General features: G+C 39.2%; 90 protein-coding genes and 2 riboswitches (1 of these 92 running past the window's edge). Of the genes, 44 read left to right on the top strand and 46 right to left on the bottom strand.

Going from position 1 to position 115343, the window contains the following annotated elements; translation table 11 throughout:
• On the top strand, positions 1–579 hold the 3' portion of the coding sequence (locus GQR38_RS07540; RefSeq protein WP_101163959.1) for a response regulator. 426 nt of this gene lie to the left of the window's left edge; only the last 579 of its 1005 coding nucleotides appear in the window; its start codon lies off the left edge, out of view; the stop codon is at positions 577–579.
• Positions 580–582: 3 nt separating this feature from the next.
• Complete coding sequence (locus GQR38_RS07535; RefSeq protein WP_024592692.1) at positions 583–1554, top strand: diguanylate cyclase; 972 nt, start codon at positions 583–585, stop codon at positions 1552–1554.
• A gap of 98 nt (positions 1555–1652) precedes the next feature.
• On the opposite strand, the gene GQR38_RS07530 is transcribed toward GQR38_RS07535, so the two are convergent.
• The 4 genes from GQR38_RS07530 to GQR38_RS07515 all read right to left on the bottom strand — a co-directional run bounded on the left by GQR38_RS07530 (position 1653) and on the right by GQR38_RS07515 (position 7216).
• Positions 1653–3167 carry a SpoVR family protein gene (locus GQR38_RS07530; protein ID WP_165722489.1) on the bottom strand — a complete coding sequence of 505 codons (1515 nt, stop codon included), beginning with the start codon at positions 3165–3167 and terminating at the stop codon, positions 1653–1655.
• 19 nt (positions 3168–3186) lie between these two features.
• Positions 3187–4470 carry a YeaH/YhbH family protein gene (locus GQR38_RS07525; RefSeq protein WP_165722491.1) on the bottom strand — a complete coding sequence of 428 codons (1284 nt, stop codon included), beginning with the start codon at positions 4468–4470 and terminating at the stop codon, positions 3187–3189.
• A gap of 31 nt (positions 4471–4501) precedes the next feature.
• Entirely contained in the window at positions 4502–6424 is a 1923-nt protein-coding gene (locus GQR38_RS07520) for a PrkA family serine protein kinase (protein ID WP_165722493.1), read from the bottom strand.
• 210 nt (positions 6425–6634) lie between these two features.
• The gene (locus GQR38_RS07515) at positions 6635–7216 is read right to left on the bottom strand and encodes a Fe-Mn family superoxide dismutase (protein ID WP_002960323.1); all 582 of its coding nucleotides are present in this window, start codon (positions 7214–7216) and stop codon (positions 6635–6637) included.
• Between the two features lie 266 nt (positions 7217–7482).
• Here GQR38_RS07515 and GQR38_RS07510 point away from each other — a divergent pair, with 266 nt between their 5' ends.
• Positions 7483–7821: a Grx4 family monothiol glutaredoxin gene (locus GQR38_RS07510; protein ID WP_004335359.1), complete on the top strand. Its 339-nt coding sequence runs from the start codon at positions 7483–7485 to the stop codon at positions 7819–7821.
• Between the two features lie 90 nt (positions 7822–7911).
• On the opposite strand, the gene GQR38_RS07505 is transcribed toward GQR38_RS07510, so the two are convergent.
• The 6 genes from GQR38_RS07505 to GQR38_RS07480 all read right to left on the bottom strand — a co-directional run bounded on the left by GQR38_RS07505 (position 7912) and on the right by GQR38_RS07480 (position 15171).
• Positions 7912–9225, bottom strand: coding sequence for an ATP-binding protein (locus GQR38_RS07505; RefSeq protein WP_165722495.1), 1314 nt, complete (start codon positions 9223–9225; stop codon positions 7912–7914).
• Positions 9225–10556, bottom strand: a complete 1332-nt coding sequence (locus GQR38_RS07500; protein WP_101216458.1) for a sigma-54 dependent transcriptional regulator — start codon at positions 10554–10556, stop codon at positions 9225–9227. The genes GQR38_RS07505 and GQR38_RS07500 overlap by 1 nt, the downstream gene beginning before the upstream one ends.
• A gap of 71 nt (positions 10557–10627) precedes the next feature.
• Positions 10628–11836: an FtsX-like permease family protein gene (locus GQR38_RS07495; protein ID WP_165722497.1), complete on the bottom strand. Its 1209-nt coding sequence runs from the start codon at positions 11834–11836 to the stop codon at positions 10628–10630.
• An 11-nt stretch (positions 11837–11847) separates the two neighbouring features.
• The gene (locus GQR38_RS07490) at positions 11848–13161 is read right to left on the bottom strand and encodes an ABC transporter permease (protein WP_165722499.1); all 1314 of its coding nucleotides are present in this window, start codon (positions 13159–13161) and stop codon (positions 11848–11850) included.
• A gap of 3 nt (positions 13162–13164) precedes the next feature.
• Positions 13165–13875, bottom strand: a complete 711-nt coding sequence (locus tag GQR38_RS07485; RefSeq protein ID WP_165722501.1) for an ABC transporter ATP-binding protein — start codon at positions 13873–13875, stop codon at positions 13165–13167.
• 42 nt (positions 13876–13917) lie between these two features.
• Positions 13918–15171, bottom strand: a complete 1254-nt coding sequence (locus tag GQR38_RS07480) for an HlyD family efflux transporter periplasmic adaptor subunit (protein WP_165722503.1) — start codon at positions 15169–15171, stop codon at positions 13918–13920.
• A gap of 698 nt (positions 15172–15869) precedes the next feature.
• On the opposite strand from GQR38_RS07480, the gene gltB reads away from it, so the two are divergent.
• The 3 genes from gltB (at position 15870) to GQR38_RS07465 (ending at position 23697) form a co-directional block, all read left to right on the top strand.
• The gene (gltB, locus tag GQR38_RS07475) at positions 15870–20327 is read left to right on the top strand and encodes a glutamate synthase large subunit (protein ID WP_165722505.1); all 4458 of its coding nucleotides are present in this window, start codon (positions 15870–15872) and stop codon (positions 20325–20327) included.
• Positions 20328–20336: 9 nt separating this feature from the next.
• Positions 20337–21752 (top strand): FAD-dependent oxidoreductase, encoded by a 1416-nt coding sequence (locus GQR38_RS07470; protein WP_165722507.1) that lies wholly within the window; start codon positions 20337–20339, stop codon positions 21750–21752.
• A 922-nt stretch (positions 21753–22674) separates the two neighbouring features.
• Positions 22675–23697, top strand: coding sequence for a GGDEF domain-containing protein (locus GQR38_RS07465; RefSeq protein ID WP_346774074.1), 1023 nt, complete (start codon positions 22675–22677; stop codon positions 23695–23697).
• Between the two features lie 371 nt (positions 23698–24068).
• Here GQR38_RS07465 and recN read toward each other — a convergent pair whose 3' ends face one another.
• The 3 genes from recN to nadK form a co-directional block, all read right to left on the bottom strand.
• Positions 24069–25742 carry a DNA repair protein RecN gene (gene recN, locus GQR38_RS07460; protein WP_165722510.1) on the bottom strand — a complete coding sequence of 558 codons (1674 nt, stop codon included), beginning with the start codon at positions 25740–25742 and terminating at the stop codon, positions 24069–24071.
• 75 nt (positions 25743–25817) lie between these two features.
• Positions 25818–26375 (bottom strand): hypothetical protein, encoded by a 558-nt coding sequence (locus tag GQR38_RS07455; RefSeq protein ID WP_165722512.1) that lies wholly within the window; start codon positions 26373–26375, stop codon positions 25818–25820.
• A gap of 77 nt (positions 26376–26452) precedes the next feature.
• Positions 26453–27337 (bottom strand): NAD(+) kinase, encoded by an 885-nt coding sequence (gene nadK / locus GQR38_RS07450; protein WP_004335384.1) that lies wholly within the window; start codon positions 27335–27337, stop codon positions 26453–26455.
• A 154-nt stretch (positions 27338–27491) separates the two neighbouring features.
• On the opposite strand from nadK, the gene GQR38_RS07445 reads away from it, so the two are divergent.
• Complete coding sequence (locus GQR38_RS07445; RefSeq protein WP_024590838.1) at positions 27492–28457, top strand: HrcA family transcriptional regulator; 966 nt, start codon at positions 27492–27494, stop codon at positions 28455–28457.
• A 58-nt stretch (positions 28458–28515) separates the two neighbouring features.
• The gene (gene grpE / locus GQR38_RS07440; protein ID WP_007375833.1) at positions 28516–29127 is read left to right on the top strand and encodes a nucleotide exchange factor GrpE; all 612 of its coding nucleotides are present in this window, start codon (positions 28516–28518) and stop codon (positions 29125–29127) included.
• Between the two features lie 34 nt (positions 29128–29161).
• Here the strand turns inward: grpE and GQR38_RS07435 are convergent, their stop codons facing one another.
• Positions 29162–30364, bottom strand: coding sequence for a Bcr/CflA family efflux MFS transporter (locus tag GQR38_RS07435; protein ID WP_010553412.1), 1203 nt, complete (start codon positions 30362–30364; stop codon positions 29162–29164).
• 197 nt (positions 30365–30561) lie between these two features.
• Here GQR38_RS07435 and GQR38_RS07430 point away from each other — a divergent pair, with 197 nt between their 5' ends.
• On the top strand, positions 30562–31359 hold the full coding sequence (locus GQR38_RS07430) for a M48 family metallopeptidase (protein WP_165722514.1): 798 nt from the start codon (positions 30562–30564) through the stop codon (positions 31357–31359).
• A gap of 234 nt (positions 31360–31593) precedes the next feature.
• Here the strand turns inward: GQR38_RS07430 and GQR38_RS07425 are convergent, their stop codons facing one another.
• From GQR38_RS07425 to GQR38_RS07415, 3 genes are all read right to left on the bottom strand, one after another.
• The gene (locus tag GQR38_RS07425; protein WP_024592677.1) at positions 31594–32610 is read right to left on the bottom strand and encodes an alpha/beta hydrolase; all 1017 of its coding nucleotides are present in this window, start codon (positions 32608–32610) and stop codon (positions 31594–31596) included.
• A gap of 161 nt (positions 32611–32771) precedes the next feature.
• Positions 32772–33560 carry a nucleoside-binding protein gene (locus GQR38_RS07420; protein ID WP_165722516.1) on the bottom strand — a complete coding sequence of 263 codons (789 nt, stop codon included), beginning with the start codon at positions 33558–33560 and terminating at the stop codon, positions 32772–32774.
• 132 nt (positions 33561–33692) lie between these two features.
• Complete coding sequence (locus GQR38_RS07415; RefSeq protein ID WP_024599618.1) at positions 33693–35006, bottom strand: Na+/H+ antiporter NhaC family protein; 1314 nt, start codon at positions 35004–35006, stop codon at positions 33693–33695.
• 372 nt (positions 35007–35378) lie between these two features.
• Between GQR38_RS07415 and dapB the strand changes: the two genes are divergently transcribed.
• The 6 genes from dapB (at position 35379) to ribB (ending at position 43888) form a co-directional block, all read left to right on the top strand.
• Positions 35379–36182, top strand: coding sequence for a 4-hydroxy-tetrahydrodipicolinate reductase (gene dapB, locus GQR38_RS07410; protein ID WP_024592675.1), 804 nt, complete (start codon positions 35379–35381; stop codon positions 36180–36182).
• A 362-nt stretch (positions 36183–36544) separates the two neighbouring features.
• Positions 36545–37681, top strand: coding sequence for a glutamine-hydrolyzing carbamoyl-phosphate synthase small subunit (carA, locus tag GQR38_RS07405; RefSeq protein WP_007375827.1), 1137 nt, complete (start codon positions 36545–36547; stop codon positions 37679–37681).
• Positions 37682–37697: 16 nt separating this feature from the next.
• Entirely contained in the window at positions 37698–40916 is a 3219-nt protein-coding gene (carB, locus tag GQR38_RS07400; RefSeq protein ID WP_165722526.1) for a carbamoyl-phosphate synthase large subunit, read from the top strand.
• A 48-nt stretch (positions 40917–40964) separates the two neighbouring features.
• The gene (greA, locus tag GQR38_RS07395; RefSeq protein ID WP_010553419.1) at positions 40965–41441 is read left to right on the top strand and encodes a transcription elongation factor GreA; all 477 of its coding nucleotides are present in this window, start codon (positions 40965–40967) and stop codon (positions 41439–41441) included.
• 241 nt (positions 41442–41682) lie between these two features.
• Positions 41683–42741, top strand: coding sequence for a S66 peptidase family protein (locus tag GQR38_RS07390; RefSeq protein WP_165722529.1), 1059 nt, complete (start codon positions 41683–41685; stop codon positions 42739–42741).
• Positions 42742–42821: 80 nt separating this feature from the next.
• Positions 42822–42988, top strand: a riboswitch (FMN riboswitch).
• A gap of 246 nt (positions 42989–43234) precedes the next feature.
• Positions 43235–43888, top strand: a complete 654-nt coding sequence (gene ribB / locus GQR38_RS07385) for a 3,4-dihydroxy-2-butanone-4-phosphate synthase (protein ID WP_165722558.1) — start codon at positions 43235–43237, stop codon at positions 43886–43888.
• Between the two features lie 79 nt (positions 43889–43967).
• On the opposite strand, the gene GQR38_RS07380 is transcribed toward ribB, so the two are convergent.
• On the bottom strand, positions 43968–44624 hold the full coding sequence (locus tag GQR38_RS07380; protein WP_024592671.1) for a nitroreductase family protein: 657 nt from the start codon (positions 44622–44624) through the stop codon (positions 43968–43970).
• 368 nt (positions 44625–44992) lie between these two features.
• The gene (locus GQR38_RS07375; RefSeq protein WP_165722531.1) at positions 44993–46018 is read right to left on the bottom strand and encodes a zinc-binding alcohol dehydrogenase family protein; all 1026 of its coding nucleotides are present in this window, start codon (positions 46016–46018) and stop codon (positions 44993–44995) included.
• 133 nt (positions 46019–46151) lie between these two features.
• On the opposite strand from GQR38_RS07375, the gene GQR38_RS07370 reads away from it, so the two are divergent.
• From GQR38_RS07370 to rhlP, 3 genes are read left to right on the top strand one after another with little or no spacing between them, the layout of a single operon-like run.
• On the top strand, positions 46152–47087 hold the full coding sequence (locus GQR38_RS07370) for a LysR family transcriptional regulator (protein WP_165722533.1): 936 nt from the start codon (positions 46152–46154) through the stop codon (positions 47085–47087).
• Positions 47088–47100: 13 nt separating this feature from the next.
• Positions 47101–47445 carry a hypothetical protein gene (locus GQR38_RS07365; protein ID WP_007375815.1) on the top strand — a complete coding sequence of 115 codons (345 nt, stop codon included), beginning with the start codon at positions 47101–47103 and terminating at the stop codon, positions 47443–47445.
• A gap of 48 nt (positions 47446–47493) precedes the next feature.
• Positions 47494–48288 (top strand): rhombotarget lipoprotein, encoded by a 795-nt coding sequence (gene rhlP / locus GQR38_RS07360; RefSeq protein ID WP_165722560.1) that lies wholly within the window; start codon positions 47494–47496, stop codon positions 48286–48288.
• Positions 48289–48357: 69 nt separating this feature from the next.
• Here rhlP and GQR38_RS07355 read toward each other — a convergent pair whose 3' ends face one another.
• The 5 genes from GQR38_RS07355 to GQR38_RS07335 form a co-directional block, all read right to left on the bottom strand.
• On the bottom strand, positions 48358–49248 hold the full coding sequence (locus GQR38_RS07355) for a dienelactone hydrolase family protein (protein WP_165722535.1): 891 nt from the start codon (positions 49246–49248) through the stop codon (positions 48358–48360).
• A gap of 106 nt (positions 49249–49354) precedes the next feature.
• On the bottom strand, positions 49355–50311 hold the full coding sequence (locus tag GQR38_RS07350) for an alpha/beta hydrolase (RefSeq protein WP_165722536.1): 957 nt from the start codon (positions 50309–50311) through the stop codon (positions 49355–49357).
• 38 nt (positions 50312–50349) lie between these two features.
• Positions 50350–50523 carry a hypothetical protein gene (locus GQR38_RS07345; protein ID WP_158001028.1) on the bottom strand — a complete coding sequence of 58 codons (174 nt, stop codon included), beginning with the start codon at positions 50521–50523 and terminating at the stop codon, positions 50350–50352.
• Between the two features lie 143 nt (positions 50524–50666).
• The gene (locus tag GQR38_RS07340) at positions 50667–53816 is read right to left on the bottom strand and encodes an efflux RND transporter permease subunit (RefSeq protein WP_165722538.1); all 3150 of its coding nucleotides are present in this window, start codon (positions 53814–53816) and stop codon (positions 50667–50669) included.
• Positions 53817–53818: 2 nt separating this feature from the next.
• Entirely contained in the window at positions 53819–54997 is a 1179-nt protein-coding gene (locus tag GQR38_RS07335; RefSeq protein ID WP_165722539.1) for an efflux RND transporter periplasmic adaptor subunit, read from the bottom strand.
• 169 nt (positions 54998–55166) lie between these two features.
• On the opposite strand from GQR38_RS07335, the gene GQR38_RS07330 reads away from it, so the two are divergent.
• Together GQR38_RS07330 and GQR38_RS07325 are read left to right on the top strand one after the other, a co-directional pair.
• On the top strand, positions 55167–55430 hold the full coding sequence (locus tag GQR38_RS07330; RefSeq protein WP_024612699.1) for a YkgJ family cysteine cluster protein: 264 nt from the start codon (positions 55167–55169) through the stop codon (positions 55428–55430).
• Positions 55431–55634: 204 nt separating this feature from the next.
• Complete coding sequence (locus GQR38_RS07325) at positions 55635–56105, top strand: hypothetical protein (RefSeq protein WP_007581896.1); 471 nt, start codon at positions 55635–55637, stop codon at positions 56103–56105.
• A 108-nt stretch (positions 56106–56213) separates the two neighbouring features.
• Here the strand turns inward: GQR38_RS07325 and GQR38_RS07320 are convergent, their stop codons facing one another.
• Positions 56214–58079 carry a TonB-dependent receptor gene (locus GQR38_RS07320; RefSeq protein ID WP_165722540.1) on the bottom strand — a complete coding sequence of 622 codons (1866 nt, stop codon included), beginning with the start codon at positions 58077–58079 and terminating at the stop codon, positions 56214–56216.
• 187 nt (positions 58080–58266) lie between these two features.
• On the opposite strand from GQR38_RS07320, the gene GQR38_RS07315 reads away from it, so the two are divergent.
• On the top strand, positions 58267–58755 hold the full coding sequence (locus tag GQR38_RS07315; RefSeq protein ID WP_165722541.1) for a peptide-methionine (S)-S-oxide reductase: 489 nt from the start codon (positions 58267–58269) through the stop codon (positions 58753–58755).
• Positions 58756–59183: 428 nt separating this feature from the next.
• Here GQR38_RS07315 and GQR38_RS07310 read toward each other — a convergent pair whose 3' ends face one another.
• From GQR38_RS07310 to GQR38_RS07295, 4 genes are all read right to left on the bottom strand, one after another.
• Complete coding sequence (locus tag GQR38_RS07310; protein WP_165722542.1) at positions 59184–59735, bottom strand: DUF4136 domain-containing protein; 552 nt, start codon at positions 59733–59735, stop codon at positions 59184–59186.
• A gap of 406 nt (positions 59736–60141) precedes the next feature.
• Entirely contained in the window at positions 60142–62916 is a 2775-nt protein-coding gene (locus GQR38_RS07305; protein WP_165722543.1) for an ATPase, read from the bottom strand.
• Entirely contained in the window at positions 62913–63461 is a 549-nt protein-coding gene (locus tag GQR38_RS07300; RefSeq protein ID WP_010553432.1) for a hypothetical protein, read from the bottom strand. Before GQR38_RS07300 ends, GQR38_RS07305 begins: the two co-directional genes overlap by 4 nt.
• A gap of 3 nt (positions 63462–63464) precedes the next feature.
• Positions 63465–64736 carry a hypothetical protein gene (locus tag GQR38_RS07295; RefSeq protein WP_165722544.1) on the bottom strand — a complete coding sequence of 424 codons (1272 nt, stop codon included), beginning with the start codon at positions 64734–64736 and terminating at the stop codon, positions 63465–63467.
• 222 nt (positions 64737–64958) lie between these two features.
• Between GQR38_RS07295 and nhaD the strand changes: the two genes are divergently transcribed.
• Both nhaD and lysC read left to right on the top strand, forming a co-directional pair.
• Positions 64959–66206 (top strand): sodium:proton antiporter NhaD, encoded by a 1248-nt coding sequence (gene nhaD, locus GQR38_RS07290; RefSeq protein ID WP_007375803.1) that lies wholly within the window; start codon positions 64959–64961, stop codon positions 66204–66206.
• Between the two features lie 101 nt (positions 66207–66307).
• Positions 66308–66480, top strand: a riboswitch (Lysine riboswitch).
• Between the two features lie 75 nt (positions 66481–66555).
• Entirely contained in the window at positions 66556–67959 is a 1404-nt protein-coding gene (lysC, locus tag GQR38_RS07285; RefSeq protein ID WP_165722545.1) for a lysine-sensitive aspartokinase 3, read from the top strand.
• A gap of 72 nt (positions 67960–68031) precedes the next feature.
• Here lysC and GQR38_RS07280 read toward each other — a convergent pair whose 3' ends face one another.
• Positions 68032–68790 carry a 4'-phosphopantetheinyl transferase superfamily protein gene (locus tag GQR38_RS07280; protein WP_165722546.1) on the bottom strand — a complete coding sequence of 253 codons (759 nt, stop codon included), beginning with the start codon at positions 68788–68790 and terminating at the stop codon, positions 68032–68034.
• Between the two features lie 141 nt (positions 68791–68931).
• Between GQR38_RS07280 and GQR38_RS07275 the strand changes: the two genes are divergently transcribed.
• A complete protein-coding gene (locus tag GQR38_RS07275) occupies positions 68932–70254 on the top strand; it encodes a sodium-dependent transporter (RefSeq protein WP_101217588.1) in 1323 nt (440 codons plus the stop codon).
• 96 nt (positions 70255–70350) lie between these two features.
• Here the strand turns inward: GQR38_RS07275 and GQR38_RS07270 are convergent, their stop codons facing one another.
• Together GQR38_RS07270 and GQR38_RS07265 are read right to left on the bottom strand one after the other, a co-directional pair.
• Positions 70351–71331 (bottom strand): 2-hydroxyacid dehydrogenase, encoded by a 981-nt coding sequence (locus GQR38_RS07270; protein ID WP_165722547.1) that lies wholly within the window; start codon positions 71329–71331, stop codon positions 70351–70353.
• 104 nt (positions 71332–71435) lie between these two features.
• Positions 71436–72008, bottom strand: a complete 573-nt coding sequence (locus GQR38_RS07265) for a glutathione peroxidase (RefSeq protein ID WP_165722548.1) — start codon at positions 72006–72008, stop codon at positions 71436–71438.
• A 121-nt stretch (positions 72009–72129) separates the two neighbouring features.
• On the opposite strand from GQR38_RS07265, the gene GQR38_RS07260 reads away from it, so the two are divergent.
• Positions 72130–73011 (top strand): NAD(P)-dependent oxidoreductase, encoded by an 882-nt coding sequence (locus GQR38_RS07260; RefSeq protein WP_165722549.1) that lies wholly within the window; start codon positions 72130–72132, stop codon positions 73009–73011.
• Positions 73012–73849: 838 nt separating this feature from the next.
• On the opposite strand, the gene sbcB is transcribed toward GQR38_RS07260, so the two are convergent.
• The 4 genes from sbcB to GQR38_RS07240 form a co-directional block, all read right to left on the bottom strand.
• Entirely contained in the window at positions 73850–75295 is a 1446-nt protein-coding gene (gene sbcB / locus GQR38_RS07255) for an exodeoxyribonuclease I (protein WP_165722550.1), read from the bottom strand.
• 199 nt (positions 75296–75494) lie between these two features.
• Complete coding sequence (locus GQR38_RS07250; protein WP_165722551.1) at positions 75495–77696, bottom strand: hypothetical protein; 2202 nt, start codon at positions 77694–77696, stop codon at positions 75495–75497.
• Positions 77674–78873 carry a hypothetical protein gene (locus GQR38_RS07245; RefSeq protein WP_165722552.1) on the bottom strand — a complete coding sequence of 400 codons (1200 nt, stop codon included), beginning with the start codon at positions 78871–78873 and terminating at the stop codon, positions 77674–77676. The genes GQR38_RS07250 and GQR38_RS07245 overlap by 23 nt, the downstream gene beginning before the upstream one ends.
• Positions 78874–78992: 119 nt before the next feature.
• The gene (locus tag GQR38_RS07240) at positions 78993–79652 is read right to left on the bottom strand and encodes a hypothetical protein (RefSeq protein WP_165722553.1); all 660 of its coding nucleotides are present in this window, start codon (positions 79650–79652) and stop codon (positions 78993–78995) included.
• 309 nt (positions 79653–79961) lie between these two features.
• On the opposite strand from GQR38_RS07240, the gene GQR38_RS07235 reads away from it, so the two are divergent.
• Positions 79962–80381, top strand: coding sequence for a hypothetical protein (locus GQR38_RS07235; protein ID WP_024612778.1), 420 nt, complete (start codon positions 79962–79964; stop codon positions 80379–80381).
• A gap of 269 nt (positions 80382–80650) precedes the next feature.
• Positions 80651–81901 carry a sodium:proton antiporter gene (locus GQR38_RS07230; protein WP_024590868.1) on the top strand — a complete coding sequence of 417 codons (1251 nt, stop codon included), beginning with the start codon at positions 80651–80653 and terminating at the stop codon, positions 81899–81901.
• A 103-nt stretch (positions 81902–82004) separates the two neighbouring features.
• Here GQR38_RS07230 and GQR38_RS07225 read toward each other — a convergent pair whose 3' ends face one another.
• Positions 82005–82463 (bottom strand): hypothetical protein, encoded by a 459-nt coding sequence (locus tag GQR38_RS07225; protein ID WP_231616293.1) that lies wholly within the window; start codon positions 82461–82463, stop codon positions 82005–82007.
• Positions 82464–82932: 469 nt separating this feature from the next.
• Between GQR38_RS07225 and GQR38_RS07220 the strand changes: the two genes are divergently transcribed.
• From GQR38_RS07220 to GQR38_RS07185, 8 genes are all read left to right on the top strand, one after another.
• Positions 82933–83337 (top strand): hypothetical protein, encoded by a 405-nt coding sequence (locus tag GQR38_RS07220; RefSeq protein ID WP_165723010.1) that lies wholly within the window; start codon positions 82933–82935, stop codon positions 83335–83337.
• A 337-nt stretch (positions 83338–83674) separates the two neighbouring features.
• Positions 83675–84085: a hypothetical protein gene (locus GQR38_RS07215; protein WP_024600637.1), complete on the top strand. Its 411-nt coding sequence runs from the start codon at positions 83675–83677 to the stop codon at positions 84083–84085.
• A 557-nt stretch (positions 84086–84642) separates the two neighbouring features.
• Positions 84643–87735 (top strand): PilC/PilY family type IV pilus protein, encoded by a 3093-nt coding sequence (locus GQR38_RS07210; RefSeq protein WP_165723009.1) that lies wholly within the window; start codon positions 84643–84645, stop codon positions 87733–87735.
• A 432-nt stretch (positions 87736–88167) separates the two neighbouring features.
• Complete coding sequence (locus tag GQR38_RS07205) at positions 88168–89661, top strand: hypothetical protein (RefSeq protein WP_165723008.1); 1494 nt, start codon at positions 88168–88170, stop codon at positions 89659–89661.
• A gap of 235 nt (positions 89662–89896) precedes the next feature.
• A complete protein-coding gene (locus GQR38_RS07200; RefSeq protein WP_007583302.1) occupies positions 89897–90235 on the top strand; it encodes a hypothetical protein in 339 nt (112 codons plus the stop codon).
• Positions 90228–91568: an SPFH domain-containing protein gene (locus GQR38_RS07195; protein ID WP_010553499.1), complete on the top strand. Its 1341-nt coding sequence runs from the start codon at positions 90228–90230 to the stop codon at positions 91566–91568. Before GQR38_RS07200 ends, GQR38_RS07195 begins: the two co-directional genes overlap by 8 nt.
• Positions 91569–91755: 187 nt before the next feature.
• Positions 91756–92007 (top strand): YrhK family protein, encoded by a 252-nt coding sequence (locus GQR38_RS07190; RefSeq protein WP_165723007.1) that lies wholly within the window; start codon positions 91756–91758, stop codon positions 92005–92007.
• Positions 92008–92096: 89 nt separating this feature from the next.
• Positions 92097–92612 (top strand): M23 family metallopeptidase, encoded by a 516-nt coding sequence (locus GQR38_RS07185; RefSeq protein WP_165723006.1) that lies wholly within the window; start codon positions 92097–92099, stop codon positions 92610–92612.
• Positions 92613–92686: 74 nt separating this feature from the next.
• Here GQR38_RS07185 and GQR38_RS07180 read toward each other — a convergent pair whose 3' ends face one another.
• A complete protein-coding gene (locus tag GQR38_RS07180; RefSeq protein WP_165723005.1) occupies positions 92687–93856 on the bottom strand; it encodes an MFS transporter in 1170 nt (389 codons plus the stop codon).
• A gap of 564 nt (positions 93857–94420) precedes the next feature.
• Complete coding sequence (locus GQR38_RS07175) at positions 94421–95368, bottom strand: sodium-dependent bicarbonate transport family permease (RefSeq protein WP_024600645.1); 948 nt, start codon at positions 95366–95368, stop codon at positions 94421–94423.
• Positions 95369–95514: 146 nt separating this feature from the next.
• On the opposite strand from GQR38_RS07175, the gene GQR38_RS07170 reads away from it, so the two are divergent.
• Positions 95515–96459 (top strand): LysR family transcriptional regulator, encoded by a 945-nt coding sequence (locus tag GQR38_RS07170; RefSeq protein ID WP_165723004.1) that lies wholly within the window; start codon positions 95515–95517, stop codon positions 96457–96459.
• 12 nt (positions 96460–96471) lie between these two features.
• Here the strand turns inward: GQR38_RS07170 and GQR38_RS07165 are convergent, their stop codons facing one another.
• The 3 genes from GQR38_RS07165 to GQR38_RS07155 form a co-directional block, all read right to left on the bottom strand.
• A complete protein-coding gene (locus GQR38_RS07165) occupies positions 96472–97473 on the bottom strand; it encodes a LacI family DNA-binding transcriptional regulator (RefSeq protein WP_010553502.1) in 1002 nt (333 codons plus the stop codon).
• Between the two features lie 75 nt (positions 97474–97548).
• Positions 97549–99075, bottom strand: coding sequence for an MFS transporter (locus tag GQR38_RS07160; protein WP_165723003.1), 1527 nt, complete (start codon positions 99073–99075; stop codon positions 97549–97551).
• A gap of 32 nt (positions 99076–99107) precedes the next feature.
• Positions 99108–100436 carry a GH1 family beta-glucosidase gene (locus GQR38_RS07155; RefSeq protein ID WP_165723002.1) on the bottom strand — a complete coding sequence of 443 codons (1329 nt, stop codon included), beginning with the start codon at positions 100434–100436 and terminating at the stop codon, positions 99108–99110.
• Positions 100437–100674: 238 nt separating this feature from the next.
• Between GQR38_RS07155 and GQR38_RS07150 the strand changes: the two genes are divergently transcribed.
• The gene (locus GQR38_RS07150; protein WP_165723001.1) at positions 100675–103251 is read left to right on the top strand and encodes an exo 1,3/1,4-beta-D-glucan glucohydrolase; all 2577 of its coding nucleotides are present in this window, start codon (positions 100675–100677) and stop codon (positions 103249–103251) included.
• Between the two features lie 330 nt (positions 103252–103581).
• On the opposite strand, the gene GQR38_RS07145 is transcribed toward GQR38_RS07150, so the two are convergent.
• From GQR38_RS07145 to GQR38_RS07135, 3 genes are all read right to left on the bottom strand, one after another.
• Entirely contained in the window at positions 103582–105069 is a 1488-nt protein-coding gene (locus GQR38_RS07145) for a tryptophan halogenase family protein (protein WP_165723000.1), read from the bottom strand.
• The gene (locus GQR38_RS07140; RefSeq protein WP_165722999.1) at positions 105062–106612 is read right to left on the bottom strand and encodes a tryptophan halogenase family protein; all 1551 of its coding nucleotides are present in this window, start codon (positions 106610–106612) and stop codon (positions 105062–105064) included. The genes GQR38_RS07145 and GQR38_RS07140 overlap by 8 nt, the downstream gene beginning before the upstream one ends.
• Before the next feature lie 102 nt (positions 106613–106714).
• The gene (locus GQR38_RS07135; protein WP_165722998.1) at positions 106715–109681 is read right to left on the bottom strand and encodes a TonB-dependent receptor; all 2967 of its coding nucleotides are present in this window, start codon (positions 109679–109681) and stop codon (positions 106715–106717) included.
• 658 nt (positions 109682–110339) lie between these two features.
• Between GQR38_RS07135 and GQR38_RS07130 the strand changes: the two genes are divergently transcribed.
• The 7 genes from GQR38_RS07130 to GQR38_RS07100 all read left to right on the top strand — a co-directional run bounded on the left by GQR38_RS07130 (position 110340) and on the right by GQR38_RS07100 (position 114767).
• Positions 110340–110999, top strand: a complete 660-nt coding sequence (locus GQR38_RS07130) for a hypothetical protein (RefSeq protein WP_240917411.1) — start codon at positions 110340–110342, stop codon at positions 110997–110999.
• Positions 111000–111002: 3 nt separating this feature from the next.
• Positions 111003–111677, top strand: a complete 675-nt coding sequence (locus GQR38_RS07125; protein WP_165722996.1) for a Crp/Fnr family transcriptional regulator — start codon at positions 111003–111005, stop codon at positions 111675–111677.
• A 71-nt stretch (positions 111678–111748) separates the two neighbouring features.
• Entirely contained in the window at positions 111749–112156 is a 408-nt protein-coding gene (locus GQR38_RS07120) for a hypothetical protein (RefSeq protein ID WP_165722995.1), read from the top strand.
• Between the two features lie 84 nt (positions 112157–112240).
• Positions 112241–112744 carry an Mpo1-like protein gene (locus GQR38_RS07115; protein ID WP_010553511.1) on the top strand — a complete coding sequence of 168 codons (504 nt, stop codon included), beginning with the start codon at positions 112241–112243 and terminating at the stop codon, positions 112742–112744.
• 60 nt (positions 112745–112804) lie between these two features.
• A complete protein-coding gene (locus GQR38_RS07110; protein ID WP_165722994.1) occupies positions 112805–113596 on the top strand; it encodes an SDR family oxidoreductase in 792 nt (263 codons plus the stop codon).
• A gap of 61 nt (positions 113597–113657) precedes the next feature.
• On the top strand, positions 113658–114251 hold the full coding sequence (locus GQR38_RS07105; RefSeq protein WP_165722993.1) for a DUF2238 domain-containing protein: 594 nt from the start codon (positions 113658–113660) through the stop codon (positions 114249–114251).
• A gap of 60 nt (positions 114252–114311) precedes the next feature.
• Positions 114312–114767, top strand: a complete 456-nt coding sequence (locus GQR38_RS07100) for a GNAT family N-acetyltransferase (protein WP_165722992.1) — start codon at positions 114312–114314, stop codon at positions 114765–114767.
• A gap of 45 nt (positions 114768–114812) precedes the next feature.
• Here GQR38_RS07100 and GQR38_RS07095 read toward each other — a convergent pair whose 3' ends face one another.
• Positions 114813–115178: a cupin domain-containing protein gene (locus tag GQR38_RS07095; RefSeq protein ID WP_165722991.1), complete on the bottom strand. Its 366-nt coding sequence runs from the start codon at positions 115176–115178 to the stop codon at positions 114813–114815.
• Positions 115179–115343 lie beyond the last annotated feature (165 nt).

Raw genomic sequence — 115343 nt, 5'->3', positions numbered from 1 at the left:
GATATATACCAAGAACTCACTAACGTTGCTATGGGACAGGCTGGGGATTTACTTGCACGTCTTCTTAATGTGTTCGTAGAACTCCCAATTCCTAATGTGAATATTTTGGAAGTTAATGAACTCGATATGGCGCTGCAGTCTATAGATAATAATGCAGCTACATCGGGTGTGTGTCAGGGCTTTATTGGCGGTGGCATTTCGGGCGAGGCGCTATTACTTTTAAATGATTCAAGCTTTAAAGAAATAGCTTCTTTGATGAATTATGACGGCGAGTTAAACGATAAAATTGAACTTGAGCTGCTTATGGATATTAGTAATATTTTGATAGGCGCTATTTTAACGGGTCTTTCAAAACAGCTCGATATGTCATTTAGTCAAGGGCACCCGATTGTACTTGGCCAACACAGAGATGTATCTGAGTTGGTTAAATCAAACAAGTCACGTTGGCAACGCACCCTTGCAATAGAAATTAGTTACGGTATTGAAAACCATGATATAAATTGCGACCTCATGCTGTTATTTACTGAAGATTCACTTAAAACTTTGAAATACAAAGTTGCTTACCTATTAGAAGATTAAGTTATGGCCGCTGATTTAGAAATGAATGAGATCCATTGGTTAATGGATATGTTTAATACCGTTGATGTAGGCCTTGTAGTACTTGATAGAGATTATAAGGTGTGTGTATGGAATGGTTTTATGGAAAACCATTCAGGGCTTCTACCAAGCGCAGTAAAAGATAAAGACCTATTTGATTTATTTCCAGCAATAGACGAAAAATGGTTTAGAAGTAAATCAGAATCGGTTTTTGTTTTAAAAAACCGCTCTTTTACGATTTGGGAGCAGCAGCCATACATTTTTAGGTTTAAAAATTATAGACCTATTACTGGTAAAGCTGATTACATGTATCAAAATGCGACATTTATCCCTCTTACAAATACGATGGGCGAAGTTAGCCATATTTGTATTATTTTGTATGATGTAACAGATGTCGCGGTAAATAAAAAAGAGCTTGAAGAGTTAAACAAAAAATTAGAACAAGTAAGTCAAACAGATAGCTTAACGCAGCTTGCAAACCGTGGACACTGGGAAGGTACGCTACGCCAAGAGTTTTTGAGAGTTAAGCGAAGTGGTGGCTGTAGTACATTATTAATGTTTGATATTGACCACTTTAAAAAAATAAATGATGAATATGGCCATAGCTGTGGTGATGAATCGCTTCGTCATTTATCTAACTTACTACGTACGACGCTGCGCGAAACTGATGTTGCAGGGCGCTATGGCGGTGAAGAGTTTGCAGTAACATTACTTGATACAGATAAAGAAGGCGCTTTTGTATTTGCTGAGCGTTTAAGGGTATTGATTGAAACTAACCCTGTTAAGTATAAACACTTTGAAATAACAATGACGGTAAGTATAGGGCTGGCTGGTAGCAGTAATGATTTTAAAAATCATGAGCGCTGGATAGAGGCTGCAGATAAAGCACTGTACCAATCTAAAAATACAGGGCGAAATAAAGTAATAGCCTACGAAGATATAAAAAATGACGCTTAAGCGTCATTTTTTATATCCAGAATTTAGGGTTAATAATAGGGTGTTTTTTACAATCTGCTGAGCAAACCCAATCAGTATAAAAATTTTATTGCCCTTCATTATTGTGTTGTGTGTCGAGAGTCATCTATTGGGCATTGACCAATCATTGAAACCTCACCAGAATTTGACTCTTGCTCTAGTTTTACTTTAAAGCCCCATAATCTGTAAAGATGCTTAAGTACTTCCTCGTGCGAGTTTGCTAAAGGAATGTTGTTATGAGGTACATAGCGTAGGGTTAGTGAACGGTCACCTCTAATATCAACGTCATATACTTGAATGTTGGGCTCATGATTACTCAAGTTGTACTGCGCTGAGAGCGCTTCTCTTACAGCTTTATAACCATTGTCGTTATGTATTGCGCCAATTTCTAAATGGGGATTATTAGTATGATCAATAATAGTAAATAATTTAAAATCACGAATTAACTTAGGCGATAAAAACTGGCTAATAAAACTCTCATCTTTAAAGTTTTCCATTGCAAAATGCAGTGTATCTAGCCAATTACTGCCTGCATATTCAGGAAACCAGCGTTTATCTTCTTCAGTTGGGTGCTCACATATTCTGCGAATATCAACCATCATATTAAAGCCTAAAGCATATGGGTTAATGCCTGAATAATACTTACTGTTATAAGGTGGCTGATAAACTACGTTGGTGTGGCTTTGTAAAAATTCTAACATGAAAGAGTCGGTGAGTTTTCCCTCATCATATAAGTGATTAAGGATGGTGTAATGCCAAAAAGTTGCCCAACCTTCATTCATTACTTGAGTTTGTTTTTGTGGGTAAAAGTATTGCGAAATTTTACGAACAATACGTATAACTTCACGTTGCCAAGAGTCGAGTAATGGGGCGTTTTTTTCAATAAAATATAAAATATTCTCTTGGGGTTCAGAAGGGAAATGGCGTACTTTTTTTTTGGTTTCTTGTTGTTGCTCAGGAATAGTTCGCCATAATTCGTTTACTTGCGATTGAAGGTAGTCTTCACGCTCTTGTTGACGTTTTTGCTCTTCAAATAACGATATTTGTTGTGGACGTTTGTAGCGATCGACTCCGTAATTCATTAATGCATGACATGAGTCGAGCAGGGCTTCTACTTGTGTAATACCGTGTTTTTCTTCACAGCGACTTATGTAGTTTTTAGCAAATACCAAGTAATCAATAATTGAGCCAGCATCGGTCCAGGTTTTAAATAAGTAGTTACCTTTAAAAAATGAGTTATGTCCGTAACATGCATGTGCCATTACAAGCGCTTGCATAGGTAGGGTATTTTCTTCCATTAAGTACGCAATACAAGGGTCTGAATTTATCACTATTTCGTAAGCAAGGCCCATTTGTCCGCGCTTATAATTTTGCTCTGTTTGAATAAATTTCTTACCGTAAGACCAATGGCTGTAGCCAATAGGCATGCCAACGCTTGAATAAGCATCCATCATCTGCTCTGCGGTTATCACTTCAATTTGGTTAGGGTATGTGTCTAACCTGTAGTGAGCTGCAACACGGGCAATTTCACTTTGGTATTCATCTAATAAATCAAAGGTCCAATCTGGGCCATCACTCAATCGTTTGTCTTTCATAATGCTACCTCGCTTTGGGCTATGCAGAGTTTTGCTGTTGACGACCTTTTTTAAATAGCTCCCTGAAAATAGGGTAAATATCTTCAACGCTTTGAATATGCTGTATGGCGAAATTATTATGACTGTGTGTTATAGATTCATATTCGCGCCATAGGCTTTGATGGGCACGAGTAGTTATTTCAATATAAGCAAAATAACGCACTGCGCTTAAGAGCTTATTACGCAAAATTTCACCACACTGCGGGGTGTCGTCCGCCCAGTTATCGCCATCAGAGGCTTGTGCGGCGTATACATTCCACTCGTTTGCGTGATAACGCTCTTTTATTATTTCGTTCATCAATTTAAGTGCACTTGAAACAATAGTGCCGCCAGTTTCTTGGGAATAAAAAAACTCTTGCTCGTCTACTTCTTTTGCTTGTGTGTGGTGGCGAATATAAACAACTTCTATGTCTTTATAGCTGCGCGTTAAAAATTGATAGAGCAAAATATAAAAACGCTTTGCCATGTCTTTTGTTGGCTGATCCATTGAGCCTGACACATCCATAATACAAAACATCACGGCTTTGCTGGTGGGGTGAGGGCGCTTTTCGTAATTACGAAAACGTAAATCGTAGTTATCAATAAACGGGACCGATTTAATTTGTAGTTTTAATGCTGCAATTTCTTTTTGTAATAAAGCAATTGCCGCTTTATCGTTATGTGGACCAGCAAGCAGCAGAGCAAGTTGTTCTTCGAGCTCTTTTAAACGGCGTTTTTTACCTGCACTCATGGCAACACGCCGTGCAAGCGAGCCTTGTAATGAGCGGACAATATCAATATTGCTAGGCATACCATCACTACAAAACCCTGCGCGATGGGTTTTCATTTGCACTAACTTATCAAGCTGGTTCTCTTGTAAGTTAGGAAGTTCTAAATCTTCAAACAGTAAATCAAGGTATTCATCTTTTGATATCGAAAATACAAATTCATCTTGCCCTTCGCCCGAATCGCTGGCGTCACCTTCACCGGCACCGCCGCTTTGTCGGCCTGTAGGGCGCTCAATTTTATCACCTGTAGAAAACTGATCGTTGCCAGGGTGAATTTGTTCTCTATTCCCGCCTTGCCCTTGATGAAACGTGGGTTCGCTGATATCGCGCTGTGGAATAGAAATACTCTCACCAGAGCTTGAATCGGTAACGCTGCGCTTGTTAATCGCATCTGAAACCGCTTCTTTAATTTGCTTTTTATAGCGCCTAATAAAGCGCTGGCGATTAAGCGTACTTTTATTTTTTCCGTTTAAACGCCTATCTATAAAATGCGCCATATTGACCTCCTATATACTACGACTATGAAGGTTATTGCGATTTTCTAACCCGTAAATACCACTCAGAAAGCAAGCGAACTTGTTTTTGTGTATAGCCTTTTTCGACCATACGGTTCACAAAGTCTTCGTGCTTTTGCTGATCCTCTGCAGACGTTTTAGTATTAAACGAAATTACGGGGAGCAAATCTTCGGTATTAGAGAACATTTTTTTCTCAATAACCGTGCGTAGTTTTTCGTAGCTTGTCCATAGTGGGTTTTTACCGTTGTTGTGCGCACGGGCACGCAGTACAAAGTTCACTATTTCATTTCGGAAATCTTTAGGGTTAGAAATACCCGCCGGCTTTTCTATTTTTTCAAGTTCGGCATTAAGTGCCTCACGGTCAAATAGTTGTCCTGTATCAGGGTCGCGATATTCTTGGTCTTGTATCCAAAAGTCTGCATAAATAACATAACGGTCAAAAATATTTTGCCCGTATTCTGAATACGATTCTAAATAGGCGGTTTGCAGCTCTTTACCTATAAACTCAACATACTGTGGAATTAAATAGCCTTTTAGAAAGCTTAAATAACGCTCTTCTATTTCGCTTGAAAATTGTTCGCGCTCTATTTGTTGCTCAAGTACATAGAACAAGTGCACCGGATTTGCGGCAACCTCAGTGGTATCAAAGTTAAACACACGAGATAAAATTTTAAACGCAAAGCGAGTAGAGAGCCCCGTCATGCCTTCATCAACACCTGCGTAATCACGATACTCTTGATACGATTTTGCTTTAGGGTCGGTGTCTTTTAGAGTTTCGCCATCGTATACCCGCATTTTTGAATAGATACTTGAATTTTCTGGCTCTTTTAAACGTGATAGCGTCGTAAATTGCGCCAATGTTTTAAGTGTACCTGGTGCGCATGGCGCGTTGTATAGCTCGCTGTGCTCAAGTAATTTGTCGTAAATTTTAATTTCTTCAGTTACACGTAAGCAGTAAGGTACTTTTACAATATAAACACGGTCTAAAAATGCTTCGTTGTTTTTATTGTTTTTAAAAGTTTGCCACTCAGACTCATTAGAGTGAGCGAGGATCATGCCATTAAAGGGCAGAGCACTAATGCCTTCTGTTCCGTTGTAGTTACCCTCTTGGGTTGCGGTAAGTAAAGGATGCAGCACTTTAATAGGTGCTTTAAACATTTCTACAAATTCCATCAGCCCTTGGTTAGCTAAACATAAAGAGCCAGAGTAGGCGTATGCATCAGGATCGTTTTGGGCAAAGTGCTCAAGCTGGCGAATATCGACTTTACCCACTAGCGCCGAAATATCTTGGTTGTTTTCATCTCCAGGTTCGGTTTTGGCAATGCCTATTTGGTTTAAAATTGAGGGGTAGCGCTTAACCACTCTAAACTGGCTAATATCACCATTGAATTCTTTTAAGCGTTTGCCAGCCCAAGGCGACATAATGGTTTTTAAGTAGCGCGGTTTAATACCGTATTCTTGCTTAAGTACCTCGGCGTCCTCTATTGGGTCAAATAATGCAAGAGGATGGTCGTTTACCGGAGAGCCTTTAATTGAATAAATAGGCACTTGTTGCATTAAATATTTTAGTTTTTCGGCAATGGATGATTTACCCCCACCAACAGGTCCAAGTAAATAAAGCACTTGTTTGCATTCTTCAAGCCCTTGGGCGGCGTGTTTTAAATAAGAGACTATTTGCTCAATGGCGTCTTCCATACCATAAAAATCAGCAAAGGCAGGGTAGCGCGCAACTACTCTATTAGAAAATAACCGGCTTAGTCGTGCATCCGTTGCGGTATCTACCATGTTTGGTTCGCCAATTGCCATGAGTAGGCGTTCTGGTGCGCTGGCGTAGGCAGACTTATCGGTTTTACAAATCTCAAGAAATTCAGCGATACTGTATTCTTCTTCCTGTGCCGCTTCGTATCGTGCTTGGTAATGCTCAAAAATCGTCATAATAACCTCCGAAACCCGCTGTAAAAAGGTGCTTACCTTTTAAAGTCTAGTCACGAATCTGTATTTTTGTGCAATAAAATTAAAAATTTAAGTGAAAAAAGATCATGTTACTAAAAGTGTTTTATTAAATGATGAGGCGCTTAGGTGTGATAAACAAGAAACAAAAAAAGACGCCTAAGCGTCTTTTTTACATTAGCGTTTAAAGGCTAATTAAGCGAAGTTAGCGTTCGCGAATTCCCAGTTAACAAGCGACCAAAAACCTTTAAGGTAATCTGGACGAACGTTACGGTAATCAATGTAGTAAGCGTGTTCCCATAAATCCACTGTAAGGATTGGAGTAACGCCATCATCAGTTAATGGTGTAGCAGCGTTAGATGTATTAACGATGTCTAGTGAACCATCAGCAAGCTTAACTAACCACGTCCAGCTTGAACCAAAGTTATTTACTGCTTTGTCATTTAATGCATCTTTAAACGCATCAAAAGAACCCCATTTGGCGTTGATTGCATCAGCAACTGCGCCAGTAGGCTCGCCGCCGCCGTTTGGAGATAAGCTGTTCCAGTAAAAAGTATGGTTCCAGATTTGTGCTGCGTTGTTAAATACGCCGCCTTCTGATGAACATACGATCTCTTCTAGAGATTTGTTTTCAAACTCAGTACCAGGGATTAAACCATTAAGCTTAACCACGTAAGTGTTGTGGTGTTTGCCATGGTGAAACTCTAGTGTTTCTTTTGAAATATGTGGCTCAAGTGCGTCGATTGCATATGGTAGTGACGGTAGTTCAAATGCCATTTTTTTATCTCCATCTTCTTTGGTTGATAGTCCATTTGGTAATACGTAATGCCTGTTGAAACAGAGCAGTTACCTATACCAAGCGGTAATATAGTGTTACTATAATTGTTGAGTATTTTACTCAAGTTTAAGCAAACAGCAATGCTATTGCGAAAGACTATTTCAATTGCGGCTTTATTTGCCCATATTAAGTTATATATTTGTGGTCACGATGAGTTATTTTCAAGACCTAAATATATTTAGCTATCGTTACTTTGAGGTTGTAGATGGAAACCATTGATAAAATTAAACAGCAAATTTCAGAAAACCCAATAATCCTTTTCATGAAAGGGTCACCAAAATTACCTAATTGTGGTTTTTCTTCACAAGCATCGCAAGCGTTAATGTCATGTGGTGAACCATTTGCATACGTTGATATTTTACTTAATCCAGACATTCGTGCTGAGCTTCCAGCATACGCAAATTGGCCAACATTCCCGCAATTATGGGTAGATGGCGAATTAGTTGGTGGTTGTGACATTATTATCGAAATGTTTCAACGCGGTGAATTACAGCCGTTAATTACAGAAACTGCTGCTAAATATAAAGAAGCTGACGCAGAGTAATTTTATTACTCAACCTGCTATCAGGTTATTAAGCTCTTTAAACACAAAGCCACTTTTTAAGTGGCTTTGTTGTTTTTAATTTTTGTGAATTTACGAATAGGGAAGGCTCACTTGTACGTTTAAGCCGCCCTCTATTTTGTTGTGTAAACTTATATGCCCCTGGTGCGCTTCTGCTATTTCTCTGCATAAGGCTAGCCCTAAACCACTCCCCGTACTTTTTGTAGAATAAAAGGGCACTAAAGCATTTGCCATTACTTGCTCGCTCATACCTTTGCCGCAGTCGCTCACATTTATAACACAAGCTTGGGGTACAAATTCGACCTGAATATGTATTTCATTGGAGTTGGAGCCTGACTCGTGTGAATTTTTTAATAAGTTTATGAGCAGCTGCTCGAGTTGGGCTTGATCAGCTTGTAATTCATTGTGTGAATTTTTTATTTTGTAGCTAAATTGCCAGTGATTTTTTAAATTATTGAGTGTGTTTTGCCAGTTAATCCGTGTTTTTTGTGGCTGAGGTAATTTAGCAAACTTGCCATAGCCTTGTACAAATTCAGTTAAATGACTAATTCGCTCATTAATAGTTGCAAATACACGGGCAAGGCGGGGCTCATCAACTTTATTTGCGAGCAATTGTGCGCTATGTAACATGGACGACATAGGGCCGAGTGAATTATTCAACTCGTGGCTGATAATGCGTATTACCTTTTTCCACACGGCAACTTCTTGGCGACTAAGCTCACGGGTTAATTGTTTGAATATATATAAATGATGCTTTTGGTTATTGAGTAAAAACTCCCCGGTGGCTAAATGCCAAGTTTGCGAGTCTTGATTCTCTATTTCTATATTAAAGAGGCCATCAACACCGTGCTCTATAGCTGCTATTAATTGCAGGGGCGAATTTTCGAGTAATTTACTTAGCTGCATACCTTCAAGGCGGGTTGCGCTATTAAATAAACTACGGCTAATTAAATTACTAAATACCACCGTATTATTATCATTGACCAGTAATAATGCTTGCGGCGAGCTTTGCAATACTTTATCAAGCATTAACTCGCGCTGGTAAATCCATTGTTTTTCTTGGCGAAGCTGTTTAGCGGTTTGATTATAAAGTCGGCATAGTTTTCCAAGTTCATCATTACTTTTATACGCTAGTAAGCTGGAGAGCTCACCATCTTTAAAATTAAGCAACCCGGTTTCGAGCGATTGCATGCCAAGCTTTATTGGTTTGGTGAGAGCTCTTGAAAGCAAGGTGCTAAATGCAAGCGTTAGTAATATTAAAAACAGAGTGTAGTACATATCAAAACCACTAAGTGCGGCAATAATAAAAACAGGCAGCGCGCTACAAAGTGCGCAAATTAACACAACCTTTTGGCTTAGGGTAAAGTGGCTAATAATGTTTGGCATTAATAATCAATATCCATTTTTTGTAATCGACGATAAAGAGCTTGTCGGCTTAAACCAAATTCACGGGCCACTTTGGCTATAACACCTTGATGAGCGCGCATTGCGTGTTCTATTTCTTGTTTGGTCGGTTCTGCTTTTGCTTCTTGTTGAGCAGTAACCGATGACGAAAGTGCAAAGTCATCGACTGTAAGCGCACCTGTTGGTTTTAGTACCGCTACACGTTTACAAGCATTTTCTAGCTCTCGAACGTTACCTGGCCATTTATAATGTTGAAGTGCTTGCTCTGTGTTTATAGTCAGCTCTCGGTGAGGTAAGAAGTGGCTAATGAGTGCTAAAACATCATCTTGCCTTTCGCTAAGGGCAGGCACATTGAGTTCAATTACATTAAGGCGATAATATAAGTCTTCCCTAAATCGACCTTGTTCAATTGCTTGTAGTAAGTTTTCGTTAGTAGCCGATATTACTCGCACATTTACTTTTTGTGTTTGTGTTGAGCCTAAACGTTCAAACTCGCCGGTTTGTACTACGCGTAGTAATTTTATTTGTCCTGAAAGTGGTAAATTACCAATTTCATCTAAAAATAACGTACCGCCATCAGCTGCTTCAAATCGACCAATACGTTGTTTAGTTATCCCCGTGTATGCGCCAGCTTCAGCGCCAAAAAGTTCGGCTTCTATAAGTTCTTGTGGTAGTGCGCCTGCGTTTACCTTAATAAAAGGTTGCGATACAAGTGGGGAGTTTTTTTGAATGATATGCGCAATGCACTCTTTACCACTTCCATTAGGGCCTGTAATTAATGCAGATATATCAGATTTAGCTACTTGTAGCGCCATAGTGACCAGTCGTTCCATAGCCGTGCTTTTAAATATTAGCCCGGCAAGGTCTGCGCTTTTAAATGTACCTTCACGCTCTTGTTGATGGCGATTATGTGTCGCCACTATTTTTTTAGCACAGCCTAGCTCTATTAAGTTACTGATACAAACTAGTAGTTTTGCATCATCCCAGGGTTTTGGTAAGTAATCGGCAGCACCTGCTTTTACAAGCTCAATAGCGGTAGCAAGTTCGGTCCAGGCTGTAATAAGTATAATAGGGAGGTGTGGGTTTATTTCTCGTAGTTCATAAAACAACGTTTTACCTTCTTCGCCAGAGGTTGTGTCGCTGGTAAAGTTCATGTCTTGAATTACAAGCTCAATTCGCTGATAGCGAACTATTTGCAGAGCATCAAACGGATTTGTTGCAGTGACTACCGAAAAGTCGTGGATCTCGAGCAATAACGAAAGTGCGTCGAGTACTGCTTGGTTATCATCAACAATGAGTATTTTATGAGTCATAGGTTATTTTTATAATTTTTTAATGGCTACACTGCCTTACTAAGCAGTGTAGCATAGTGATTTACATATTATTAAATAGTGCGAGTTGCGATACTGGGCGAAATATTAGCAGCGCGTTTAGCCGGCGCTAATACCGCAAGTAAGCTCATTAAAAATACGGCAATGGCGGTAACGGCTATATAACTTGGCGGTAGTGCAGCTACAGAAAAATACTGCATTAACATTTTCCCAAGCAGTATTGCTGTTACTACACCTAAGGCTAAACCTAGGCTACAAATTAATGCATTTTCTACTAAAAAGTAGCTAACAATAGCTGACTTTCTTGCGCCAAGAGCTCTGCGTGTACCAATTTGCTTAGTACGTTTGCTAATATTAAATAAGGTTAAGCCAAAAATACCGAGAGCGGTTATAAGCACTAAAATAGTGATTAATACTATGAGCATGCGCATCATGAGGCGATCTTGAGCGGTATACTCATTTTTTAATTCATCAAGTCCTTTAATGTTATTAATAACGCGTTTGCTGTAATTTTCGAGCATAGCATTTTCTATTTCTTTCATTACAGCTGCTCGCTGACCAGGCTCTGTACGAACGGCAACTTGTGCATAACTTGCTGCTTTAATATAAGGAATAAACGCAAGATTATCGGGTTTACTGTCTTTGAGCCACGGGCCTTTCATGTTTCCGATCACGCCAATAATTTTAAGTGGTAGGTCGCCAAAATAAACTATTTTCCCTAAACCATCTCCATCAGGGTAGAGCTCATCAAGTAAGGCTTTAGTGACTATAGTGACGTTGGTGCGCTTTTGTGTAATTTCGTTTGTAACGAGCACTTCATCTTCGGTAAAGTTTCGCCCTGCAATCAAGTTAACGCCGTAGGTATTAATTGCGTGGTCATCTATAAAAAAATAAGCGGTCCTGACACTTAGGCCTTCTTGTGGAGCAGGTTTTAAATTAAAGCTCGAAGCGCTGCCACTCCCTGATAGTGGAATACTACTGCTTAATGCGGCATCGACCACGCCTGGCATTTTTCTAAGCATGCTTTCATCAAGCTCAAACTGCTGACTTAAGTTAATATCAGTACCAAAGGTCATTACATTAAACTTAAATATATCTTGTTCAGGGTAGCCCGTTTCTTGGTTTAAATAGCTAATTCTGTCTTGAATGATAAATGCAGCATTACTGACTATTGCCGTTGTGATTGCAATTTGAATTAGCAGTAATACAGCGCCCACCTTTGAGCGGCATAAGGCGTTGAATATAGGTTTTATTTCTAACATTGTTAAATTCCTTATTGGCTCTTAAGATAAATGGCAGGGTTGGTTTTGCACACTAGCCAAGCTGGGTACAAACCAGCCAAAATGCAGGTTGTAATTGCAATCAATGGAGCGCTCAATAGCATGGTTAAATCCATTGTCGCTAAGTTTTCATAGTAGTCGTAGCTTTGCCCTACGCCCATTAAGCCAAGTTGTGCTAGTACAATTCCTAGCATGCCACCTATAAAGCCAAGCATGGCGACCTCAACTAAGTGCTGTAAAAATATTTGCCTTTTACTAGCACCTAATGCGCGCCTTACACCTACTTCTGGCGCTCTGCGTAAAAACTTAGCTAAAAGTAAACCTAAAATATTGGCTAAGCAGACACCTAAGAACATAAAGCTCAGGCCCACTAAAATTTTATTGTCTTCGGTGACGACGTTGTTGTATTGCATCCATTGGTTTACATCGCGAAGTTTATACTCAAGTTCTTTACGATTAAATCGACCACGTTTTTGTTGTTCTTGCATGTAGGCTAATAAGTAATTTTGATAGGCTTGTTTTTGTTCAAGCGTATTTAGCTCTGCCCAAAACTGGATCCATACTTGTTCAGATTGCAGTTTATCTGCAAAGGTTGGTGTGTTTTCGTGTTTCCATCCATTGCTATTGCCCCAACTTACGAGCTCTTTTGCCTTTATTAAGCTAAAGGGCATAAATAACTCTTCTACTTGATTAAATGCACCGTTATTTAAATCATAATATTTAATATTGAGAGGCCAATGGTTAATAACACCAACTACTTGATAGCTTGCATCATCTAAATTGATAAGCTTGCCGACGGAGTTTTTTCCTGCAAATAGTTTATCGTTTATCTCTTGGGTAATAACAACTACAGGTGCGGCTGAGTTTTCTTGCTCTTTGCTCCAAGCTCCACCGTACAAAAATGACAAATTAAACATGCTAAAAAAGTCAGGCGTTGTCATGCGAGCATTACCTATAAAAGGTTTTATTTTGTCGGAGTCTAAATAAACTGAAAAGCCGGTACGCATCATAGCCACTTTTTTCTCTGACGTGGGTGCGTTTAATAAGTTCTCAGCATCTTGATAGGTCAGTTGCAGTGGCATGTTATCTTCTGTCCACCACGTACTACCATCGTCCATTGTTTGTAATTGCACACTGTAAAGTTGGCTGCTTTTTTCTGGAATAGGATCGGCCGACATCATGTGATAAACACTAAGGCTGGTCATTGTTATGCCTATACCTATCGCAATGGCAAGTACCATTAAAAAGCTAACCAGTGGGGTGCGCTTGAAGCTGCGCCAACTTAAATCTAAATAATGAATAAACATTAGTTAAACCCCCGATGCTGTTTTTATAGTTTGCGCGCCCTGATAAAGCGTAAAGTCGGCAAGTTGTCCATCAACTACTTGAATATTACGCGGAGCACGGCGGGCTAATTCGCTATCATGAGTTACCATTACAATAGTGGCACCGTCGCGATTGATTTGTTCAAGTAACTCCATAACTTGGCGAGCCATTAAGCTGTCAAGGTTACCTGTTGGCTCATCGGCAAGTAAAAAACGAGGTTCTCCGGCAAGTGCACGTGCTATTGCAACACGTTGTTGTTGACCGCCCGACAATTGTTGAGGTAAGTGCTTAGCCCTAGATGCTAAACCAACTTGTTCAAGGCATTGCTCAATTCGACGTTTCCGCTCATTTGCTTTAATCCCTCTGTAGCGAAGAGGAACTTCTATGTTTTCATATAAATTTAAATCGGGGATCAAATTAAAGCCTTGGAATATAAAGCCAATTTTTTGATTACGTAAATCAGCACGTTGGTTATCGTTTAGGCTGCCAACATTAACGCCATCCAACAGGTATTCACCTTCGTTAAAAGGCTCGAGCATACCTGCAATATTTAAAAAGGTTGTTTTTCCTGAGCCGCTAGGACCGGTAACAGCAATAAATTCGCCTTCGTTTACTTGCAGATTAAAATCTTGAAGCGCATGGGTTTGTACCATTTCTGTTTGGTATACTTTACTTACATTGTTCATTTGTAACATGGTTGTTCCTAATTATTTTTAGCGTTGGTTGAGAACGTCTGTTTAATTTAATAAAATCGTGTTGGCTTGCTTAAAGTCGCTGTAGCTTGAAATAATAATTTCATCGTTTTCTTTTAGTCCGCTTAAAAGCTCAACCGCATTAATGCTGGTGGCGCCTATTGTAATAGATATACGCTTTGCGATATTGCCATCGACTTTATAAGCTATAATTCCGCCTTGCTGCATAAATGCACCACGCTTTACTTGCATTACACCTTCTCGGTTGTCGAGTAAAATACGTGCAGTTAAGCGTTGGTTCTGACGAATGCTGTTAGTAACACCTTTAAACCGGACGCGTGCGGTTACTTCACGATTATTAACTTCTGGTGATATGGCGGATAAATTCCCCATCACTGTTTCATTGCCTAACTTAAGCTCTACTTCCATACCGAGTCCTAATTCGTTTGCGTAACTTTCAGGAACTTGGAGTTCGGCTTCAAAATTACTTAAGTCGACGAGAGTCATAAGAGGTTGGCTTTGCGTCACTGCGGCTTTTTGTTGCACTAATAGGTTACCCACGATCCCTGTAACGGTAGCCTTAATAGATAGGTTGCTTACTTTTCGGATTAAGTCATCAACGATAAGTTGTTGGCGGGTCACATCACTTTTAGCAGCTTGTAGTTCAAAAGCGAGCGTGTCTTTGGCAAGCAATACCTCTTGCTGCGCATGCTTATAGGAGAGCTTAGCTCGGGATAAATCATCAACTGCTTTTTCTAGATCAATTTGGCTAATTAAGTGCTTTTGTATTGATAACTGTGCGCGACGATTTTCGCGCTCAGCGGCGTTAAGCTCGACTTGTGCCATATCGAGTGTTTTATTTAAGGTGAGTGTTTGGCGTCTTGCTTGCAAATGCTGCCTTTGCTGTTCGCCTTCAAGTCTTTTAAGTACAGACTCCTGTTGCTTTAATTCATTAGTTAACTCAGGGCTTTGCAGCAGGGCAAGTGTGTCGCCTTGCTTTACTGTATCGCCGGCCTTTACTTTTAAATCTATAAATCCACGTTCTGGACTGTAGATTTTAGGAGCATTAGCAGCAACAATTTTACCACTGGCGGCAATGTCTCGAATGAGCGCTTTAACATGTACTTTTGCAATCTGTACTTTTGAGCGGCTAATAGAGCTTTTAGCGCTATGGCTCGTTAAAAAAATATAAGCAATTGCAGAGACCACAATGAAAAAAATCGCAGTGATTATCGCGTATTTTTTATAGCTTATAGGTGCCTTTACTTGTACGTCTTGTGCGCTGGTATCTTTAATCATTTAATTTCCCCTAAATTGCTTTTATGTATTTTTCGCACAGCAGTAATAAAGCTGCTGTGCAAATAGCGGCAATAGGAGAGAGTAAAAATAAGCTTAGAGTAAACATAGTAATTCCAATTAGCGATTATATATAAAGCTATACGATTAATATGCCAATTATTATCCTATTGATATTTAAGTGATTTTATTTTTTTGTTATTGAAATTTATGTCCGCGGACAGTTTATGTGTCCGCATCGGACATAGTTTTAAATAAAAATTCACTATTAACGTACAAAAAATGACATGAACTTTCATAACTATACTAATGAGCAGCAATAATCGGGGATGTTAAGCCATTAAAGTAATGAAATAGCATAAAACTATCTAAATGTTAACTGAATAGCCCCTCTAGCGCTGAATACTTATTCACTTTCGGTTGCCTTTACGTTTACGTAAGCTGGTATGCTGAAGACTCGTGTTTTTTACAATATGTTAAACTTGACACCAGTGTCATGAAAAAATAGTGGTTAAAATAACGCTAAATGTTAAAAATAATGATAAAAAGAAATCTTGCTATGAAGTGAGAAATATTCAAGAATGTGAATATGTATTCAAAGTGCTATTGACTCTATTTAAGATAGAGGCTAGTTTTGTCCGTCTGTTAGCAAATCGTCGAGCAGTTCATCCACGCTAACAGTGCAGCAAGGGGAGGGGTCTATGTTATACGACTCAAAGTTAGAAAAAGAAAATTGTGGCTTTGGCTTAATAGCCCAAGTTAATGGTCAAGCTAGTCATAGGCTTATTCGTACTGCTATTACGGGGCTTGATCGCATGCAGCACCGTGGTGGTATATCTGCCGATGGTAAAACAGGTGATGGCTGTGGTTTATTATTACAAAAACCAGATAGCTTTTTCCGTGCTATTGCTAGTGAACATAACTGGCACTTAGGCAAAAACTACGCAGTGGGTATGATATTTTTAAATTCAGACCCTGTTTTAGCGCAAGCTGCAAAACAAATACTTAGCGAAGAATTAGAAAAAGAAACGTTAAATATTTTAGGTTGGCGCGTTGTGCCAACTGACCCATCTATGTTGGGTCCTATTGCTGTACAGCAATTACCAGGTTTTGAACAAATTTTTGTTAGCGCGCCAGAAGGTTGGCGTTCTAAAGACTTAGAGCGTCGCTTATATGTAGCACGCCGCCGCGCTGAAAAACGCATTGTTGATGACGAAGCTTTCTATATCGCAAGTCTATCTGGTTTGGTAACTATCTATAAAGGCTTAATGATGCCTGCAGATTTACCAAATTTTTACCTAGATTTAGCTGATATTCGTATGACGAGTGCGATTTGTGTTTTCCATCAGCGCTTTTCTACTAATACTCAGCCGCGTTGGCCTTTAGCTCAACCTTTCCGCTATTTAGCACACAATGGTGAAATTAATACTATTGAAGGTAACCGCCAGTGGGCACGCGCACGCTCATATAAGTTTGCGTCACCGCTTATTCCTGATTTACAAAGCGCAGCACCGTTTGTAAACGAAACCGGCTCTGATTCATCAAGCCTAGATAATATGCTTGAGCTATTTTTAGCTGGTGGCATGGATTTATTCCGCGCTATGCGTATGCTCGTACCACCTGCATGGCAGAAAAACCGTGCAATGGACGACGATTTACGTGCATTTTACGACTTTAACTCTATGCATATGGAACCATGGGATGGCCCGGCAGGTATTGTTATGTCGGATGGTCGTTTTGCGGCTTGTAACCTTGACCGTAATGGACTTCGCCCAGCGCGTTATGTAATTACACAAGATGGCTTTATTACGCTTGCATCAGAAGTGGGTATTTGGGATTACACTGCCGATGAAGTAGTTGAAAAAGGCCGTGTTGGTCCAGGTGAATTATTAGTTATTGATACTAAGCTTGGCAAAATTTGGCACTCAGATGAAATCGATCAAGATTTAAAGTCTCGCCATCCTTACAAGTCGTGGCTTGAAGAGAACGTTAAACGTTTAGTACCATTTGAAGAGCTTACTGAGCAAGACGCCGGTAATCGCTCATTTGATGACGAAACGCTAGCTAAATATCAAAAAATGTTTGGTTATACCAACGAAGAGCTTGATAGTGTTATTCGTGTAATGGGTGAAAACGGCCAAGAAGCAACCGGCTCAATGGGTGATGACACGCCATTTGCAGTGCTTAGTGAAGGGCATCGTTCGCTTTATGATTACTTCCGCCAAAAATTTGCGCAAGTAACAAATCCACCTATCGATCCACTGCGTGAAAATCATGTAATGTCACTTGCGACATGTATTGGTAGTGAGCAAAACGTATTTAACGAAACAACAGGCCATGCTAAGCGCCTACAGTTTGATACGCCAATTTTAATGTACGCAGACATGCAGCAGCTATTAAATGCTGATGAAGCGCATTACAGCTACTGTAAAATTGATATTACCTACACAGTTGAAGAAGGTTTAGAAAATGCGGTAACGCGTATTTGTGACCAAGCACAAGAAAAAGCAGCCGCTGGTTGTATCATGCTTATTTTAACTGACCGTAACTTTAATGAAGCAAATTTGCCGATTCCAGCAGCTATGGCTGTAGGTGCGGTACAAAAACGATTAGTTGATAACAATCTTCGCTGTGAATCAAACATTATCATTGAAACCGGTAGCGTGCGTGATGCGCACCAGTTTGCTGTGTTATTAGGCTTTGGTGCTACGGCAATTTATCCATACCTTGCGTATGAATCGTTAGTTGCGATGAGCGACAGCAAAATTATTAATAAGTCGTATTGCGAAGTAACTCTTGCTTACCGTAAAGCCATTAACAAGGGCTTATACAAAATCATGTCTAAAATGGGCATAAGTACGGTTGCGTCATATCGCTGCTCAATGTTGTTTGAAGCGGTTGGTTTATCTGACGCTATTGTACAAATGTGTTTTAAAGGTGTTGCGAGTCGCATACAGGGCGCATGCTTTACCGACTTTGATGACGATCAGCAAAGCTTACACAAACTCGCTCTAAGTAAGCGTAAATTATTAAGCCACGGCGGCTTGTTTAAGTACGTACATGGCGGCGAGTATCATGCTTATAATCCTGATGTAATCCAAACCCTGCAAAAAGCAGTTCGTTCTGGTGAATACAGTGATTACAGTGAATATGCAAAACTTGTTAATACGCGTCCTATTGCCACTTTACGTGACATGCTTGCGCTTAAAATTCCAGAGCAAGGCATTAGCATCGATGATGTAGAGCCTGCAGAAAACCTATACAAGCGTTTCGATTCAGCAGCAATGAGTATTGGTGCATTATCGCCAGAAGCGCATGAGGCTCTAGCAATTGCAATGAACCGCTTAGGTGGTTGTTCAAACTCTGGTGAAGGCGGTGAAGATAAGCTGCGTTATGGTACCGAGAAAAACTCGCGTATTAAGCAAGTCGCTTCAGGTCGATTTGGCGTAACGCCGCATTACTTACGCAGTGCTGACGTTATTCAAATTAAAGTAGCGCAAGGTGCAAAACCAGGCGAAGGCGGTCAATTACCGGGTGAAAAAGTAACCCCATATATTGCTAAGCTTCGTTATTCTGTTCCAGGTGTTACGTTAATTTCGCCACCACCACATCACGATATTTACTCAATTGAAGATTTAGCGCAGCTAATTTTCGATTTAAAACAAGTAAACCCTAAAGCACTTATTTCTGTAAAACTGGTTTCAGAACCAGGCGTAGGAACCATTGCGACAGGTGTTGCTAAAGCGTATGCCGATTTAATTACTATTTCTGGCTACGATGGCGGTACAGGCGCAAGCCCACTTACTTCAGTTAAATATGCAGGTAGCCCATGGGAGCTAGGACTTGCTGAAACGCAGCAAGCCCTTGTTGAAAATGGACTGCGTCATCGCATTCGTTTGCAAACTGATGGTGGCTTAAAAACAGGTTTAGATATAATTAAAGCGGCAATTTTAGGTGCAGAAAGCTTTGGCTTTGGTACCGGCCCAATGGTTGCGCTTGGTTGTAAATACTTACGAATTTGCCATTTAAACAACTGTGCGACCGGTGTTGCAACACAAGACGAAACACTTCGTCAAAAGCATTACCACGGCTTACCAGAAATGGCGATGAACTACTTTAAGTTTATAGCGCAAGAAGCACGTGAAATCATGGCAAGCTTAGGTGTTGTAAACTTAACTGATTTAATCGGTCGTTTAGATTTGCTTGAAGCCATTGAAGGCAAAACAGCTAAACAGAAGAAAATTGATTTATCTTCCGTAATTGCTCAGCCTAATAACCCAACAGGTGAAACACTTTATTGTAGTGCGCCTAATAGCTCACATTATGTAGGAAAACTTAATGAGAGCCTACTTGCTAAGGCGCAAGACGCAATTGATGCTTCAAGCGGTATTTCACTAGTAAGTCGTATTTGTAATACCGACAGATCGGTAGGTGCAATGCTTTCTGGCTATATTGCTGATAAATATGGCAACCAAGGTATGGCGGCAGATCCTGTAGCAATTGAGCTACACGGTACTGCGGGTCAATCATTTGGTGTGTGGAATGCCGGTGGCCTTGAAATGACACTGGTTGGCGATGCAAACGATTACGTAGGTAAAGGCATGGCGGGCGGTAAGCTAGTTATTCGTCCACCACTTGGCTCGTCGTTCGAAAGTCACAAAGCCACAATTGCAGGCAACACATGTTTATACGGTGCAACAGGCGGCAAACTGTTTGCTGCAGGTTGTGCAGGCGAGCGCTTTGCAGTTCGTAACTCAGGTGTGCAAGCGGTTGTTGAAGGTGTAGGTGACAACTGTTGTGAATACATGACGGGCGGCGTTGTATGTGTACTGGGCAATGTAGGCGTTAACTTTGGCGCGGGTATGACAGGTGGTTTTGCTTATATTTTAGATGAGCGAAATGATTTTGAAAAACGCATTAATCCAGAGCTTGTCGAAATAGTAACACTAGACGAATTAACGTCGCATCAAGAACATTTACGCGGCTTAATTGCTGAGCATTTAGAGCTTACGGGTTCGTGCAGAGCAGAAAGTATTTTGGCTAACTTTGAATTGTACTTACCGATGTTCAAATTAGTAAAACCAATATCAAGTGACGTAAAAAGTTTACTCGGGCATCGCGCTCGCAGTAGTGCCGAACTACGTGTTCAGGCGCAATAAGGGGGCAGTATGAGCGAAAATGTATATCAATTTATAGACGTGCAGCGTGTAGACCCACGCAAAAAACCAATCTCGTCACGTAAAAAATCTTTCGTAGAAATTTACGAACCCTTTTCAGAGAATCAGGTTAACTCACAAGCTGACCGTTGTTTAGATTGTGGTAACCCGTACTGTGAGTGGAAATGTCCAGTACATAACTACATTCCACAATGGTTAAAGTTAATACGCACGGGCCGTATTATAGAGGCGGCTGAGCTTTCTCATCGTACAAATAGCTTACCAGAGGTCTGTGGGCGTGTTTGCCCACAAGACCGCTTGTGTGAAGGCTCGTGTACGCTCGATGAAGAGTTTGGTGCGGTTACAATAGGTAATATTGAAAAATACATTACTGATGAGGCATTTAAAATGGGCTGGAAGCCTGATATGTCTTATGTAACATGGACTGACAAAAAAGTAGCCATTATTGGTGCGGGCCCTGCAGGTTTAGGGTGTGCTGATATTTTGGTGCGTAACGGCGTTAAACCAGTAGTGTTTGATCGTCACCCAGAAATAGGTGGACTACTCACATTTGGTATTCCTTCTTTTAAACTTGAAAAATCAGTAATGCAAAAGCGCCGTGAAATTTTCACTGAAATGGGCGTAGAATTTAAGTTAAATGTTGAAGTAGGTGTTGATATTACACTTGATCAAATTTTAGCTGATTACGACGCTGTGTTTTTAGGGGTTGGTACGTATCAGAGTATGCGTGCAGGTCTTGAAAATGAAGATGCATCGGGTGTTCACGATGCATTGCCGTTTTTGATTGGTAACACGAACCGTGTAATGGGCTACGATGAGACAAAACAACCGTGTATTGATATGGCTAATCAAAAAGTAGTTGTACTTGGCGGTGGTGATACAGCGATGGACTGTGTGCGTACGTCTATTCGACAAAATGCTGCAAAAGTAACGTGTGCTTATCGTCGTGATAAAGAAAATATGCCAGGCTCTAAACGTGAAGTTAAAAACGCGAAAGAAGAAGGCGTTATATTTACGTATAACGTTCAGCCTAAAGGCATTGTATTGAACGATAAAGGTAAAGTGACCGGCGTTAAAATGGTTAAAACTAAATTAGGTGAAGCTGACGCAAAAGGCAGAAGCCGTGCTGAAGAAGTACCTGGTTCAGAGCATGTTATTGAAGCAGATCAAGTTATTATGGCGTTTGGTTTCCAGCCTCACAAAATGGATTGGTTAGAAAAATACGATGTAGAAATAAACAACTGGGGCGGTATTAACGCACCAGAGCAAGGTGAGTTTACACATCAAACTACTAACCCTAAAATATTTGCTGGTGGCGACATTGTACGTGGTTCAGATTTAGTGGTAACTGCTATTTTTGAAGGACGTAACGCTGCAGAAGGTATTATGGATTACTTAAAAGTTTAATTTTTCGTGTTAAAATAACGATATTTAAAGCAAGCCAAGTGGCTTGCTTTTTTATTTGTTTTCTCCAAATGTAATGTCAACGTAATTAGTGACAAATGGGGCTATATTTATACCACCTTTTGTATGGCTTTCTTGAACAACACCTTTTGTTAGTAACTTCATGTAGAAACCTTATATAGTAACTTTCAAAGAAACTGCTTTGTTATTATGGGTTGTTCTTTATAAGCCAAATGCGATTTCTTTGGGTATCTACTAAGCGGCTTTCAGGGCTCGTTTCATATATATAAACGTTATCGAAACTTCTTTCTTCTATGTCGTTTATATACTCTAATACCAATTCGCTTAATTAAGTGATCTATTTTGAGATAACAAAATTATGTCGATAATGAGGCTAAAGTTTCGTTACTTAGGTGTTCTCGGTAATTACCTCTACATTGCTTTGTATTCATGCAGTAGTATTTCGAAAGTTTTAACGCAGTTAGCGCCAAGTTCAATCCTTAAAATTGATTGAGTATTATCGCGGATTGGTATAATGCGTGTACTTTTTTGTAGCGGCATTTTTATTGATTAATGTGTTGTTTACTCGGTCCAGGCACAATTCATAGAATAGTTACTACCATCTTTAACTGTGCAGGTTTATATTATTTTTTGACTACCAGTCAGTTCGATTATTGCAGGAATAAAAGGGCGTACTTATATAATTTAGCAAATGGTATTAGTGCCAAGCAATTTAATATCGTAAAAATGTACTTACTTGAGATAAATGCAAGAGGCTAAAAATATGTGCACAATTGTCAGTGCTAATTACTAACCTTAATAGTTGATTTAAATATAAAGTAGGTTCATTATTGCACGCTGTTTACGGTTTGCTTACTTTATATCTATAAGTTTGCTTTTATACATTAATAAATAAATAGAAATTATGTACGAATATTCAAACAATTTAGAAAGGAAGCTCATTGTTCGGTTCTTTTCCTCAATAGGCTTTATAGCAACGTTTTCGATGGCTAGCTTAGCATTTATTAACAGTAGCTATTTATTAGCATTTACTTTGGTTGTTTCTTCGTTTGCTTACTTATCGGCGTTTAATATAGGTAGAGGTGTAGAGAAGTCTGCAACTGTAATTTTATATAACCTGTATGCACTGATGTTTTATCTTGTACTTACAGGAGGAGCACAAGGTACAGGGCCTATATGGATATTTATAGTGTCTCCTGTTACTTATTCAATTCGAGGGCTTAAACGAGGGACGTTTGATATTGTTTTATTTTTATCGGCGATTGTTCTCGGTTTCTATTGCGCTGATACATTTAATATATATGACTACAATCCTGAGCAGTTTCCAGTCAGAATCATACTCGCTTTTATAATTGTTGCATCGCTGAGTGGTTATTACGAATTTTCAAGAGAAAAATACAGCAGTAAATTAATTGCTTTAAGCCAAAAAAATGAATTTTTAGCAACTATAGATCCACTCACTAATCTGCCAAACCGTCGTTTCACTATGAATAAGCTTATAGCTTTTAAAAATGAGCTTAAAAATAATAATATTCCGTTTGTAATATTATTAGCTGATGTAGATAATTTTAAAAAAATTAATGATCAATTCGGCCATGATTTTGGCGATGAAGCTCTTATCCATTTAGCCAAAACATTTGAAAATAATATTCCGCAAAATGCGATTGCTTCACGTTGGGGCGGTGAGGAGTTTTTAATTGTGATTCCAAATGTAACCGTTGATGAGGCCGAGCTCGTTGCAGAAAAAATCCATAATGCCCTTAAAGCTTCAGCTGTAAGCTTATTTTCAGATAGTGTAAATATAACGCTAAGTATTGGCATCACAGCTGCAAACGCTGAGCGCTCAATTGACCTAGATATTAAGCATGCTGATGAACTACTTTATAAAGCAAAAGAGCAAGGTAAAAACAGAACGTGCTCTTTTTAAATGTTTATTTACTTTAATCCATTGAAAACGAATCAAGGGATGGCCTTATTTTAGCCTTTCTGCGTTTTAAGCTCATGTAGCATATTACAATACACGCAATCTGCATTGTAATTAAAACCCAATAACTAACACCTAAATCACTTAGTCCATTTATTTTTTCGCTAGTAAAGTAATAGGCCACAACGATTAGTTGAAAAACTAAAAAGCTATTTAAAAACTTAAATAAACGTTGTTTAAAACAAGTATGTTTATATTTACTAAATATAATTAAACAGGTGCTTAGTACTAATAACAACCAACTTAAAATTATACAAAAATCAACTAAAGTACTGTGCATTATTTAATCCTTGAAGACGTTATTTACTAACACATTAGGCGTGAGCCATTATTAGTTCTTTAGCATTTGCTTTAGCTGTTTTGCTTATGTTATCGCCGCCAAGTAAACGGGCTATTTCATTAATACGGCCATCTTTATTTAAAGGCAGCATATGAGTAAACGTTTCGCCTTGTGCTATTTCTTTAGCTACAAAAAATTGCTGATGTGCACTACTGGCAACTTGCGGTAAATGAGTAACACAAATTACTTGAGTTGATTTACCTAATTGGCGTAATAACTTACCTACAGCAGATGCCGTTGGGCCAGAAATACCTACATCAACTTCATCAAAAATAAGCGTTGGGGTTGTTACTTTTTGGGCAATAATTACCTGTATAGCAAGACTTATACGAGAAAGCTCACCACCTGATGCTACTTTAGCTAATGGTTGAAGTGGTTGTCCCGGATTAGTTGATACTAAAAACGAGACATTATCAAAGCCTAGGCTGTTTGGTGTACGATTACTCTCTTGAGTTAAGGCTATTTCAAAAATACCGTTTTCCATTGATAAGTTAGCCATGCTTTCACTTATTAGTGTGTTAAGTGTATTAGCATACTCGCAGCGGCTTTTACTTAATTCATCAGCAGTTTGCTTGTAACTAAGTAACACGCTTTCTATTTCTGACTCAAGCTGCTCCAGACGATTACTATTATTACTTATTGACTCAAGTTCTTGAGCAATCGATTGATGAAACTCAACTAACTGCTGTGGTTTTATATGATGCTTACGCGCTAAATCCATCGCTCCACTTAGCCTATTTTCTACTTCAACTAAGCGTGCTGGGTCTAAATCTGCTTGCTCAGTGTAATTGCGCACTTCGCGGCTTGCTTCTTCAACTTGTACAGCGGCTTCGCTAAGCATAGCAGCTACGCTTGCTAAACTTTCGTCATATTGAGCCAGTTCGGTAAATTGTTGAGCGCTGTGCTGTAGTAAAGAGCAAGCGTTTTGCTCATCACTTTCATATAAGTGTTGTAACTCACGTTGGCACGATTCTAATATTGTTTGGCTATTGCTTAGTTTGTAATGCTCAGCCTCAATTAAATCAAACTCATTCTCTTGTAATGCAAATTCATCAAGCTCAGCAACTTGATACTCTAGTAATTGTTTTTGCGCTGCTTGTTGCTGCTGTTGTTGTTCTAAGTGTTTAAATTCTTTTTGTAAGTTAGCAAACTGTTTATAGTTTTTATTTACATCATTTACTAAGTGGTGATGCCCTGCATAGGCATCTAAAAGCTGTAACTGATGCTCAGCTTTTAATAAATGTTGGTGGGCATGTTGTCCATGAATAGATATTAAATATTGACCAAGTTCTTTTAATTGTGATGCGGTAACCGCACTACCATTAATATAGCTTTTACTACGGCCATTTTTACAAACAACACGACGTAATAAGCACTCGTTGTCAGAAGTGCTTAGCATATGTTGCTCTAAAAATGCTTGAGCAAGCGGTAGATCTGTTAAGTCAAATTGTGCACATACTTCTGCTTTATCAGAGCTTGGGCGAACTGCTGATGCTTCAGCGCGCTCACCTAAGCATAGCGATAGGGCATCAATAGCAATAGATTTACCAGCACCTGTCTCACCTGTGATCGCAGTCATACCGCTGCGCCATTCTGTGCTTAAATTACTTACGATTGCAAAATTTTTAACTTCTAAACCAATTAACATACTGTTTATCCATCCAGTCAATTAACTGTTAATTTATACAGTGTTTTGGTTTTTTGCAAATTAATTTTTTATTATTTAAGCAACACTTACATCTTGAGTAAACTGTGTATCGGAAGTTTGGGAAGATGCATCAATTCGATCATCAACAATATCAGTAGGTTGTATACTCTCTTCGGTTTTAAGCAGAGCAATGAGGGGAGGTAATGTATTAATATAAAAACTCTTATTGTATAAAATGCCTTGCTGGGGCAACTCAGATACAAAGTACTGTATATTATCAATCAATGGTTGAATTATATTTGTTTGATTGATTTTAATTAACTCGTTGGACAACGTATTAATTAGTAGGTCGGCAGTATCTTCAAGCTGTTGCAAGTTCTCGTCTGTATGTGATTGAACAACAAAAAAATTATTTACAATAGCTTGAATGCGAGGAACGTATTTTGGGCGAATTATTTTAGCATCAAGTAGATCATTAAGCTTTGCTTTAAGGCGCGTATTTACATGCGAAACACGTTCATTAAATAGCTTTTTTCTAGCTTCTATCGCTTTTTTACGGTTACTCTCAATTTTGAGGTAACTGTATAAAAGTGTAATTAATAGCAGTAAAGCAAAGAATACTACATAAGTCATTGCTACTCGTTCCTAAATTAGTTGATTATTATTTTAAGTCGCTATTTTGCTTTATAGTACTAAATTTGGCAATAAAATTAGTACAAACGACTACCCCAATTCAGTTTTGTACGTAAAACGTTGTAGTAAGAGTAATTTTTTGGATGAATTAAGCGCAATTGTTTATCGGCTTTTTTAATTACTACCTCATCGCCGGGTAATACGGCTAGCACTACGTGGCTGTCGCAGCTTACCTGTAGGCTATCTGTATTTTCTAGGCTTAGCTTTAAACGAACTTCATTATCGGCATCTACCACTAAAGGTCTGCTAGATAAGGTATGAGGAAACATAGGTACTAACGATATAGCATTTAGTTCTGGCGTTAATATTGGACCGCCACCTGAAAGAGAATACGCCGTAGAGCCTGTCGGGGTTGATACTATTAAACCATCGGAGCGCTGAGAAAACACAAAGTCATTATTTATGAAAGCTTCAAATTCAATCATGTGCGCTACTTTATCGGCATGAAGTACCGCTTCGTTAACGGCTGAGTTTGCACTCTTCAATTCGTTGTGGCGATATACTTCTACTTCTAATAAAAAACGTTTTTCTTCAAGATACTCACCACTGAGTACTTGCTCTAAGCTCGCTTCAAACCCTTCAGGGTTTAAATCAGTTAAAAAGCCAAGGTTGCCTCTATTTACACCAATTACAGCAATATTAAAGCGCGCAAGTACGCGTGCTGCGCCAAGCATGTTACCGTCACCGCCTACAACAATGGCTAAATCGGCTTGTTCACCTAAGTCGACTAACTTAACAAGTTTGTCATGCGGAATATCGTCTAACTGACTCCCTGTGCGTTTTTCTACTATTACCTCAAAGCCAAGCGCAAGTAAAAAGGTATGTAAACGCTGAAGGGTAGCAGCGGCTCCTGGGTGATTAGGTTTGCCAATTAGGCCTATGGTGTTAAAAGGAGAGTCCATAATGTACGCACAAAGAGATTTAATAATAGTAGAGTAACTCAAAACAGAAGTGTTTGAAAATACAGATTATAGCAATATTATAAACCTTCAATTTTATTCGTAGTGAGTTAGCTGCACGACTTGAAAAAGAACTAAACGCCCCGATATCTCTTTCATGCAACAAGATGTAGATACCATGAAACTAAACCCACGAGATCAGCAAATTTTTTCAGCTGTTATGAACATGTACTGTAATGGTGAAGGCTTGCCTGTTCCATCAACAAAAATTGCCAAGCTTAAAGGCATGGCAGTGTGTTCGGCTACGGTTCGTAATGCTATGGCTCGCTTAGAAAAAGTGGGCTTATTGTATTCACCTCATACATCCGCAGGGCGAGTGCCGACAAATGAAGGGTTTGATTATTGGTTTGACGAATTTTTTGTGCTTGCTGATATTGCTAATTATTGGCAACCACAGCAGTCACAACTCGTTGAGCTAGCGCATGGTTTGAGCCAAAAATATCAAGTATGTTGTTGTGTTGGTTTACCTCAAGCCAGTTCACAGCAAGTGTTTAGAGTAGAAGTGCTTGATTTTGATTCTACCGACTGGCTTATTTTATTAATAGATAGGGCAGGGCAGAGTCACAATATTTGTATTGATAAACCTCATGATTCGTCAGACTCTGTTCGTTATCAATTTGCCACTTGGTTGAACACTGTATTTAGCCAACAAACCTTAATGGAAGGTTTGTACCGTATGCAAGCTATGGCAAATACAGCGCCTCGAAATTGTCATGATTCGCTTAATCAATGGACGCGACAACTAAGCCAAAAATTAGGCTCAGATAATAGTATTGTTGTTGGTGAAAATTACCTCTACAAACAAATAGACTGCGAACAAAGTTTAAATATTGGTGTTTCGTTTTTAAATTATGTAGAAGATAAGCTTGCTTTTAAAAATGGTGTATCGGTACTTAATAGCGAAAAATTACCTTTTACTGAGTGCGATGAATTAATTGTAATAAGCGTGCCGTACTTTAAAAATCAAGAATATCAAAGCCGTTTTTGTATAATTTGTCCTAAATCAGCGCAGATTGAAGAAATAATTCAAGAATTTAAATTAATTGAGGCATCTAACTCTTGAATCTTTTTATTCAATCCCCATAATTACCGCAGTTGTAAAGAATTGGAGCACGTATTTTATGTCTGAGCAGACACAAAACCCTGAGCAAGAAGTAGAATTAAACGAAGAAATTTCTAAAATGCAGGCTGATGTAGAAGCAGCAGTAGAAGCCGCTGATCAGCATGCAGAACAAGAACAAAGCCCTGAAGCAGAAATTGCGATGTTATATGCAGAGCTTGAAGCTGCAAAGCAAACAATTGCTGATCAAAAAGACGGTGTTGTTCGTGCCGCAGCAGATGTAGATAATATTCGTCGTCGTGCAGCACAAGATGTAGAAAAAGCGCATAAATTTGCACTAGAAAAATTTGCTAACGAATTACTACCTGTAATTGATAACCTTGAACGTGCTATTGAATTTTCTGATAAAGAAAATGAGACACTAAAGCCGTTGCTTGAAGGTATCGATATGACGGTTAAGAGCTTTAATGACGCTGTTTCTAAATTTGGTGTTGAAATTGTAAACCCACAAGGTGAGCAGTTTAATCCAGATTTTCATCAAGCAATGTCAATTCAACCAAGTAACGATGTAACACCTAATACAGTACTTGCTGTTATGCAAAAAGGTTACACATTGAATGGTCGTTTATTACGCCCTGCAATGGTTATGGTTTCTAAAGCTGCTGACGCTTAATTAATTTAAGGTTATTAGCTTTGATAAAAATGCCTCATATTGAGGCATTTTTTTTGTCTTTTTTATAGTGAATTAGCTGTACGAGCATAGTGAGTAATACAGCACTAAACATTAAACTTGAAAATGGCACTGCGCTTTTTGCGTGCATAATGGCGAGTAGCGGGCCAACTAATGCACCACTACCAAAACGAAGTGTGCCAATTACGGCCGTTGCTGTACCTGTGTTTCTTTCAAACTTCATTAATATTAGCGAATCAGCATTACTTGCAGTGACACCTAAACTCATCATTAATGGCGCAATAGCAGCCACAATATAATAAAGTGATAAGTGCAATAAGCTAAATGTTAACAGCGCAAGCCCCGATACAAACCCACATACAAGCCCAATATAGAGCATTTTTCGAGAGCCCAGCCTTGGTACAATTCGCGTATTTAAAAAGTTACCAAACATAAGCGCCATTACATTAAACGCAAATAACACACCAAATAACTGTTCTGACACTTCATATAAATCTAAATAAATAAATGGTACTGAGGTCAAAAAGCAAAAAAATCCAAACGATACAAACATAGAACTGAGTATATCCGCACGTGCGTCTTTATTACTCAGTACAGTTTTATAGCTGTCAAAAAACAGAGCGAGGCCTTTTTTCTCATTTTTATGAATAGGTATATCTATTAAATACACTTGTACAAACGCTAATATTAAAAAGCTATATCCAGCAAGAACCAAAAATATGGTTGACCAAACAGAAAATCCTAAAATAAACGAACCAACAGAGGGGGCTACTAACGGTGCTACCATCATGATCATCGACACATACGACATTCCCTTAGCTGTATTTTGCTGATAAATATGGCGAATAATACCCGGTACGACTACGGTAGCTGCCGCTCCCGTAAATGCTTGCACTGCTCTAAGAGTCCAAAACGCATGGATTTCGGTTGTAAATGCGAGTGCAAGTGAGCTTGCGCCAAATAGGGTTAAGCCAATACGTGCGAGCTTACGGCGGCCAATTTGATCGGCAATAGGGCCAAAAAATAACATCCCCAATGAATAACCCGCTAAGTAAATACTCAACGATATTTGTACATTTGGCATATTAGTTTGTAAATCGCTTGCAATTACCAGCATGGCGGGCAAATACATATCAATAGCCAAAGGAGTAATCGCCACGATACTGGCTAATAAAGGCAATAAAATACGGGTATTAAAAGACGAGGCTGAGGCGTCCATGTGTAAACTCAACAATCACTAAAAACAAGGGCTATAGTGTAACAGGGCATTGTATTTGGATAAACTTAGTTTGCCTGCTAAGTTTATCGTCTTATCGCATCCTTTTAATATAAAGGTATATAAAGCAAATATTTTAAATTGGTACTGTGTTTGCTATTCTACAAGCAATAAAAAATTCATTACTTAAGAGAATTATCATGAAAAAACTAGTACTTGCAGTATTAGCGACAGCCGTTTTAGTCGGTTGTAAAACGTCACCAACAGGACGCACTCAAATAGCGCTTTACTCAGATCAACAAATGAGTGAAATGGGCACTGCTAGTTTTGCAGATATGAAAAAAAGCCAACCAATTAATAAAGATGCAAAAACAAATGCATATGTAAATTGCATTGCTGAAAAAGTAGTGGCTGTATTACCAAAAGAATACGCGTCGCAAAATTGGGAAGTAGTTGTATTTGAAGATGAATCTGCTAATGCTTTTGCACTACCTGGTGGTTACATTGGGGTTCATACGGGCTTATTAAAAATAGCCACCAATCAAGACCAACTAGCAACAGTGCTAGGGCACGAAGTAGGGCACGTAATTGCTGAGCATTCTAATGAACGTGTTTCACAAAGCTCTATTTTAGATACCGGTATGCAACTTGGTAGTGCAGCACTTGAAATGGGTAACATTCAATACCGTAATGAAATTATGCAGGGTCTAGGCTTAGGCGCACAGTATGGTGTTGTTTTGCCATTTAGCCGTTCGCACGAGTCAGAAGCTGATGAAATTGGTTTAGATTTAATGGCTGAAGCAGGCTTTAATCCACAAGAATCAGTAACCCTTTGGCAAAATATGAGTGTAGCAGGTAGTGGTACAACACCTGAGTTTTTATCAACTCACCCAGCGCCAAGCAGTCGTATTAAAGACTTACAAGCACAAATGAGTAAAGCACTTAGTGAGCAAAGTACAGCTAAAGCACAGGGTAAAAACCCACAATGTAAGTTGTAATACCAACCTGCATAAATCTTTGATCAATTTAACGAATTAAATTGCACTATAACGTCGTTAAAAATTTTTTATTGAGAACAACTAGATACAAAAATTTTTGCCTAGTTCTAGCGTAATTTTCTTAACGTTAAATAGACCCCATATATAAGCAGATTGGTATAATTTAGTTTAATTACTAAATAAAAACCCCTGTGAGTAATTACTTACAGGGGTTTTTGTATTCAGTACTCACCTTTATTTAGTTGTAAGCGCTTTTTGTAATACATTTTTAAAGCGTTCAAAATCTTCAATGTGCGGCAGGTGCCCTAAGTTATCTAGTTCGAATAATTGTGCGTCAGGAATAAGTGTTGCAGCGTGTTTGCCTAATTTATCGTATCGACCAAGCTCGTAATCAACATCCTCTTTTTTCCAGTTACGGCCTGGACCGGTCCTATCGCGTGTACCAATAATTAATTTAACTGGCACAGTTAAATCTTTAAATTCGGTTATTACAGGTTGAGTGAAAATCATATCGTATGTTTTTGCATTCACCCATGCCATTTGTTCTTTATCTGGGCCTTGTATTTGCCCTGTTATAAAGTCAGTTAAGGCTGAATATGTTGTATTCCACTTACCATCGTAGTAATTTTTTTGCTGATAACGTTTAACGCCTTCCGGTGTTTTTGAAAGCTCGTTTTTATAGAAAAAATTAGTATCTTTGTAATCAACATACTGCAAGTAGTTTTCAAGCCCAATAGGGTTTAATAAAATTAGCTTTTTAGTGGCGTTTGGGTACATTAATGCAAAACGACTCGCTAGCATCCCGCCCATAGAGTGCCCAAGTACAATCGACTCTTTAATATTAAGTGAATCTATTAACGCGTGAGTGTGATGAGCAAGCGTCGCAAACGAATACTGGTAATTAGTTGGCTTAGACGACTTGCCAAAACCAATTTGATCAGGGATTAATACCCCATAACCTAAAGATTGCAGGTATTGCGCAGTGGTAGTCCAGTAGTCGGCGTTAAAATTTTTGCCATGCATAAGTGTAACTGTAGGCATATCGGCTTTAGTTGGCTTTAAGTAAATATAAGCCATTTTTAATGATTGTTTTTGCGACTCAAGTGCAAAATAATTTACCTTAAAATCGTATTCGTAATTGCTTAATAGTGCATCATAAGAAAGGGCGGATGTATCTTGAGAAGGGCCAGCTAAGGCATTGTTTGTTAGTACTAATAAAGTAGAGAAACAAATAACTTTAATCGACGACATTCAGTTACTCCTATTAAAGGCGAGCGCTTGGCTTAAAAAGAAGTACAACAATAACTAAGTATTTAAACCTGTTCAATTAAATGTTTTACGTGGACGAAAAAAAGCGAAGCTAAAATAGTGCTTCGCTTATTATTACTGAGTAAATAGCTGATTGTTGAAGCTTAAAATGTCCACTCAATATGGATTTGTGGTACCGATTCAGTGACTTCAGTACCTAATTTGTTGTGCCAGTATTGTAATTCCATTCCCAGCAGTAGTGTGTTTTCTTTCATTTGAAGGGCGTGACCCATATCCCACACTAAAATAGGCTGTGCTAGTATCCAAGCTTGTACATCGTTACCAAATTCATCTTCACGCTCTGCGATGTATTCAGCGTGGCCTTTAAAGCTAAACTTTTGTGAGCCAATAGTGAAAGGATATTCAAAAGCTACATCAAGCATCCAACTATTAGTTTCAATAGGTGCGCCGCCTTTTGCTACACCTTCACTATCGTCAATGTAGGCTGTGAACAGCGTTTGAAAAAAGTTAAACCCAGGTACATCCCAGCTTAATTTAACACCTGGTAGATACTTCATTACTTTTGCATCACCAGCAACGTTAATACCGCCCGTTAGGCCAACATCTAATAATGCGCCAGAGCCAAATTGCTTACCAGTGATGGCAGATAAGCTAACCGTTGAGTACCACTCACCATAAAAATCAGCATCTTGGTAACCGTCATCTATATCGTCTTTACTGTAATCAATAAAAAAGAAATTATCGCCGTAGTCATAGCCCGATGCATGTTGAAGCGAGTAAACAGTGGTGTCTGACTCTTGCTTAGAAAATGGATTTTTTTGGCTGCCATTATTTATATGTACTGCTGTACTGCTCCAATTAGCAGCGAAAGCCGACGATGATAAAGCTAGAGAAGTAAGGGTAATAAAAGGGAGTAATTTTTTAAATTTCATAACTGTTTATAACTATAATTTTAGTGACACGCGGAAGCGGCAATTATAGCAGAAGAGATTGATTTGTTGATCGCTAATTTAACACATGTTGCAGCCTACTTAATAAGCTGCAACATGTAATGACTCAATTTATTACGCTTTATTACGGCGCAAACAAATAATAGTAATCGCCGTAAATGCTAAAATAAAACAGTAATAAGAAGACGTTGATACTTCCCACGGGCTAATTTTAAAGGTTGCACCTAACAGTAGCGCTTGTGCGCCATAAGGCAATGAACCCTGTGTTACACAAGCAAAAATATCTAGCAAACTAGCAGAGCGTTTACCGCTTATTTCACCATCATCTGCCAGCTTTTTAGCAATAGGGCCAGCAACAATAATAGATACGGTGTTATTAGCAATACACATATTACTTGTCATAACCAATGCTGCAATACCTAATTGATCAGCCACTTTACGATGCCATTTTGCAATGATTTTTGTAATTGCCTGAATCTTATGAGCAATATAATCAAGGCCACCATTAATGCGAATAAATTCAGATAATCCACCAATAAACATAGAGAGTAAAAATATCTCCTGCATGTCGGTAAAGCCTTTGTAAATGTCTTTTACAAAGCTTGCGCCTTCATAACTTCCTGTAAAGCCCATTAATGCAGCAAAAATAATACCGCTAAACAGCACTACAAATACGTTCAAGCCAGCAACGGCTAACACTAAAATAAAGGCATAAGGAAGTACTAACCAAATATCGTAATCTTTGGTTTCAACAACTTGCGCCGCAGGTGTTAAATAAAACAATAAGCCAATAGTTAGTATTGCAGCAGGGACTGCAATTTTAAGATTCTCTTTAAACTTGTCTTTCATTTCACAGCCCTGCGTTCGCGTAGCTGCAATAGTGGTGTCGGAAATAATTGATAGGTTATCGCCAAACATAGCACCAGATACAATCGTACCTGCCATTAATGCTGGATCTATACCTGTTTTAATTGATACCGCATAAGCAATAGGACCAATCGCACCAATCGTTCCCATCGACGTACCCATTGCAGTAGATACAACCGCTGCAATTAAAAATAAGCCAGGGAGCAATAACGCAGGTGGAATAAGAGATAAGCCTGCATTTACTACCGCGTCTACACCACCGGTTGCACTGGCAACGGCAGAAAAAGCACCTGCAAGTAAGTAGATTAAACACATGGTAATAATATTGTTGTGTCCGGCACCTTTAATAAAGGTCTCTACACACTCGTTTACTGTGCCTTTATTTAAAATAAACGCAAGCATAATGGCGGGTAATATAGCCACTGGAGCAGGAAGTTGATAAAAAGCGTAGTCAACCCCTTGCGATTGTAAATATAAACCAGAGCCCAAAAATAGTGCTACAAAGGTTAAAAGGGGTAGTAAAGAAAGTATTGCTTTATTTTTGTTAAATGATGGCTGCATCATAATCCTCGAAACCAGTTAATTTACAACAGCCAAAAATTCCTCTTTTAGCTGAATTTAGCAAATCTACCTACTATGTTAATCATTAACAAAATTAGGAGAGTGCAGCGCCCGCAAGCCAAAGACCAAATCGACGCGAAAGAGAAGTTTAAATGTATAGATGGCTAAAGTAAACTGGTATTGTTATTATTATTAAATTAAAAGGTCACCTGACTATTGCATGACTTTTAGATAATATCTACAAAGTAACGCTATTTTCAGCGATTAATATTTGTCCAACTGCATAAAAATACCTAAGCGCGTATTTGTAATGCACCGGATATATACTTAGATTAGTAAAAAACGGATCCAAATTTAAATTAGGTAAAAACAATGACTACAAATCGAATAGGCGTTTTTGGTGCTAATGGCAGAATGGGCTTAGCTTTATTAGAAGCAGCGACAATTAAAGAGCAAACACAACTTACAGGTGCATACGTTCGTAGCAGTTCATCGTTATTAGGTATTAATGTAAATCAAGTAAATAGCGCCGCCGATAACAGTGTTAGCTTTAGCGAAGAAACCACAATAGATAATGTAGATGTTTTAATCGACTTTACGCTTCCCGCTGGTATGAAAAACCATTTAAAAACCGCTGTAGCACAAAAAATTCCTATGGTTATTGGTACAACGGGCTTAACAAGCGACGATATGGCACTTTTACACGATGCCGCTAAGCATATTCCTATTGTATTTGCGCGAAACTACAGTGTAGGAGTCAATGTACTACTGAACCTTGTGCAAACCGCAGCGACCAAATTTGGTGACGATTTAGATATTGAAATATTTGAAGCGCATCATCGTCATAAAATCGATGCGCCATCGGGCACAGCATTAGCCATTGGCGAATCAATTGCACAGGCTAAAGGCTGGGACCACGACGAGGTTGCTGTATACGACCGCAGCCAAGTGGAGACAGCTAAATCGCAAAATGAAATTGGTTATTCGGTACTAAGAGGGGGCGATATAGTAGGTGAACACACCGCATACTTCGCTACAATGGGCGAAAGGCTCGAATTAACCCATAAAGCAAGTTCAAGAATGACATTCGCTCTAGGTGCTGTAAGGGCTGCAAGCTGGTTGAAAAACAAACCTGTAGGACTTTATGATATGCAAGATGTACTAGATCTGAAGTAGTTTAGTTACTTTTTTAACTGTTTGGGTCTAATTTTGCCTACAGTGACTTGTTTGTAACAATTTACTAAATAATATTAGACCTAAAAGCTAACTTAATGTAATATGCAGCCAATTTGCCAAAAATTACTAAATGCGTGTTTCCAATTATACCCAAGTGGCTAGTAAATCCGGGGTTTCAGTGGGAATAAAAATAGTTTTAGGCAAGAAAAAATGATTGAAGGTTGAATGCTTTACATCTGCATCATTTAAGACTGCGTAAAACAATTTAAGCTCACAGAAATCTGGTTTTGACGATCCCTCTGGGTATTGGCGGGGTGTTAAGCAATTGCTTACTCCCGTTTTTTACTGTTAGGAGGTTTAACTTGACTAAATCCGCTCTGTTAGTCCTAGAAGACGGCACAGTGTTTCGCGGTACTGCAATCGGCGCTGACGGCATGTCAGTCGGTGAAGTAGTATTCAATACGTCTATGACTGGTTATCAAGAAATTTTGACTGATCCATCATACGCGGAACAAATCGTAACTTTGACGTACCCACATATCGGTAATACGGGTACCAACAGCGAAGACGAAGAAGCGAATCAAATTTGGGCTAAAGGCCTAGTGATCCGTGATTTGCCACTGCTAGCGAGTAATTTTCGTAACGAGCAATCGTTAGATGATTACTTAAAAGAACGTAATATTTTAGGTATTGCGGACATCGACACCAGAAAGTTAACTCGAATTTTGCGTGATAAAGGCGCACAAAACGGGTGTATTATTGCTGGCGACGAGCTAGACGAAAATAAAGCGCTACAAGCCGCGCAAGCCTTCCCAGGCTTAAAAGGTATGGATTTAGCAAAAGTTGTCTCAACCAAGGAAAATTTTGAGTGGCGCGAATCAAGCTGGACATTAGGCGAAGGATTTAAAACCCTTGATGCTGCTGATGAAAAGTTTCATGTTGTTGCCTACGACTTCGGTGTAAAGCGTAATATTTTACGTATGCTTGTAGACCGTGGTTGTAAACTTACAGTAGTACCAGCGCAAACCTCTGCCGCTGACGTACTGGCTTTAAACCCTGATGGTATCTTCCTATCTAATGGCCCTGGCGATCCTGAGCCATGTACTTACGCTATTGATGCAATTAAAACCTTTTTAGAAACCGACACACCAATTTTTGGTATCTGTTTAGGTCATCAGTTATTAGCCCTTGCCTCAGGTGCTAAAACAGAAAAAATGAAATTTGGCCACCACGGCGCTAACCACCCAGTTAAAGACCTAGACCGCGATGTAGTTATGATCACAGCTCAAAACCATGGTTTTGCAGCTCAAGAGTCAAGCCTGCCAAGTACGCTTCGTGCCACGCACAAATCGTTATTTGACGGAACGCTTCAAGGTATTCATCGTACAGATAAACCTGCGTTTAGCTTCCAGGGTCACCCTGAAGCAAGCCCTGGTCCGCACGATGCAGCCCCATTATTTGACCACTTCATCGATTTGATGCAAGCGCGTAAACACTAATTTAACTGGAGTAATAATGCCAAAACGTACCGACATAAAAAGCATTCTTATCTTAGGCGCAGGCCCAATTGTAATTGGTCAAGCTTGTGAATTTGACTACTCTGGTGCTCAAGCGTGTAAAGCACTTAGAGAAGAAGGCTACAGAGTTATATTAGTTAACTCAAACCCTGCAACTATCATGACCGACCCTGATATGGCCGATGCGACTTACATCGAACCAATTCACTGGGAAGTGGTAGAAAAAATTATTGAAAAAGAAAAGCCAGATGCAGTACTGCCTACAATGGGTGGTCAAACGGCATTAAACTGTGCGCTTGAACTAGACAAGCACGGTGTATTGGCTAAACATGGCGTTGAACTAATTGGTGCAACGGCCGATGCAATCGACAAAGCAGAAAACCGCGAACGTTTCGATATCGCAATGAAAAACATTGGTCTAGAGTGTCCTCGTGCTGAGATTGCTCACTCTATGGATGAAGCCAAAGACATCATAACGCGCATTGGTTTACCATGTATTATCAGACCTTCTTTTACTATGGGCGGCACCGGCGGCGGTGTGGCGTATAACTTAGAAGAGTTTGAAGAAATTTGTGAGCGTGGCTTAGATTTATCGCCAACGAACGAATTACTAATTGATGAATCACTGATCGGTTGGAAAGAGTACGAAACAGAAGTTGTACGTGATAAAAACGACAACTGTATTATTGTTTGTACCATTGAAAACTTTGACCCTATGGGTGTTCACACTGGCGATTCAATCACCGTTGCACCAGCGCAAACGCTAACCGACAAAGAGTACCAAATTATGCGTAACGCCTCTATGGCAGTATTACGTGAAATTGGTGTAGAAACTGGCGGTTCTAACGTGCAGTTTGGTATTAATCCTGAAGATGGCCGTATGGTTATCATTGAGATGAACCCACGTGTATCACGTTCATCTGCATTAGCATCAAAAGCAACGGGTTTCCCAATTGCTAAAATTGCAGCAAAACTAGCAGTAGGTTACACGCTTGATGAACTTCAAAACGACATTACTGGTGGCAAAACTCCCGCGTCTTTTGAACCTTCAATCGATTACGTTGTTACAAAAATTCCTCGCTTTAACTTTGAAAAATTTGCCGGTGCAAACGACCGTTTAACTACGCAAATGAAATCAGTTGGCGAAGTAATGGCAATTGGTCGTAACCAACAAGAATCATTACACAAAGCATTACGTGGTCTTGAAGTGGGTGCAACGGGATTTAACCCGATAGTTGCGCTTGATGACCCTAAAGCAAAAGAAAAAATAATTCGTGAACTACGCGAGCCAGGCGCTGAGCGTATTTGGTACATTGCTGATGCAATGCGCCATGGCATGAGCGTTGATGATGTTTACGAACTGACTAAAGTTAACCGCTGGTTCTTAGTACAAATAGAAGACATTTTAAAAGACGAAGCAAAAATAGCGAAAGTAGGCATGGCGGGTTTAAATGCTGACTTCCTACGTAAACTTAAACGCAAAGGCTTTGCAGATCCGCGTATAGCAGAAATTGCAGGTGTATCTGAAGCTGAAATTCGTAAAAAACGTCATTTATTAAACATCGTGCCAGTATACAAACGTGTTGATACGTGTGCAGCAGAATTTAGCTCAGACACTGCTTACATGTACTCAACTTACGATGAAGAGTGTGAAGCTAACCCAACAGATCGTGATAAAATCATGGTTATTGGTGGTGGTCCAAACCGTATCGGTCAAGGTATTGAGTTTGATTACTGTTGTGTACATGCCTCGCTTGCGCTTCGCGAAGATGGTTACGAAACCATTATGGTTAACTGTAACCCTGAAACGGTCTCTACCGATTACGATACATCTGACAGGTTATACTTTGAACCAATTACGCTTGAAGACGTACTCGAAATCGTACGTGTTGAAAAGCCAAAAGGCGTTATCGTACAGTACGGTGGTCAAACACCACTTAAGCTAGCGCGTGAGCTTGAAGCCAATGGCGTACCAGTGATTGGTACTTCACCTGATGCGATTGACCGTGCAGAAGACCGCGAACGTTTCCAACAACTTGTTGAGCGTTTAAACTTACTTCAGCCAGAAAATGCAACAGTAACTTCAACCGAAGAAGCCTTACTTAAGTCAGTTGAAATTGGCTTCCCATTAGTTGTACGCCCGTCGTACGTACTAGGTGGTCGTGCAATGGAAATTGTATACGACGAAGATGATTTACGTCGCTACATGACCGAAGCTGTACAAGCATCAAACGAAGCACCTGTATTACTGGACCGTTTCTTAGATAACGCGATTGAAGTTGACGTTGACGCAATTTGTGACGGCGAGCAAGTAATTATCGGCGGTATTATGGAGCACATTGAGCAAGCGGGTGTTCACTCGGGTGACTCAGCCTGTTCATTACCAGCACATTCTTTATCACAAGAAGTGCAAGACGTAATGCGCAAGCAAGTAACCGACATGGCGCTTGAACTTGGTGTTGTTGGCTTGATGAATACACAGTTTGCAGTAAAAGAAGACAAAGTGTACTTAATCGAAGTTAACCCACGCGCTGCACGTACTGTACCGTTTGTATCTAAAGCAACCGGTGTGGCGCTTGCAAAAGTAGCTGCACGTTGTATGGCTGGTCAGTCTTTAGCAAGCCAAGGTATTACTAAAGAAGTGATCCCTCCTTACTACAGCGTTAAAGAAGTTGTTTTACCATTTGCTAAGTTTCAGGGTGTGGATCCAATCCGTGGTCCTGAGATGCGTTCAACAGGTGAAGTGATGGGTGTTGGTGATACTTTCGCCGAAGCATTCGCAAAAGCACAATTAGGTGCAAGCAACACTTTACCACGCGGTGGTCGCGCGCTATTATCTGTTCGTAATAGCGATAAGCCACGTATTGTTGAATTAGCCAAAATCATGACCGACTTAGGTTTTGAACTTGACGCAACTGGTGGCACGGCACAAGCTCTTGAAGAAGCTGGCATTGAAGTACGACGTGTAAACAAAGTATATGAAGGCCGCCCGCATATTCTTGATTATATCAAGAATAAAGAGTACAGCTATATCGTTAATACCACCGAAGGTCGCCAAGCGATCGAAGATTCGAAGGTGTTACGTCGTGGTGCATTGCAAAATAAAACCAACTATACGACAACCTTGAACGCGGCATTCGCTAACTGTACTGCTAATAAAGCAGATGACCGCAGCAAAGTGACGTCAGTTCAAGAGCTACATCTGCGATTGAACTAAGGAAATGTGCCAAGGCCAACTAGGGCCTTGGTGTTAAGTGAGAAAAGTATGCAATCAATTCCGATGACAGTTCGTGGCGCAGATTTACTGCGTAAAGAGCTTAACGAATTAAAAACAGTTACCCGTCCTAAAATCGTAAGTGATATTGCGGTTGCACGTGAACATGGTGACTTAAAAGAAAACGCTGAATACCACGCTGCGCGTGAGCAACAGGGTTTTTGTGAAGGGCGTATTCAAGAAATTGAAGCTAAACTTTCAAATGTTCAAATTATCGACGTAACTAAAATGCCAAATACCGGTAGAGTTATTTTTGGCACTACGGTAACTATTGTAAATATAGAAACCGATGCTGAAGTAAAATACCGTATTGTGGGCGATGACGAAGCAAATATTAAAAACAACTTAATATCTGTTAACTCACCGATTGCACGTGGCTTAATTGGTAAACAAATGGACGACGCAGTGTCTATTCAAACGCCAAAAGGTATTGTTGAGTTCGAAATCATTGAAGTTGAGTATCTTTAACGCATAACTCACTTTAACGTTTTTAAATAAAAACCGATGTAATTACATCGGTTTTTTTATGTCTGTAATTTAACCTTTAATGGTAGGCGTGTTTGTACAGTATTCATATTCTATAAATATGGTCTATGTTGGTATAGTAGGTACTTATATCAATTTACTAAAAACATGAGCATTTAGCGCATCAAATAACTCGCTGATTTAATGTAATTGGTATTAACGTATTCTCTAAAAAGGAAAATATATGCCTAATATACTTTACCCAGCGCCTTTAAAAGTAGGATCAAAAATAGCAATTTGTTCACTTTCATCAGGCCTTAAAGAAAAGTACCATGCACGGTTAGACATTGTTATTAATGGATTAAAACATCGAGGATATGATGTTGTTGAAGGAGAGTTTTTACGCCAAAGCAAACCGCATGGACAGCTTAACGCTAAAGCGCACGCTCAGCAGTTAATGGGTTTTTTATTAGATGATGAGATAGATGCAATTATGCCTCCATTTGGTGGCGAGCTTGCAATGGAAATACTGCCCCTACTTGATTTTCATGCAATTAAAGAAGCAAAGCCTAAATGGTTAGTTGGGTTCTCTGATGTAAGCACCATTGCATGCGCACTCACGGCAAAATGCCAATGGGCAACACTACACAGTGCTAATCTTATGCAGTTACATCCTGACGAAAAAAGTCCTTATTGCCTGCAAATATTTGAAACACTAAGTTATGAAGCAGGTAGCAAATTTGAGCAAGCCCCGTCATCGCATTATCAAAAAAATAGACCTGATTACGTACAAAACCCAAATGCATTGTTTGAACACACAGAAGTTACTCAGTGGCAGTGTTTAAATTACTTTGATGCACGCACTATTGAAATGTCGGGTCGCTTATTTGGTGGCTGTTTAGATACAGTCGGCTTATTACTCGACTCTCCATTTTTGGCACTACATGAATTTAAAAAACACAGTGCACCCGAAGGGCTTATTTTATACCTAGAAAACTCAGAGCTGACGCCAACAACCGTTGCACGGTTTTTACTTTCATTAAAATTAGCAGGTATATTTGACGATATAAACGGTATTATTATTGGTCGCAGCGTGATCACTCAAGGTCAAGATGCTTCTTTTGATTACCGTCACGCGCTTGATGTTGCACTAGGTGGGTGTTTATTTCCTGTGATTATTGATGCCGATATTGGTCATGCTCCACCTAACTTAAATTTAGTAAACGGCGCTACTTGTACAATCACCGCTGACATAAATGAAGGTAAAGTAGTCAAAGCCTCATTAAATACCGAGCTTTGTTAGAAGTTTATTCACTTACCTTTGATAAGTAATTAAGTTAAAGGGTATAATAAGCCCGCTTTTATAGCGCTTTAGTTATAAAAGTACATTCTCAGGGCGGGGCGAAATTCCCCACCGGCGGTATGTCTAATGTTATTTATAACTTAGACGAGCCCGCGAGCGCTTTATTTAACCTAGGTTAAGTAAAGGTCAAGCAGATCTGGTGAGATGCCAGAGCCGACGGTTAAAGTCCGGATGAAAGAGAATATGGCTTATTATACTAATACCAATTTTATTAAAGACACGATCATTGTATCGCGTTAAGTGAGCTATTTTTTAGCGCTATAACAGGTTACTAATTTAATGCCGTTGGTATAACAGTGTGCGCTGCTTTTTGCTGCGTGCTTTTTGTTATTTTATTTAAGCTATTTTGGTAGTGATCGTTTTAAATTTAAAGCGATATATTACTGATCCTTTCACAGTCCTGAATCTATTATTTTTTATTTGGAATATAATGATGATTCAGTCTCTACTTACTCAATTCGGCGAAAGCCATATCCGCGTACAAAGCGCAATTACTGCACTACAGCAAGGGCAAGGCGTACTTGTTGTTGATGATGAAAACCGTGAAAATGAAGGCGACTTTGTATTTTCAGCTGAGCATTTAACGACTTCTCAAATGGCCGAAATGATCCGCGAAGGCAGCGGTATTGTTTGCTTATGCATGGGGGAGGAGCGCATTAAACAGCTCGACTTACCGCAAATGGTAGCTAACAATACGAGTCAAAATAACACCGCTTATACAGTCACTATTGAAGCTAAGCATGGCGTTACAACAGGCGTGTCTGCTGCTGATAGAGTAACTACTATAAAAGCAGCGACAGACGATAACGCCAAACCAAGTGATTTATCGCGCCCAGGGCATGTATTTGGTTTAAAAGCACAAACGGGCGGAGTATTAGTTCGTCGTGGTCATACCGAAGCATCCGTTGATTTAATGCAGCTTGCCGGCTTAAAACCATTTGGCGTAATATGCGAACTAACAAATCCCGATGGTTCAATGGCGCGCTTACCTGAGGTGAGTGATTATGCTAATAAACATAATATGACCGTGGTTTCTATTGAAGATTTAGTGCAATACATTCAGGCTGCGCAGCTTCAAGTAAGTTAAACTGCTTTAAAGCAAAAAACCACTTATTTAAATAAGTGGTTTTTTAATATTGTTATCATTTAAGTTTATAACGTATTACTTATAAAACCTGAATAACTTGCTCTTTTGCCAAGCGAGATTTAGGTAATTTAGCATTATAGTCTTCTGCGCTATCGTGATAGCCAAGTACTAATGCTACGTCGCACACGTAACCATCAAGTTCTTTTTCAAAAACTTCGCCAATCAGCTCGGCATCTACGCCTTCCATTGGAGTAGAGTCAATACCTAAGCGTGCAGCTGCATGCATAGTGTTACCCAGTGCAATGTAAGTTTGTGCTTTAGTCCACTCTTCATTATTGCCTTGCTCATCAGTATTCATATCAACAAACGCGTAAGCACCAAAAGCTTGTTCGCGATTTTCTGCTTTAGTACGACCATTTTTAATATCTGCATCAATGATTTGTGCGTAATCATCGCGGGTATATTTAGGGTTGTGAGCAAATAATATTATATGCGAAGCTGTTTTAATGTGTGGCTGGTTAAACGCAAATTTATTAGCAAATGTACTATGCATACGCTCTTTAGCCTCATCTGATTCAATTACGATGAATTTCCAAGGCTGCGAGTTAATAGATGAAGGAGACAGGCGCATAGCTTCGTAAATAACGGCTAAATCGTCTTGAGATACACGTTTCGTTGCATCATAACGTTTTGCTGTGTAGCGCTTTTCTAAGTCATTAATAATAGGGTGAGTCATTAGTTTTTCCATTGAGTAGGTGTTTTACCAGTATTTACTATGTTGAGTCAGTTTTAGTAAAAACAAACCCTTTTAAAAATTTATTACAAAAATAATATCGTGCTTTTAAATCACTCTACTTACTTTATACAATCGATATATCTACGTAACGTAAGGCTTATCAATATAGCTATGTGCGGATAGTAGAGGATTATTACAATATGATAAACAGGTATATGGTTGAATCATTATCAAATATTATTAGGTAATAGTTTCTTTAATAAATATAAATACAGCAAAAGCCACCCCGAAATATTGGCTGGAGACGCCAATTGCATTGGCGCCTTTAATCAATTCAGGTATAAATAAGGCGTGTAATATTTATAGAATTAAAAACCTTCCAACACTATTTTGCCAATAGAGCGACCTTCTTCAAGTTCTGTGTGTGCAATACGCAGGTTAGCCGCATTTATAGTGCCTAAGTTTTTACCAATTGTGGTTTGAATGTAGCCTTGGTCAATCAAATCGGCAACATGATTTAATAACTTACTTTGCTCAATTAAATCTTTGGCATTAAACATTGAACGGGCAAACATAAATTCCCAATGTAGAGATAAACTCTTCATTTTTAATTTGCTAACATCTAATGACTCAGGATCGTCAATCATTGCAATTTTACCAAATGGTGCAAGTACCTCTGTATACGCTTCAAAGTAAGTATCAGTACTATGCAGGCTTGCTACATGTGTTACCGAGCCAATGTTTAACGCGTCAATTTGAGCAGGTAATGGTTTTGTATGGTCAACGACATAATCTGCGCCTAGTTTTTTAACCCATGCTTGAGAGCTTTCGCGCGATGCAGTGGCAATCACCGTTGCGCCAGTAATCGCTTTAGCAAGTTGAATAAAAATAGAGCCAACGCCGCCTGCGGCACCTGTTACTAAAATAACCTCTTCTGATTTTGTTGTTGCATCAGCAGCTTGTTTTACAATGTTTAAATGCTCAAATAATAATTCGTACGCTGTTATTGCAGTAAGGGGTAATGCAGCCGCTTCAGCATCGTTTAAGCTCTGCGGTTTAAATCCTACAATGCGCTCATCCACTAATTGAAATTCTGCATTACTACCTGGGCGAGTAATGTCACCTGCGTAATAAACCGCATCACCGAGTTTAAATGCCGTTACAGCATCGCCGATTGCAACAACTTCACCAACTGCATCCCAACCAATAACTTTTACTTCACCCTCAGCAGGGGGCATAGATGCACGCACTTTGTAATCTGCTGGGTTAACTGCAATTGCTTTAACTTTAATTAATAAGTCGCGACCTGTTGCAACTGGCTGTGGTAGCTCAACATCAATTAACGATTCAGGATTAGTAACAGGAAGAGATTTTTTATAACCAATGGCTTTCATAATAAATGTCCTAATTTGTTTACGTATAAGGTGCAAGCCATGCTTTGGCTAGCTGATGGATATATAGTAGACCTTGCTTTAATGTAGATAAACCGCATAATCGTTGAATCATTATCAAATATAAATAGATAATATGAACATAGAAGATTTAAAACTTATTTTAAAAGTCGCTGAGTTTAGAAGTATTACGCTAGCAGCTGCTAAGTTAGATATGCGTACAGCCACAGCAAGCGCCGCTATTAAACGCGTGGAGTCAGCGCTTGGTAGCGAGCTGTTTGTTCGTACCACACGTCATTTGAGGTTGTCGGCTGCTGGGGAGCGCTACATACCACAATGTGAACAGGCTTTGGCAGTGCTTGAGCTCGCAAAACAAAACCTTAAAGGTGAACACGACGAAATAGAAGGCGAATTGCGTGTTGCACTTTCATCTGACTTAGGGCGTAACTTGGTGATCCCATGGATTGATGAACTCATGGACACTTATCCAAAGCTAAGTTTAAGAACCCATATAAGTGATAGCAATATCGACTTTTACCGTGACTCAGTTGATATAGCGCTTCGTTATGGCTCGCCTAATGATGCTAGCGTTTATGGTTTTAAAATTTGTAACGTACCGCGCTTATTATGTGCAACTCACGAATACCTCTTACAAAACGGGGCTCCCGTGCATCCTGATGATTTAGCGTCGCATCAAGGTTTGTTTTATCAGTTGCAGGATATTATAAATAATACGTGGGAATTCACCGATGGTGAATCAAAATATAAAGTTAAAATGGATGGCAGGCGCGCCTCAAACGATGGCGATTTAGTCAGGCGCTGGTGCGTTGCGGGTAAGGGCTTAGCTGTAAAGTCGGCACTTGATATAGCCGACGATTTACTCAATGACAGGGTGGTTACTGTTATGCCAAATTATCAACATGTTAATGGTGAACTTTGGCTTATTTGCCCAAGTAGGCAGTCAATAACCCCTGCGGTGCGTTTACTACGTGATGCATGCAGAGCAAAATCCCAAGCTATTCTGCAGCAGTTGGTAAATAAAGGAATTATTGATAAAAGCGTACTGAGCTAATTAAGGAAGAGTTATGCAAGTTGATGATATTAGAATTTTTATTCCCTGTAAAAATTATGAGCAATCTCAGCGCTTTTATAAAGCGCTTGGATTTAAGATTGAAGATGCCTCAAATGATTTATGTGTGTGTACCTTTGGCGAATGTACGTTCTTTTTACAGCGTTATTATAATAAAACGTTTGCTGAAAACTTAATGCTGCAACTTTGTGTGTTAAATATAGATGAAGCATACGAACTCATTAGTAATTTAAACGGTTTTGATATCCGCTTTGAGGGTATAAAACAAGAACCCTGGGGTAGCGTTATTTACTTATGGGGACCATCGGGTGAGCTTTGGCACGTAACTGAATTAAATTAAAAATAAAAAGGAATAAATGTGGGATTTAATAAATATATAATCATTTTTATGGCGACCTTACTTGCTTCTTGTAGTTCGTTTGTGAGCAACAATACAGGTAAAAATACGCAATCTAGTAGCTTAATGGACTTCTTATATCCTGATCAACAAAGTCGCTCTACCTATAAACCTGAAATACCTGTTTTAAAACTTCCTGTTACTGTTGGAATTGCATTTGTACCGTCTAAAAACTGGCAGCCAGACGGGTTAGAGACCCAAAACCAAGTTGAGTTACTCGAAAAAGTAAAAAAGTCATTTCTACAATATGATTACATTGACCGCATTGAAGTTATACCAAGTACCTATTTAAAAGGAGGTGAAGGCTTCGCAACACTCGAGCAAGTTGGACGGCTTTACGATGTAGATGTAATGGCACTGGTTTCATATGATCAAGTTACGCAATCTTATGAAAACAATGCAGCCTTACTTTATTGGACAATAGTGGGTATGTACGCTATTCCAGGTAATGAAAATACAATACAAACCTTTGTGGATACAGCTGTTTTTGATATTAAAAGTAGAAAAATGCTATTTAGAGCACCTGGTATAAGTAAGCTTGAAAAAAGAACAACAGCAATAGGTATTGATGAAACGTTATCTGAAAAGTCGGCTGAAGGTTTTAATCTAGCGGTTAGTGATATGAGTACTAATTTAGATGCAGAACTAGCAAGCTTTAAAACACGTGTTAAAGAAGAAAAAATTGCAAAAGTCGAAAATAAAGATAGCTCTAGTAGCGGTGGCTCTTTGAGTATTTATTTACTCGTTTTGTTGTCGTTATTAGTTATGCGTAGCAAAAAAAATTAAAGTTAATAAAAAACTAAGTATTTTTAATAGTGCCACCGGCTTAGAGCTGGTGGCACTATTTTTTATTAGCTAACTTAGCTTTTTATTAAAAAACTCAACGGTACGTTGCCATGCAAGCTCAGCATTGTCTTTATCATATCGACCTGTAGAGTCGTTATGAAATCCATGATTTGCCCCTTTATACATATGCATAGTGTATTCAACGTTATTAGCTTTTAAATCTTGTTCGTACTGTGGCCACGACGCGTTTACACGTTTATCCAGCTCGCCTAATTGAATCATTAATGGTGCTTTAATATTTTTACGTAAACTTTCGCTGGCTGGAGTACCGTAAAAAGGCACTCCGGCGCTAATTAAGTTGCTATCTACTGCCGCTAAATAATTAACAATGTAGCCGCCAAAACAAAAACCGACAGCGCCTAACTTACCGTTACTGTTAGCATGCGATTTTAAAAAGTGTGCTGCGGCTACAAAATCGTTTTGAATTTTAGCGCGATCCATGGTTTTTTGCATAGCGCGTCCTTCATCATCATTACCAGGGTAGCCACCCAATGGAAATAGCGCATCGGGTGCAAATGCAATAAAGCCTACCTTCGCTAAGCGTCTTGCTACATCCTTTACGTATGGGTTTAATCCACGGTTTTCGTGTATCACAAGAACAACAGGAAGCTTACCTTCTATGTTTTTAGGGGTTGCTAAGTAACCTTTGCCTTTACCGTGCCCGTCTGGCGAATCGAATTCTTCGTATGTTGCTTTAATATCATCGTCATTAAAGGATACTTGTTCAGCAAGTGCATAGTTAGGTAATAATGCTGATGTAAGTACAGCCATCGAAAAGCCAAGAGCAGCAAGGCCACCGAGTTTTTTCATAAAAGTACGTCGGTCCATTAAACCGTGGGCGTATTCGTCATACCAATCAAAGGCTTCTTGAGGAATGTGTTCAGAGGGAGATGTATTCATGGCTGTTCCTTAACTTTATTATGTCTATTTATTATTTAAATACCATAACGTATTAGGGATAAAAAACGAGCAATATTTCTCTCAATTATTAGGACTGTTGCCAAAGTTATCCATCAAGCAAGGAAAGGAGCACATTCCTTTGTTGTGCGGATATTAAAGAAACCATTTCAAGGTGATTTAAATCTTTTACCTCATAAATGCTCACTTTTGGGTTACTAAGAGTAAGCAACCCATTATATGGACTCACTTTGTCTGCATTACTTGAAAAGATGTAAGTTTGCCTTGCATGAGGGGTCTTATTTAGATTACTTAATATGTCGAGTTTATTAAGAGGTACTTTACTTTTTTCAATTACCTTAGCCGCGACTTCGTTTATATAATCATCACCTAACAGTTTGCTATAAACAGGGTATGATAACTTAGCAATTGTTCTTAGTGCGGCTTCAAAATTAATCATTGGAGCAAAAAGTATATGCTTATTAATATTGAGTTTGGTTGTGAGGTCGATGCTTGCAACTGCACCCATTGAGTAACTAAGCAATGAAATGTCGGTGTATTGGTGTTCATTTATATATTTTACTAATAAATCAAGGGAGTTTAAGCCATACTTAAATTCATCGTATTGATTACTTGCAGGCATCACTATTACATTCTTTCCAGTGATATGGCTAAGCCATCGGGCTTGCATGGTATAAACCAAACTATTTACGCCATATCCCGGAAAAATAATTAAAAGCCCATCGTTTGACTTACTCGGTAAGTTATCAGCATTGAGTTGATATTCAAAAGTATCGTCTTCAGTGCTTCCTTTACTAATTAAAGTTAATGTTAACGTATTGCCACTTAGTAGATAATTATCAATATCCTTAGGTGAAATAACCCTAAAATCAAGACAATCTATTTCGCTGCTACAGTAATGGGTTTGTGCTCCAGATAAAGCGATAGAGCTCTCAAACTCTTTAGGGAGAACTTTCTCCGGAGGCTTAGTTATTTGATAAGCAATATAGCTCTGGCAAGCACTTAAAAAAATAACTAAAGAAATAATCAGTATGTATAAGCGCATTAAAGTCCCTTTAATTTTCAAGCTAAAATTTTTATTGATTAATTAATGCCTGATATCCCTTCATCTACGCCGATTAAAAAGTCGAGCCCTACAAACGCAAACGATATTGCAACGGCGCCTAATAGCATTAAGTTGCGGTTATTCTTTTTGTAGCCAATTGTGGTTAGTACAGCAAATACAATAAATAAAATAAGTTGAAGTGTGCCCATCATTATTCCTTTTGAGGGTTATATTTATAGAGTCAAACTATCAGTAAGATAAAGACTTGGCAAATAGGTGAATATCATTTTTAAGCTAAAAATAAAAAGCTCGGCATATAGTATGCCGAGCTTTTTTGGTTGGGATGTTACTTAATTTAGCTGTGAGTAGGCGCTGGTTGGGCATCTACTAGTGGTGGCTTTCCACGCATTTTACGTACTAATCGTTTAGCATCTTCTAGTGCAACATACTGGCACGGTATAAGTATCAGTGTAATTACTGTGGCAAATAACACACCAAAAGCAAGTGATACAGCCATTGGGATAACAATTTTAGCTTGTAAACTCGTTTCAAAAATAATTGGCATTACACCAATAAAGGTAGTGATTGAGGTGAGTAATATTGCTCTAAAGCGACGAGCACCGGCTTGCATTACAGCATCCTTAATCGCAACACCTTCAGCGCGTGCTTTATTTACAAAATCAACCATAACGAGGGAATCATTTACGACCACACCCGCTACAGCAATAATGCCAAACATCGATAAGCTACTCATGGTCATGCCTAAAATCATATGCCCAAACATCGCGCCCACTACACCAAACGGAATAACCGACATTATAATAAGTGGCTGCGAGTAAGAGCGAAGTGGAATCGCTAACAAGGCAAATATAATCATCATTGATATACCAAAATCACGAAGCTGCTCTGAAGCGCTATCCATCTCTTCTTGAATGCGCCCAGCTACATCACTTGTAACGCCAGGGTAGCTTTTAAGTAATGTTGGTAAGTATTCATCACGAATTTCTTCTGCAATTGCAAATGGTTCGGCTTGGTCGGTATTTACCGCAGCCCATACGTTTACAGTACGTTTAGAGTTTTCGCGGCGAATACGGTTTACACCGTCAACCAACTTAACTTCGGCTATTTCACTTAGCGGTACTTCAGCGCCAGTAGGTGTAATAATACGCACACTTGCGATGTCACTAATTGAGTTACGTTCATCTTCTGGATAGCGGATCATGACTTTAATTTCTTCGCCTTCACGCAATATTCGCTGCGCTTCTAAGCCGTAGTAACTAAAGCTAACTTGCGATGCGACATCAGCAAGCGTTAAACCCATGCTGTAAGCGAGTGGTTTTAAATCAAGTTGCACTTCGTCGGTAGCGCTTTGCATTGAATCGTTTACGTCGCCAACGCCTTCCATTGTTTGTAATTTGGCTTTTAATTTACCAGCCACTTCTTTTAGCTCGTCAGCATTTTTGCCTTCAAGTTTAAAGCTAACGTCGCCATCATCTCGACCGCCATTCATTATACTGTCTTGAATGGCCATGGTTTTAATGCCTGGTAAAGCGGGCATTTGCTCACGCCATAATGCACTTAGGGCAAAGGTGTCGATAGGGCGTAAATCAGGCTCTACCAAAATGGCCATAATATTTGCTTCAGTTCGTCCGCGCAGGCTTACCGATAAATCGCGGATCATCGGTTTACCGTATTGCTCTTGTAGTTGCTGATCGACCTTTAACAACACGCTTTCTATTTTACGTGCAGTTTCAAGCGTTGCTTGCTCAGATGAAGCAAGGTTCATCTCTATATCAATACGCGGAAAGTCGTGCGGTATTTTAGGGTTTGGTACAAACTTAACTAAACCACCTGCAAACATACCTGCGCTTACAATAAGCAAACACATAAAGCCAACAATTACGGTATAGCGGTAGTGAATACAGCGGCTAACAAAAGGAAGGTAGTAGTTATTCACAAAGCCTTTTAAACCACTATCAATTACCATACGTAAGCGATGTAATAGGTTTTTAGGATTTGGTTTACGCGGATTCATTGCTGCAATATGCGCAGGTAAAATTAGTTTTGATTCAATGAGTGAAAAAATCAAACATAAAATAATAACGCCACCAATTGCCTTAGAAAAAGCAGCGCCAGGGCCGGTTGCGAGTGTTTGTGGTAAAAATGCCGCAATAGTTGTTAGTACACCAAAGGTTGCTGGCATCGCAACACGTTTTACGCCGCGTACTACGTTATCAAGTGTATGGCCGTATTTTTCTATTTCGGCACTGGCTGACTCGCCCACAACAATGGCGTCATCCACTACAATCCCGAGCACAAGTATAAAGGCAAAAAGAGAGGCTAGGTTAATTGTTACGTCTAAAAAGCCAATGGGCATAAACAAAAAGGCACCTAGAAAAGACACCGGTAAACCCATCATTACCCAAAATGCTAAGCGTAACGGTAAAAATAGTGCCAGCACTATCATTACTAACAAGCCCCCCCAAATCATGTTATCGACCATCATATCAAGTCGACCTTCAAGGTAGTAAGTTAAATCAACAATAGGAGATAGCTTAACGCCTGCAGGTAAAAGTGGCTCTTTAGCTGCCATGTAGCTTTTAAGTACTTTTGCTACATCGGTAATGTCTTGATCTTTTGATGCGTTAACTTCAAACGATAATGAGTTTTTACCATTATATTTAGAATACTGCAGGCCTTCTTCAAAGCCATCGTTAATGGTTGCTACATCGCCTAAATAAATTTGTGCACCATCAGCAAGGGTAATAAGCGGCAGTTTTTCAAACTCAAAGCCACGATAGGCTTGTTTTTCAACACGCATCGAAATATAACCGTTTTCAGAGCGTATTTGCCCCGCCGACATATTGGCTGAAAAGTTTTGCACCGCGCCTGCAATATCTCTAAATGTTAAGCCATATTCGCGCAGTTTATCGGGGCTGACTTCTATACCAATTTCGTACTCTAAGCCGCCGTTAAAATTAACAAGGTTAACGTGAGGCAGTGCTTGCAGTTCATCTTTTATATCGTTGCCAAGCTCTTTTAACTGGTAGTTACTCATGTCGCCATAAAGCGCGAGTATCATTACCTCTTGCTCAAACTTATCGCGGCGAACAACAGGGCGCTCCATTCCCGCAGGAAAGGTGTTTATTGAATCAACTTGTACTTTAATTTCATCAAGTACTTCTTGTGGATTGTATTGTTCTTCTATTTCAATCCACGCTTGTGAAAAACCACGGTTAGAGTAAGTAATTAGGCGTTTAATGCCTTCAATACCTTCGAGGTTTTCCTCAACTTTTATGGTTATGCCTTCTTCAACTTCCTGCGGGGCTGCACCTGGGTAAACCGCTTGTACGCTTATCCAGTTACTTTCAAACTGTGGGAACATTTGTTTGCGAATTGTCATCGCCATTAAAATACCGCCCACTAATATAAATATCATTAGTAGGTTGGCAGCAACGGGATTTCGGGCAAACCATGCTATTAACCCTGTTTCACGAGTGTTCATGATTATTCCTCTTTCAGCGCAAGTTGAGTTACATCAGTTTTATCAGGCGCAATATCTTCAACTTTTACTGCCATACCTTCAGTTGGATACTCAAGCGCTGAGGTAATAATTTGCTCGCCATTTTTTAGCCCTTGGCTGGCTATAATCATGCCGTTTTGTTCGCGTATAATATTGAGAGTTTTAAACGACAATGTTAAATCGTCATTTAAAATGACAATTTTATTATCTTTAACTAAATGGTGCGCAACAATAATTGCGTTATCAAGCGGGCGACCTTCAATGGTAGCGTTAATATATGAACCAAAACGAAGAGGGCGTGTTTTATCGCCATAAGGTGTTGCAAGTTGTGCAACCAAGTAGCTCATACGGCTTGTTTGATCAACCACACCTTCGGTGCGAATTACTTTGGCTTGCCACATTGTTTGCTTACCCGCGTATTCTGCGTTAAATGTAACATTTGAGCCTACGCCGCCATTTTTTAAATATTGCAGTTCTTGGTCGGCAACGGGTAAACGGACCTCTGCAACTGAGGTTGCACTCAATGCACCAAAACTATTACCTGGGTTTACTACTGAACCCAAGCTAATTGTGCGTTCATTAATAATGGCATCGTATGGGGCTTTAATATAAGTACGTTCAAGATTGCGGCTAGCACGTTTAACACTTGCTTGAGCAGAGCGGTAACGCGCTAATTTTTCGGCCAGTTGTGGTTTACGTAAATAAAGTTCTGAGGCAATAGCTTCGCTTGAGTCCGATTTAATACGCTCCCATTCAGCTTTTGCTACATGTGCTTGTGCGCGTTCTATTTCAAGTGCTGAGCTTGCTTGAGCTAAACCTGCTTGCGCTTCAATAAAGTCTGCCTCGTAATCATTTGCATCAATTCGTGCTAAAATATCGCCTTGCTTTACAAACGCGCCTTCAACAAATTGATCTGATACCGAAATAACTTGCCCACTAACTTGTGCTATCAGCTCGGTACGGTCCTTTGGTTTAACAATGCCGTACGATTTAACATCGAGCGTTATAGAATCTAAAAGTATGCTTTGTGTTGCAACTAAAGGGCGTAAATCTTGCTCTGGCTTTTCTTCGGGTGGTTTTTTCATTGCCATAAAGGCGAAAGCTAAAGCAATACCGCCTGCTAAAACAGCAATTGGGAGTATTATTTGTTTTGTAGTAGCCACAAGGCATTCCTTCATAATTGGTGGTGACAGAGCAATAATACGCAATAAAGTGTTTACAAGGCGTTTTAAGATGTAACAAAGCATTACATACGTACATTACAACTCAACATGCGGCTAATTACGTTCCTAAAAAGGAATTAAAGTAAGTGTGTTTTATTCAGAGGATATTATGAAAACCGAATCGATGAGTTGCAGGCTAGGCTGCGGCGCATGTTGTATTGCGCCAAGTATTAGTTCGCCTATTCCAGGTATGCCAAATGGTAAAAAGGCCGGAGAGCGCTGTATTCAGCTAGACGAACGTAATTTATGTAAGTTATTTGGTGATTCAAGCCGACCTAAAGTATGTAGTGATTTTAGCGCCACATTTGATGTGTGCGGGTCAACAAATGCACAAGCTTTAGCACTTATTACAGAGCTTGAAGAGCTAACTTAATCCTCGTTTTTAATACACATCTATTTACAATATATTATTAATAAAAATCTTCATAAGGTTATTAAAAGCAGTCGTTAATTTATTTAATGGCGAAATATTAGACATATTTAACTTTGTTGCTAATATAGGAAATTGTAAGATACTTTTTATAAATCTCATTTATAGGTGATTTCGTTCAATCTTAATTTTTAAAAGGAAAGAAAAATGAAAAATTTACTTACAGCATTTACATTAGGTGTGACTTTATTAGGTTGTTCAAACTTACCCATTAAAACCGATATTAAAGAAGACCATTTTAGACTCGAAAACTTTAAAAGAGAGCAGGGAGTAGATCTAGAATATGTCCACTTGATGTGCTTTAACAAAAAACCTACACAATGGGCTGAACCAAAGCAGTATATCAGTGGTGAGCATGATTTATGGGTAAAGGCGAGTGTTTCAAACCCTGATGTTTTAAATAGTCAAAAAGAAGCTTTTGTTAATTTTAACGTTAATTTAGATTCTGATAAAAGCTATATGCTAAATAGAAAAAGGGAAGGGGATAAGATATCAATCTGGATACAAGAAGTTGAAACCGGTACGGTTGTTTCGCAGGTTCTTACAGATGAGCTTAGTCGCCCTTTACAAATTGATAATGAGCTAAGAAAAAGACAATGTCGTTCTGGTTCAATATAAGCTGAGTAATCAAAGCTCTTAATATTTAGTATGTCGTTTATTCTTTGCTAAATATTTATTCAAAGACCTGTTTTAAATAAACAGGTCTTTGAATGTGATAGCTCAATTCTACCAACGATACGTTGCGCTTAACGTATATTGCTCACCTCGCCCTGGTGTACCAGGTATCTCTTCAAACGATTCACCCCATAGGTTATCTGCTGCTAAAGTAATAAATAAGTTTTTTAGCATTGGCGGCGTAATTTTTAACGTTAAATGAGTAAATAAAACATCGTCGTCACTACCGCGCAGCGCATTTTCGTGCTGTTTGCGCCACTCGTTATCTATTCTAAACTGCAATATATCAGTAGGATTCCAAATTGCGCCGAGTGTTAGGCGGTGATCAGGAAAGTTTAATGCGTAAAAACTAGCATCAATATCTGCCGCACCGTAATTTTCTGATTTATGAAGGTAGGTGTAACTCGCTACAATTTCGGTTGTTTCAAAGTGTTTAGTTGCTAAGAACTCAATGCCCGTCGTATTTATATCTACAGGGTTTGCAAAGCGCGCTGAGCTTGAATCAAAATTAAACGTCCAATCGGTTAAGTTGTCATCTTTGCGATAAAAAATAGCCGAATTAAGTTGCCAAGTTTGCTCATCAACTAATAAACCTAGCTCTAGGCTTTTAGTCGTTTCGCGCTCAAGGGTGTAATTACTTCTAAATAACCCGCCTGAATCACTTCCACCAATCGCGGTATAGCCTGCTACTTGGCTTGCCTCTGCGTACGATAAATAAAACGTGCGCTCAAAACCTTTGCTGTTTTGTGTATTAAGCGTTACATCACCAATAAGTGACAGTTCTGAGTCGTCTCTATTTGTATCGTCAAACGCAGCACCTAAACGAAATGTAAGTTGTTTATTATCCTCAAGCGCCATTTTGTATTCAGGCAATACGCTTAATTTATAATACTTACGAGAGGTAAAGTTGTTTTCAAGCGTGGTAGATTCAATTGAGTCGTCAATAAACTGCGCTGAATAATTTACAGCAAATACATCGCTTTGAGCATGATGCCCCGATAGCGCTAACGACTTAACTTCACTTTTGTGAAACGCTTCAAAAGCGCTTGGATTTTCGCGAGAGTAAATATAATGATCGTCGTGTGTGCGGTAATAAGCCGACACTTCAAAGTTACTATCCTGCGCATAATTTTGCTTATGGTTTAGCATTAATAAGCGGGTTTCTAGCTCTTCTGTTTCGTTAACGCCAAATGGTGTGTACAAATTTGGCCAGCCAAAAAACTTATCTTGTGAGCCAAAAAACAAATCGGTTTGAGAATCAGCGCCAGCTAATTGAACGCGACCCGATGCACGCGTAAAGTCGTGATCGCCGTTATCAATAGTGCCATCGCTTTGTGAGTGAGAAATCTCACCTTCAAAACCAAGCTTCCAATCCTTTGCGCCTTCAAGGGGCATACTTACACCTGCATGTAAGCTTTGTAAGTTAAAATCGTTTGTGCCAGTACCTACCGATACACTGCCGCCCGTGCTAATTGGTTTCCAGCCAAACGATACAGTGCCTACAGAGCTATTAGCACCATTAAGCGCATTGTCTGCGCCTGTTAAAATATAAGGGCCGGTAAGCATTTGCGGTGCAATAGGAATTTCAGCAAAGTAATGACCAGACTGTGGGTCAAGTAAAGTAGCACTACCAACTCTAAAACCGGTATTTTCAAAAATACCACCGCGTATAGTTACATCGGCTTGCGCTTCAGCCATATTACGTGATTGTAAATCAACACGTGGGTCATACTCTAAATTAGATACTGGAGAGTCAAATGTACCTACAGGTAATGTGTTTGCAGTGGGCGATGCCTCAACCGTTATTTTTTCGATTGCCGGTGATGCTTCAGTTTTATCAGTTACAGCTTCGCCGTAGGCAAAACTGCTCGCGCTGCATAGCAGTGCAGGGAGTATAAAGTGCGGTGACCATTTCATGTTGTGTGTCTCATTTTTTATATGCAATTACGGTAACAATTAAATTCAGAACACACTTTTAAGGCGTGATAAAATAATTCAATTAAACAACTGCGATTTTGGCGCGATTGTACATTAATTCATTAAAAACTGCATTTGATTATCATTTGCAACGTTAATGCATCTAACAAACTTGGTCACATTTATTATGAATATAAAACAGCAAGATACTATTTACTTTGCAGGTGGCTGCCTGTGGGGCGTGCAAGAGTTTTTAAAGCACTTACCTGGTGTAATAAGTACTGAAGCAGGGCGGGCTAATGGAAAAAATGATAATACACAAGGCGAATACGACGGTTATGCTGAGTGTGTAAAAGTAATATTTAGTACAAAAGAGGTTAGCTTAAACGAGCTGTTTGGCTTCTTTTTTGAGATTATTGATCCGTATAGCGTTAACAAACAAGGGGATGACGTAGGCCCTAAATATCGCACTGCCATTTATAGCAAAAGCCAAGATCATTTAAAGGTCGCTAGCAATTATATAAGCCAGCGAAGTGATGCTGATAAAATTGTGGTAGGGGCAGAGCTGCTAACTAACTACGTGCCAAGCGATCCTGAGCATCAAGACCGCTTAACTAATCATCCTGATGATTACTGCCATATACCGCTTGAGTTACTGCATAAGTATAAATCGTAAATTTAACGCGGTGTTTTTGTAGACGTGCAGCTTGCTGACGTGACGAGCGCAGCTCGTAATTTAAGATGGAATATAGCGATATAAAGTAATTAGAAGCTATCGCTTCTCGCGTAAGCAAGCTTAGCGCCTACGGGTAAAGTTTGACGCGGTGTTTTTGTAGACGTGCAGCTTGCTGACGTGACGAGCGCAGCTCGTAATTTAAGATGGAATATAGCGCTATAAAGTAATTAGAAGCTGTCGCTTCTCGCGCAAGCAAGCTTAGCGCCTACAGGTAAAGTTTGACGCGGTGTTTTTTGTAGACGTGCAGCTTGCTGACGTGACGAGCGCAGCTCGTAATAACTTTATTTTAAAAGTTCCAAAAATACACACCCACAAAAAAGCTCACGTACTGTGAGCTCTTTTAAAACTTACTTATAGCTAATTTTAACTTACTGCTGCTTTTGCGGCGGGAAGTTACTTAAAATTTCGCTCACTGTTTTATTAATTGATGCTTCACGTTGTTCTGGCGATTGATTTTTCTTTAATCGACCTTCTTTTGCGCCGCGCCATACTAGCTGGTTAGATTCACGATCCACAATATCAATAATCAGTGTACCCACTTCGTATTCACGCGCGGTTGTATCTTTTTGAAAACCACTTCCCCAGTAACCCCAATTATGGCGGTAACCCGTGTTAAACGTGTCTATTTCAAGCTCTTTATCAACCGATGCATGATAGTTAACAAGTACATCAGCTTGCGCTGCATCAACTAAGCTCATACCTAATGTTTGGCTCAGCTCTGCGTTTACGGCAGTGCGAACACGTTTTTCCATAAGGCCATTTATTTGATAGTTATTTGTGTCTTTAGTTAGGCTGGCGTTTTCTACCCAAGCAAATGTTTTAAAATTACTAAAGTTAGCTGATTTATCGTAATCCCAATCTGGGGTTTGTGTACAGGCTGTAAGAAGTGCTAGCGCTGCAACAATAAGTATATTTTTCATTACGTTTGCTCCAATAAAATGCATTAATTTAAAATAACACACATAGTTTAAATGTGTATTATTTAAACGTCCTAAATATTAGTCTAATTGTCAGGGCGTGTTGACCTTTCGTGGTTGAATTTGCAGCAGTATGTTTGGTATTTGGGCAAGGCAGAGCCTATGTAGTGTGGTTATTCCCCATAAATAGTTGATAACGCAGCATAAATGCCAAACATGCGCTGCCCGAAGGGTTCTGCCTAGGGGCAATTAACTCTTTGTTGCTCGGTTTTTACTTAGCCCACTAGGTTACAAACCTCACGCCGCGATTAAATTGCCCCTAAATTGAACAAATTTCAATCCACAAAGGTCAACACGCCCTAAGGCTGAATGACTAATTAACCTCTGTTAATTAGTCATCAGTAAAAGTTTAATGTTCAACTTCAATCCAATCTTTTTCATCTACCCAGTTTTGTGCACCGTCTTTTACCGAGCGAATAGGCACAATGTAGTCACAACTTATTTGTGGCTTAACTGAGGCAAATATAGGAACAAAACCAAAGCTTAGTGCGGTTTCTATAATTGCTTTTTGATTTTGTGGGTCAATGTCGGCCGCTTCATCTATATAAATAGGTATACGGTATAGGTTTTGTTCCTGGTCACTCAATAAGTAACGAATAAACAACATGCCACACAATAACTTAATCGTAATACGTGTGCCGTTTGAACCCGCCGAATCTATTTTTTCAAAGTGCTCTGTTTCACCTGCGCGGTTAACCACTTCAAATCGAATATCAAATAAATCGGTAAGTGTTAAACCCGCTTTATCTGAGGCGAGTTTAATTAAGTGATCTTTCGCTTCGTTTACCGCACTTTCGCTGTACGGTTCTTGGCTCAGTAAATCTAGGGTGTCGCCTTGCTCAAACTGATGCGACGTGCTGATAATGGTATCAATACTATCAACCAGCATTTTGCGCGGTATGACGTTAATTTTAAACGCTTGCAGGTTTGAAATACGGTGCTGGCTTATGCCTTTATTAAAGCTGTTCATTTCGCGGCGAAGGCGGTCTAAATCTTCTCGCAAGCCTTTAATAGTTGCGGCCACTTCAGTAAGCGCAACGCGTGCTTGGCGCTCAACAGCATCGCGTTCGTTATCAATATTATGAAAGGCGCTTATTAGCTTTTGGTATTTAGTATATTCGTCGTTTTCGTTGTCGAATTTAGTAATACCCGCGTTATATACATGCAAATAGGTGTTGCGCACGTTTATGTCAAAATTACGCAGCTCTTGGCAGTCTTTATTAAAGTGATGAACAAGATCGCTTAAGTTATCAAAGTCGACTGTAATATCAATCATGTATGGAGTTACTTTACCGCTGTATAAATCAAGCGTGTGGTCAATTCGCTCGCTTTTAACTTGGCGCAGACGCTCAGTTTGGCGATTAATTTGCTCTTGTTTCGATTTAATTAACGAGCGACGATCGGCAATTGAGCCACTATTTTTTTGAATATCTTGCAGGTAGTCGTCAACTTGTTCGCGCTCAGCTAATAATTGCTCTTTTAGCATGGCTTGCGCTTCAACCGACTGCTGCATTACCTCAAACTGCTCTAAGCGTTTTAGGGCGCTCTCTGCGCTCATAAGCTCATCGTATAACGCGTCTTTTTCTTTTTGCTTGTCGGCAACGTTTGCAGCAACATCGCGCTGTTGCTTAAACTCTTTAAGTGAATGCTCAAGTGCACTGAGCTGAGCGGTTAATTGCTCTTTGTTTTCGCCGCTTTGCATTTGCACAGGCGAGAGCTTTTTAAGCTTAATGCTCGCACCTGGTAGTGTTAATACGCCGCCTTTAACGTTTTCACTTAACAGCGATAAAAATTCCCCAAACGCATCTTCGTCATCAATGGTTATATCGCCATTAGTGGTGGTTGCAAACGAGAGAATATCTGGGTTTAAAATCCGCGATATTTCTTCTACTTCTTTTAACGAGAGGTCTTCGCGCATACGGGTAAACAAATTAAACTCAAGGTTTTTAAGTTGCAGCTTTAAGCTCTTAATTTGTTTTTGTGTTTCGCTAATCCGGTAGTCAAGCGTATGTAGGCTTTGTCCTTGTGCGCTGGTTATAGAGTGTGAAAGCGACTCGTAATCTTGCTTTAACTGAGTCAGGCTGGTTTTAAGCGTGGCTTTATTTACCAGTTCAAATTCGCTTTTAAGCGCATCGTAATCTAAAAACCACTGCTCAATTTGAGTTTGTCTACGCTCTATATCACGCGATTGCTGTACGTATAGGCTTTGCTTTTGCTCAAACTCGTGTTTTTCGTGCTCTATATCTTCAAGCGCTATACCCAGCTCATTAAGTTGCGATTCTTGATAGGTATCAAAATCAATCAGTGCTTGGTCAATTTTAGGCGCATACGCGGCTAATTTACCTTTAAGCACGGTTTGGTTTTCAAGCATTGATTCAAGCGCGGCTATTGGCTCTTGCATTGACTCAAGGGCTTTTAATTCGCGTTTTGAGCGATTTACTTTATCAAACGAGCGACGCCATACTTCATAAAAATCGACCTTAGAGTTCGACATATGGCGTTCAAACACGCGTAGCATAAAGCGTTTTACGTCGCTTGCGCCTAATTTGTGTAAATTAAGAATACGTCTAAATATTTCTTTATAAATAGAGGAGTCTTGCACATTATTGAGCGGGATCATTTTTAAGTTAATGTCGCCGTCAAAAGGCGTTGCGCCGCCAGTAAGTAGTGCGTTTAGCTCTTGTGCTTTAAGCTCAATAGGGTTGTAGTTAAGCGATTTTAAATGGTTGAACAGCTTGGTAAATTTAATAATAGTTTTACCTTGCGTGTACTGCTCTAAATCAAGCTTTCCTTGGTAACAAAAGTACTGATGCGCGTAACCGGCAATTTTACCAAGTCCTGCAACACCTATTACTACCGAGCCATGAGGCAAGTTAGCTTCTAGTAAAATGTACGACTGATCGGATGAAAAATAAAACTTTCGGGTTTCATCTAAATCGTGTCCGTCCCATTCTGTTAAGCGCAAATCGTTAATAAGCGGAAACTGCAGGGCGTTAATAACCGAGCTTTTACCTGTGTTATTGGGCGCGCAAATAGAGCTGCTTTTATCAAGCGGGATCACACATTTTGCATAGCCTGCGGTGTTAAGTAGGGCGAGTTTACTTAGTCCGTATAGATTTTTCATTCCTCGTCCTCTGTAATATAGGTTTCTTCGTTTACTTCCATGAGTGCATCTATGTAGCGGTGAATTGGCGCTTGTAGCATAAAGCCGCCTTCTACTTCGCGGGCTAAACCTAAGCGCACCATGCGCAGGTAAACGTCTTTGCGCAAATCAGATCCTGAAAATATCTCAAGCTGATCAAACAAATGTTTGTTAATTTGCACCAGCGTTTGCATAAGCTCTAAATCGTTTACGTCGTCAAACAATGCGCGCATAGGGTCTTTACCCGTATTGGCGTAGTGCTCAATTAAAATGTAAATGGTGAGCGCGATAGCGCGAGATATTTTGCCCATATTGGGTGTGCTTTCGTCGCTACCAAAGTAATAAAAGCCACGGCTGTCGCGTTTTAAATCGTTACCTAAAGCGGTAAATAGGGCGGTGTAGTCTTCTATGTGTTGGTCAAGCTCTTGCCACATTACGTTGTCTTGCTCACAAATGTGATAACCCGCTACTAATTTTTTATTAATGGCTTGTAGATGGGTTAGCTCGTCTAAGTTTATGTGTGTCATGGTTTATTTACCTGCCTTTGAATCTGGCTGAGGCTCTGAATTAAATGGATATAAAGAAAAGTGCTGACCGGCAATTTTTACGCGGGCTTTTTCATCGCTTTGAATTATTTTAATATCGCTGTCGCTGACTAATTTTTGATACAAAAATAGCATTTCGTCGGCATCGAGATTTGGGTAGCTTTCGTCTAAAAATTGCAGCAAGGGCTGCGGCTTTTTGCGTTTTTTATTAAAGCGCTTAGCAAAGCTGGTTTTAACATCGTTGTAGTCAGGAATATTAGGCGTAACAAATGCAGGCACGTCTTGTTGATCTGGCAATTGGTATTCTTCGTGTTCAAATTCAACCAAGCTTGCCATGTAAGCCACAATATGGCGCTGCTGACCAAGCGAATATCGCTGCGCGTCGCTCACAAAATGTGGCTGTACAGCACTTAGCATGTTGTCTACGCCATTTTTGCGCACAAGCCCAAGTACTTTGGCTGCTTGGCGAGTAATTAAGTTATTACGGCGTAACTCTTCGCGCAGCGGCATAAGCATGTCGGCACTTTTACGTAAGCTTTCTCTACCCACTAAATGCATTTCGAGTATACGGGTACGTAATTGCTCCAGCATGCGTTTGTCGGTATACGCTTTACCTGAGCGCTCAATGTGCAGTATTTGCTTACTTATTTGCTCTTCAATGAGGGTAAAACACGCATGAAATTCACCACGAATATCAACCATTTCAAGCATTGGCTCTATGTATTCGTCAAACGCTTCTATTACCGCTTTATAACGCTTTTGCAGCGATTGCACCGCATTATTAGATTTAGCTTGTTCAACAATATTTAAAATAGCGTTTTCGTTGTGCGTATAGAGCTTCATTATTTTACGCACCCGATCATCCATAATGCGGCTGTAGCGGCGTAAATCGTCAAAGTCTTCTATTTCGCCAGCGTTATCTAGGCGGTTACCTAAACGTGCTAGGTCGTCTACTAATACGCTAATTTCTTGCGCTAAGCCTAAATGCTCTTCTTGCAGTAAAAACGTAGCAAAATCGGCAATGGCACGATTTATTTCAAGCTGAGAAGATTTAGCCAGTGAAATTAAAATATCTTGGTTTAACAAACGATTTGTTTCTTTATAAATGCGTTCGTTTGACCACGTAGGCTGCTTTTGCTTAATCGCGTTTTGTACGTCTTTTAGGCTAAAGTCAGCCATTTTAAAACGTTTAAATAATAGCGCTAATACACCCCAATGTTCGGTTATGGTGTTTAGCAGCTTTTTAGCTGGGATCATAAGAGGTTACAACATCCTAGTATTTTATTATTGAGTTCTTTTAGAAGACTCATTATTACGTATTTTTAATTAACCTTGTCTGTATATAGTATTCGTTTTTAAGACCATTTAATAATAGTTTTTGCATAGAGGCAGTGCTAAAATTCGCGCCGAAAATAGGCACATGAAATGGAATGTTATTTGTGTGTTCTTTAAAACTATATCAAAGGTTGTTTAACTACCATGGTTTCCTCGATTATTCTAACCCTGATAGCGATTGCATTTTTACTGATCGTTATAGAAGATATAATCCATGTCAATAAAGCTAAAACCACGCTGTTTTTTGGTACGCTTTGCTGGATTCTTCTTTTTATATACCCTCTACACGGGCAAAGCCCCGATACGATTCAACACCTTTTAAATGAAAATATTTTAGAAATTGCCTCGTTATGGCTATTTTTAATGGCTGCAATGACCTTTGTAGCGTATTTAAATTCAAAGGGGTTTATAGAAAATATTGTGCACCGCGTTATGCCAAAAAGTATTAGCGAAAAAAAGCTCATGTTTTTGGTGGGTGGTTTTGCGTTTTTGTTTTCGTCGATTTCAGATAACGTAACAGCGACGCTTATATCGCTCGCGGTTGTTATGTCGTTAAAACTTGAACCTAAAAAACTCATTAAATACGCCACGCTTATTGTGTTTGGGGTTAACTCAGGTGGGGTATCGCTAATAACAGGTGACGTAACCACACTAATGATATTTTTAGATGGCAAAGTAACCATTGCTCATTTATTACTACTTATAGCGCCAGCACTTGCAAGCGTTATGCTGCTAGCCGCGTTACTATCTATCGGTATGAAAGGGCGTGTTGAGTTTGCTGGTGCAGGTAAAACCCGCATTGAAAAAACCGACATTACCATCGCTGTTATATTTTTATCTACCGTAGTGAGCACACTTATGCTGAGTGTAGTTTACAGCGTACCGCCTTTATTAACCTTCTTGTTTGGCTTATCAGTGATGTTTTTAGTAGCGCAATTTTTAATGCGCAAAAAAGACATTAACAAAGACATAATCGATTTTGTTCGCGATATAGAATACGACACATTATTGTTTTTTGTAGGTGTACTTTTACTTGTAGGCGCACTTAAAGAAATTGGTATGCTAAGTAAATTTACCGACCTATACACGGTAATGGCACCTGAGTACGCAAACTACTTAATGGGCATATTATCAGCAGGGGTCGATAACGTACCGCTTACTGCTGCTTTATTAAAAGCCGATATAGTAATGAGCCAACAACACTGGTTGTCGTTTACTTATGCAACGGGCGTGGGCGGTTCAATGCTGATCATTGGGTCGGCTGCGGGTATTATTGCCATGAGCAAAGTTAAAGCGCTTACCTTTATGAGCTACTTGCGTTTATCGCTGCATTTATTAATTTGCTACACCGTAGGTTATGCAGGCTCTTATTACATGGGCAGTTTTATTTAACGCATAAATTATTAAATGCTTGACAGCTAGACGTCTAAACGATAACTTTCAAAGCCCCGCTACTTAGTGGGGTTTTGTTTTATTAGCCACTGGTTAATAAAGCATTCAGAAGAGGTGCGATACTTAGGTACTTAATGTTAGGCGACGAAAGCCAATGATCATTAAGGAGGGAAGTACTCGCCGAGGAAAATAATGGTACGTCGTCATTATTTTTCGGTTTATGGGGCTGAATCCTCAAAACTGTCACCAATATAGGTGGAGAGCTTCTGGCAGTGGACTTATCTTTAAGCATTCCTTTGCCAAGTTCTTCTTGTTTTATTGCGGTTTGGATACCGCGAAAGGAGACTAAATGACTACCCAATCAGCGCCACAAACAGTACTTCAAACAGAGTTAAGCGCAAAATCAGATTACATCGTTGCCAAATTTGGCGGAACCAGTGTTGCCAACTTTGAAGCGATGAGTCGCTGTAGCGAAATTATTGTTGCAGATAAAAGCGTACGTATTGTTGCCGTGAGCGCTAGTGCCGGCGTAACTAACCACTTAGTTGCACTGTGCAAACCAAGTATTACCTCAAGTGAGCGCCAAGAACACATAAACGGTGTGCTTGCTATTCAACAAACTATTTTAGATGAGTTATCGCTAGATGCCGATTTAGCGGTTGGCTTTAACGAAACCCTAAAAGCATTTCAAACATTGGCTCAAGAGTCACTAACAACCGATCAGCAACACGATGAGCTACTTAGCTTTGGTGAGCGTTTATCGTCGTATTTGTTTGCTCAGGTGCTGCGTTTACAAGGTTTAAACGCCGATCGCTTTGATGTGCGCAAGGTGCTTAAAACCGACAGCCAATTTGGTAAAGCAACGCCTAATGTTGCGGCCACAGCGCAAGCCGCTAAAGAATTTTTAATCCCGTTATTAGATAAGCAAGTAATTGTTACTCAGGGCTTTATTGGCAGTGACGAGTACGGCCAAACCACAACGCTAGGACGAGGTGGTTCAGACTACAGTGCTGCACTTTTAGCTGAAGCAATTAACGCTAAAAGCGTGCATATTTGGACCGACGTAGTGGGCATTTTTAGCACCGACCCGCGTTTGTGCGCAAAAGCGACGCCTATTGCACGTTTAAGCTTTGACGAAGCCGCTGAAATGGCGACCTTTGGCGCAAAAGTATTGCACCCAGCAACTATTTTACCAGCGAGCCGTAGCCACATTAATGTATTTGTAGGCTCTAGCCGCGAGCCAGAGCGTGGCGGTACATGGATTGAGCGCGAAAAATCGCAGCAACCAGGTATACGCGCAGTAACGCAACGTAAAAACCAAATATTGCTTACGCTTAAAAGCCCAGAAATGCTCCTAGCAAGCGGCTTTTTAGCACGCGTATTTACACTATTAAGTGAATACAATATATCGGTCGATTTGGTAACTACATCAGAAATCAGCGTAGCTATAACCCTTGATAACGCGCAAAACGCATCGCGCCCAGAGCTCGATCAAGAATGCCTAGATAAGCTTGCAGAGTTTTGCCATGTTTCGGTAGAAAACAACCTAACATTGGTGGCACTTATTGGCTCTGAGATTCAATTACGCCAACACGAAATGAACTTAATGAGTGTACTAAAAGACTTTAACATTCGATTAATTTGTCACGGTGCTAGTAAGCACAACCTGTGCTTTTTAGTTGAGCAAACTGAGTCAGATAACGTAGTACAGTCTATTCATAGCCGTTTATTAGAAAATGATTTTGCTGCGTAAATAACCGTTATTCAGGAAAATCACCTAGTAAAATTACCTAGTAAAATCAGTTGATAAAGTCACTTAATAAAGTTACTTAACAAAATCGGTTAATAAAAAGCATCGCCAGTCGATGCTTTTTTTATGCACCACACTTACATCAAAGCAAACATTGCTGTCACTGCTATCAGCTACAGTAACGCGATTACTGCTAGCACTCAGCTTTGCACTATGTAATTCGTCAAACACATTGGGGCTAAGTAATTTTGCAATAGGGCGGCTGGTGGCTTTAGCAAGTGACTCTTTTAATGTCCAAATTCTAAAAAACGTATCTGCTTGGGCTTGGGTATTAGTGGGCTCGGTAATAAGTGTAATTTCATCATTATGATAAAAATGCTTAGCGAGCTTTTCAAACGGGCGCTTTAGGCTTACTTTTTCAATATCAAAACCAAACTCACTTTTATCAAGATTTAGCGCTACGCCAACCAAACCATGCGAGTGCGAAATACAGGTATTAATAACATCATCACCCACGTGTATTTGCAGTTTTGAGCTTGCCTCGTCAAATTCTGTACTCATTTTATTAAGCGCTACGTGCGCATATTGCGGCTGCGCTATTTTAATAAGGTGTTTTAACAATAACCGCGTAGCTAAATACTCTTGCTTAGCTTGCGGACTTTTACGGCGGTTTATAATAGTTAACTCAAATGGGCTTAAGCAATCGGGCAAATTAAAGTCACTAAGCTCAAGTGTTTTAGCATTAAATAATAAAATACTGTTACTCGCTAAAGACAAGTTTGCCAATTGAGTTGAAGTAATACTCAAGGCATTTTTAAAATAGTGTTCAGTCATAAAAGCCCTAAAGCAAAAGAAGTCGCTGATATTGTGAGCGGTTAACGCCACTAATAAAGGCTGGGTACAATTTTATTACTCAGCTGGCATGAAATATGGTTTAATTCACAATAATCAAAATAATAACAGATTTGTAGATGTATGGCACAAGTGCGTGATGGGTTTCAAAGCCGACTTGGTTTTGTTTTAGCCGCTGCTGGCGCAGCAGTGGGTTTAGGTAATATTTGGGGTTTTCCTACGCAAGCGGCCAACCATGGCGGCGGTGCATTTTTACTGGTTTATTTTATTGTTATATTTTTACTTGCGCTTCCTGCGCTGTATACCGAACTTTATTTAGGTCACAAAGCACAAGCTAATCCTGTAAAAGCATTGGGCGATGCATGGCAAAACACTAACCGTAAGGTTGGTGCTGCGGCAGGTTATATAGGCCTTGCGGGCGCAGTTGTTATGCTAAGTTTTTATTCAATAGTGGCAGGGTGGATGCTTTCGTACGCTATTGAACCCATAACAACCTTTTTTGGGTTTACAGGCGCAAGCGAATTTTTACATAGCGACTCAGTGCTGCGTAATTTTGTATTTACGCCGCTTATGCTTATTTTAACTGCCAGTATTATTTTAAAAGGGGTTAAGTCAGGAATCGAAACTTGGTCGCGCCGTTTAATGCCACTGCTACTCGTATTGCTTGTTGGTTTAATTGCCTACATTGCAACACTCGATGGCGCAAGCGAAGGCTTTGCCGCGTATTTAATTCCTGATTTTAGCCAAATACTCGACCCTAATTTAATTATTGCTGCAATGGGGCAAGCGTTCTTTTCGCTCTCGTTAGGTGTGGGCTGTATGATGATTTACGGCTCGTATTTACAGCCAGATGCTAATTTACCAAAGCTCACCGCAGGTGTTGCACTACTTGATACTGGCGTTGCTTTTTTAGCGGGGTTACTCATTATACCTGCTATTTATGTGGCGCAGCACAACGGTGTAGAGGTATTTAGTGGTGGTAAACTGATTGGCGAAGGGCAGCTTATTTTTGCTATTTTACCTGAGCTATTTAGCACCATGGGCGAAATTGGCTTATTAGTCGGTTTATTATTTTTTGTATTAATGTCTATCGCATCGGTTACGTCAACTATATCGACCACCGAAATTCCGGTAGCGTTTTTAGTAGAAAACCACAACGTTAGCCGCACCAAAGCAACATGGGCGGTAAGCGCTGTTGTACTTGTGTGTGCAAGCGCAATTATACTAAATTTTGATTGGTTATTTGGCTTAGTCATTATGCTATTTACCCAATACCAATTACCGCTTATGGGTTTATTTTACTTTATTACGGTAGGTTGGATGTGGCAGCGTGGTAATAAATTACATCAAGCAACAACCGGTGTACATTACTGGTTTGCTCAGTATATTCGTTTTGTTTGCCCAATATTAATGACCTTGGTATTTGCAAACGTTGCCTTTGGTTAATTTTATTTAAACCCTAAAAATAGATTAATAAAGCGAAGTGAGTTTAAAACACACTTCGCTTTTTTTGTGCCTAAAATTTAGGTATAGCCAAGAACTTTATAAAACCTCATTAGTCAGAGGCCTACCTTCATTTACTTCAAGCGCGTTAAGTAGGGTTGTGTTTGCTATTTCGGTGAGTGCCTCTTGGGTAAAAAAGCCCTGATGCCCCGTTACTAAAACATTTTTAAAGCTCACTAAGCGCGAGAATATATCGTCTTGGTTTATTTCGTCACTGTGGTTTTTAAAAAACAGCTCCGACTCTTGCTCGTAAACGTCGAGCCCTAAATACCCTAATTTTTTAGTTTTTAGTGCACTAATACATGCGCTACTATCAAGTAATGCACCACGAGAGGTGTTAATAAGCATAACGCCGGTTTTCATTTTGCTAAATGCCTCATCATCTATTAAATGATGAGTTTGCTCCGTTAAAGGGCAATGCAAAGAAATCACATCGCTTTGGCTAAGTAAGGTGTCTATATCGGTAATTGTATAATTGCCAGGTTGTGCGTAGGGGTCGCACACTAATACTTTAGCGCCAAAGCCATTTAAAATGTTGCACAGCGCAAGGCCAATTTTACCGCAACCTACAATACCCACGGTTTTGTTGTGCAAGTTAAAACCTAGTAATCCGTTTAAATCAAAGTTACCTTCGCGTACGCGGTTGTATGCTTTATGAGTTTTACGGCTAAGGGTTAGCATAAGTGCAATACAGTGTTCAGCTACGGCTTCAGGGCTGTAAGCAGGGACGCGTAATACTTTAATTTTGTGTGCTTTTGCTGCAGGTAAATCAACGTTATTAAATCCTGCACAACGCAGCAAAATAGTATTTATGCCTTGGCGAGCTAGTTGTTCAATAACCGTGGCGTTTACGGTGTCGTTAACAAATACGCATATGGCATCAAACCCGTTTGCTAAAATAGCCGTTTGTTCGCTCAGGGCTTGTTCAAAATACGTTATTTTTATATCACGGTTACCGCGTGTACTTTGTTCAAAAAAAGGCAGTTCGTACTTTTGAGTACTAAAAAAAGCAATGTTCATGGTAATAGCCTCGATGCTTAAGTATTTGTAGGGTAGTTAACCTTTAATACAATAAACTACTTTATAAACCTGTGCTTTAGTAACACGCATTTTATTGATTTAAATTAAGCCTTAAGCGGAGCCTTACTTGAGGTAAACAAAGGTATTTTAGACGGTACCTTTTTACCACCTCTGGCAGCGCTTAACTTTGCGGCTTGCAGTAAGTTACTTTCTATTACTTGTTTAAGTGTTTCGGGCTTAGTACGCGGTGCATAGCGTGCAACAAGTTGCCCTTGCGAGTTAATTAAAAACTTAGTGAAATTCCACTTAATTGCACGATTTTGCGAAATACCCCGCGTATGCGACTTTAAATAATTAAACAACGGATGTGTTTCTGGCCCATTTACCATTACCTTGCCAAATATCTCAAATGAGACATTAAATTGCTCTTGGTAAAAGTCTTTAATGGCTAAATTATCAAGCGGCTCATTTTGGCCAAACTGGTTGCACGGAAACGCAAGTACAGTAAAACCATTGCTTTTGTATTGCTGATAGAGCTTTTCGAGCGCGTTTAATTGCACCGAAAAATTACACTTACTCGCTGTATTAACAATAAGAACGGTTTTGCCCTGTAATTGGCTAAGAGAAAAAGTTTCGCTGTTAAAAAGTGGTGCATTAAATTGATAAATACTATCCATAGGTTACCTACTTACCTTTCCCGCTAAGGAAATTTTATAAAGACTTTCATTCGCTTTTTTATCGACCGGTTGACATAATCGAGGTCTAGTTTCTAAGTTATCAGTTTAATAGGTCATTTTTATGTCAATGAAAGTCGCATTTATAGGTTTAGGCGTAATGGGTTACCCAATGGCGGGGCATTTAGCAAAAGAAGGGCACAGCGTATGCGTTTTTAACCGCACTCAAGCTAAAGCACAAGCGTGGACTGCAGAACATTCAGGAAGCTTTGCACCAACCCCACGCGAAGCTGCCAACAATGCCGACATCGTATTTATGTGTGTTGGTAACGATGACGATTTACGCTCAGTAGTGTATGGCGACGACGGCGTGTTAGCGGGCATGTTGCCGCACACTATTTTGGTTGATCACACCACAACCTCTGCCGAAGTAGCACGCGAAGTGGCTGCAAAAGCGGCTCTGCAAAATATCGACTTTATAGATGCGCCTGTATCGGGCGGACAAGCTGGCGCCGAAAACGGCGTATTAACGGTTATGGCGGGTGGCAGTGAAGCCGTATTTGCTAAAGTGCAGCCAGTTATGGCGGCATTTAGTCGTTTTAGCCAATTACTAGGCGGCGTTGGCTCGGGACAACTTTGTAAAATGGTTAATCAAATTTGTATTGCTGGCGCAGTGCAAGGTTTAGCCGAAGGCTTACATTTTGCCAAACAAGCAGGGCTTGATGGTGAAAAAGTTATAGAAACCATTTCTAAAGGTGCAGCCGGTTCGTGGCAAATGGAAAATCGCTACAAAACAATGTGGGCGGGGGAATACGAGTTTGGTTTTGCCGTAGATTGGATGCGTAAAGATTTAGGCATTGCACTCGATGAAGCTAAAAACAACGGCGCTACTTTACCAATGACCGCAACGGTCGATCAATACTACGCCGACGTACAAGCACTTGGCGGCGGCAGATACGACACCTCAAGCTTACTAGCACGCATTGAAGCATTGCATAAAAAGTAACGCTGTAGACGCGAAGCTTGCTTGCGTGACGGGCAAAGCCCGTAAAGTGATTTATTCACAAAGAGGTTATGAGGCGCTGCGCTTTTAGAGGAAGTAATAGATCTAAAAAACTATTGTTTTTATGTCTTCTCATTTACTCCTCATTCGCTTCTCTTTGTGAATAGAGTTTTATTTAAGTAATTAAAAGCTGCGCTTTTCACGTGAGCAAGCTCTACGTTTACCCTAAAGTGTAGATTTATGATTGTTTCGTAGACGCGAAGCTTGCTTGCGTGACGGGCAAAGCCCGTAAAAGTGACTTATTCACAAAGAGGTTATGAGGCGCTGCGCTTTTAGAGGAAGTAATAGATCTAAAAAATTATTTTTTTATGTTTCTCATTTACTCCTCATTCGCTTCTCTTTGTGAAATAGTATTTTATTTAAGTAATTAAAAGCTGTGCTTTTCACGTGAGCAAGCTCTACGTTTACCCCAAAGTATAGATTTATGGTTGTTTCGTAGACGCGAAGCTTGCTTGCGTGACGGGTAAAGCCCGTAAAGTGATTTATTCACAAAGAGGTTATGAGGCGCTGCGCTTTTAGAGGAAGTAATAGATCTAAAAAAGATTGTTTTTTATGTCTTCTCATTTACTCCACATTCGCTTCTCTTTGTGAATAGTGTTTTATTTAAGCAATTAAAAGCTGTGCTTTTCACGTGAGCAAGCTCTACGTTTACCCCAAAGTGTCGATATGAGTTTTACTTTGTAGACGGAAGCTTGCTTGCGTATAAAAACGGAGTTTTTAAAATGATAAAAATATTAAAAGCTACGCTTTTCACGTGAGCAAGCTCTACGTCTACATCGAATTACATGCTTTGTGCGTAGTTATACAGTGCCTTTAAAATTGTAAGATTTTTTTCGCTGTCGTCATGTTCATGCGCTAGGTTTTCAAGGGTGATCATAAAATCTTGCGCATTAATCGATGGTTGATCTTCTCCGTGCATTAACTTGTTTTGGCAATACTGGCGCCATTGGTCAAGCTCTTGCTGGTTTAGCGTTTCAGGCCAGTTACGGGCGCGGTATCTAAACAACAATGTATTAAACTTTTTATCTTCAAAGTCTAACTTCAACCCAGCTAACTCATCTGGTTTTGCATCACGAATAATCGCAAACTTAGCTTTATCAGCATGGCTTGTAAACCCATCGTAAAGTAAGTAGTCAACGTTAGTGGTTGCGCTGTAATCGCCTTGCTCGTTAAACACTTCGGTTACTTTATCGCGAAGGTCGGTATTGGCTTTTAAAATAGCTAAGTTAGCTAAGCACTGCTCGCGGTCAATCCCAAGGCGGGCGGCGTTTTCAGGCAATAACGTTTTAGCTGGGGCTAAAATAGGGCACTTGTTTAAATGCACCAGCTTTAAGCCAACAGGTAAATCGTCTTCGGCTAAATCTACACGTTTGGTGTATAAACGTTTGCGTAACTCTTCTACGTTTAAATCAATAAGTACTTGCGGGCTTTGAGTTAAATCAAAACAAATAACCGCGTTTTTATTAACCGGATGAAAGCTCATTGGTGCAACCCAGCTTGTACAGCCTTGCGTTGCAGGTATGCGCGACGTGGTATGCACCAGCGGCGTCATGTTAAATACATCAACCAATTCAGCAAGGGCTTTTTTACCACGCAAACCAAAAAAGAAGTTATACAGCTTTGGCTGTTTTTCTTTTATTAGCTTAGCCAATGCAATAGTAGCGGTTACATCGCTTAGCGCATCGTGCGCTGCGGCGTGTTCAATACCATTAGCTACAGTTAAATGTTCTAACTTAAAGCTTGGGCTGCCGTCTTCTTTTAACGGCCATTCAATGCCTTCAGGGCGCAGCGCGTAACAAGCACGTACTAAATCAATAATATCCCAGCGGCTATTATTGTTTTTATATTCGCGCTCGTATGGGTCGTAAAAGTTACGGTAAAAGCTATAACGACTTACTTCGTCATCAAACCGAATACTGTTGTAACCGGCAACACAGGTGTTTGGTACGCTAAATTCGGCATGAATTTTTGCTATAAACTCAGCTTCAACTAAGCCTTTTTTCATCGCCACTTGTGGTGTAATACCCGTAATTAAACAGGCCTCAGGGTGAGGCAAGTAATCCGCTTGCGGCTTACAATATTCAATAAGTGGCTCGCCAATAATATTTAAATCAAGATCGGTACGAATACCCGCAAATTGGCTTGGCTTATCCTTTTGAGGGCTTGCTCCCCAAGTCTCGTAGTCGTGCCAATAGATTGTTGCTTGATTTTGCTCTTGATATGCCATGCTGAAAACCCTGAGTAGTTAACTTAAAAGCGCCTAAATACGCGCCAAGTTACTAAAATAATGAATTATTTAGATTATGGCATATGGGCGAGGGAGTTTATAGGTTTGGGTGAGAAATGAGGTGTTAGTTGTACACTTCGTAGTTTTCAGCAATTCTGAATATAAAGCGTTTCAATCTAATGAAACGCTTTATATTTAGTTAAAGTTTTTTGTTTTTTATTCCATATGAGATAGCTAGTAAAAAACCTTTAAGTGATTTACTTGAAACATTTTTATTGGAAAGTGAATGTTCTACTAGCTTATCACAGACTTCTTTTTTTATCTTTAGCTTTCCAACAGCTAAAGCCGCAGCAAACTCTAAGGCCGCATAACCATAAGGGTGTTCATGGCGCGTAAATACTTTATATAAAAATTCAGACATTAACTCACTTAAATGTTGGTCAGAGGAGTAATCTAACTCAGAAAAAGTGGAGGATCTTAATATACAAGCTTGTAAAATATCATCATTGAATCGTAAAAAATTTTCAGGGGATATTATTACCGATTGATAACTTGTTGGCGTAAGGCAGTTATTAGGGTCTTTATGTTCTCTTGCTGCTTGAAGGGCTGAAGCAATGGTTAATAATGTATCGCTTTGTGTGACTTGAGTAATTTTGGAATCAAAAACATCACCGAAAAAAACAAAGCCACTAGTAATTTTCAAAGTAGCACCTTTGGTATTTGGTAATAAACTATTTTGGCTTTTCGAAATTACCTCTACTAATTCATCAAAGCAATCTGCATGCTCGTCCGTTTCACATTTATAGTTCTGAACTACCGAGGCTAAGTTAGCTAGTTCAGTCCAAGAGTTTTTCAGGTTGTCAGGACCTAATGGCAAAACCTGCCATGCGGAGAAGTTATAAGCTCTTTTTGAAGCATTCCTTATTAAGAATTGCTCTAATCGAATCCAAGACTTCATACTTTGTGGAATCCCTACTCCAATAAGAAAGTGTCTTGGGATAACAGAGTCTTCGAACTCCCTTAAATCTCTACTTATTTGCCTTAAAACACCTCCATCACCAGCAAATGCACAAACGACAATTACCCCAGTACATTTTTTGAGACTCTCGAAATTCAAGTCATTAGAGTTAACTATTTTTATATTTTCGTAATGGCTACTTGATTCTTGCAATAATTTTTTAATATTACCAGCCAATATTTTAGATGGCTCATCCACATTATGGACAATAGTGTTAACAGCAGATGGCAGTGACCAATTAAGCTCTTTTTTAAGCCAACATTTAAATAATTCACTAGAGTTTAGTGAAGCCGATTTTAGGCTAAGTACTGGTGTTTTATGTATGTCATCTAATTTTTGATTAATATTATTGATGCCGGTAATGCCAAAGTTTTTTAAAATAGTCTTCAAATTTATAGGCTGATGTGCGATTCCAATTGTAATTTGTTTTGGAGGTTTTGCTTTGTATGAGAATTGTTCTCCAACCAGTTCAATATCAGTTTCACTTCCATCTATTTTATTTAACTCATTAATCGTATTAGTAGTTTTTAAATTGATGAAAACTTGAGAAGCACCTTCTCTACAATCGATATCTATAAGTGTGATGATTTTTTTTGAAGAGAAACCTCTTGATAGTAAATTTTTAGCCATGCTTCCAGATGTCGAGGCCGATATAATAACCAGATACTCATTAGATGGGAGGTTAAGATCTTCAATAGAGTCATAGGAATGGAAGCTTTCTATTCGAGCTGCGCTTTTTGTAAAATCAACTGCTTCTTTAACTATTGGGTAAATACCCATCGTATCTATATATATGGTTTCTACATCAGCCCAATTTACTTCATCAGTCAATAAAGAGAGTCCTCTGCTAGTATATTGCAATTCTGTTTCTGTGCTGACTAATTCTCTAGTCTGAATGAATAATTTACTTATTTTTCCTGATGGATGCTTAAATGTGTGCCCTGCAGGGGCTATATGAACAACGTCATTTTTTCTAGTAAGTTGGGTAAGTCCATTTTTATAGAATTCAGTTATATCGTCCAAGGTAAGTTTTATAAGGCTGTCAGAAGTACTAAGTGCCGAATTAATAATAAAATTTTCACTATTCATCTCTACAAAATAAAAAACATTACAATATTTAACATTGTTTTTTATTAGTCTGTTTTTGAAGCCTTCAAGTAGATCTGTATTTTGCCAATACAGAGATATATCACTTTTCCTAGATTCAGGGTAAAAGACAGTAATACCATCAGGTAAAACTTCACAACTTTTTAGAGATTCTTCAAGAGCAGAATAAAAACTAGCAACATCACCCCATAGGCTTTCACCAAGAAATAAACATAAAATATCAAAGTTATGTTCTTGATGTTTTTTTATAGCATTAAAATAAATTATGTTGTCCACTACTTTTCCTTAACGGGACAATAATCGATACGACAGTCCCTGATGCTTGAGATAAATTTTCGTTATCCCAGCTATTAAAATCCATTAGGTATTGTTCTTTTTTTGTACTTCTTTGAGAGGGATCTTCTAAGTTATCCCAAAAACTATGGTTATGTTTATCGAAACAATTGAATATACATTGGTTGCCAGAACGAATACGAATTAAGCCGCCAACTTTACTTAATTGAGTTAAAATAGTCGGGTAACCATTGCCTCCACCTGTTTGCTCTTTAGTGGTGAAATTCCTACCTATACATTTTAATAAGGCTTCTTTTTCAGTTAGTAAACCTTGCTCTCTTGCATTACCAAAAGCTCTTTTTACTAATCCAGGCCCTGTATCAAAAAAACTTACTTGCATGCAACGTAATGAGGTCTCGGTACTATCATTCGAACTGGTCGCGTTATTATTCCAATAGTTGACTAACTTTTCATTACCCATAAAATCTTGCTTATATACAGAGCTTAATAGATCTCCCCATGAAGTAATTAAACCTTCAACATGTGCGATATAGGGTAAACCATTTTCATCGGTACAAGCATGTTCCTGAGTATTCTTAAATAACTCGCAACCAAAAAAACCAAACGCATTAATTAAATCGGAATCTAAGTTATTAAATTCTCTATTATTTATTGCCTTAAAAATAGAAATCATAGTTTGTTTCATTTGCGAACTATTTTTAACTGAAAAACGATCTCTTTTCGTAAAGAGAGGAGATATAAACTGTCTATCTGCGCCACTTATACAGCTTAAATCTATGCTCCTACCTTTTAGGAACTTATCAAATTGTAGTCTATCGGAGGCAATAACCTTATTTTGTGCGTGTAATAAGGAGGCTCTCCTAAGGATGTTTTTACTTCCTATATTTATAGATTTATTAAGCCTAGCAGAGGTTAATCCAGGGGCATAGTTGCATAGCTCATTGAGAATTTCATCATAATTACTAGAATCTTGTAATAGAAGAGTTCCATCTTTTGAGTTACGTGCTAATGTTGTTAAAGCTTGGAGTCTAGCAGCGTCTCTTAATGCACCATGTCTTTTGGAAATCGTGCCGGAGGAAAGCTTAACTAAAGTTCCTTCGTTAGCTTGTTTTATTACATCTTCAATATCAAGAAGCGTATTGAAAGCTGATTCATTCATCTATTAATTCCATGATGATTTTATTAAGGCATTTAATTCACTACAACCTAGCATGTGAAATGACCCATGTCAGTTATTGATTATTCGTAAATACCTATTATTTGTATATGTTTATTAAACTAAAAGATATTTTTAAACTGATTATGGGTCAGTTGGTCAAAATGTTTTATTTTTTGAAGTATTTTAATTGTATCTGCAGCTACATTTTTTTTATCTACTACTTTTGTCAGAAAATGTATAATTCTACCCCAAGTTTTAAAATGCTCATCACTTACTTCAGCAAGTATAGGTGTTAGTGAGTGGAAGTACATTAAATCTGATTTTATATTTTCTTGAATATCATCGTATACTTGCGTGTCTATCAAAGCTAAAGCAACTATTAATGCATCAATAACTTCATCACTTCTATTTTTATCTTTAGCTAAAAATTTAAAATTGTTTTTATTTACTTCATACTCAACGATTGAAGGCAAAACTTCTTTTACTTTAATGTAAAGACTCTCATTTTTTAATAAATTAATAATAACAAATCTTAGATAATCCCTTGCCCGCTTTTCTAGTTGTCTTCGTCTGTTTGTTTCTTGTTTAGATGTGAATAACCCTAGAACAAAAATGATAATGACTAGTTCAATTGCAATACCAACAATCTCTGGGATGATGTTGTTTTTAAATGAATCATAGTATGAGTCTATAAAAACAACAAATAAAGTAGTCGCCAATATTATTGAGACTAGGCAAATGGAATATTTTGGATGTTTTTTTATTAGGTTAACTTTCACGAGTTTCCTTGTTAGACGGCTTATTTACCGCAATCAACTATATTTTTTATACTATTTATAAATTATATTTTAAGTAAATACATAAATATTGATGTAATGAGTTAGGTACGGATTAAGATTACAATATTGTACTGATTTTGTAGACTGTTTTTTACTATTTTTAACTGGTTGAGTAATTTACCAGACTAAAGTCTATAGGTTAGATTTATTCACTTATTAGGTTTGTTTTAATCGTTTGTCGGTTTTGTGTTAATTCTCTAAAGTTCAGTTGTCGGCAACAAGCACGGCTTAACCAACAGGACTACGACCATGAAACTTACTCTTATCAAAACTATCGCTCTTAGCTCACTACTTACATGTTCAGCTGCTGCAATGGCTGAGCAAAGTGATTACAAATTAATGGTTATTGAAACTGCAACAGCGCCACAGCCACTTGAGCAATCATTTAATAGCTGCGCACTGAATGTTAAGTCAAAAAATTATGCTCAAGCCGAAGCGATTTGTACTAAAGCAATCGCACTTTTAAAAGACGCAGATGGCCCTAAATTTAAAGTACGCCAACTTACATCGTTTGCATTAAGCAACCGTGGTGTTGCACGTTTAAAAGCGAATAACGACACTGCTGGCCTTGCTGATTTATACGAAGCAAATGAAATGTCTAAAAGTGCAATGGTATCGCATAACTTAACTCGCGCTAAAGAAGACTTATCTTTGATAAGCGCTTTATAAAATACTTAAAAAAGTATGATATAAAATAGCGAGAGTAAAAAAGCCCATGTTAGGTTAATTCCTAACATGGGCTTTTTTGTTTTATTTAATGCGTAAGTTAATACCTTAAATACGTTAATAGAGTAGGGTGTGTATTTATAATTAATATTTTGGGTATGCTTGTTTAGGCTACGCGAATATAATGCGAGATAACCGTATAAAAAATAATAACCCTTCTGCTTTGCTTATTTTGAGCAAGGTATCATTAAATAAATATTGAGATTTAAACCATGGCACCAGGAACCAGCCTAAGCGTACTTGAAATAAGTGCGATATTTTTATCAATTACCGCGTTACTCACCTATGTAAACCATCGCTTTATTGGCTTGCCAACAACCATTGGCGTTATGGTTATTTCGATGCTTTTATCTATCGGCGCTATATTTTTGGGCTTTTTAGGGTTTGATGATCTTATAGATTACGAAGTGAGCTTGCTCGATCAGTTAGATTTTACTGAAGTTTTGCTCGATGGCATGCTCTCTATGCTGCTTTTTGCTGGGGCGCTACATGTAAATGTTAGCGATTTAAGGCGCTATAAATTACCAATAGGTATTTTGGCCTGTGTAGGTACGTTGCTATCTACGGTTATTATTGCTGGGGCGCTTTATTTAGTTCTTCCTTTGCTTGGTTTTGATTTAGCATTTATTTGGTGTTTACTGTTTGGTGCATTAATTTCGCCAACCGATCCGATTGCGGTAATGGGTATTTTACAATCTGCGGGTGCGCCTAAAAGTATTGAAACCGTGATTGCGGGTGAATCGCTGTTTAACGATGGTATAGGCGTGGTTATTTTTGTGCTTTTATTGGGTGTTTTATCAAGTGGTGATATTCCTACAACTTATTATGTAGCGCACACGCTGGCGGTTGAAGCCGGTGGCGGTATTGTTTTTGGTTTGGTATTAGGTGGTATTTTATATTACTTACTCAAAAGTATTGATAGTTACCAAGAAGAAGTACTACTTACTTTAGCGGGCGTTATTGGTGGCTATGCACTTGCTAGCCATTGGCATTTGTCGGGCCCACTTGCAATGGTAATGATGGGGCTAATGGTGGGTAATCATGGTCGTAGTATGGCTATGAGCGACAAAACACGCCATTACGTTGATTTATTTTGGGAGCTGATTGACGAAATTTTAAATGCCATTTTATTTGTACTCATAGGGCTTGAAGTCGTCATGATTGCATTTTCGAGTAATTTGTTTATTGCTGGTGGCTTAACCATTTTAATAGCGTTACTCGCACGTTTAATTGTTGTGGGTATAACAACCACTACATTTAATAAGCAATTAGAGTTGCCATCTGGCGCATGGAAAGTTTTAACCTGGGGTGGCTTGCGTGGTGGTATTTCGGTTGCACTGGTATTGCAACTACCTGATGGGAACGAGCGCGATATTTTATTGGCTCTCACTTATGCGGTTGTGGTGTTTTCTATTTTAATTCAGGGTTTGAGTATTGGTAAAGTAGCCAAAACTATCCGTTAAATATAAATTGGTTAGATCAAACCTGTTAAATGTAATTTTTTAAAAAGCGTGTGAAATAGCTGTATTTCACACGCTTTTTATTTTTCTTATAAAAAAAGGGTAATTAAAACGTAAAGCTGAGCTGCACACCGCTGTAAATATGTTCTTGTGCTTCCCAGTAGTCGCCATCTATTTGGCGTGCTCGAGTAAATACTTCTATTTTAAATGGCTTAAAGTGATAACCCGCACCTATACCTGCGTAGCCGTCTATGTCGTTGTTCGATTTTTCTATTTGGTAGGTGTTATCGCCCCTATCGTTTTTAAAGGCGAGTTCGAACAGATCTAAGCCTAGCTCGGCGTATATAAAAAAGTCATTGAAATAACCAAGCTTCATGCCATTGTCCCACGTTATAAATTCTTCTTGCTCGCCTTGTTTATTATCGATTACTGCCGCGCCAATTGCGCTTGTAAAAACAACACCAAAGTTACTGTAATTTTGTTTGACCATCATTTCTACACCCGCAGATGTAATGCTGCTATCACCATTAAATTCTGATTTTATAAACATACCGGTGTTAGGCATGTCATTACCGAGCAAAAGCCTTGCGTTAGCATTTTGGCTAAATGATAAAAGCGTGCTTAATAAAACAAAAAGGGGAAGTGTGTGTTTCAAAAAAGTTAACCCATTAATGATGAAAAGTTACCAGAGCTGCAATTATAAATACATAACTTAGTATTGCATGTAATTAAATGTATAAATTTGTTTGATTGTTACTCAGCTATGCCAAAGTAAGGTGCTTAAAATAAAACCGACTAAATAAAAGCATAAATAATTATATGTATTTTAAAATGCAAAGTAGCGATTTTAGGCACGTAAGATGATGCGTAAGTTATTTAAATATATAGAAAAAGTTTAAACGTATTAGACTAAGGTCTATAGGTTAATTTTTCTCACTTATTAGGTTTGTTTTAATCGTTTGTCGGGGTTGTGTTAATTCTCTAAAGTTCAGTTGTCGGCAACAAGCACGGCTTAACTAATCAGGAATATAACCATGAAAACACTTATCAAAACTATCGCTCTTAGCTCACTATTAACATGTTCAGCTGCTGCAGTAGCTGATGCAAGTGATTACAAATTAATGGTTATTGAAACTGCAACAGCGCCACAGCCACTTGAGCAATCATTTAATAGCTGCGCACTAAATGTTAAGTCAAAAAATTATGCACAAGCGGAAGAAATTTGTACTAAAGCAATCGCACTTTTAAAAGACGCAGATGGCCCTAAATTTAAAGTACGCCAACTTACGTCATTCGCATTAAGCAACCGTGGTGTTGCACGCTTAAAAGCGCATAACGATACAGCTGCACTTGCTGATTTATACGAAGCATCAAAATTGTCTAACAGCTCAATGGTATCGCACAACTTATCTCGCGCTAAAGAAGAATTATCTCTATAAGGTTTTTTATAAAGTGCTTACTAAAGCATAATATAAAATAGCGAGAGTAAAAAAGCCGATATTGGGTTAAACCCCAACATCGGCTTTTTTGTGTTTATTAACTTTGTATTGTGCTATTAAAAAATAAAAAACGGTATTTTTATATTTATAGTTTAGTTGTTCTAATGGATTTTAACCAATTGTAATTACTAAGTATTTTTACAGGTGTTAGACTAAAGTCTATAGGTTAGATTTATTCACTTATTAGGTTTGTTTTTATCGTTTGTGGTAATTGAGCTAACACTCTAAAGTTTAGTTGTCGGCAACAAGTACGACTTAACTAATTAGGAATATAATCATGAAATTTACACTTTTAAAAACCATCGCTCTTGGCTCATTATTAACTTGCTCAGCTGCTGCAATGGCTAAACAAGGTGACTATAAATTAATGGTTATTGAAGACTCTGTAACTGCAGCACCCGCATTTGAAAAATCATTCAATAGCTGTGCTTTAAATGTTGAATCAAGAAACTACGAAGAAGCAGAAGCTATTTGTACACAAGCAATTGCATTACTTAAGCAAAGCCATGGTCCGCGTTTAAAAGTACGTGAACTTACATCGTTTGCATTAAGTAACCGTGGTGTAGCGCGTATTAAGGCTCAAAAAGATACAGCTGGTATTTCTGATTTATATGAAGCGGTTCAAATTTCTAAAAACTCACTTGTAACACATAACTTAACTCGCGCTAAAAAAGAGTTATCTTTATAAGAATGCTTGCATAAAGCGCTTATAATTTAGCGAGAGTATAAAAGCCCATATTAGGTAGCACCTAATATGGGCTTTTTTGTATGTTTGCATAACCGTAGTTACCTATTAAATACACTCTTTTTAATAAAGCAGCTTTACTGAATAATAGTGCTTTTAAGAGTGATTTTTAAAGCTTTGTTTTACTAATTTATAGTAGTAAGTACTTGTTACCTAAAACATAGATCTATAAATATAAAAGCACAGGTAAAAATATTATTTTTTAACGTGACTTAACTATTCAGTAAAACGGGATTGTTTTATTTAAGTGGTTGTTTTTGATTGATAATAAAGCCTAATATCTTTGACTTTAGTCTGTTTTTATTTAAAAATCGAAATGATATATATTTTATAGCATTAACTACACGTGAATGCTAATCACTGCTTTGTGATAAATAGCTAGATATTACCTTTGTTTTAATTTTTAGTCCCACCTCAATATTACTAATAATTAAACACGGAATAGAGTAGTTATTAACTTGCGCAATAAAAATAAAAAGCGCAAATAAAGGGATTTAAAAATGCAATTCAAACTAAAAAAAATAGCTGCCTTGTTATTCGGGGTGGGTATTAGCCTTTCTGTATTTGCCGAAGATATAGAGCTATACGTAAACCATAATGTTAAAACCGATGAAAACCCTCGCGTGCTTATTGTGTTTGATACTTCAGGAAGTATGAAGACTAAGTTGCCTAATGGGGGACCTAGAAAAATCGATGCTGGTATAAGCGCTATGACCCAATTAGTAAATGATAACAGCTCGATTGATTTTGGTTTAATGCGTTTTAATGGCAATGATGGTGGTTATGTTATGGCTGGCCTAGGCTCCTCACATGATAAAATATTGGGTCAAATAAAAAAGCTGCCAGCTAGCGGGAATACACCTATCACTGAGACCTTATGGGAAGCTTACCTATATATGACGGGGCAGACGGTTTGGTATGGGCAAAATACGGACAAACGCGATACTACGATTGAGAGAGAGCAAAGTGGTAGTGATATACCTCGTTACGTTTCTCCTTTTCAACAGGCTGTTGGTGCAGATGAGCGCTGTGATAACTCAATTAGCTTAATACTAATGACTGATGGTGATCCGACGCAAGATACTAACCGAAACGATGATATCAAATCATTATACAAATCTACTTTTGGTTCATATCCTAGTACTACAAGTAATAGTTATTTAGCCGCTTTAGCTCAGATAATACATGGCACAAGAGATGTTGAAGTTGACTTGTACGAGACCACGCCAGAGGTTGCTGATACCGGACGCGTTTTTACTATCGGTTTTGGTAGTGGCATGAGTACAAATGGTAAAAAGCTATTAGAAAAAACCGCTTTATTGGGAGGAGGCGAGTACTTACATGCAGATACATCGACTGAACTTTCTGAAGCGCTTAATAATACAATATCGAAAATACGCGAAGTTAACGATAGTTTTTCATCTCCTACGGTAGCAAGTAATAATGTTGACCAAACACGTAGCCGAGAGTCAATTTACTTTGCGATGTTTTACCCTGAAACAGGCGCACGTTGGAGCGGAAATTTAAAAAAGCTTAAAGTGTCTGGTGCAAATATAGTCGATTCAACTGATAAAATAGCTCTTGATGAAAATGGGTTAATTGATGAGAAAGCGCGAACTTTTTGGCTGCCAACTAATAAGCCTGCAGATGGGAATTTAGTAGCTCAGGGTGGCGTAAATTTACTTTTATCAACTTTAGACCCTGATAGCCGTAAAATTTACATAGATAAAACGGGCAGTATTATTGATTTTACTTTTGATAAAGTACAAACCATTTTAAATTTAGCGACAAGTACAGTTACCGATCTTGCCCCTGATTTGATTCCTAATATCGGGTTAACTTTACAGGAGAGTGATATTAACTGGGCACGAGGGGTTGATGTTGATAATGAAGATGGTGATGACTCATCAGTAGATCAGAGAATCAATATTTTTGGCGACCCTTTGCATTCAAAACCGGTATCTATAGATTACGGCGATGGAAGTATTCATATACTTGTTGGTACCAATGCCGGCTTTTTACATATGTTTGAAGACAAAGGCGATACTGTTGAAGAAAAGTGGGCTTTTACACCTGCTGCCTTATTAAAAAACATTCCGGCTTTGCGAAGTAATCTCGCAAATACAAAAGTGTATGGCATGGATGGGCCTATAAGTGTGTTCTTTAATAATAAAGGCTCAAACAGCGAAGGTTTAAATGATGGTGTTATTAGAGCAAGTGATAATGATGAAGTATGGGCATTTGCAGGCATGCGCAGAGGCGGTAAAAATTACTATGCGCTGGATATAAGTGACCCAAAAAAACCTAAAAAATTATGGAATAAGCCAATTGTTGGTGGTTCTGAAGAGTTTAAGTATTTAGCACAAACATGGTCTAAACCTCAAATTGCTTACATTAAAGCCTTTGGTGAGGATCCATTGCTAATATTTGGCGCAGGCTACGATACAAACAAAGATAATGCGATTAGAACAACAGATGAAACCGGGCTAGGTATTTACATTGTTAATGCTAAAACTGGCGAAAAGGTATGGGCGCTCACTCCAGATGAACATGGTTTTACCGGAGAGCACAGTATTGCAGCGGATGTAACTACGCTTGACTCAGATTACGACGGGTATATTGACCGAATTTATGCAACCGATACTGGCGGTAATATTTGGCGTGTAGATATTCCTAGTGACGATGAAAGTGATATTACTCATTTTAAGCTTGCGGAGCTTGGCAGTACATTAGCGTCGCAAGACAGACGTTTTTTTTATAAACCGTTAGTTGCGAGAACGCTGTTTAGTAAAGTCACTAAGACCAATTATGATGGTGAAATGATTACGACCCGTTTAGATACCCCGTACGACGCAATAGTTATAGGTAGCGGAAATCGTTCAAACCCACTTGCTACTAATGAGCAAGATCAGCTGTATATGATCCGTGATGAAAACACCCTAACAAAAATATTTACTGAATTTCCAGCCCCAATAGTGCCAGATGATTTAATGAAAATGAATGAAGACCCATTTGGTAACGCACTTGATGACGTTGATAAATTTGTTAACCTTGAAGTTAAGTTAGCCGAATTTAAAGGATGGCGATATGAATTAGGGACGGGCGAAAAGTCCCTTGCTGCAGCAACGGTCGTTGGTGGGGTTGCTTACTTTACTTCCTTTACGCCTGCATCTTCATCATCAACACAAAACCAATGTTCGTTAACGGGTGGCGGTGGTTCGCTTTATGCCTTTCATTTGCATTATGGAACGAAGGTTTATGACGATGTGAAATTTGCAACAAGTAATGATGTACCAGATACACCGAAACTATTTTTTGGGGAAGGCCCGTCGTGTGCAGATAATGATGCGGATGGTAAGTGCGATTGGGATGATGCAACGGATGTAACGCAAGTTAGTCAGTTTTATTTAATAGGCCCTGGGGTTAAAGGTTCTGATAAGCCGATAAAAGCTATTGAAATACTTGGGCCAAATTTAAATGTTGAAGGTGGAAAAGTTAAGCTAGTAAATGGCGCTGAACCAATTGGTTTTGGCTTTAAAACCCAACAAACATATATTTATAAACGCGAAGAAAACGATAGTCAGGCACATTAAAAACACGATGTTATAGACATAAGCCACCTTAATTAGGTGGCTTTTTAATTTTAAGAGCGAATCAAAAATGCTGATGGTTTGCTTATATAATTGTTTTATAGTTATCGAAGCGCTCTAAACCAACCCATGTGTAATATACATTCGTTTACAAAATACTGCCTATCACTCAAGCCCTTTATTTTAGGTACCTGTAGTCCATATTAGTCAACAATAGCTGGTCTTAGTTATATTTAATTAACAAATGTAAGAGCAAAATTTAACATGGCGTGTCACTATATAGGTACAGGGCATGTTAACTTGTTGCCATCCCCCCATAAATATTCAATAAATTTCTGTTGTTTAAATTTACTTGTTATTTATTAAAGTAACCAATTCAATTTATAACAATATGATTTTTAATAATAATTAAAGTGCAAAAAAGGAAGTCTTTGTATGTTTTTTAAAAAAAGTCAGTTAGCTATTTCATTAGCGTTTACGCTAGGCCTTGTTGGATGTGGCGGCGGTGGCGATGATAAAGTGGTCGTTGTAGAGCCAGTTGTAGCCAAGCCTGACCCTATAAAAGTAGACCCCGTAGAAGTTAACACTATCTCTCTTACTGGAAAGGTCATTGATGGTTATGTATCTGGTGCAATAGTATGGCTAGATATTGATGGCGATGGTACTTTTGATGAGCAAACAGAACCTTCTGTAGTCTCTGAAGAATCGGGTAATTATAGTTTTAATTTTACAGAAGAGCAGGCGCTGTGTGTGCCGTATTCAACTATGTATGTTGATGTACCGGTTGGCGCAATTGACGAGGACTTAGGAGAGGTAACACAAGCGTATCAAATGTCATTTCCGCCCTCAATTGAGGCTTTGACTGATGAAGATATTCGAAATATATCCCCTTTAACAACCGTTATTTGGGAACAGTTGAGCCTTCAATTACAAAAAAGTGGTAACAATAATTTAAGTTGTGATGCACTTAAAGAAAATACTGAGTTACTTGCAAACCTTCAAAGCGAAATAACAAATGTTATGCAAAACTTGGTTGCGCATTATAATTTGTCGACAGAGCAAATTTACTCAGATTTTATCGCTACTAACGACAGCGACGCTTACGACAGAGCACAAGCAATTGTTAAGGGACTAAAAGCGGCCTATAAATTCAAGCAAGAGCTAGATGCTCAGTATCCTGATGCAGAAGAAGTAAGAGCAGTGATTTACCAGGACACAGCAAAAGATGCAGAGTATGGATTTGAAAATGCATGGTACCGCGATAAAGTTATTTTTGCAGGCGCTGAACTTATTTATGAGCAAGTAAAGCTTCAAAATACAGACGAACTCGACAAAATTGACGTTATTTTGTCTCGATTGGATTCAACAGATACGCCTTGGGGTGAAGAGTCGTTAAATGGGAAACTAACAGTTAGAGACGATGTTTACATTAACGCCGATCGTACTTACCGATGCTCTAGCATTGAGAACGTTAGTTTTGAGCAAAGCAATGTGCTTTATGGCGTTGATAATACAAGCCCATCGGTTAACTTCCCAACAGCAGATGAATGCGCTAGTGCTAATTTAGATACACCGTTCGAGCGAGGTTTTAGCATTAGCTATACTGAGTCAGGATCGTTTTACCAAACTGACTTTGCCTTTAGAGAAGAAAATGCCGACTTTCAAACATTATCTAATTGGGTAAATGTTAAAGACAAAGCTGCAGATTTAGAAACTCAAGATTTAGTTACTGTACTCGCTGCTATGCCCTATAAGTTTGATGACGAAACATCTATTGATGCTAGCTTTTGGCGTAAATACAAAACCACAGATAACGTACGTATTACGAAAACAATTGAAGGGAAATGGTTTAGAGATACCCGCCGAGAAGATGGGACAATGCTGCTTGAATGCGGTGAAAATGGTGTTGATTGGGTGCAATGCGAATAATGTAAAAAGCACTTTAGTTAATATTAGCTTAGTGCCAGTCAGTTAATAACTGACTGGCATTTTTTGTTTGAAAAAACTTACTCTTTTGTGCGGTTATAACTGTATACCTGATGAACTTTATTTTTAATCTGTTTTTTACTCGGGTTTACTGTAAAATTACTGGGTTAACATTTGTTAAGCAATGCTTACAATTGTTATTGCTCATTAAGTATTTAAACTAATTTAAGTAGAGCTTATGATTTTTTATATTATAGGGTTAAGTTTACTTGTTATTATTTTATGCGTTGCACTTTATGTAATTTACAGCAACGTACATAAAAGTCGGGTAAGAAAATCCAAGGAATACAACGTACTGTTTGATAAAGACACGATAGTGGATGATTTAATCACTCAACTAACAGAAAAAAATCAAACACAAGAAAACCAAGATAAAACAGCAAAAGGTAAAGAAGAAATCCTTGCAATATTTGTTGAGTTACATCGCTCTGGTAGCTTTTGCGCACACTTGAGTGAACAGGAAATTATTTACTTTGTTAAAAAGAAATTAAACATGGAGAGTAGTAAAAATGGATAGCGAAAAAGCAGTCCCAGCAGTAAAAAGTGACTCATTTATGAGTCGATTTGGTCGTCGTAATGTAATTGTTGTTTCATCAATTGTTGTTGTATTAGCCGTAATTGCAACGCTTACATCGCAAGTTGTTTCGTGGAATGAAGCAGATGAGCGTTTAGTACATCAATCAGCTTTTACAGGTAACTTAACCGTAATAAATCAAGCCGGCCCTTATTTAAAAGCGTTTGGTACTACATCGGCTTATAAAAAAGTAATTTCGATTAACTTTACGGGCGATGCCGGGGCAACAGCAAGCGCAATTGTACCGCTAATACCAATTCGATTTTTAGATACGACAACAGGTGGCGCACGAGGTGTTTCTCGTTTTAGATTACCAGGCAATGTACCAGCAGCTGAATCGGGTGCTTTACGTGGTTTACTTAAAATACACGAAGAGTTTGGTTCACAAGAAACATTAATATCTAATTTATTAATGCGCGCAACCACTGAAAATGTAAAAGCGTCGGCGCGTATGATGTCGGTAGAGCAACATTACTCTGGTGGTAATGGTCAATTAAGCCAAGATTTTGCTGATCAATTAACAAACGGTATTTTTGTTACTGAACAAATTATTAGTACGGGTGAGCGCGATAAATCTGACGATTTAGGTAATTTAAGTAAACAGCAGCGCGTCACTATTAACATTAAAATGGATGATGAGGGTAATACACTGCGTAACGCACCTATTTTAGGCGCTTACGGTATTACAGTAGTTGATGCCAGCATTATTGATATTGACTACGAAAGCAAAGTAAATGCTCGCCTTGAAGCCCAAAAGCAAGCAGCTGCTGATGAAGCACTAGCGCGTCAAAATCTTAAAAAAGCTGAGCAACAAGCACGTACTGAAGTGGCTTTAGGTGAACAAGCAATTGCTAAACAACGTGCTGAATCTGAAAAGCTTAAAATTAAAGAGCAAATTGATGCTGAACGAATTAAGGCAAATGCCATTATTTCTGCGCAGCAACGAGTGGCTGTAAAAGCCGAGCTTGCAAAAGAGCAAGAAGAGATTTTAAAGCAACAACGTTTAGAAGCATTAGGTATGGACGTTTTAGCTGAGGCTCGTTTAAGAGCTAAGTCTGCTGCACTTGATCCAAAGTATGTATTTGATGAAACGCTAAAAGCAGAAGTTAAAATTCAAACCGCCTTATTTACAAGCTTAGGTAATAGCCGTTTAGTGCCTGAAATTGTAATAGGCGCAGGCCAAGGCGAGCAAAGTAATGGCTCTGAATTTATGCGTTTATTAGCCGCTGACGCTGCATTAAGCCTTAAGAAACGTTTAGAAAAAGATAAAAAATAAATAATTACTAAATATATAAACAATATTGAGGCTTAGCCTTTAAATATTATATAAACAATAAAAACGCTGGCCAATAAGCATTGGTCAGCGTTTTTTATTGTGCGTATTTTGCTATTGTACTGTTTAGGTAAGCTTTGTGGCTTATTAAACATGTATTTAGGTAATAAAAGGTAAATAGTGATCAGTTATGGATTCGAACAGTAATCAGTTTATTTTAGATTTAGGGCAAGAGCATATTACTATTCAGCGTCGATATGAAGCGCTGGGAGCGTTTAACGATTTTTTAATTGGCAGTTTTTTCTTTTTAAATGACTCACTAATAGAAAGTGGCACATGGCTGTTTATAGCGGGCAGTGCTCAATTGCTTATAAAACCTGTTTTGAAATTGATCAGCTTAGTGCATGTTAGTCGGGTATTTCATTCAAATAAAACTCCATAAATAAAACCATAAATACGACTCATGATGAGTTCAGTTATTATGGCTAATAATTTACCAGTATAAGTTATTTAAATATCAAGGATTGAAAAGTGAAAGTACTTAAGTGGATTGCAATTGGAATAGCTACTTTATTAATTATAGGCTTACTAATTCCCGAAAAACTAATGATTCCGGTACAAGGTGCCACAAGTAAAGATTGGAACCATAACACGTTTTGGTACGAGCCTTGGGGTAGGTCGGGTGTGCACAAAGGAATTGATATTTTTGGCACAAAAAATACTCCCGTAGTTGCCTCAACAAGCGGTATTGTTATATTTGCAGGTGAGTTAACTCGTGGTGGTAAGGTGGTTGCGGTACTTGGGCCTAAATGGCGCGTGCATTATTTTGCACATTTAAATGACTACTCGGTAAGTACAGGTGATGTAGTAAGCATAAACAGTCAAATTGGCTTACTGGGCGATACCGGAAATGCCGCAGGAAAACAGCCTCATGTGCATTATTCTATTTTATCGTTAGTGCCTATGCCGTGGCTTTTTACAACCCAAAACCAAGGGTGGAAGAAGATGTTTTTTTTGAGCCCACATAAAAAACTCACTGCTAAATAATAGTTTTAGCTGTTAAATCAAGATGTCTAACAGCTAAAATCCGTTAATAAACAAGCGTGTATTTAAGCTAAAAATTAGCCTGCAACTGGGGTTTTACCCGCGCGAATATTTTTAATGCTTTTAATAAACATATAAATACAGGTAGTGATTAAACAGCCTGCTAAATAAAACACAATACCGTTGGATGCATCAGATAAATTTGCAGCAAGCATAGGGCCAAATACCGAACCAATACTGTAACTCAAAAGCATTACCTCAGTTGCAGATACTATTTTTGCCATTGGTAATGAGTCGCACGCAAGTGTTATAGCAATCGGGTAAAGTGCAAAGCTGCATGCGCCTAGTATTAAGTAGCTTACTATTAATCCTGCTAAAGTGTTTGCTTGTAGTATACCCACAGCACCGGCTGCGCCTACTAAACAAAACATACCCATCAATAAGCTTTTTTCAAGCCGAGTAGATAAGTAACTCACAAGCGGCTGCACGACCATGCCGCCTAAAATAATAACCGCCATAAGTGTCCCTGTGTACTGAGCTTGATCAGTCTGCGCTGAAATATAAACCGGCATTAAGCCGTAAATAGGGCCCAGTAATAAGCCTGATGCCAAGCACCCGAGCATTGCAGGGTGGCTTAGTGTTTTTATTTCTTTTAGTGGTAGTTTTTCAAGGTGCTGTTTTTCGGGCTGACCTTTGGTTATTAATAAAGGGGCTAAAATAGCTAAAAATAATAGCGAGGCTACAAATAAATAAGGCGTTGAACCTTCGGTGCCAAGCGGCCCTATAGCAAGCTGGCCTACGGCGCTGCCCCCATAAAGTGAGGTCATGTATAAGCCCAAACGTTTAGCACGCGACTTTGCTGTGTTGGTCATTAATAACCAAGACTCAACAACTACAAACACACCGGCAACAGCAACACCTGCTACAAATCGTGCAATTAACCAGTTAACGGTATTTGGCAGTGCAAGTTGTGCAAGCACACTTACAATTAATAAGCTTAAAAATAATATAAATGCGAATCGATGACCAATTTTTACCACAATGCGCTCTATTGTGGTGGCGCCAATAAGTAAGCCAAAGTAAAAAATGCTCGCAAGCCAAGGCGCTAGGTTTTCATCAAGTTTAAATGCGGGTAACGACAGCGGAATAAGGCTCATTAAAAAGCCTGATGCGATAGCAAAAAATGACAGCCCGATAACGGGTGCTAAAGGGTTATTAGAGGTGCTTGTGGCGGCTGATTCGGCCATTTGTGTTTATCGACTCATCAAGGTAAATAACCACTGTTTTAAAGTTTGAGAGGTTACTTTAATAATAAAATTTGCGCGAATTTAGAGCCAAATTAAAAATAAGTAAAGTGATATTTTATTAAACAATATAAATAAACTTTAAAACGATCGTTTTGGTAAATTATCGGATCTATTATGCTTTTTATTGTAGTGTTTTTATGTAGATATTGTTTTATATTTGTGAGCATTTATTAGGGCGTGTTGATCTTTGTGGATTGAAATTTGTCAATCTAGGGGCGATTTAATCGCGGCGCGAGGTTTGTAACCTAGCGGGCTAAGTAAAAACCGAGCAACAAAGAGTTAATCGTCCCTAGAAAGAACCCAAAGGGCAGCGCATGTTTGGCATTTATGCTGCGTTATCGCCTATTTATGGGGAATAACCACACTACATAGGCTCTGCCTTGCTTAAATACCAAACAGTCTGCTGCAAAATTAATCACGAAAGGTCAGCACGCCCTAGTGTTAAACCCTATGTAAAATAGGGTTTAACCGTTTTTTAAAGTGATAAAATTAGCACTTATTTGTTTATTGCATTGCTAGTGCAAGGTGGTGATATAAACCAATACCAACAATCACATTAAACGGGAAAGTTACACCGAGAGAGCTCAGCATAGCAAGACCAATATCGGCTTTAGGAATTGCCGCTTTTATTGCAGCGGGCGCGGCTATGTAAGAGGCGCTGGCTACTAAACTTCCCAATATAACTACAGAGCCTAATTCTAAATTTAAAAGTGTGCCTACTGCTGTGCCAATCGTACCTAAAAATAGCGGGGTGACAATAGCAAATACCGCGAGCTTCCAATGTTCCCAGGGGATAGGGCGCAAAGTTTGCGCGGCTACTAAACCCATTTCTAGTAAAAACAATGCCAGAACAACCTTAAAGCTACTGGTTAAAAGGCTAGTTACTTGGCTGCCTTGAACCGTGCCGTACATCATACCTATAACGACACCACCTATAAGCAAAATGACACTTTTGTTCGTAAGAGTTTCGTGCCAAAGCGCTTTTAACGATGGTTCACTTTTTTGGCTGTTTTGTTTATCAAGTTTTCGGTAAAGCAATAAACCAACAATGATTGCAGGGAGTTCTAACATCACTAAATACAGGGTTACTTCTGCACCAACTACCAATTTAGCCGATTCGGCATAGGCAAGCGCTACAGCAAATGTCCCCGCACTCACTGAGCCGTAATGTGCGGCAATACTGGCGCTATTAGCAACAGAGAGTTTAATCACGTATTTTAAAATAGGGTAAAGCATCAATGGTATAAGTGCGCCAAGCAACATTACCGATCCCATTTCGGGCAGTAGTTGCCAGCTTAAGTTACCGTGTAGCACCATACCGCCTTTTAAGCCGATGGTTAACATGAGCAATAAGCTTAATGTGTCATAGGTGGCTTTTGGAATAGCCAAGTCAGAGCGTAAAATACCCGCGACTAATCCTAAAATAAAAAACATAACAACAATATCTGGCACAGGCTTTCCTTACTAGGTGGTAAATTAAGTGGCGCTATTGTAGATAAAATTTTGTATAGTAAATAATAAAATAAATGCGAGTTATGTATAGATAAATATCTATAGCTGATTTATTAAGTGCAGTTTGTTAGGTTTATGAGGTAGGTATGGATTTACGACATATATCGTTTAGGTTGCTTGAAGTATTTATGAGCGTGGTTAAAACGGGTTCTATAAGCGAAACCGCAAGGCGCTTACACTTAACGCAGCCAACGGTATCGCTACAAATAAAGCGATTACAAGAAGCGGTAGGCGAGCCGTTATTACTTATGCAACAGCAAAAGCTACACGTAACCGATGCCGGGCTTGAGCTATTTAAAACCTGCCAGCAGGTATTTGGTCATTTTGAAGACTACCAAGATTATTTAACCGAGCTTAATGGTGGAGCACGGGGTCGGTGTAAAATTGCCATGGTTAATACAGCGCAATATATTTTACCAAAATTACTTGGCCCCTATAGTAATTTACATCCCCACGTTGAACTTCCGCTTGAGATTGGTAACAGGGCAGAGGTGCTTGATAGGTTTGAGCGAGGAGAGGACGATATTTATGTATTTAGCCACCCGCCGTCGCTTGAACACGCACAAGCTGCGCGCTTTTTGCATAACCCACTAGAATTTATAGTGCCGTTAAACCACCCGCTAGCTCACGTAAAAGCCGTTAAATTAACTGATTTAATGCAGTATCGCTTTTTACTCCGAGAAAATGGCTCAGCGACCCGTATGTTATTTGAAAGCGAGTTACAAAGCCGAGGATTAGTGCTGAGCGATAGCGTACAAATGGCGAGTAATGAAGCAATACGCGTTGCAGTTGCATCGGGGATGGGCATTGCGGTTTTATCACGCCATGTACTTGCAACAGACGATACAAGTTTTAAAATTTTAAACGTAACCGATACCCATTTAGCGAGTCATTGGTATTTTGTAATGCGAACAGATAGGCACATATCGCATGCTGCACGTAACTTTTTAAAGTTTGCGCAGCAGCACGTAGAGCAATATTTAGATACGCAGTGGGTGCGTAATGAGTTACATAATTTACACTTAGATTAATCTTAAATTTTATTAATTAATGTCGGGTGTTGAGTCTCTTAAAATAAGCTTTGGCTGAAACACGTGCTTTACTGTTATGCCGCTTTTTTTATAAATGTCTTTAAGTACTAAGTTAGCCGCAGCTCGGCCCATTTCGGGAACTGGGTTATCTATTGTAGTCAGTGTTGGGTAGAGGTAATTGGTAAAAATTACGTTATCGAACCCAATAATGGCTAAATCTTTTGGTAGGTTAAAACCGTGTTCGCGGGCGTATTTCATAGCACCCGATGCCATTTCGTCATTGGCACATACAAGGGCGGTTATTTGCGCTTTATTTTGAATAAAATGCCTTAAGCCGTCGCTGCCGCCGGTTTCTTTAAAGTCGCCTATGTAAAATAGCTTTTCGTCAAAGGTTAGGTTGTACTCTGCTAGGGCTTGTTTGTGACCTTTTAAACGATTTGACGCGTCTTCTTTAAACTGCGGGCCTGCTATGTACGCAATGTTTTTATGACCTTTGTTGATCATGGCTTTAGTGGCTAAGTAGCCGCCCATTACGTTGTCGAGGCTAATGCAGTTTTCTTCAATTTCTTTAACGTAGCGGCTCATTAAGTAAATAGGGGTTTTGCCTTTACTTAACTCAATTAGATACTCGTTTGATACTGCTTCTACGTGGGCAATAATAGCGTCGCAATTACGGCCTATTAAAAATTCAAAGCCGCTTTTTTCTTTTTTCTCGTCACTGTGCCCAGGGGTAATAATAACGTGTTTACCCGCAATACGAAGGTGCTCTTCAATGGCTGACATCATCTGACCAAAAAACGGACCATCCAACTCAGAAACTAAAATACCGACGCTGTTTGTAGTGCTAGACGCCAAAGAGCGAGCAATAGAACTTGGCTGATAGCCTAGCTCTTTCATTGCTTCTAATACCTTTTTTTTAGTTTTTTTGCTTACGTAGTCGTTGTCGTTAAGCACCCTTGAAACAGTTGATAAAGACACACCTGCCATTTCTGATACTTGATAAATTGTCGCCATTGATGTCCTAGCTTATATGTGTTTTTACTCGCGCTTTATAAAAATATAAAGCGCGAAGAGTCATTAAAAGTTAATTTACACATTACTGCGTCTAATTGCTAAGTCTTCTGTTATTTTTTGCGTCATCGCTGAGGTTAGTGGATAAATAAGCATCAATGCGGCGCCTAAAAAAGCAAATGCGGCAGGTATCCAGCTCATAAGTAACTGCATACCAGGTAGGGCTTGCGTAATTGTTAGCTCATCCATACCGTTATAGCCGTAGCCTGCAAGTACCACTAATACTAATGCACCTGCAAAACCACCACCGGTTTTTTGTACAAATGTACCTGCAGAATAAATAAGGCCTGTAGCGCGGCGTTTGTTTTTCCACTCTGAATAATCGGCTGAATCACCAAGCATACTAAAAAATAATGTTGGCATCATCGCGGCAAAAAATTCAGCAGCGCAACCAAAGGTAAATACAGCAACCAGGTTATTGCTAGGCACCCAGTAAAATGCAGTAGTGAGTATGCCGCTTAGCATTAATGATGCAATAAATAGGTTTCGTTTACCCATAATTTCGGCCAGTTTACCTGTGGCAAGTGCGCCTAATATAGATACAACTAACAAGGCAATAAAGTATTGCCCAGCCATGAGTTCATTGGCTACGTGGTACTTAAAGTAGTACGCAATTACACCGTATTTTATGCCATTAAACATCATGGTTAAAAAACCAATGCCGAGTAATACTAACCAAGGTTTGTTGGTCAGAAGATCAACCATGTCGCGCTGTGATCCCGTTAAGCTTTGCTTATCTTTATTGAGTAATTTTTTAATAACGAATGTCATTGCAGCCATAACAAGGGCAAAAAATACGCCGCTGTATAAATCGCGGTAATAAAAAAACAGGGTGGTAGCAAGCAAAGGTAGGATTATAAATGGCAGGCTTTTGGTTAAATCAAACAACTCTGATTTTAAATTGCCTTCATTTGAGGCGTGCGGTGTTACACGCTCTTTGGTAGTCGCAAACGTTATAATCATTAAAATAATAAGTAAGCTGGCAAATAAGTACATAGTAAGCTGATAGCCTTTGGCATCGTCGCCGCCACCAAAAAAAGCTACTAGCTCAGGTAAAAAACCCATAACCAATAAGCCACCAGTAAATGCACCTGCAAACCTAAAACCAGAGAGCTTTGTGCGTTCTGTATCGTCTGGTGTCATAACGCCCATAAGTGCCGAGTAGGGCACGTTACTTACGGTGTAAGCAAGCGTTAAACCTATATAAGTTACGTAGGCATAAATAAGTTTGTTGGTGGTGCTAAAGTCGGGTGTAGTAAAACACAACACCATAAACAAGCCCAAAAATGGTGCCGAGTAGAGTATCCACGGTCGAAACTTACCAAAGCGCGACTGCGTTCTGTCGGCAATCATACCCATAATAATATCGGTTACGCCATCAGATAGCCTTACCACCAAAAACAACATGGCAGCGGCGGCTGCCGATATGCCAAATGTATCGGTGTAAAACACCGCTAAATAAGCAAGCGCACCGCGCCATACTAAGTTAGCGCCGGCATCGCCCATGGCGTAACCGACTTTTTCGTATAAAGGGAGTTTGTTCACAGTGTGTATTCTTATTGTTATAAGCCGATAAATTATCGGCTTGTTATTAGTTTACTGTACGCTTTACCGCTGGCTTTAACAGTTCGTTTTTGTGTGTTGTAGTCTACGTGTACTATTCCAAAACGTTTTAAATATCCTTCAGCCCATTCAAAGTTATCCATTAGGCTCCACGCAAAGTAACCATCTACTTTAACGCCTTGCTCGGTTGCATTATGCAGGGCATTTAAATGTTCGTGGTAATATTCAATACGGTCGTTGTCTTTTACTTCACCGTCTTTAAATTCGTCAGCCATGGCTGCACCGTTTTCGGTAATATAAATAGGTGGTAGGGTGTATTTTTCGTTTAACGATACAAGTAATTCTGTAAGCGCTTTAGGGTAAATTTCCCAGCCAATATCGGTCATTGGCGCTTTATGTGGCAGCTCATGGTAAAAGTCGGTTTCGCTTGCTTGATAATGCATGCGGGTATAAAAGTTAACCCCTAGGTAATCTAGCGGTTGAGCAATTATTTCCATATCGCCATCTAAAATATCAGGGCGGTGGGCTTTAGGTAATTGCTTAATAATATCAGGGTATTTACCTTGCATTACAGGCTGCATGTACCATTGGTTTATATAGTCATCAGCAAATGCAGTGGCTTTTAAATCGTCTTCACTTTGGGTAACGGAGTAACAAGGCGTAAAGTTAAGTACAATACCGTTTAGCGTATTTGGGCTATTTTTAGCAAGTACTTGCATAGCTAAACCGTGACCTAGTAATAAGTGGTGCGCGGCTTTACGACCAAATTCGCGGCCTACTATGCCAGGCGCATGTACGCCAATTTCGTAACCTAAGTAAGAGCTACAAAACGGTTCGTTTAAGGTGGCGTAAGAGTGCACACGTTCCCCAAATGCTTTGGTAATTAAATCTGCGTAATGGGCAAATTCGTAAGCGGTGTTACGGTTTAGCCAGCCACCTTCGTCTTCAATGTGTTGTGGTAAATCCCAGTGGTACAGTGTTACAAAAGCTTTAATGTTACGGCGTTTTAATTCATCTAAAATGTCGGTATAAAACTTAACGCCTGTCGGGTTTAAGTGACCGCTTTTAGTCATTACGCGCGGCCACGAAATTGAGAGTCTGTAAGCGTCTACACCTAATGACTCAATTAGGTTTATATCGTCTTTCCAGCGAGTGTAGTGCTCGCAGGCTACGTCGCCATTTGAATTATCGACTATTTTGCCTTCTTTACTGCAAAAGGTATCCCAAATACATGGCAAGCGATCAGCTGCGCCGCCTTCAATTTGAAATGAGGCCGTAGCTACACCATAAGTAAAATTTTTGGCTAAAAGTGGTGAGCCACTAGGTAAAGATAATTGTTTCATTAAGAGAAAACCTCTGCTTCTTTGTAGTAAATTTTGCTTTTATTTATAGTTTATAAATTGCATTGATGGAAGCGCTTCCATATTTAATTTGATTAATCACTAAGGATGGTATTTAATAACTTTAAGGAAGCGCTTCCATATTTAGGTTAGTGGCTATTGTTAAGCAGGTCAATAGTTAAATTTAAATAACAAATAGGCGTTTCACAAAAACACACTGACACAACACAGGGCTATAAAAATGAAAAAAAGCTTAAACACTAACAGGTTACGCATGCTCCCCATTTTAATAGGAGGATTATGCGTTTTAAGTGCGTGTAATAAACAAGAGGTTAACGCTAATAATAGCCAAGGCGCCGTAGCCAAAAAGGCTGAGCATGAGCAAGGTGATTTATCACTTTGGCCAACGCTTAAAAGTAAGGTAGTGAAAACGCCTGAAATTGAAAATACGATTGCACAGTTTTTAAAAACAATGACGCTTGAGCAAAAAGTAGCGCAGATGATCCAACCTGAAATTCGCGATATAACCGCTGCAGACATGCGCAAATATGGTTTTGGTTCGTATTTAAATGGCGGTGGCTCGTTCCCGAATGCTAATAAGCATGCAACGCCTGCAGATTGGATAACGCTTGCTGAAAGCATGTATCAGGCATCAGTTGATGACTCAATTGATGGCAGTAAAATTCCGACCATGTGGGGCACCGATGCAGTACATGGCCATAATAATGTGATTGGGGCGACGTTATTCCCGCACAATATTGGTTTAGGTGCAGCTAATAACCCCGCATTAATTGAGCGAATTGCAGCAGCTACGGCAATAGAGGTAATGGCAACAGGCATAGATTGGGTGTTTGCACCGACTGTTGCGGTTGTGCGCGATGACCGATGGGGCAGAACGTACGAAGGCTACTCAGAAGACTCAAGCATAGTGCGTGAATATTCAGCCGCAATTGTAAACGGATTGCAAGGCAGAGCCGATGAGGACTTTTTAAGTGACAAACGCGTAATTAGCACCGTTAAGCACTTTTTAGGCGATGGCGGCACGGTAGATGGCGACGATCAAGGGGACAATATTGATAGCGAAGAGACGTTATATAACATTCATGCACAAGGTTATATAGGAGGCTTAACCGCAGGTAGTCAGTCGGTTATGGCATCGTTTAATAGCTGGAATGGTAAAAAAAATCACGGCAATAAATACTTACTTACCGATGTACTAAAAACAAAAATGGGTTTTGATGGCTTTGTTGTAGGCGATTGGAACGGGCACGGACAAGTTGCAGGCTGTACAAATGAAAGTTGCCCGCAGGCTGTTAATGCGGGGCTTGATATTTTTATGGTACCAACGGGTGCTTGGAAGCCACTTTATGAAAATACAATTAAACAAGTAAAAGCGGGCACAATAACAATGGCGCGAATAGATGACGCCGTAGCACGTATTTTACGCGTTAAATTACGCGCGGGTTTATTTGATAAACCAAGCCCTGCAAATCGAAAATATTCAGGTAAATTAAAACTAATAGGTGCGCCAGCACACCGCGATATTGCCCGCCAAGCGGTACAAGAGTCGTTAGTACTGCTTAAAAACAGCAACCATTTATTACCGCTTAACCCATCAAGTAACATACTAATTGCAGGCGATGCGGCCGATAACATAGGCAAGCAATCGGGTGGTTGGAGTATTACGTGGCAGGGAACTAATAATCAAAATGCAGATTTCCCTGGGGCAACGTCTATTTATGCCGGATTAAAAACGCAAATAGACTCTGCTGGCGGTAATGCTATTTTAAGCCCAACGGGTGAATTTAATACTAAGCCCGATGTAGCCATTGTTGTCTTTGGCGAAGAACCATACGCAGAGGGGCATGGCGATAAAGACAACCTTGAGTTTGAACGTAACAATAAACGTTCTCTTAAAATATTAAAAACATTAAAGCAGCAAGGTATTGCGGTGGTATCGGTGTTTATATCGGGCAGACCAATGTGGGTTAACAGCGAGCTAAACGCGTCAGATGCATTTGTAGCAGCATGGCTTCCTGGCACTGAAGGACAAGGCATTGCAGATGTTTTACTAGCGGATGCAAGTGGGCAGGTACAATACGACTTTAAAGGTAAGTTGTCGTTCTCGTGGCCTAAATTGCCACTTCAAACCGCAGTAAATAAGGGCGATGCTGATTACTCGCCATTATTACCCTATGGCTTTGGCTTAACGTATAAAGATGAAAGTACGCTTAGCAATAATCTAAATGAAGACTCAGGTGTTGATATTAGTAACCTTGCGCCGCTATCTATATTTAATGGCAGCTTTAAAACGCCGTGGCGTTTGTTTTTAAATTCAAACAGCGAGCAGCACCAAGTAGCAAGTAACAGTGTAAAGCTCGGCGGCATTACTTATCGCACTGAAGACAAAGCGATTCAAGAAGATGCGATGCAATTTAATTTTGATGGCACTGCAGCCAGCTACATCGAAATTAATAGTAACTTTACCGAAGATAAAGTGGCCTACATTGAAGCAAATTCGGCCCTTAGCTTTAGCTATAAAGTAAACCAAATACCTAGCTCACAGACATACCTTGCGATGAAATGCGAACAAGGCTGTGGTGGCGAGCTTGATATTACCAATGAGCTTAAAAATGCTGATTTAAATACATGGCAAACCATGAGTATAGATTTAACGTGTTTTGCTAAAAAGGGCGTTGATTTTGCCAGAGTAACCAGCCCTTTTATTATTAAAACGGCAGGAGAGCTTAGCGTTTCAGTTGCAGATATTAGCTTTGAACCACAAAGCGCTAAAAGCGCCGTGGTTAAGTGTGAATAATAAAACGTAAAAGTTGTTGTGTGTACCCAAAGCTCTGAGGGCGTGTTGATCTTTGTGGATTGAAATTTGTTCAATCTAGGGGCAATTTAATCGCGGCGAGAGGTTTGTAACCTAGTGGGCTAAGTAAAAACCGAGCAACAAAGAGTAAATTGCCCCTAGGCAGAACCCTACGGGCAGCGCATGTTTGCCATTTATGCTACGTTATCGCCTATTTATGGGGAATAACCACACTACATAGGCTCTGCCTTGCCTAAAAACCAAACATACTGCTGCAAATTCAACCACCAAAGAACAACACGCCCTAGTAAGGGCTTTTTTTATAAAAAATATTTATGCTGGGCAATACTGCTTTAAAAACTCATGATGAGATGGTAATTGGCTTACGCGTTGCTCTATTTGTTGCTTAATACCGTGTAAAAAACGGGCGAGTTCTTCATCGCTCATCATGCTGGCTATTAAGTGATGTTGATTAGGCTCAATGCCTTGACCAAGCATAACTTGTACCCACGAGTCGACTCTAAAAATGTCGCCATCGTCTAAAAATACCCGGCCGGTTTGTTTAAACAAATCAATTTTATGTTGAAGTGTTTTTGGCACCTCCATGGCGCTACAATGCTGCCAAAACTCACTGTCATCGCGATTAGTTACTTTATAGTGCAGCACAATAAAGTCGCGAATATTTTCAATTTCGCTTTTAAGTTGTTTGTTGTATTCGTCAATTGCGTGATTGGTAATGCCATTAAACGGAAATAAACGCATAAAGCGAATAATACCCGACATAATTAAGTGAATGCTGGTGGACTCAAGTGGCTCTACAAAACCGCTAGCAAGGCCAAGCGCTAGGCAGTTTTTGTTCCAGCCTTTTAAGCGACGCCCTGTTTTAAATTTAATTATACGGGGCTCTGTAAGCGGCTCGCCCTCAATGTTATTTAATAATAGCGCTTTGGCTTGCTCATTATCCATATATTGGCTGCAATAAACTAATCCGTTGCCTACACGGTTTTGCAGCGGTATACGCCATTGCCAACCGCTTTTGTGGGCAATAGAGCGGGTAAGTGGCAATACGGTATCGCTGGTTGATTTTGTTTGCACCGCAATGGCGCTGTTACACGGTAGTAAATGCGACCAGTCTTCGTAGCCAGTATGCAATGCTTGCTCTATTAATAAGCCTCTAAAGCCGGTGCAATCAATAAAAAAGTCGCCTTTTATGTGCTCGCCATTATTTAAAGTAAGTGATTCTATATGGCCCGTTTTAGTTTTTTTTACTACTTTTTGTATTTTACCTTCAATGCGTTTTACACCTAATGGCTCTGAAAATTCACGCAAAAACTTCGCGTAACGCGTGGCATCCATATGGTAGGCATAGTTAATAGGGTTTTGCTGATTAAACGCAAATTTACCGCTTTTAGCCGCTTGCAACTCGTAGCAGTAATCGCCAAATGGGTTGTTTATTCCAAGTGCTTTACCTTGCAACCAAAAGTGATGAAATTCACCCGCCCAACATTCTTTGCCCGTTGCGCCAAATGAGTGAATATAATGCGTGTTTTCATCGCCCCAGTTTTCAAAGCTAATACCTAATTTAAAACTGGCTTGAGTGGCTTTCATAAATGCTTGCTCGTTTATACCCAGCAATTTATGAAATGTACGAATAGGCGGAATTGTTGCTTCGCCAACACCTACAGTGCCAATATCGTCAGATTCAACAAGGGTTATGTTTATATTGTTACCAACTAGTTTAGCAAGTGCCGCTGCGGCCATCCAACCTGCAGTGCCGCCTCCAGCAATTACTACGTTTTTAACAGCGTTTGTTTTAGTCATTATGTGGCTGCCCATTATTTGATAAAAGATGATTTAAAAGCGCGCGATTACTTGGCAGTCCATTTAAGCACTGCGCTATTTTTTCGCGATTTTGCTGATAATAGTAATCCCCAGCACGTGGGTCGTTAAATGTATTTTGTGCAGATACTGTTTGTGTATTAAAGCCCATGCCATATAAAACGTATTGATAACTGCTTGATGAAAACACTTCTTCGTTTTCAATAAAATCAAAGCGGCTAGGGGGTTGAAATTGCCAAAGTTTAAGTAAGTTTTGCAGGCGCTCGGGCGCGGTATTTAAATTACTAATATCTTGCCAATAAGGAGTGTCGTCGCGCTCGCTTAGCACATAATGAAGTTTTAAAAATTCAATAACGCGTTGCCAACGAGTGCTAAAACGGTCATTAAAACGAGTTTCAAGCTGGCTCATATGAGTACGGGTTTGCGGTAGTTGCTCACTTATTATGCTAATTGAAAGCTCAACCATAGCAAGTGCTGACGCTTCAAGTGGCTCTAAAAAGCCTGCAGACATACCCACGGCAACACAGTTTTTAATCCAAAATTTTTGCCTGTAACCAGGGCTGAATTTTAATACGCGGTAGGTAAGTTGCTCAGCTTGTTGCTCACTGGCGCTTTTGGCTATGTAGCTTTTTAGTGTATTTGTTGCGCTTTCATCACTTTGATATTTACTACTAAATACATAACCTGTGCCACGGCGTGTTGGTAGGGCTATATCCCAAATCCAACCGTTACTTTGCGCTGTAGATAGTGTAGCAGAGGCAATTGGCTGATCGGCGTGTGCATTAGGTATTTGCGCCGCAACAGCGCTGTTATTAAATAAAATATGATCTTGCGCTATAAACTCACTATTAAAATGCTCACCAATTAAACGAGCACGAGAGCCTGAGCAATCTATAAATAAATCACCCGTTATATTGCCATTATTAATTGTTTTTAATGAGGCAATATAGCCATGTTCGTCGTTAATAACCTCGGTTACATCGTCAGTAATATGTGTAACGTTTAGGTTTTTAACGCAGTGATTTTTTAAAAACTCAGCAAATTTACCCGCATCTAAATGATAGCCATAGTTGGTGACCGCTGCATATTCGGGTGTTTGTAATTGCTTTGGTGCAAGTGCAGCTTGGCATACAAAGCTTTGCATATTAACAACGTCGGCAAATTTTTGATCAGGTGCAATACGTTGCCAACTGGCGTGTAAATTAGTGTGCTCGTAGCCTTGTGGATTCATAAAAGGGTGGTAGTAGTTTTCTCCCTCGCTGAGGTTTCGCCAATTTATAAATTTAGAACCTTGCTTAAATGACGCGTCGCACTGGGTTATAAAATCACTTTCTTTAGTGCCAATGCGCTGTAGGGTGTTGCGCATTGACGGCCACGTGCCTTCGCCCACACCCAATATAGGCACATTTGCCGACTCCACTAACGTTACATTAAGGTGCGGGTGTTCGGCGGCTAATAAGCCTGCGCTTAGCCAGCCGGCAGTACCACCACCTAAAACGACTATTTTTGTTATTGGTTTGGTCATGAGTTAACACCCTAAAGTTGATAACAATTAAACTAGCATTAATACTGTTTTAAATACAAAAAAGCCGCTAGTAAAAACTAACGGCTTTACTTTGTATTACCTTTAGAAGTTGTAACGCATACCAATATTGTAACGTGCACCTAGCTGTTGTAGGTTCCACAATTGAACTGACGTACGGCCATGTTCGCGGCTGTTTTGTTCAGTAATATTAAGGCCTTCAACAAAAAACGATAGTTGCTCGCTGTAGTTGTACGCAACATTAAAGTCGATTTGATAATATTCTTCAGTAAAGCCTGGCTCATTTACGTATCGAGCTGCGCTATTTAAAAACTTATCACGCCAGTTGTAAGCAATACGTGCTTGAAAATCATCGTTTTCGTACATTGCAATAAAGTTAGCTGTATCGCTTAAACCCACTAGTGCAAATTGTGTAGTAGTAGGGTCGGCGTTTACATCAAAGTCTATGTCGCCATTAACAGTGGTGTAGTTTGCTTGCACACCAAAACCGCTTTCACCAAAAAAGTGCTGAAAGGCAACTTCAAAACCATCAATGGTGGCATTTTTATTGTTGGTAGGTACTTGCGCTGTAAATTCTAGTAATGGGTCATCGCTATTAGCAATTACATCGTAGGCGGCTTCAAACTCTTCGTAGGTCATAGAGTCAAAATCAACGCCATTTTCTGTTGCGGCAACCATTTGAAATAAGTTTGAATCGGTTAGAGCAAGTCCGCGAGATTCTAGCTCAGCAATGGCAGCTTGAGCGCGAGGGCCCGCTGTTGCATCGCGTAATCCGTAGTAGTTTTGCGTCATTGGTGTTAAACCAATAAAGTTTTCGATGTCTTTAGTGTAATAACCTACCGACACATAACTTGTTTCTGCAAAGTACCACTCAGCCGATACATCAATATTATCTGATTCAAGCGGCACTAACCCCGGGTTACCTGTTGACGCTGTAGCCGGTGAAGAACCCGCTAAAAGAGTAGGGGCACCCGGTACACCAACAGTCGCTGCTGAACTTAAGTTGTCGTAAGTTGGGCGAGCAATTGTTGTGCTATAAGAAAAACGCGCTTTTACGTTTTCGATTACCTCTATGTCAAAGTCAAAGCTTGGTAAAAAGTGATCGTAGCTAGATTTAAGGGTGAAATCTTCTTTATCTGAGCCAAAGCGAACGTTAAAGTCGTTATTACCTTCCCACGCTACTGCGTTAGGTAAATCGATATTAGCCGTTGAGGTAATGTCGGTAGACTCTTGGCGCGCACCAATTACAATGTTGTATGGCATATCGCCAATGTAGCCGTTGTAAGTAAATTGCACAAACGCTGCGGTTATATCTTCTTCAATGGTGCGGTTAGTTGCAAATGCGCCATCGGCTGCAAAGTTAAATCCGTATTCTTCACCTGCCCAGTAACCAATTTGCGATGCGCTGCCGGTATAACCTTGGTTGAACGAGCCCGATGTATCGTAGTCGTCAAACTCAGCTAAAAAGTTTGTTGGGTTAAGGTAGCCATCAGGTAGTTCGCCTGGGTTTTCTATACCCCAGTTACCCATTGTATTACGTGTAAGTGATTGCAGTGAATGGCTTTCCATAGAGCGAGACTCTATACCAAAGTCAATTGCGCCGTTTTCAATTTCGTATTTACCATGGATTCTAAATTCTGTGATTTCAGACTCTTGGCGAGCAAAGTTAGAATCTAAAATAGACGTACCCACATCAGAGGCATCTAACGTGTTATTACAATTTAGGTTGTCTCGGCGGCAATCATCAAAATCGATACTCATTGATGGCAGTTCGCGGCTAAAATCAACTTCTTGTGCGTTAACTACGTTTGCGCCCAAGCCTGCGTTTACCCAGCTGCCGTAAGGTGCATCTGGTTTGCTAGTGGCTTTTGAATTGTGCGCATCAAACATAAAGCTCAATTCTGAATTAAAATAGTATTCAACGTTTAAACCAATAGAGTCGTTTTGATTAACTTGGTTTAGCTCTTGAAACGCTAAGCCTAAATCGCGTGTTTGCTGATCGCGACGTTCTTCTCGGTAGTAAATAGGGGTTTTTACCGTGTTGTCGTCAAATGTTAGCGCGCTTTTGTAGTTATCCATCCATATTGATTGCTCAGCACGGGCTTCGAATAAATCTTGCTTAGAATATGTGTAATCAAGCGTGGCTGTTAAATCGTCAATTGGGCTGTACTGCAGCGTTAATTGTGCGTTTGTACGAGTGCGTTCTCTGTCGGCAATGGTGTAGCGCAAATCTGATGGCATTGAATAAAGCTGGCCAACGGCGGGTGCATTAGTTAAAACAATATCGTCTGCAGCTTGTGGGATTGTGCCGTCAAAAGCAGATGTATTCCATTGATTTACAAACGCACCTGTTGATGAGCTATCGCGCTGTTGCATGCTTGCAGTTAACGAGGCACCAAATTTAGCTTCACTGTCGGTCCAGCTAATTAAGCCTGAAAGCTCTGGTGTTATGTCATCACCAACACGGTTTGTTGAGTCGTGTAATGCTTTTACGCCAATGCTTGAAACAAAGCCTGGATTGTCGAGTGGGCGAGCGGTATTAATATTAATTGTTGCGCCAATACCACCTGATGCAATGCTAGCTTTACCCGTTTTATATACTTCAACCGATTTAACGCTATCAGACGCTAAGTTTGCAAAGTCAAATGCACGAGAGCTGGGTGTACCACCGCCTGCAGGCAAAGATGCCGCCGGCATAGTACGTCCGTTTAGGGTTACCATATTGTAGTCGGGGCCAAAACCACGAACTGTTACTTTAGAGCCTTCACCATTTGAGCGATCAATAGAAACACCCGTTATACGCTGTAGCGACTCGGCTAAGTTGGTATCGGGGAATTTACCAATATCTTCAGCTGATATAGCATCTACAACGCCAGCGGCGTCGCGCTTTAAACGAGTAGACTCTTTAATACTGCTTTTAAAACCAGTAACTTGAATTACTTCAACATCTGTATTTGCTTCTTGTGCATATACAGGTAAAGAGATTGATGCGCCTAAAATCAGAGATAGGCTGGTTGCTATCTTTGTTTTTCTTACAATATGGTTAGACATTCGGTTTCCCTCGCGCTTTTATCATTATTATTAACAGCTTGTATGGGGCTGTTATTGTGTAATTATAAACATTGTCAAATGTATGGAAGCGCTTCCAGAAAAGCCTATTTAATTTAGCTTTGTGGAAGCGCTTCCAGAAATGCTAGTTTAAATTTTAAATAGGGTCAACTATTGTTTTAATAAAATGAGACTAAATTGTTTTTAAAATGTGTGTTTTTATATTTAAATCATAAATTACAGTTGGTTATGAAAGGCCATTCAAATACAGTGCTGTAACAACATTTTATTATAAGAAACTCGATTACTGATTCATTTAGTTATTTAAACACTTTATGGTGTTTTAACATCAGCTTTTACTACAGGCTAAAATCAATAGGTAGAGCGTTGGTGACTAAACCTAGGCACCTTTGCTGAAAATTTACACATTATTAAATGTGAAATTTTTAGGCACCTAAAACGGCGGTTCTATCTCATTTTATGAATCGGTCATTAAAAAATCAGCAATTGTTTAAAAAATCGTTAATTAAATCACTAAAAAGTAACGTAGTTTTTGCAGAAGATGGTTTAAAAATAAACTTATAAAGTATTACGCATAAGAGTGTTGCGGGTCGCTAGTTTTATCGCTATTTTAAAGGCTCTCTCATAGATGGATTTTATTATGCGCATTAAATTTTTAGCGAGCTTTTATTCTTTCTTCTTGTTTGCACTGTTTGGTTGTGACGACCAAAGTATGGCAATGCAAGATAGCTCTCAGCTAAATAATAATGCAAGTAACTTACCCACTAATAACAAAGTAAACACACCTCCTGTAGTTCAAAAAAACGAACCCGCTTTAGTCGTCGGTATGCTAGCTACGCACTGTAAAAGTAATGAAGCAGCCTACATTAACGCAAAAATGCATAAAGTTGTGCGTAACCCAGATGAAAATACAGCTTACAAGTTAGAGCCTACCGAGAAGGTACTTTCTGTTTGTGTTGCAAAAGATGACTCATCGCTTAGTTATCGATTTGGTCGTATTAATGACATAGGGCTTGAAAAAGAAGCTTCACCAGATACACCATTTGGTAGTTACTACAGGCAAGTAGGGCGTATTGGCGAGAGTATTTTATTTTTTAGTAACGGCGAATATCATTATTATATTATTAACTCAGGCGGTATGGGCAGCGGTGTAACCGTTAATGTTTATAAAAACGACACATTAATAACTGAGCTGTTTTCGGGTAATGATCCTTACGATGACTTTGTTATAGCAACCGATTTAAATTTCCCTAAAAAATTGGTTATCGAAAAACAGCCATTTAATAAGCAAATGCAGTAAATAATGACTCCACAGCAGCAAAACGTTATAGAGCAAGGGCATTGGTTTAAAAACCGTAGCGCTTATTTAAAAAGTTTTTTATTAACGCAGGGCAAAACGCTCTCGCTAAAAGCTCAGCAATCATTATTTTTGCGAGGTGATAAGCACGATGGAATTTATGCAGTGCTTAGCGGCGTGGTGCGTATTAGTGGCGTAAGTAACGAAGGCAAAGAAGCCGTACTCAGTTTTATTGATTCATCACTGTGGTTTGGCGAAGTTACCTTGTTTGATGGTGGCCTGCGCACTCACGATGTATATGCACAAACTGATGTTGTGCTTTTTTACGTGCCCCAACGTGCGCTTGAACAGCTATTAAACGAACAGCCACAATATTGGCAAGAGTTTGGTTTATTGCTGGCACAAAAGTTACGCCTAATGTTTACCTCAATGGAAGATCACGCCCTGTTAAGCGCTGAGCAAAAAGTATGCAATCGACTTTTAATGCTTAGCGAACATACAGAGGACTTAACACCGCTTTTTTTATCTCAGCAGCAACTTGCTGATATGACCTACTTAACGCGCCAAACTATTAATCAAATACTGCAACAGCTTGTTAGCTTACAAGCTATTAGTTTGGGGTATCAACGCATAACTGTTTTAGATAAACAAAAGTTACAGGCCCGTGCTACACAAGCTTAAATAGAAGCTGCTTTATTTAGTTGGAACCAAAATTGCTACAGATAATGTAACGCAACAATGGATTTGAGCTAATGACTACAATAACCTTTAAAAATCAATATAGTAATTATAACTCTCCTACAGTAAATAAAGCGGCAGGTCCAAGCGAAGTTGCGGCAACTAATACCCTCCCTAACGTAAAAACAAGTGATACTAAAGGCATTACCTCAGCCCCTAAAGAACCAACATTTTTAGAAAGTGCCCAAGAAGCGCTGGTTTATCAGCGCTTAGGTGTAAACAAAAACAAAATAGACGAGCTAAAAGCGACAATAGAAGAGCTTATTAAAGAACAGCAAAGTGAGGGCGCAGACCCTAGCGCAATTGCTGATAAAATAGAGGAACTTCAAAAAATGCTTGAGCAAGAGTATCAAAAAGGGCGCGAGCGAACGGATATGAAAGGTGAGCATGAGCCGGGTAAAATAATTTCTGCATTTGTTTAATTTACAAAATGTCGGATACCTGACATTGTTGCTGTGCTTACTTTTGCTAAAGTAAGTTTTATATATAAAAATAAAGGCAAAACAATGAAAACACTTCAACAGCAACTTGGTAAATATGGTTTGTATCATCGTTCTAAGCGTAATGTACTAACGCACTTTATTGGTATTCCGCTCATTGTATTTGCAGCGTTGTGTTTACTAGCGCGCATTCAAATACCCCTTGGTAGTGTAGTAATTGATGGTGCACAACTTTTTGTATTAGCGTCGGTTGTTTATTATTTTATGCTGAGCTTTTCGCTTGGCTTTATTATGGCCGTGATATTCACTTTACTCCTTGTTGGTGCTCAGCCTATTGCGGCAATGGCGTTTTGGCCTTGGTTGAGTATTGGCGTAGGTGTGTTTGTATTTGGCTGGGTATTACAGTTTATTGGGCACTATTACGAAGGTAAAAAACCGGCGTTTGTAGATGACCTAATTGGTTTAATTATTGGCCCTTTGTACGTAACTGTTGAACTACTATTTTTAATGGGTTTTTACAAAACATTAGAAGATGAAGTAAACGCAATAGCAGGTCCTACAAAGGCGTAAAATACTTTACTAAGTACCTTTATAAAACCTAATAAATAACAATAAAAGGGCAGATAACGCATGCAATATAATAATAAAACCGTGTGGATCACCGGGGCATCGTCAGGTATTGGTAAAGAGCTTGCTATACAATTTGCCGAGCTTGGAGCGCGCGTTATTTTATCGGCGCGCAATGTAGATAAACTAAACGATTTAAAAGCAACGCTTAAAGGCGAAGGGCACTTAGTTGTGCCGCTGGACTTAGCTCAGCCAGAGCATGTACTGAGTACAGTAACAGCAAAAATGAACGATCTTCCTGCAATTGATATTTTAATTAATAACGGCGGCGTATCGCAGCGCAGTTTATTTTTAGAAAATGATTTTAACGTGTATCGCCAATTAATGGAGGTTAATTACTTTGGCTTAATTGCACTTACTAAAGCTGTATTGCCTGCTATGGTGGCAAGGCGCAGTGGCTCAATTGTGTCTATTAGTAGTGTGGCGGGTAAAGTTGGTTCAAAATTTAGAACGGGTTATTCGGGTTCTAAATATGCGGTTGTTGGTTTTATGGATTGCCTACGTGCAGAAGTAGCGGAACATAATATTCATTGTTTAACAATTTGCCCAGGATCTATTAAAACAGCAATTGCGCATAACTCACTAAACGAGCAAGGCACAGCGCAAAATAAACCAGAAGAGTCGATAGAAAATGGCATGGATGTAAGCGTAGCGGCTTCAAAAATGATTCGTGCCATTAGTAATAAAAAAGACGAAGTGATTATTGGCAAAGGTTTAAGTGGTTGGGCGCCCACAATTAAGCGCTTTTTTCCTACTTTGTTTAATCGCATTACAGCAAAAACAAACTATAGGTAGCGTCGTTTATTTCAAAAGCGTAAAATGCCGTAAATTTGATCAATTTAGAAAAGGATTCTAAATGAAGTATTTATGGCTGAGCCTGTTTTTTATTGTATTAATTTGGTCTGGTATTAACCCAAAAGATCAATTTACATGGCTGCTTGAAGTTATCCCCGCAATTATTGGTTTAGTGCTGCTAGCAAGTACCTATAGCCACTTTAAACTTACTCCTATTTTATATACATTTATTTTAGCGCATTGCATAGTGCTGATGATTGGCGGGCATTACACCTACGCCGAAGTCCCTTTGTTCGACAACCTATTTGGTAGCGAGCGTAATAACTACGACAAAGTAGGGCACTTTTTTCAAGGTTTTGTACCTGCACTATTAGCCCGCGAAATTTTACTGCGCAAAAAAGTAGTAAACGGCAAAGGCTGGTTAATAACCTTTGTTATTTCGATATGCTTAGCATTTAGTGCTTTTTACGAATTAATAGAATGGTGGGTTGCGATACTAAGCGGCGAAAACGCAGACGCATTTTTAGGCACGCAAGGTTACGTGTGGGATACCCAATCAGATATGGGACTGGCGTTATTTGGGGCTATTTGCTCATTGTTAGTACTTTCAAAAGTACACGACAAACAGCTAAAAAACGTTAAAGATTATTTATAGGCTATAGGAACGTTCTATAGAAATGTTTATAAAAACGTTGGTAAAAAAGACTATTAACTTATGAGCGCAAACATTAGTAACTACTCAATAAGCACAGACAAAAGCAAACTTAACTTTAACGTTATTTATAACTTTATTGCTAATAGCTATTGGGCCAAAGGCATTCCTAAAAGCGTGATGCAATCAGCTATTGATAACTCAATGTGCTTTGGTGTTTACAGCGCTCATAACGAACAAGTTGGCTTTGCCAGGGTAGTTACCGATAAAGCAACCTTTGCCTATTTAGCCGATGTATTTATTACCCCAGATTTGCAAGGTAATGGTCTGAGTAAGTTACTTATTAAAACGATAGTGGAGCACCCTGAGCTGCAAGGGCTCAGGCGCTTTTTATTAGCCACTTCTGATGCACACGGGCTTTATGCACAATACGGGTTTAAATCAATAGACAACCCCGCACTACTAATGCAAATAAGTCCTGAGAATGTGTATGGTAAAAACAATCGTGATACCTATTAAATGGGGGAAGAGTAAATTCCGTCTAATGTTCTTGTTAGCTGTGCATTACACCCAAACATCATCTTCTGCTGTAAGTTCGCTACCTGAATCACCAGTATTAACAACACCTTTAGGTTCAACTATCATGATTTTACATTCTGAAGTTGCTATAGGTTTATGTTCAATGCCTTTAGGGATTACAAACATTTCACCTGATTCTAATGTAACGACTCCATCGCGAAATTCAATGTTAAGGCACCCTTCAATTACAATGAAAACTTCGTCAGTATCCGGGTGATCATGCCATACAAATTCACCTTCTACTTTGACCAATTTAAACTGATAGTCATTCATTTCTGCAATTACACGAGGAGACCAATGATCTGTAAACTTAGTAAACTTTTCTTTAAAATTGATTGCATTCTGTTTCATGAAAAATTCTCTATAGCTAGTACTGCTAGCGCCCGCATAAAATGCGGATAATGCTTGGCTAAAATTAGCGAAGAATGAGCGTCAGCCAAGCGTTTGACGTCATTTTTGATGCGCTTGTGTACGCCCGACATGGGCATTGACTTATGAGGTGAAAGTCCTCTGTAG

It is taken from the genome of Pseudoalteromonas sp. c7(2019) (assembly GCF_011378625.1).
Lineage (GTDB): Bacteria > Pseudomonadota > Gammaproteobacteria > Enterobacterales > Alteromonadaceae > Pseudoalteromonas > Pseudoalteromonas arctica.
The sequence above is the reverse complement of the archived record's forward strand: the minus strand, read 5'-3'. Positions and strand labels throughout refer to the sequence as shown.

Excerpts from the sequence above, each read along its gene's own strand:
- GQR38_RS07225 (WP_231616293.1), bottom strand. The coding sequence starts at position 82,463 with ATGCCTAACACCGGTATGTTTATAAAATCAGAATTTAATGGTGATAGC.
- greA (WP_010553419.1), top strand. The coding sequence starts at position 40,965 with ATGCAATCAATTCCGATGACAGTTCGTGGCGCAGATTTACTGCGTAAA.
- GQR38_RS07165 (WP_010553502.1), bottom strand. The coding sequence starts at position 97,473 with ATGGCGACAATTTATCAAGTATCAGAAATGGCAGGTGTGTCTTTATCA.
- GQR38_RS07330 (WP_024612699.1), top strand. The coding sequence starts at position 55,167 with ATGAAAACCGAATCGATGAGTTGCAGGCTAGGCTGCGGCGCATGTTGT.
- GQR38_RS07535 (WP_024592692.1), top strand. The coding sequence starts at position 583 with ATGGCCGCTGATTTAGAAATGAATGAGATCCATTGGTTAATGGATATG.
- GQR38_RS07470 (WP_165722507.1), top strand. The coding sequence starts at position 20,337 with ATGAGCGAAAATGTATATCAATTTATAGACGTGCAGCGTGTAGACCCA.
- GQR38_RS07345 (WP_158001028.1), bottom strand. The coding sequence starts at position 50,523 with ATGATGGGCACACTTCAACTTATTTTATTTATTGTATTTGCTGTACTA.
- GQR38_RS07325 (WP_007581896.1), top strand. The coding sequence starts at position 55,635 with ATGAAAAATTTACTTACAGCATTTACATTAGGTGTGACTTTATTAGGT.
- GQR38_RS07380 (WP_024592671.1), bottom strand. The coding sequence starts at position 44,624 with ATGACTCACCCTATTATTAATGACTTAGAAAAGCGCTACACAGCAAAA.
- GQR38_RS07230 (WP_024590868.1), top strand. The coding sequence starts at position 80,651 with ATGGCACCAGGAACCAGCCTAAGCGTACTTGAAATAAGTGCGATATTT.
- GQR38_RS07120 (WP_165722995.1), top strand. The coding sequence starts at position 111,749 with ATGACTACAATAACCTTTAAAAATCAATATAGTAATTATAACTCTCCT.
- GQR38_RS07310 (WP_165722542.1), bottom strand. The coding sequence starts at position 59,735 with ATGAAAAATATACTTATTGTTGCAGCGCTAGCACTTCTTACAGCCTGT.
- GQR38_RS07140 (WP_165722999.1), bottom strand. The coding sequence starts at position 106,612 with ATGACCAAACCAATAACAAAAATAGTCGTTTTAGGTGGTGGTACTGCC.
- GQR38_RS07125 (WP_165722996.1), top strand. The coding sequence starts at position 111,003 with ATGACTCCACAGCAGCAAAACGTTATAGAGCAAGGGCATTGGTTTAAA.
- GQR38_RS07270 (WP_165722547.1), bottom strand. The coding sequence starts at position 71,331 with ATGAACATTGCTTTTTTTAGTACTCAAAAGTACGAACTGCCTTTTTTT.
- GQR38_RS07180 (WP_165723005.1), bottom strand. The coding sequence starts at position 93,856 with ATGGCCGAATCAGCCGCCACAAGCACCTCTAATAACCCTTTAGCACCC.
- GQR38_RS07390 (WP_165722529.1), top strand. The coding sequence starts at position 41,683 with ATGCCTAATATACTTTACCCAGCGCCTTTAAAAGTAGGATCAAAAATA.
- GQR38_RS07205 (WP_165723008.1), top strand. The coding sequence starts at position 88,168 with ATGTTTTTTAAAAAAAGTCAGTTAGCTATTTCATTAGCGTTTACGCTA.
- lysC (WP_165722545.1), top strand. The coding sequence starts at position 66,556 with ATGACTACCCAATCAGCGCCACAAACAGTACTTCAAACAGAGTTAAGC.
- GQR38_RS07490 (WP_165722499.1), bottom strand. The coding sequence starts at position 13,161 with ATGTTTATTCATTATTTAGATTTAAGTTGGCGCAGCTTCAAGCGCACC.
- GQR38_RS07105 (WP_165722993.1), top strand. The coding sequence starts at position 113,658 with ATGAAGTATTTATGGCTGAGCCTGTTTTTTATTGTATTAATTTGGTCT.
- GQR38_RS07215 (WP_024600637.1), top strand. The coding sequence starts at position 83,675 with ATGAAATTTACACTTTTAAAAACCATCGCTCTTGGCTCATTATTAACT.
- GQR38_RS07135 (WP_165722998.1), bottom strand. The coding sequence starts at position 109,681 with ATGTCTAACCATATTGTAAGAAAAACAAAGATAGCAACCAGCCTATCT.
- nadK (WP_004335384.1), bottom strand. The coding sequence starts at position 27,337 with ATGGACTCTCCTTTTAACACCATAGGCCTAATTGGCAAACCTAATCAC.
- GQR38_RS07485 (WP_165722501.1), bottom strand. The coding sequence starts at position 13,875 with ATGTTACAAATGAACAATGTAAGTAAAGTATACCAAACAGAAATGGTA.
- rhlP (WP_165722560.1), top strand. The coding sequence starts at position 47,494 with ATGGCGACCTTACTTGCTTCTTGTAGTTCGTTTGTGAGCAACAATACA.
- GQR38_RS07295 (WP_165722544.1), bottom strand. The coding sequence starts at position 64,736 with ATGATCCCAGCTAAAAAGCTGCTAAACACCATAACCGAACATTGGGGT.
- GQR38_RS07200 (WP_007583302.1), top strand. The coding sequence starts at position 89,897 with ATGATTTTTTATATTATAGGGTTAAGTTTACTTGTTATTATTTTATGC.
- gltB (WP_165722505.1), top strand. The coding sequence starts at position 15,870 with ATGTTATACGACTCAAAGTTAGAAAAAGAAAATTGTGGCTTTGGCTTA.
- GQR38_RS07350 (WP_165722536.1), bottom strand. The coding sequence starts at position 50,311 with ATGCGCTTATACATACTGATTATTTCTTTAGTTATTTTTTTAAGTGCT.
- GQR38_RS07145 (WP_165723000.1), bottom strand. The coding sequence starts at position 105,069 with ATGACTAAAACAAACGCTGTTAAAAACGTAGTAATTGCTGGAGGCGGC.
- GQR38_RS07155 (WP_165723002.1), bottom strand. The coding sequence starts at position 100,436 with ATGAAACAATTATCTTTACCTAGTGGCTCACCACTTTTAGCCAAAAAT.
- GQR38_RS07515 (WP_002960323.1), bottom strand. The coding sequence starts at position 7,216 with ATGGCATTTGAACTACCGTCACTACCATATGCAATCGACGCACTTGAG.
- GQR38_RS07455 (WP_165722512.1), bottom strand. The coding sequence starts at position 26,375 with ATGACTTATGTAGTATTCTTTGCTTTACTGCTATTAATTACACTTTTA.
- GQR38_RS07190 (WP_165723007.1), top strand. The coding sequence starts at position 91,756 with ATGGATTCGAACAGTAATCAGTTTATTTTAGATTTAGGGCAAGAGCAT.
- GQR38_RS07355 (WP_165722535.1), bottom strand. The coding sequence starts at position 49,248 with ATGAATACATCTCCCTCTGAACACATTCCTCAAGAAGCCTTTGATTGG.
- GQR38_RS07260 (WP_165722549.1), top strand. The coding sequence starts at position 72,130 with ATGTCAATGAAAGTCGCATTTATAGGTTTAGGCGTAATGGGTTACCCA.
- GQR38_RS07245 (WP_165722552.1), bottom strand. The coding sequence starts at position 78,873 with ATGAATGAATCAGCTTTCAATACGCTTCTTGATATTGAAGATGTAATA.
- GQR38_RS07305 (WP_165722543.1), bottom strand. The coding sequence starts at position 62,916 with ATGAAAAATCTATACGGACTAAGTAAACTCGCCCTACTTAACACCGCA.
- GQR38_RS07100 (WP_165722992.1), top strand. The coding sequence starts at position 114,312 with ATGAGCGCAAACATTAGTAACTACTCAATAAGCACAGACAAAAGCAAA.
- GQR38_RS07115 (WP_010553511.1), top strand. The coding sequence starts at position 112,241 with ATGAAAACACTTCAACAGCAACTTGGTAAATATGGTTTGTATCATCGT.
- GQR38_RS07420 (WP_165722516.1), bottom strand. The coding sequence starts at position 33,560 with ATGAAATTTAAAAAATTACTCCCTTTTATTACCCTTACTTCTCTAGCT.
- GQR38_RS07505 (WP_165722495.1), bottom strand. The coding sequence starts at position 9,225 with ATGCCAAACATTATTAGCCACTTTACCCTAAGCCAAAAGGTTGTGTTA.
- GQR38_RS07210 (WP_165723009.1), top strand. The coding sequence starts at position 84,643 with ATGCAATTCAAACTAAAAAAAATAGCTGCCTTGTTATTCGGGGTGGGT.
- GQR38_RS07500 (WP_101216458.1), bottom strand. The coding sequence starts at position 10,556 with ATGACTCATAAAATACTCATTGTTGATGATAACCAAGCAGTACTCGAC.
- GQR38_RS07530 (WP_165722489.1), bottom strand. The coding sequence starts at position 3,167 with ATGAAAGACAAACGATTGAGTGATGGCCCAGATTGGACCTTTGATTTA.
- sbcB (WP_165722550.1), bottom strand. The coding sequence starts at position 75,295 with ATGGCATATCAAGAGCAAAATCAAGCAACAATCTATTGGCACGACTAC.
- GQR38_RS07110 (WP_165722994.1), top strand. The coding sequence starts at position 112,805 with ATGCAATATAATAATAAAACCGTGTGGATCACCGGGGCATCGTCAGGT.
- GQR38_RS07495 (WP_165722497.1), bottom strand. The coding sequence starts at position 11,836 with ATGTTAGAAATAAAACCTATATTCAACGCCTTATGCCGCTCAAAGGTG.
- GQR38_RS07315 (WP_165722541.1), top strand. The coding sequence starts at position 58,267 with ATGAATATAAAACAGCAAGATACTATTTACTTTGCAGGTGGCTGCCTG.
- GQR38_RS07220 (WP_165723010.1), top strand. The coding sequence starts at position 82,933 with ATGAAAACACTTATCAAAACTATCGCTCTTAGCTCACTATTAACATGT.
- GQR38_RS07375 (WP_165722531.1), bottom strand. The coding sequence starts at position 46,018 with ATGAAAGCCATTGGTTATAAAAAATCTCTTCCTGTTACTAATCCTGAA.
- GQR38_RS07425 (WP_024592677.1), bottom strand. The coding sequence starts at position 32,610 with ATGTCGTCGATTAAAGTTATTTGTTTCTCTACTTTATTAGTACTAACA.
- grpE (WP_007375833.1), top strand. The coding sequence starts at position 28,516 with ATGTCTGAGCAGACACAAAACCCTGAGCAAGAAGTAGAATTAAACGAA.
- GQR38_RS07275 (WP_101217588.1), top strand. The coding sequence starts at position 68,932 with ATGGCACAAGTGCGTGATGGGTTTCAAAGCCGACTTGGTTTTGTTTTA.
- GQR38_RS07520 (WP_165722493.1), bottom strand. The coding sequence starts at position 6,424 with ATGACGATTTTTGAGCATTACCAAGCACGATACGAAGCGGCACAGGAA.
- GQR38_RS07370 (WP_165722533.1), top strand. The coding sequence starts at position 46,152 with ATGAACATAGAAGATTTAAAACTTATTTTAAAAGTCGCTGAGTTTAGA.
- nhaD (WP_007375803.1), top strand. The coding sequence starts at position 64,959 with ATGGTTTCCTCGATTATTCTAACCCTGATAGCGATTGCATTTTTACTG.
- GQR38_RS07265 (WP_165722548.1), bottom strand. The coding sequence starts at position 72,008 with ATGGATAGTATTTATCAATTTAATGCACCACTTTTTAACAGCGAAACT.
- ribB (WP_165722558.1), top strand. The coding sequence starts at position 43,235 with ATGATTCAGTCTCTACTTACTCAATTCGGCGAAAGCCATATCCGCGTA.
- GQR38_RS07430 (WP_165722514.1), top strand. The coding sequence starts at position 30,562 with ATGAAAAAACTAGTACTTGCAGTATTAGCGACAGCCGTTTTAGTCGGT.
- dapB (WP_024592675.1), top strand. The coding sequence starts at position 35,379 with ATGACTACAAATCGAATAGGCGTTTTTGGTGCTAATGGCAGAATGGGC.
- GQR38_RS07235 (WP_024612778.1), top strand. The coding sequence starts at position 79,962 with ATGAAACTTACTCTTATCAAAACTATCGCTCTTAGCTCACTACTTACA.
- GQR38_RS07465 (WP_346774074.1), top strand. The coding sequence starts at position 22,675 with ATGTACGAATATTCAAACAATTTAGAAAGGAAGCTCATTGTTCGGTTC.
- GQR38_RS07480 (WP_165722503.1), bottom strand. The coding sequence starts at position 15,171 with ATGATTAAAGATACCAGCGCACAAGACGTACAAGTAAAGGCACCTATA.
- GQR38_RS07445 (WP_024590838.1), top strand. The coding sequence starts at position 27,492 with ATGCAACAAGATGTAGATACCATGAAACTAAACCCACGAGATCAGCAA.
- GQR38_RS07415 (WP_024599618.1), bottom strand. The coding sequence starts at position 35,006 with ATGCAGCCATCATTTAACAAAAATAAAGCAATACTTTCTTTACTACCC.
- recN (WP_165722510.1), bottom strand. The coding sequence starts at position 25,742 with ATGTTAATTGGTTTAGAAGTTAAAAATTTTGCAATCGTAAGTAATTTA.
- GQR38_RS07435 (WP_010553412.1), bottom strand. The coding sequence starts at position 30,364 with ATGGACGCCTCAGCCTCGTCTTTTAATACCCGTATTTTATTGCCTTTA.
- GQR38_RS07365 (WP_007375815.1), top strand. The coding sequence starts at position 47,101 with ATGCAAGTTGATGATATTAGAATTTTTATTCCCTGTAAAAATTATGAG.
- GQR38_RS07150 (WP_165723001.1), top strand. The coding sequence starts at position 100,675 with ATGAAAAAAAGCTTAAACACTAACAGGTTACGCATGCTCCCCATTTTA.
- GQR38_RS07130 (WP_240917411.1), top strand. The coding sequence starts at position 110,340 with ATGCGCATTAAATTTTTAGCGAGCTTTTATTCTTTCTTCTTGTTTGCA.
- carB (WP_165722526.1), top strand. The coding sequence starts at position 37,698 with ATGCCAAAACGTACCGACATAAAAAGCATTCTTATCTTAGGCGCAGGC.
- GQR38_RS07525 (WP_165722491.1), bottom strand. The coding sequence starts at position 4,470 with ATGGCGCATTTTATAGATAGGCGTTTAAACGGAAAAAATAAAAGTACG.
- GQR38_RS07340 (WP_165722538.1), bottom strand. The coding sequence starts at position 53,816 with ATGAACACTCGTGAAACAGGGTTAATAGCATGGTTTGCCCGAAATCCC.
- GQR38_RS07320 (WP_165722540.1), bottom strand. The coding sequence starts at position 58,079 with ATGAAATGGTCACCGCACTTTATACTCCCTGCACTGCTATGCAGCGCG.
- GQR38_RS07300 (WP_010553432.1), bottom strand. The coding sequence starts at position 63,461 with ATGACACACATAAACTTAGACGAGCTAACCCATCTACAAGCCATTAAT.
- GQR38_RS07510 (WP_004335359.1), top strand. The coding sequence starts at position 7,483 with ATGGAAACCATTGATAAAATTAAACAGCAAATTTCAGAAAACCCAATA.
- GQR38_RS07095 (WP_165722991.1), bottom strand. The coding sequence starts at position 115,178 with ATGAAACAGAATGCAATCAATTTTAAAGAAAAGTTTACTAAGTTTACA.
- GQR38_RS07195 (WP_010553499.1), top strand. The coding sequence starts at position 90,228 with ATGGATAGCGAAAAAGCAGTCCCAGCAGTAAAAAGTGACTCATTTATG.
- GQR38_RS07170 (WP_165723004.1), top strand. The coding sequence starts at position 95,515 with ATGGATTTACGACATATATCGTTTAGGTTGCTTGAAGTATTTATGAGC.
- GQR38_RS07280 (WP_165722546.1), bottom strand. The coding sequence starts at position 68,790 with ATGACTGAACACTATTTTAAAAATGCCTTGAGTATTACTTCAACTCAA.